Origin of the sequence: Lysinibacillus sp. NPDC095746, from assembly GCF_044763535.1 — a bacterium.
In the GTDB taxonomy this organism is placed as follows: Bacteria; Bacillota; Bacilli; order Bacillales_A; family Planococcaceae; genus Lysinibacillus.
In genome coordinates this window covers 1-100,878 of record NZ_JBIWGL010000018.1, presented here as the reverse complement: position 1 = coordinate 100,878, position 100,878 = coordinate 1, and the positions used below count along the sequence as shown (strand labels likewise).

Annotated in this window: 97 protein-coding genes, 6 tRNA genes, 1 rRNA gene, 1 pseudogene, 1 riboswitch and 1 other annotated feature; of the genes and pseudogenes, 35 read left to right on the top strand and 70 right to left on the bottom strand. The window is 36.8% G+C overall.

Annotated features, from left to right (window positions below):
• The first annotated feature begins 187 nt into the window (after window positions 1-187).
• On the top strand, window positions 188-433 hold the full coding sequence (locus tag ACIQ7N_RS14720) for a group-specific protein (protein ID WP_402933296.1): 246 nt from the start codon (window positions 188-190) through the stop codon (window positions 431-433).
• A gap of 44 nt (window positions 434-477) precedes the next feature.
• Here the strand turns inward: ACIQ7N_RS14720 and ACIQ7N_RS14715 are convergent, their stop codons facing one another.
• The 8 genes from ACIQ7N_RS14715 to ACIQ7N_RS14680 form a co-directional block, all read right to left on the bottom strand.
• Entirely contained in the window at window positions 478-636 is a 159-nt protein-coding gene (locus tag ACIQ7N_RS14715; protein WP_082172635.1) for a DUF1540 domain-containing protein, read from the bottom strand.
• 183 nt (window positions 637-819) lie between these two features.
• Entirely contained in the window at window positions 820-2,082 is a 1,263-nt protein-coding gene (locus ACIQ7N_RS14710; RefSeq protein WP_402933293.1) for an erythromycin esterase family protein, read from the bottom strand.
• 73 nt (window positions 2,083-2,155) lie between these two features.
• On the bottom strand, window positions 2,156-2,890 hold the full coding sequence (locus tag ACIQ7N_RS14705) for an ABC transporter permease (protein ID WP_402933290.1): 735 nt from the start codon (window positions 2,888-2,890) through the stop codon (window positions 2,156-2,158).
• Entirely contained in the window at window positions 2,890-3,600 is a 711-nt protein-coding gene (locus ACIQ7N_RS14700; protein ID WP_402933288.1) for an ABC transporter permease, read from the bottom strand. Before ACIQ7N_RS14700 ends, ACIQ7N_RS14705 begins: the two co-directional genes overlap by 1 nt.
• Window positions 3,597-4,508 (bottom strand): ABC transporter ATP-binding protein, encoded by a 912-nt coding sequence (locus tag ACIQ7N_RS14695; RefSeq protein ID WP_402933286.1) that lies wholly within the window; start codon window positions 4,506-4,508, stop codon window positions 3,597-3,599. The genes ACIQ7N_RS14700 and ACIQ7N_RS14695 overlap by 4 nt, the downstream gene beginning before the upstream one ends.
• 536 nt (window positions 4,509-5,044) lie before the next feature.
• Window positions 5,045-6,406, bottom strand: a complete 1,362-nt coding sequence (locus tag ACIQ7N_RS14690; protein ID WP_402933284.1) for a sensor histidine kinase — start codon at window positions 6,404-6,406, stop codon at window positions 5,045-5,047.
• Complete coding sequence (locus ACIQ7N_RS14685; RefSeq protein WP_274066732.1) at window positions 6,403-7,071, bottom strand: response regulator transcription factor; 669 nt, start codon at window positions 7,069-7,071, stop codon at window positions 6,403-6,405. The genes ACIQ7N_RS14690 and ACIQ7N_RS14685 overlap by 4 nt, the downstream gene beginning before the upstream one ends.
• A 244-nt stretch (window positions 7,072-7,315) precedes the next feature.
• Window positions 7,316-7,762 carry a VOC family protein gene (locus tag ACIQ7N_RS14680; RefSeq protein ID WP_402933281.1) on the bottom strand — a complete coding sequence of 149 codons (447 nt, stop codon included), beginning with the start codon at window positions 7,760-7,762 and terminating at the stop codon, window positions 7,316-7,318.
• Between the two features lie 279 nt (window positions 7,763-8,041).
• Between ACIQ7N_RS14680 and ACIQ7N_RS14675 the strand changes: the two genes are divergently transcribed.
• The gene (locus ACIQ7N_RS14675; RefSeq protein WP_402933278.1) at window positions 8,042-8,887 is read left to right on the top strand and encodes an aldo/keto reductase; all 846 of its coding nucleotides are present in this window, start codon (window positions 8,042-8,044) and stop codon (window positions 8,885-8,887) included.
• 80 nt (window positions 8,888-8,967) lie between these two features.
• Here the strand turns inward: ACIQ7N_RS14675 and ACIQ7N_RS14670 are convergent, their stop codons facing one another.
• On the bottom strand, window positions 8,968-9,351 hold the full coding sequence (locus tag ACIQ7N_RS14670; protein WP_132361292.1) for a winged helix-turn-helix transcriptional regulator: 384 nt from the start codon (window positions 9,349-9,351) through the stop codon (window positions 8,968-8,970).
• A gap of 110 nt (window positions 9,352-9,461) precedes the next feature.
• Between ACIQ7N_RS14670 and ACIQ7N_RS14665 the strand changes: the two genes are divergently transcribed.
• The 3 genes from ACIQ7N_RS14665 to ACIQ7N_RS14655 all read left to right on the top strand — a co-directional run bounded on the left by ACIQ7N_RS14665 (window position 9,462) and on the right by ACIQ7N_RS14655 (window position 12,364).
• Window positions 9,462-10,646, top strand: coding sequence for an MFS transporter (locus tag ACIQ7N_RS14665; protein WP_402933276.1), 1,185 nt, complete (start codon window positions 9,462-9,464; stop codon window positions 10,644-10,646).
• 221 nt (window positions 10,647-10,867) lie between these two features.
• Entirely contained in the window at window positions 10,868-11,278 is a 411-nt protein-coding gene (locus tag ACIQ7N_RS14660) for a YuzC family spore coat inner layer protein (protein WP_402933273.1), read from the top strand.
• Between the two features lie 147 nt (window positions 11,279-11,425).
• Window positions 11,426-11,532: riboswitch (SAM riboswitch) on the top strand.
• A gap of 94 nt (window positions 11,533-11,626) precedes the next feature.
• The gene (locus ACIQ7N_RS14655) at window positions 11,627-12,364 is read left to right on the top strand and encodes a cyclase family protein (RefSeq protein ID WP_402933270.1); all 738 of its coding nucleotides are present in this window, start codon (window positions 11,627-11,629) and stop codon (window positions 12,362-12,364) included.
• Window positions 12,365-12,459: 95 nt separating this feature from the next.
• On the opposite strand, the gene ACIQ7N_RS14650 is transcribed toward ACIQ7N_RS14655, so the two are convergent.
• Both ACIQ7N_RS14650 and ACIQ7N_RS14645 read right to left on the bottom strand, forming a co-directional pair.
• Complete coding sequence (locus ACIQ7N_RS14650; protein WP_402933267.1) at window positions 12,460-13,056, bottom strand: DedA family protein; 597 nt, start codon at window positions 13,054-13,056, stop codon at window positions 12,460-12,462.
• A 185-nt stretch (window positions 13,057-13,241) separates the two neighbouring features.
• Complete coding sequence (locus ACIQ7N_RS14645; RefSeq protein WP_402933264.1) at window positions 13,242-14,015, bottom strand: Cof-type HAD-IIB family hydrolase; 774 nt, start codon at window positions 14,013-14,015, stop codon at window positions 13,242-13,244.
• A gap of 563 nt (window positions 14,016-14,578) precedes the next feature.
• Here ACIQ7N_RS14645 and ACIQ7N_RS14640 point away from each other — a divergent pair.
• The 3 genes from ACIQ7N_RS14640 to ACIQ7N_RS14630 all read left to right on the top strand — a co-directional run bounded on the left by ACIQ7N_RS14640 (window position 14,579) and on the right by ACIQ7N_RS14630 (window position 17,258).
• The gene (locus ACIQ7N_RS14640; protein ID WP_248717416.1) at window positions 14,579-15,274 is read left to right on the top strand and encodes a DUF2225 domain-containing protein; all 696 of its coding nucleotides are present in this window, start codon (window positions 14,579-14,581) and stop codon (window positions 15,272-15,274) included.
• Window positions 15,275-15,298: 24 nt separating this feature from the next.
• Window positions 15,299-15,652, top strand: a complete 354-nt coding sequence (locus tag ACIQ7N_RS14635) for a hypothetical protein (RefSeq protein WP_402933261.1) — start codon at window positions 15,299-15,301, stop codon at window positions 15,650-15,652.
• Between the two features lie 181 nt (window positions 15,653-15,833).
• Window positions 15,834-17,258: an erythromycin esterase family protein gene (locus tag ACIQ7N_RS14630; RefSeq protein ID WP_402933258.1), complete on the top strand. Its 1,425-nt coding sequence runs from the start codon at window positions 15,834-15,836 to the stop codon at window positions 17,256-17,258.
• 48 nt (window positions 17,259-17,306) lie between these two features.
• On the opposite strand, the gene ACIQ7N_RS14625 is transcribed toward ACIQ7N_RS14630, so the two are convergent.
• Together ACIQ7N_RS14625 and ACIQ7N_RS14620 are read right to left on the bottom strand one after the other, a co-directional pair.
• Window positions 17,307-18,482, bottom strand: coding sequence for a DUF4272 domain-containing protein (locus ACIQ7N_RS14625; RefSeq protein WP_402933255.1), 1,176 nt, complete (start codon window positions 18,480-18,482; stop codon window positions 17,307-17,309).
• A 532-nt stretch (window positions 18,483-19,014) separates the two neighbouring features.
• Window positions 19,015-19,845: a MerR family transcriptional regulator gene (locus ACIQ7N_RS14620; protein ID WP_402933252.1), complete on the bottom strand. Its 831-nt coding sequence runs from the start codon at window positions 19,843-19,845 to the stop codon at window positions 19,015-19,017.
• 128 nt (window positions 19,846-19,973) lie between these two features.
• On the opposite strand from ACIQ7N_RS14620, the gene ACIQ7N_RS14615 reads away from it, so the two are divergent.
• Both ACIQ7N_RS14615 and ACIQ7N_RS14610 read left to right on the top strand, forming a co-directional pair.
• The gene (locus ACIQ7N_RS14615) at window positions 19,974-20,441 is read left to right on the top strand and encodes a GNAT family N-acetyltransferase (RefSeq protein WP_402933250.1); all 468 of its coding nucleotides are present in this window, start codon (window positions 19,974-19,976) and stop codon (window positions 20,439-20,441) included.
• Window positions 20,428-21,783 (top strand): MATE family efflux transporter, encoded by a 1,356-nt coding sequence (locus ACIQ7N_RS14610; RefSeq protein WP_248717421.1) that lies wholly within the window; start codon window positions 20,428-20,430, stop codon window positions 21,781-21,783. Before ACIQ7N_RS14615 ends, ACIQ7N_RS14610 begins: the two co-directional genes overlap by 14 nt.
• A 155-nt stretch (window positions 21,784-21,938) precedes the next feature.
• Here the strand turns inward: ACIQ7N_RS14610 and ACIQ7N_RS14605 are convergent, their stop codons facing one another.
• Window positions 21,939-22,982: an AI-2E family transporter gene (locus ACIQ7N_RS14605; protein ID WP_132361269.1), complete on the bottom strand. Its 1,044-nt coding sequence runs from the start codon at window positions 22,980-22,982 to the stop codon at window positions 21,939-21,941.
• 438 nt (window positions 22,983-23,420) lie between these two features.
• Between ACIQ7N_RS14605 and ACIQ7N_RS14600 the strand changes: the two genes are divergently transcribed.
• A complete protein-coding gene (locus tag ACIQ7N_RS14600) occupies window positions 23,421-23,810 on the top strand; it encodes a RidA family protein (RefSeq protein ID WP_402933247.1) in 390 nt (129 codons plus the stop codon).
• 168 nt (window positions 23,811-23,978) lie between these two features.
• Here the strand turns inward: ACIQ7N_RS14600 and ACIQ7N_RS14595 are convergent, their stop codons facing one another.
• Window positions 23,979-25,379: an amino acid permease gene (locus ACIQ7N_RS14595; RefSeq protein WP_132361265.1), complete on the bottom strand. Its 1,401-nt coding sequence runs from the start codon at window positions 25,377-25,379 to the stop codon at window positions 23,979-23,981.
• Between the two features lie 479 nt (window positions 25,380-25,858).
• On the opposite strand from ACIQ7N_RS14595, the gene ACIQ7N_RS14590 reads away from it, so the two are divergent.
• Window positions 25,859-26,611, top strand: coding sequence for an IclR family transcriptional regulator (locus ACIQ7N_RS14590; protein WP_248717423.1), 753 nt, complete (start codon window positions 25,859-25,861; stop codon window positions 26,609-26,611).
• A 315-nt stretch (window positions 26,612-26,926) separates the two neighbouring features.
• Window positions 26,927-27,862, top strand: a complete 936-nt coding sequence (locus ACIQ7N_RS14585) for an aldo/keto reductase (protein WP_402933243.1) — start codon at window positions 26,927-26,929, stop codon at window positions 27,860-27,862.
• Window positions 27,863-27,907: 45 nt separating this feature from the next.
• Here ACIQ7N_RS14585 and ACIQ7N_RS14580 read toward each other — a convergent pair whose 3' ends face one another.
• The 6 genes and pseudogenes from ACIQ7N_RS14580 to ACIQ7N_RS14555 form a co-directional block, all read right to left on the bottom strand.
• Window positions 27,908-28,516 (bottom strand): flavin reductase family protein, encoded by a 609-nt coding sequence (locus ACIQ7N_RS14580; protein WP_402933240.1) that lies wholly within the window; start codon window positions 28,514-28,516, stop codon window positions 27,908-27,910.
• Window positions 28,517-28,530: 14 nt separating this feature from the next.
• Window positions 28,531-29,469 carry a ring-cleaving dioxygenase gene (locus ACIQ7N_RS14575; protein ID WP_402933237.1) on the bottom strand — a complete coding sequence of 313 codons (939 nt, stop codon included), beginning with the start codon at window positions 29,467-29,469 and terminating at the stop codon, window positions 28,531-28,533.
• Window positions 29,470-29,796: 327 nt separating this feature from the next.
• Window positions 29,797-30,390 carry an NADPH-dependent FMN reductase gene (locus tag ACIQ7N_RS14570; protein WP_132361257.1) on the bottom strand — a complete coding sequence of 198 codons (594 nt, stop codon included), beginning with the start codon at window positions 30,388-30,390 and terminating at the stop codon, window positions 29,797-29,799.
• Between the two features lie 287 nt (window positions 30,391-30,677).
• Window positions 30,678-30,977 (bottom strand): annotated as a pseudogene (locus ACIQ7N_RS14565) (transposase); the annotation flags it as partial.
• Window positions 30,978-31,288: 311 nt separating this feature from the next.
• Window positions 31,289-31,633, bottom strand: a complete 345-nt coding sequence (locus ACIQ7N_RS14560; RefSeq protein ID WP_323656573.1) for a YunG family protein — start codon at window positions 31,631-31,633, stop codon at window positions 31,289-31,291.
• A 27-nt stretch (window positions 31,634-31,660) separates the two neighbouring features.
• On the bottom strand, window positions 31,661-32,185 hold the full coding sequence (locus tag ACIQ7N_RS14555) for a GNAT family N-acetyltransferase (protein ID WP_402933233.1): 525 nt from the start codon (window positions 32,183-32,185) through the stop codon (window positions 31,661-31,663).
• 298 nt (window positions 32,186-32,483) lie between these two features.
• On the opposite strand from ACIQ7N_RS14555, the gene ACIQ7N_RS14550 reads away from it, so the two are divergent.
• From ACIQ7N_RS14550 to ACIQ7N_RS14540, 3 genes are read left to right on the top strand one after another with little or no spacing between them, the layout of a single operon-like run.
• A complete protein-coding gene (locus ACIQ7N_RS14550) occupies window positions 32,484-32,825 on the top strand; it encodes a PadR family transcriptional regulator (protein WP_132361251.1) in 342 nt (113 codons plus the stop codon).
• The gene (locus ACIQ7N_RS14545) at window positions 32,822-33,319 is read left to right on the top strand and encodes a hypothetical protein (RefSeq protein ID WP_402933230.1); all 498 of its coding nucleotides are present in this window, start codon (window positions 32,822-32,824) and stop codon (window positions 33,317-33,319) included. The genes ACIQ7N_RS14550 and ACIQ7N_RS14545 overlap by 4 nt, the downstream gene beginning before the upstream one ends.
• A 7-nt stretch (window positions 33,320-33,326) precedes the next feature.
• Entirely contained in the window at window positions 33,327-34,802 is a 1,476-nt protein-coding gene (locus ACIQ7N_RS14540; RefSeq protein WP_402933228.1) for a serine hydrolase domain-containing protein, read from the top strand.
• A 48-nt stretch (window positions 34,803-34,850) separates the two neighbouring features.
• On the opposite strand, the gene ACIQ7N_RS14535 is transcribed toward ACIQ7N_RS14540, so the two are convergent.
• The 3 genes from ACIQ7N_RS14535 to ACIQ7N_RS14525 form a co-directional block, all read right to left on the bottom strand.
• The gene (locus tag ACIQ7N_RS14535; RefSeq protein ID WP_402933225.1) at window positions 34,851-35,414 is read right to left on the bottom strand and encodes a cupin domain-containing protein; all 564 of its coding nucleotides are present in this window, start codon (window positions 35,412-35,414) and stop codon (window positions 34,851-34,853) included.
• 101 nt (window positions 35,415-35,515) lie between these two features.
• Entirely contained in the window at window positions 35,516-35,737 is a 222-nt protein-coding gene (locus tag ACIQ7N_RS14530) for a helix-turn-helix domain-containing protein (RefSeq protein ID WP_132361243.1), read from the bottom strand.
• Between the two features lie 12 nt (window positions 35,738-35,749).
• Window positions 35,750-36,160, bottom strand: a complete 411-nt coding sequence (locus tag ACIQ7N_RS14525) for a DUF2975 domain-containing protein (RefSeq protein ID WP_402933222.1) — start codon at window positions 36,158-36,160, stop codon at window positions 35,750-35,752.
• A 371-nt stretch (window positions 36,161-36,531) separates the two neighbouring features.
• On the opposite strand from ACIQ7N_RS14525, the gene ACIQ7N_RS14520 reads away from it, so the two are divergent.
• Window positions 36,532-37,371 carry a YitT family protein gene (locus ACIQ7N_RS14520; protein ID WP_402933219.1) on the top strand — a complete coding sequence of 280 codons (840 nt, stop codon included), beginning with the start codon at window positions 36,532-36,534 and terminating at the stop codon, window positions 37,369-37,371.
• A gap of 138 nt (window positions 37,372-37,509) precedes the next feature.
• On the opposite strand, the gene ACIQ7N_RS14515 is transcribed toward ACIQ7N_RS14520, so the two are convergent.
• The 3 genes from ACIQ7N_RS14515 to ACIQ7N_RS14505 form a co-directional block, all read right to left on the bottom strand.
• Window positions 37,510-38,418: a D-alanine--D-alanine ligase gene (locus ACIQ7N_RS14515; RefSeq protein ID WP_402933216.1), complete on the bottom strand. Its 909-nt coding sequence runs from the start codon at window positions 38,416-38,418 to the stop codon at window positions 37,510-37,512.
• Window positions 38,419-38,422: 4 nt separating this feature from the next.
• Window positions 38,423-39,871, bottom strand: coding sequence for a MocR-like pyridoxine biosynthesis transcription factor PdxR (pdxR, locus tag ACIQ7N_RS14510; RefSeq protein WP_402933213.1), 1,449 nt, complete (start codon window positions 39,869-39,871; stop codon window positions 38,423-38,425).
• A gap of 130 nt (window positions 39,872-40,001) precedes the next feature.
• Window positions 40,002-40,163, bottom strand: coding sequence for a class I SAM-dependent methyltransferase (locus tag ACIQ7N_RS14505; RefSeq protein WP_402933210.1), 162 nt, complete (start codon window positions 40,161-40,163; stop codon window positions 40,002-40,004).
• A 518-nt stretch (window positions 40,164-40,681) separates the two neighbouring features.
• Between ACIQ7N_RS14505 and ACIQ7N_RS14500 the strand changes: the two genes are divergently transcribed.
• Window positions 40,682-41,587 (top strand): PucR family transcriptional regulator, encoded by a 906-nt coding sequence (locus ACIQ7N_RS14500; protein ID WP_402933207.1) that lies wholly within the window; start codon window positions 40,682-40,684, stop codon window positions 41,585-41,587.
• An 88-nt stretch (window positions 41,588-41,675) separates the two neighbouring features.
• On the top strand, window positions 41,676-42,773 hold the full coding sequence (locus tag ACIQ7N_RS14495) for an ABC transporter ATP-binding protein (protein ID WP_402933204.1): 1,098 nt from the start codon (window positions 41,676-41,678) through the stop codon (window positions 42,771-42,773).
• 412 nt (window positions 42,774-43,185) lie between these two features.
• Here ACIQ7N_RS14495 and ACIQ7N_RS14490 read toward each other — a convergent pair whose 3' ends face one another.
• The 11 genes from ACIQ7N_RS14490 to ACIQ7N_RS14440 all read right to left on the bottom strand — a co-directional run bounded on the left by ACIQ7N_RS14490 (window position 43,186) and on the right by ACIQ7N_RS14440 (window position 55,099).
• Window positions 43,186-44,061, bottom strand: a complete 876-nt coding sequence (locus ACIQ7N_RS14490) for an ROK family protein (protein WP_402933201.1) — start codon at window positions 44,059-44,061, stop codon at window positions 43,186-43,188.
• 127 nt (window positions 44,062-44,188) lie between these two features.
• Window positions 44,189-45,202: an SIS domain-containing protein gene (locus ACIQ7N_RS14485; protein ID WP_402933198.1), complete on the bottom strand. Its 1,014-nt coding sequence runs from the start codon at window positions 45,200-45,202 to the stop codon at window positions 44,189-44,191.
• 11 nt (window positions 45,203-45,213) lie between these two features.
• Entirely contained in the window at window positions 45,214-46,152 is a 939-nt protein-coding gene (gene pfkB / locus ACIQ7N_RS14480) for a 1-phosphofructokinase (RefSeq protein ID WP_402933195.1), read from the bottom strand.
• Window positions 46,149-46,991, bottom strand: coding sequence for a class II fructose-bisphosphate aldolase (locus tag ACIQ7N_RS14475; RefSeq protein ID WP_248717442.1), 843 nt, complete (start codon window positions 46,989-46,991; stop codon window positions 46,149-46,151). The genes pfkB and ACIQ7N_RS14475 overlap by 4 nt, the downstream gene beginning before the upstream one ends.
• Before the next feature lie 551 nt (window positions 46,992-47,542).
• Entirely contained in the window at window positions 47,543-48,274 is a 732-nt protein-coding gene (locus ACIQ7N_RS14470) for a GntR family transcriptional regulator (RefSeq protein WP_132361221.1), read from the bottom strand.
• A 69-nt stretch (window positions 48,275-48,343) separates the two neighbouring features.
• Window positions 48,344-49,522 (bottom strand): N-acetylglucosamine-6-phosphate deacetylase, encoded by a 1,179-nt coding sequence (gene nagA, locus ACIQ7N_RS14465; protein WP_402933191.1) that lies wholly within the window; start codon window positions 49,520-49,522, stop codon window positions 48,344-48,346.
• Entirely contained in the window at window positions 49,519-50,184 is a 666-nt protein-coding gene (locus tag ACIQ7N_RS14460; protein ID WP_402933188.1) for a YesL family protein, read from the bottom strand. The genes nagA and ACIQ7N_RS14460 overlap by 4 nt, the downstream gene beginning before the upstream one ends.
• A 222-nt stretch (window positions 50,185-50,406) precedes the next feature.
• Window positions 50,407-52,020 carry an extracellular solute-binding protein gene (locus ACIQ7N_RS14455; RefSeq protein ID WP_402933350.1) on the bottom strand — a complete coding sequence of 538 codons (1,614 nt, stop codon included), beginning with the start codon at window positions 52,018-52,020 and terminating at the stop codon, window positions 50,407-50,409.
• 24 nt (window positions 52,021-52,044) lie between these two features.
• The gene (locus ACIQ7N_RS14450; RefSeq protein ID WP_255505119.1) at window positions 52,045-52,923 is read right to left on the bottom strand and encodes a carbohydrate ABC transporter permease; all 879 of its coding nucleotides are present in this window, start codon (window positions 52,921-52,923) and stop codon (window positions 52,045-52,047) included.
• 13 nt (window positions 52,924-52,936) lie between these two features.
• Window positions 52,937-53,929, bottom strand: a complete 993-nt coding sequence (locus ACIQ7N_RS14445; RefSeq protein WP_402933184.1) for an ABC transporter permease — start codon at window positions 53,927-53,929, stop codon at window positions 52,937-52,939.
• Between the two features lie 18 nt (window positions 53,930-53,947).
• Entirely contained in the window at window positions 53,948-55,099 is a 1,152-nt protein-coding gene (locus tag ACIQ7N_RS14440; protein ID WP_402933182.1) for a Gfo/Idh/MocA family protein, read from the bottom strand.
• Between the two features lie 535 nt (window positions 55,100-55,634).
• Between ACIQ7N_RS14440 and ACIQ7N_RS14435 the strand changes: the two genes are divergently transcribed.
• Window positions 55,635-56,411, top strand: coding sequence for an ABC transporter ATP-binding protein (locus tag ACIQ7N_RS14435; RefSeq protein WP_402933180.1), 777 nt, complete (start codon window positions 55,635-55,637; stop codon window positions 56,409-56,411).
• 2 nt (window positions 56,412-56,413) lie between these two features.
• Entirely contained in the window at window positions 56,414-58,048 is a 1,635-nt protein-coding gene (locus tag ACIQ7N_RS14430; protein WP_402933177.1) for a hypothetical protein, read from the top strand.
• A gap of 23 nt (window positions 58,049-58,071) precedes the next feature.
• Here ACIQ7N_RS14430 and ACIQ7N_RS14425 read toward each other — a convergent pair whose 3' ends face one another.
• From ACIQ7N_RS14425 to ACIQ7N_RS14380, 10 genes are all read right to left on the bottom strand, one after another.
• Entirely contained in the window at window positions 58,072-58,686 is a 615-nt protein-coding gene (locus tag ACIQ7N_RS14425; protein WP_402933174.1) for an ABC-2 transporter permease, read from the bottom strand.
• Window positions 58,687-58,774: 88 nt separating this feature from the next.
• The gene (locus ACIQ7N_RS14420; RefSeq protein WP_132361203.1) at window positions 58,775-59,152 is read right to left on the bottom strand and encodes a GntR family transcriptional regulator; all 378 of its coding nucleotides are present in this window, start codon (window positions 59,150-59,152) and stop codon (window positions 58,775-58,777) included.
• 350 nt (window positions 59,153-59,502) lie between these two features.
• Window positions 59,503-60,117 (bottom strand): ABC-2 transporter permease, encoded by a 615-nt coding sequence (locus tag ACIQ7N_RS14415; protein WP_402933171.1) that lies wholly within the window; start codon window positions 60,115-60,117, stop codon window positions 59,503-59,505.
• Between the two features lie 4 nt (window positions 60,118-60,121).
• Window positions 60,122-60,979, bottom strand: a complete 858-nt coding sequence (locus ACIQ7N_RS14410; RefSeq protein WP_402933168.1) for an ABC transporter ATP-binding protein — start codon at window positions 60,977-60,979, stop codon at window positions 60,122-60,124.
• A 240-nt stretch (window positions 60,980-61,219) separates the two neighbouring features.
• The gene (locus tag ACIQ7N_RS14405; protein ID WP_402933165.1) at window positions 61,220-61,525 is read right to left on the bottom strand and encodes a monooxygenase; all 306 of its coding nucleotides are present in this window, start codon (window positions 61,523-61,525) and stop codon (window positions 61,220-61,222) included.
• Between the two features lie 200 nt (window positions 61,526-61,725).
• On the bottom strand, window positions 61,726-62,229 hold the full coding sequence (locus tag ACIQ7N_RS14400; protein ID WP_402933162.1) for a GNAT family N-acetyltransferase: 504 nt from the start codon (window positions 62,227-62,229) through the stop codon (window positions 61,726-61,728).
• Window positions 62,230-62,386: 157 nt separating this feature from the next.
• Window positions 62,387-62,587, bottom strand: coding sequence for a helix-turn-helix domain-containing protein (locus ACIQ7N_RS14395; RefSeq protein ID WP_402933159.1), 201 nt, complete (start codon window positions 62,585-62,587; stop codon window positions 62,387-62,389).
• A 78-nt stretch (window positions 62,588-62,665) separates the two neighbouring features.
• Window positions 62,666-63,130, bottom strand: coding sequence for a helix-turn-helix domain-containing protein (locus ACIQ7N_RS14390; protein ID WP_402933156.1), 465 nt, complete (start codon window positions 63,128-63,130; stop codon window positions 62,666-62,668).
• A 417-nt stretch (window positions 63,131-63,547) separates the two neighbouring features.
• Complete coding sequence (locus ACIQ7N_RS14385; protein WP_402933153.1) at window positions 63,548-64,564, bottom strand: DUF4179 domain-containing protein; 1,017 nt, start codon at window positions 64,562-64,564, stop codon at window positions 63,548-63,550.
• Window positions 64,561-65,079 (bottom strand): RNA polymerase sigma factor, encoded by a 519-nt coding sequence (locus ACIQ7N_RS14380; RefSeq protein WP_402933150.1) that lies wholly within the window; start codon window positions 65,077-65,079, stop codon window positions 64,561-64,563. Before ACIQ7N_RS14380 ends, ACIQ7N_RS14385 begins: the two co-directional genes overlap by 4 nt.
• A 354-nt stretch (window positions 65,080-65,433) precedes the next feature.
• Here ACIQ7N_RS14380 and ACIQ7N_RS14375 point away from each other — a divergent pair, with 354 nt between their 5' ends.
• Window positions 65,434-67,098, top strand: coding sequence for a methyl-accepting chemotaxis protein (locus ACIQ7N_RS14375; protein ID WP_402933147.1), 1,665 nt, complete (start codon window positions 65,434-65,436; stop codon window positions 67,096-67,098).
• A 46-nt stretch (window positions 67,099-67,144) separates the two neighbouring features.
• On the opposite strand, the gene ACIQ7N_RS14370 is transcribed toward ACIQ7N_RS14375, so the two are convergent.
• Complete coding sequence (locus tag ACIQ7N_RS14370; protein WP_132361183.1) at window positions 67,145-68,917, bottom strand: oleate hydratase; 1,773 nt, start codon at window positions 68,915-68,917, stop codon at window positions 67,145-67,147.
• Window positions 68,918-69,569: 652 nt separating this feature from the next.
• On the opposite strand from ACIQ7N_RS14370, the gene ACIQ7N_RS14365 reads away from it, so the two are divergent.
• The 4 genes from ACIQ7N_RS14365 to ACIQ7N_RS14350 all read left to right on the top strand — a co-directional run bounded on the left by ACIQ7N_RS14365 (window position 69,570) and on the right by ACIQ7N_RS14350 (window position 73,548).
• Window positions 69,570-70,625: a FecCD family ABC transporter permease gene (locus ACIQ7N_RS14365; RefSeq protein WP_248717458.1), complete on the top strand. Its 1,056-nt coding sequence runs from the start codon at window positions 69,570-69,572 to the stop codon at window positions 70,623-70,625.
• On the top strand, window positions 70,622-71,638 hold the full coding sequence (locus tag ACIQ7N_RS14360; RefSeq protein WP_402933142.1) for a FecCD family ABC transporter permease: 1,017 nt from the start codon (window positions 70,622-70,624) through the stop codon (window positions 71,636-71,638). Before ACIQ7N_RS14365 ends, ACIQ7N_RS14360 begins: the two co-directional genes overlap by 4 nt.
• Before the next feature lie 15 nt (window positions 71,639-71,653).
• On the top strand, window positions 71,654-72,466 hold the full coding sequence (locus tag ACIQ7N_RS14355) for an ABC transporter ATP-binding protein (protein ID WP_248717460.1): 813 nt from the start codon (window positions 71,654-71,656) through the stop codon (window positions 72,464-72,466).
• A gap of 140 nt (window positions 72,467-72,606) precedes the next feature.
• Window positions 72,607-73,548 carry an ABC transporter substrate-binding protein gene (locus ACIQ7N_RS14350; protein WP_402933138.1) on the top strand — a complete coding sequence of 314 codons (942 nt, stop codon included), beginning with the start codon at window positions 72,607-72,609 and terminating at the stop codon, window positions 73,546-73,548.
• Between the two features lie 92 nt (window positions 73,549-73,640).
• Here the strand turns inward: ACIQ7N_RS14350 and ACIQ7N_RS14345 are convergent, their stop codons facing one another.
• Together ACIQ7N_RS14345 and ACIQ7N_RS14340 are read right to left on the bottom strand one after the other, a co-directional pair.
• Window positions 73,641-73,955: a hypothetical protein gene (locus tag ACIQ7N_RS14345; RefSeq protein ID WP_402933135.1), complete on the bottom strand. Its 315-nt coding sequence runs from the start codon at window positions 73,953-73,955 to the stop codon at window positions 73,641-73,643.
• A 256-nt stretch (window positions 73,956-74,211) separates the two neighbouring features.
• Window positions 74,212-74,453, bottom strand: a binding site (T-box leader).
• Between the two features lie 248 nt (window positions 74,454-74,701).
• Window positions 74,702-76,141, bottom strand: coding sequence for an MDR family MFS transporter (locus ACIQ7N_RS14340; protein WP_402933132.1), 1,440 nt, complete (start codon window positions 76,139-76,141; stop codon window positions 74,702-74,704).
• Between the two features lie 659 nt (window positions 76,142-76,800).
• Here ACIQ7N_RS14340 and ACIQ7N_RS14335 point away from each other — a divergent pair.
• Window positions 76,801-79,155 carry a M13-type metalloendopeptidase gene (locus tag ACIQ7N_RS14335; protein WP_402933129.1) on the top strand — a complete coding sequence of 785 codons (2,355 nt, stop codon included), beginning with the start codon at window positions 76,801-76,803 and terminating at the stop codon, window positions 79,153-79,155.
• Window positions 79,156-79,480: 325 nt separating this feature from the next.
• On the opposite strand, the gene ACIQ7N_RS14330 is transcribed toward ACIQ7N_RS14335, so the two are convergent.
• Complete coding sequence (locus ACIQ7N_RS14330; protein ID WP_402933126.1) at window positions 79,481-80,305, bottom strand: aldo/keto reductase; 825 nt, start codon at window positions 80,303-80,305, stop codon at window positions 79,481-79,483.
• 749 nt (window positions 80,306-81,054) lie between these two features.
• On the opposite strand from ACIQ7N_RS14330, the gene ACIQ7N_RS23695 reads away from it, so the two are divergent.
• The 5 genes from ACIQ7N_RS23695 (at window position 81,055) to ACIQ7N_RS14315 (ending at window position 85,991) form a co-directional block, all read left to right on the top strand.
• Window positions 81,055-81,186 (top strand): hypothetical protein, encoded by a 132-nt coding sequence (locus ACIQ7N_RS23695; protein ID WP_483869817.1) that lies wholly within the window; start codon window positions 81,055-81,057, stop codon window positions 81,184-81,186.
• Window positions 81,152-81,256, top strand: coding sequence for a hypothetical protein (locus ACIQ7N_RS23690; protein ID WP_483869816.1), 105 nt, complete (start codon window positions 81,152-81,154; stop codon window positions 81,254-81,256). The genes ACIQ7N_RS23695 and ACIQ7N_RS23690 overlap by 35 nt, the downstream gene beginning before the upstream one ends.
• Before the next feature lie 100 nt (window positions 81,257-81,356).
• The gene (locus tag ACIQ7N_RS14325) at window positions 81,357-81,497 is read left to right on the top strand and encodes a hypothetical protein (RefSeq protein ID WP_402933123.1); all 141 of its coding nucleotides are present in this window, start codon (window positions 81,357-81,359) and stop codon (window positions 81,495-81,497) included.
• A 731-nt stretch (window positions 81,498-82,228) separates the two neighbouring features.
• Window positions 82,229-84,292, top strand: a complete 2,064-nt coding sequence (locus ACIQ7N_RS14320; protein ID WP_402933120.1) for an alpha-helical endospore appendage domain-containing protein — start codon at window positions 82,229-82,231, stop codon at window positions 84,290-84,292.
• Window positions 84,293-85,562: 1,270 nt separating this feature from the next.
• Window positions 85,563-85,991 carry a hypothetical protein gene (locus ACIQ7N_RS14315; RefSeq protein ID WP_402933118.1) on the top strand — a complete coding sequence of 143 codons (429 nt, stop codon included), beginning with the start codon at window positions 85,563-85,565 and terminating at the stop codon, window positions 85,989-85,991.
• A gap of 105 nt (window positions 85,992-86,096) precedes the next feature.
• On the opposite strand, the gene ACIQ7N_RS14310 is transcribed toward ACIQ7N_RS14315, so the two are convergent.
• From ACIQ7N_RS14310 to glmS, 4 genes are all read right to left on the bottom strand, one after another.
• Window positions 86,097-86,441 carry a hypothetical protein gene (locus tag ACIQ7N_RS14310; protein WP_402933116.1) on the bottom strand — a complete coding sequence of 115 codons (345 nt, stop codon included), beginning with the start codon at window positions 86,439-86,441 and terminating at the stop codon, window positions 86,097-86,099.
• A 135-nt stretch (window positions 86,442-86,576) separates the two neighbouring features.
• The gene (locus ACIQ7N_RS14305; protein ID WP_402933113.1) at window positions 86,577-86,963 is read right to left on the bottom strand and encodes a septal ring lytic transglycosylase RlpA family protein; all 387 of its coding nucleotides are present in this window, start codon (window positions 86,961-86,963) and stop codon (window positions 86,577-86,579) included.
• Between the two features lie 124 nt (window positions 86,964-87,087).
• On the bottom strand, window positions 87,088-87,300 hold the full coding sequence (locus ACIQ7N_RS14300; RefSeq protein WP_402933110.1) for a hypothetical protein: 213 nt from the start codon (window positions 87,298-87,300) through the stop codon (window positions 87,088-87,090).
• Between the two features lie 178 nt (window positions 87,301-87,478).
• Entirely contained in the window at window positions 87,479-89,281 is a 1,803-nt protein-coding gene (gene glmS / locus ACIQ7N_RS14295; RefSeq protein WP_402933107.1) for a glutamine--fructose-6-phosphate transaminase (isomerizing), read from the bottom strand.
• 827 nt (window positions 89,282-90,108) lie between these two features.
• Between glmS and ACIQ7N_RS14290 the strand changes: the two genes are divergently transcribed.
• Window positions 90,109-90,450 (top strand): PadR family transcriptional regulator, encoded by a 342-nt coding sequence (locus ACIQ7N_RS14290; RefSeq protein ID WP_274066700.1) that lies wholly within the window; start codon window positions 90,109-90,111, stop codon window positions 90,448-90,450.
• Window positions 90,440-91,012: a hypothetical protein gene (locus tag ACIQ7N_RS14285; RefSeq protein WP_402933104.1), complete on the top strand. Its 573-nt coding sequence runs from the start codon at window positions 90,440-90,442 to the stop codon at window positions 91,010-91,012. Before ACIQ7N_RS14290 ends, ACIQ7N_RS14285 begins: the two co-directional genes overlap by 11 nt.
• 291 nt (window positions 91,013-91,303) lie before the next feature.
• Here ACIQ7N_RS14285 and ACIQ7N_RS14280 read toward each other — a convergent pair whose 3' ends face one another.
• The 13 genes from ACIQ7N_RS14280 to ACIQ7N_RS14220 form a co-directional block, all read right to left on the bottom strand.
• Window positions 91,304-91,825 (bottom strand): type 1 glutamine amidotransferase domain-containing protein, encoded by a 522-nt coding sequence (locus tag ACIQ7N_RS14280; protein ID WP_402933101.1) that lies wholly within the window; start codon window positions 91,823-91,825, stop codon window positions 91,304-91,306.
• A gap of 157 nt (window positions 91,826-91,982) precedes the next feature.
• Window positions 91,983-93,335 (bottom strand): phosphoglucosamine mutase, encoded by a 1,353-nt coding sequence (glmM, locus tag ACIQ7N_RS14275; protein ID WP_402933098.1) that lies wholly within the window; start codon window positions 93,333-93,335, stop codon window positions 91,983-91,985.
• A gap of 285 nt (window positions 93,336-93,620) precedes the next feature.
• Complete coding sequence (locus tag ACIQ7N_RS14270) at window positions 93,621-94,706, bottom strand: CdaR family protein (protein WP_402933095.1); 1,086 nt, start codon at window positions 94,704-94,706, stop codon at window positions 93,621-93,623.
• Complete coding sequence (cdaA, locus tag ACIQ7N_RS14265; RefSeq protein ID WP_132361151.1) at window positions 94,699-95,535, bottom strand: diadenylate cyclase CdaA; 837 nt, start codon at window positions 95,533-95,535, stop codon at window positions 94,699-94,701. The genes ACIQ7N_RS14270 and cdaA overlap by 8 nt, the downstream gene beginning before the upstream one ends.
• Before the next feature lie 149 nt (window positions 95,536-95,684).
• Window positions 95,685-96,311: an anti-sigma factor family protein gene (locus ACIQ7N_RS14260; protein WP_248717474.1), complete on the bottom strand. Its 627-nt coding sequence runs from the start codon at window positions 96,309-96,311 to the stop codon at window positions 95,685-95,687.
• Window positions 96,312-96,324: 13 nt separating this feature from the next.
• Complete coding sequence (gene sigW / locus ACIQ7N_RS14255; RefSeq protein WP_100542806.1) at window positions 96,325-96,888, bottom strand: RNA polymerase sigma factor SigW; 564 nt, start codon at window positions 96,886-96,888, stop codon at window positions 96,325-96,327.
• A gap of 133 nt (window positions 96,889-97,021) precedes the next feature.
• Complete coding sequence (gene rocF, locus ACIQ7N_RS14250; protein WP_402933091.1) at window positions 97,022-97,927, bottom strand: arginase; 906 nt, start codon at window positions 97,925-97,927, stop codon at window positions 97,022-97,024.
• 175 nt (window positions 97,928-98,102) lie between these two features.
• Window positions 98,103-98,175: transfer RNA gene (locus tag ACIQ7N_RS14245), tRNA-Lys, on the bottom strand.
• A 12-nt stretch (window positions 98,176-98,187) separates the two neighbouring features.
• Window positions 98,188-98,262: transfer RNA gene (locus ACIQ7N_RS14240), tRNA-Gln, on the bottom strand.
• Between the two features lie 16 nt (window positions 98,263-98,278).
• Window positions 98,279-98,362 (bottom strand) — tRNA-Tyr (locus tag ACIQ7N_RS14235).
• Between the two features lie 13 nt (window positions 98,363-98,375).
• Window positions 98,376-98,451: transfer RNA gene (locus tag ACIQ7N_RS14230), tRNA-Val, on the bottom strand.
• A gap of 77 nt (window positions 98,452-98,528) precedes the next feature.
• Window positions 98,529-98,603: transfer RNA gene (locus ACIQ7N_RS14225), tRNA-Glu, on the bottom strand.
• A gap of 113 nt (window positions 98,604-98,716) precedes the next feature.
• Window positions 98,717-98,793 (bottom strand) — tRNA-Asn (locus ACIQ7N_RS14220).
• Window positions 98,794-99,061: 268 nt separating this feature from the next.
• Here ACIQ7N_RS14220 and mbcS point away from each other — a divergent pair.
• Window positions 99,062-100,645: an acyl-CoA synthetase MbcS gene (gene mbcS, locus ACIQ7N_RS14215; RefSeq protein ID WP_402933088.1), complete on the top strand. Its 1,584-nt coding sequence runs from the start codon at window positions 99,062-99,064 to the stop codon at window positions 100,643-100,645.
• A gap of 126 nt (window positions 100,646-100,771) precedes the next feature.
• Here mbcS and rrf read toward each other — a convergent pair.
• Window positions 100,772-100,878 (bottom strand): 5S ribosomal RNA (gene rrf, locus ACIQ7N_RS14210); the annotation flags it as partial.

The window sequence follows — 100,878 nt, the reverse complement described above, 5'->3', positions numbered from 1 at the left end:
GTCCCGATCACTCTCGGCGCGGACCTGATCACTTTTGAGTCATACCCGATCACTTTCGGGGCGAACCCGATCACTCTCGGCGCGGACCTGATCACTTTGAACGCCTGCCAGAACCATTACCATTCATGAAATCGTATTGTTTAACATATATTTAAGCATCATAAATTGGCTCAATAAGGAGGATTCCATGCAATCTGAAAAATTGCGACTAAGAAAGATTCAACATCTTGCTCATGAAATTACTGATAAAATGAATAAAGGTGAAGAACTTACTCACTCAGAAACGATGATTCCTATTATAGATAATTTATCTCGCGCAATTGGCGATTTAACCGATTCCTATGGACAGTATTCATTAGACTATGTAGAGGAAAAAGTAAAAAACGCGCATGCACTTTTATTTAACAAGGAAAGAATTGATGTCTATTTATAAAGATATGGGAAAAGGGTAACCATTTATATGGTTACCCTTTAGATTTAATGCGTTTCAGGATTAAATGTTTTACAATCTGTTTCTTCACTATTAGATGCCTGCTGTCCCTTTTGACTTACAACATAGATTTTTTCTGCACCACATCTGTTTCCAGAGTTCCAAAACGTACAGTTATTGACTTCACAAAGAATTTCTTGTGCCATCGTTTCCACACCTCCTCTTTTTTTATCATTAACAAAATAGAGGTATTCAATACTTATTTAGATGGTGTAATGAAACAGAAATAGACATCTTATTTTGATGTTTATTGGCTTCTGGTAAAGAAATTCAAGTTCCATAATTATAAAAAATGCTATTGCCTTCATTTAGGTAATAGCATTTTTATGTTATTCAATAACTTTTGTCGGTGTTGCCTCTTGAACAATTATCATGCCATCATATGCCTTAGCAGGTGTCATTTTAATCGTATAAAGCATCTGTGTGAACTTGTACCAAAAGCTAAAATCATCGCCGATATTACCCATTCTTTGTTTTTTTGCTACGATGTCAGCTAACTCCTGAGATTCATTAGCCTTTTTAAAATCTACATAGAAAATATTTTCCTTCACTTCGCTGAAAGCATCTATTAATGCATTATGATGCTCAATTGTATGATCTTTTCTTTCGCCAGACCCATTTTGTGCCTGAAACGTATTGTTTACAAAGTCAGTTCCAATAGCAAAGTACGCATCTTTATACACTTCGTCTAGATGTTGACCCATAGATTTGTATCCTGCCGTATTCGCTGAAGTTTTCTCTATATGCCCATTATGAGCAGACATTAGTACTTTATCATGACCTTGAGCCGCTTCAAAATCAACGATCCATTGCAAGTTTTTCGCTAAATACTCATCACGAAGACTCATATAATTGCTGTCATTTAAAAATAATTGCGTGCGTTGCTTGATGATTTGTGCATATTGAGCAGCAAATAAATGTGCTTCTTTCGAGGATTGCTTTTCATAAGAGTCTTTATTAGTTTGCAAATCCTTTATGATGGCATCAATATTTTTATCAAGCTCCTCTAGCTGACTAGTTGATAAATCTCTCATTGTTTTATTCGTTACATCTTTTAGCTGTGCCTTATATTTCTTAGCACCTTCACTATTAACCACTTCGTAATAATCTAGTAACCCTTTTTTACTATAATCATAGCGTTGCATATCGTTACCGTAAAAATAAATTTTATCTTTCTCATCGGCAGTCAAGTTATAATCATGCATCCACTGAACAAACTCAATCATTTGCTCCGTTTTATAGATTCCATAATCTAAAGCTTTTACCGCTTCCTCAGCTGTGCCAGTACCTTTTAAAATAAACTGATTAATTTGCTGAGCACCACCAAAATCACCTTCTAAAACAAAAACACGAACATTTTCATTTTTAATTAGAGCCTTAAATACATCCTTCTTTAATGTTTGGAATTCAACGTTTCCATGTGTTGCTTCTCCAAAACCAACTACTTTCACATCATTTGGAATATCGATATCTTCAATCGCTGATGTATATTTTGCAGCATCCTTAATAGCTTCTCCCTTTCCACAGCCCGCTAGAGATACCAAAAGAAATAATGCTGAAATGAATAAAAAACTCTTTTTAACAAATACCATTTTTAAAAATCTCCCTTAAAAGTTAACTGAATGGTGAAGACTAAGTGGGGATGAAGTAAATCCCCACTTCACTTTATACAGCTTTTCGTTGGAAATATAAATATCCTCCAAGGAAAAACAGTACGAATCCTCCTCCTACAACTGTTAATAATTGATCCCAAGGCACGAAGAATACATCACCTGTATTGCCACCTACATTCATCATCAAGAAGGGCTGTCCCCATGGATAGTAAGGTCCAAAACGTGCAGAATTGACTGCTAGTATAGACGGTAAAGTAAAAGTAACGTTTACTGCAAATGGAGCAGCAAAACTTTTAAACATGATGGACGTCCATAGCTGCAACGCTACTAATGGCATTGTTGCTAGCCATCCGCCAAGAATACTTTTCCACACAATTTCCATTGGGAAAGGATCTGAGTAGCCTTTCATAATACCCACTATATATATAGAACATAAATATAGTATTTGCATCGCCATCACAAGAAGCATAATTAATACATACTTTGCAACAAACACTTTCCCTCTTGTCACAGGTAGTGCTAAAAGTTGTTTCCAGCCACCAGATTGATGTTCATATCGACAAATAAGACTCGCAAATACTCCTGAAATTAAAGGTAGAAATAATAATGCATACAATAAATTCATAGAAATTAATGAGCTATACCATTCATTAATCCCAGAATTTGACATGCCACTAAAATTTGATGTTAATCCGATAAAAAGTCCGATTATAGGCCCCGCAAAAATTAATGGCACCATTTTAGATTTGCGTAATTTAAACCATTCAGCGCTCAGTATAGACCCCATTACTTTACATCCCTTCTAGCAAAATCTATCATTCCGATAATATACAGTAAAATACCTATGCCCACTCCAAGCATGACATTAATAATGGGCTCATCCCATTGATTCATTAACGATGGCCATTTCCAAATCATCCAGTCAGGCAATACAAATGACGAATAAGCAAAAATCACACCGAAAATACCTACTGTAATGGGTATCCCCTGATTATGACAAACGCTTGCAATCCAAAGCTGAAGTGCCAATATTGGCAACGAAGAAAAAAATGGATAATAAGCAAATTTAGCAATTTCAACATATGGTATGCTGTCACCTAAATCTAAAAACACTCCATAAGCCATTGACAATAGCATTAAAATCGTAGAAGACATAAACAATAAAATTGCTAGAACAGTGAATTTTGATAAATACACTGTTAATTTAGACACAGGCAGTGCAATTAGTTGCTTCCACGCATTGGTTTCATTTTCAATGCTCGCTATAAATGAAGTTAAAATAGCAATCCCTAAAACGATAGCAAGTGGGGTAAATGCATGAACATTTAATAAGTAGTAGCCCCAATCGTCCTCGCTTTGCTCTAACAAATAGTCCTTCCTTATACCGTAATTCACCATTTGCATGGCAACAACACCGATTGGTCCTAAAGCTGTTAAAAACCATAATCCTTTGCGTTTAATTTTCAAAAAGTCAGAAGTTAATAGTTTTCCTATCATAGCGCTTGCTCTCCTGTTGTCATTTGAAGGAAAATTTCCTCTAAAGATCGTTTTTCTTCCTCTACTCGATAAACCGAGATACCTTCTTGTACAAGGATTTGTACAATATGTGCCACTTTTTCATCTGAGCATTCATCGAATAAAATGAGGTCATCCTTATGTTCTGCTTTAATACCATTTGCAACTAGTGAACGCCAGCCCTTTTCACTATCGCTCACTTTAATGACTACCTTTGGCTGAGCAAATCTACGCATTGCTTCAATTGAATCTTGGAAAATCATTTTCCCCTTTGTCACAATGCCCACTTGCGTTGCCATTTGATCTATTTCAGATAATAGATGACTCGAAATAATAATTGTCATGCCATATTCTTCAGGAAGTCGTTTAATCAAATTACGAATTTCGATAATACCAGATGGATCAAGTCCATTCGTTGGTTCATCTAAAATAAGTAATTCAGGATTATGTAACAATGATGCAGCAATACCTAAACGTTGCTTCATCCCAAGAGAAAAGCCTTTTACTTTTTTATTTGCAGCATCCTTCAAACGAACAATTTCTAATACTTCATCGATGCGTGACTTCGGTACACCTAAAATTTTTCTTAATGCTTCTAAATTTTCATAGGCCGTTAAATGTGGATAATAGGAAGGGTTCTCTACTAATGAACCAACCTTTGCTAAAATATTAATTCGTTCCTTCTTTAAATCTTTTTGGAAGATTTTGATTGTCCCAGAAGATGGCTTCATTAGACCAAGAAGCATACGAATCGTCGTCGTTTTTCCTGCTCCATTCGGTCCTAAAAACCCATATATTTCACCTTTACGTATTTTTAAATTTATATTTGATACAGCTTGCTCTTTACCAAAGCTCTTTGATAAGTTTTCTGTTTGTACGATATATTCCATTGTCCTCACCTCTGTAATTATCATAAGAAATGAAGGTTAAAAACAGGTAAGGCTCAAGTTTAAATTTTGTTTAAAAAATGCTCTATACCATAACGTGGGGTTGATTTCCGTTCCGGCTAGGCGCTTTGTTGCTGTCGCTACGCTTTCGCGCAGAGCAGAGCTTCCTGGGGGCGTCCGATGAGCCGCTTCACTCGCGTTGCTCGCTACAGAGTCTCGGGCCAACACGATGTTGGTCACGAAGGCGTTATCACAGGACGTGATGGTTTTAGCCTTCGTTCCTCTACATCGCTAATCCCCAAGGAGTCGCCTAGCCTCCACTCCAATCAACCTATTCGCATGATAAACGTTTTAACAAAAATGTTATCTAACTTACGACGATGGATCAATTTAAATCATATGTATGCCTTATCACTAGACCGTAAAGCTCTCTATGCTTTCCCACAGGAATCTACACATTTTTTTACCTGTAATCTAATAAACAGCATGCCATAAGCTTTTCTGGCATACTGTTTGGACAATTGCTGAAATGAAACATGTTATTTATTATGTTTAATTTTAATCTGTGTGCCGGATTCGCTGGACTCAATATCCCACTCTAAATCCATGCCCTTCACCATAATATCAACAATCGATAAGCCGATACCGGCACCTTTCGCATTGGATTCATTTTTCATTCCATTTCCGTGATCCTTTATAATAAATGCATCATAGCGCTCCGTTGATTCGGTTTCGACGCCAATATATTTCCCGCTACTCGCATGACGTAATATATTTTGAAATAGGTTATCAAATATACGTCCAAGCCAAATCGGATCCACTTGCCATTCATTTTTCTCAAATGAATGTAGTTCAATATCGATTTCAAAGCCTTCTTTTTCAAACACTGAATACCATGTAGTCATTTGCTCACGTACAAAACGTATAACGTTGATTTCTTTCGCCTCAAATTTATATTTACTAGCCATCAGCAATGTATAAGACATTAAATTTTCTATTAAAGCGTCAACACTAACAATCGATGTTTCCATTGCCTTAATCGCTTGCTTTCCATCCTCTGATAATGCCTCTTTACTAATTGAATAGGATTGCGCTCGTATTTTCGTTAATGGTGTTCGTAAATCATGTGATAAATTAGCAATCAATTCACGTCTTAGCTGTTCTTCCTTTTGCTCACGATTTTTACTCTCCCTAAGCTCGCACACCATGCGATTAAAGCTATGTTCAAGCTGACCGATTTCATCCTTCTTCTTGACCTTTGTTTCAATAGGTAGACCATCTACATCACGAAGTTCCATCGCTTCCTGAAGGTGCAACAGTCGTTTCCGAATCCCTTTGAAAAATAAAAAGGAGACTATAACGAAAAATAAAATAATCGCAATAACACCGAAAAATACAAAGGTCCCATATTTTTCATAAACACCCCTAATTGGTGGCTTAAACACTTCTTTTGGAATTTCTAAAACGATAAATCCATTCGATTCATCCTCACCTAAAAAAGCAATGACAGTAAATGGATCTCCACCATAGCGTTCTTTTATAAACTTAGTTGTAAATGCCGGTGACCACTTTAATGGCAGTTGCTCAGTCACATTCAATGTTGTAAGCAATGTACCATCCTCACCTACCCAAAACATAGATGCTTTAGGGTATTGTTTCTTCCAACTTTCAAAATGTTGTACAATTGCTTCTTCTGTCATGTTTTTTATACTTTTAGCTTCTGCATGCCATTTTTCCTCTACTTTACTCTCAATCTCAGCTCCCTTTGAAAGATCATCTTCACCATTTTTGGCAATCCCTAAAACAAAAAGGGGAATGACGAGATAGGCTATTTGAACAATAGAAATAGCGAGCAGAATGATAAACATATACTTAGCTAATAATGATCGAAAAAATTTCATAGCTTCACCCTATATCCAATACCTCGAATAGTTTCGATAATCGTCGGTTTGGCTGGATTAATTTCTATTTTTTCTCTTAAGTATCGAATATGCACCATTAATGTTTTATCGCCTTCTATGTAACTTTCACCCCAAACACCTTCATAAAGCTGTTCCTTCGTTAAAATTTGATTTAAATGGCGAATAAAATACTGTAATAAATAGAACTGCTTACCTGTTAATTGAATTTCTTCATCGGTCTGCTTATTGATAATCCGCATATCTTTCGTATAAATTTTTAGATGCTGAAGATCTAACACATCATCATTCTTTTGATATCTTCTTAGTAAAACCTCTACACGGGCTATAAGTTCATCTGGATGAAATGGCTTCGTCAAATAATCATCTGCGAAGTTAAGTCCCTCTATTTTATCCTCTACAGCAGTTCGAGCTGACAGCATTAAAATCGGGATTTCTTTATTTTCTCGCTTAATTCTTTTGCCAATCGAAAAGCCATCTAAGCCCGGTAGCATTACATCCAATATAGCAATATCCTTAGATGCCATGTGCTGATCGATCCCTTCACCAGATTCAAGCCATGTAACCTCATATCCTCTTTCTGTTAAATCCTTTGTAACCCATTGACCAATCTCTTTTTCGTCTTCTATGTACAATATGCGATACAATGGTAGTCCTCCCAATCTAAGCTAGATTTTAGAAATAAATGTTATTCTGTATTATACGATTTCATAGATTTGTACTCAATCGTTGTACGTAAAGTGAGAGATTCATTTAATAAAAGCTCGAACATCGTAGGGTTAGGTAGGATCGATAAAATTAAAAAGTTGAGCGATGACTATCAATTATGCCTTGCATAAAACAAGCTAACATTAAAAAACGTATTTGGATTTCCCAAATACGTCTATAACTTTAATTATTAGTAATAATCAACATATCATTATCATCAAACTGCCACATGTCCCCATAGGCAACTTCCCAATAATAGCCGTTTGGATCTTGGAAATAGCCACTATAGCCACCCCAGAATACAGTTTCTGGCTCCTTGACGATTTTAGCTCCTGCCTTTTTAGCTAAATCAAATACTTGGTCTACCTCTTCTTTAGATTTTCCATTATAAGCGAGGGTAATTCCGTTAAAGCTATCTCCTATCACAGGTGGATTTGCTTCGTTAATATCTTTTACTAAACGATCAATCGGAAACAGGGAAATTTTTGTCCCCCCATTATTAAAGAAAATAACATCCGGGTTTGTTTCTTCACCATAAACCATCACTTCAAATCCCAGACCCTCACGATAAAAACTAAGAGACTCTATCATATCCTTTACACCCAACGTGATTAAATTTAAACGATTCATCCCACTCTCTCCTTTTTAAAAGTATTAATTACTTATTCTATTTCAAGCATTGAATCCCCTTCCACAAACTGTATATTCGGTAATATACCGTTATTTGTAAATAACGCAGAGGCTGAACCACTTGCACTAATAAAAATTTTTTACCGCGAACCATTGATATTCCACAAAAGTTACCTCCACGTTTCTATGAAACCAAAAAGTGCGTACTTTTTTTTGCTATGGCATGAAAGCATAATAAGAAAGCAATCAAAGCACTAACAAAAATCGGAGGACAAAAAAATGATCAATCATTTACAAGATATAATCACATTAAATAATGGCTTACAAATGCCAGGAATGGGTTTAGGCGTATTTAAAGTAGAAAATGAAGCTACAGCAGAAATGGTGAAAAATGCTATCGAGATCGGTTACCGTAGTATCGATACTGCTGCTATTTATGGCAATGAGGCCGGGGTTGGTGAAGGTATTAGACAGGCGCTAGCATCTACTGGTTTACAACGTGAAGATTTATTTATTACATCTAAAGTCTGGAACGATGGCCTGAGCTATGAAGAGACAATCGCAGCTTACGAGGATAGCTTAGAAAAATTAGGGCTAGATTATTTAGATCTTTATCTTATTCATTGGCCAGGTAAAAATAAATTTGCAGAAGCTTGGAGAGCACTCGAAGATTTATACGGTCAAGGGAAAATAAAAGCTATTGGGGTATGTAATTTCCATGTATCACACTTACAAGATCTTCTGAAAACAGCTCGTATCAAACCCGTTATTAACCAAGTGGAACTACATCCACGATTACAACAAACGGAGCTACGTTCATTCTGTGAAGAGCACAATATACAACTGGAAGCTTGGGCACCATTAATGCAAGGTGGACTTCTTGATAATGAGACTATTTCAAAAATAGCAGAAAAATACGGGAAATCAAATCCTCAAGTTATCTTGCGCTGGGATATTCAACATGGTATCGTCACAATTCCAAAATCTGTGCGCAAAGAACGTATGATTCAAAACGCTGATATTTTTGATTTCCATTTAACTAATGAAGAGATGGCAATCATTAACGCTATGAATCTAGATCAACGTGTTGGACCAAACCCAGATGAGTTTGATTTTGTCATGTAAACGATAGCTTGTAAACATAAAAGAGACTGTCTTATTTTCTTAGTAGAGAAAACTTTTCAGACAGTCTCTTTCCAATCTATTTAAGATGTATGCTTTATTGCGATATCTTCGTCACGTTGCATTAACAGTACATCTTCACCTTTATCTTGTAGCATTTCGATATGTTTTTCACCCCAAGTGCAAAGGATGTTCAGCACAGGGTCCATCTCTTGACCATAAGGTGTTAACGAATATTCAACTTTTGGCGGTACTTGATTGAAAACCTTACGATTAATTAATCCAGACTGCTCTAACTCACGTAATTGGCTTGTTAGCATTTTTTGAGAAATGCCTGGAATCAATCGGCGAAATTCATTCGTACGAATCTGACCATGGTGGTTAAGATGACAAAGAATAATAGGTTTCCATTTACCCCCAATTACTTCAAGAGTGGCTTCGACACCAATATTATAAACTTTTTTCATTGTAAACCTCCTGTAATATTCAAAAGTAACTAAAAGTACCCTACGTAACTTTCTGGCATGTATGAATATTACTATACACTATACAAAAAATCAAAGGAGATAGTAATAGAATGAAAGCTACAAAAGCGCCAAATGCTAAATTCACATTGCTTGCACTTGCCATCAGTGCATTTGGTATCGGCTCTACAGAATTTATAAGCATCGGATTACTTCCATTAATTACAAAAGATTTTAATATAACATTAAGTACTGCAGGTTTAACCGTATCCATATATGCACTAGGTGTAACGATTGGTGCACCGCTTTTAACAGCATTAACATCGCGCCTAAGTCGCAAAAATGTGTTACTGCTCGTTATGGTGCTGTTTATTATCGGTAATTTACTTGCAGCCTTAGCTCCCTCATTTCCATTACTACTAACTGGGCGTGTTATTTCAGCATTGGCACATGGTGTGTTTATGTCCATTGCCTCTGTGATAGCTGCAGATGTTGTGGCACCGAATAAACGAGCAAGTGCAATAGCTTTTATGTTTACAGGACTAACATTAGCGACTGTGACTGGTGTCCCACTAGGAACTTTTATTGGACAAGTAACTGATTGGCGAATGTCGTTTATTTTCATAGTTATCATAGGTATTATTGGATTAATTAGTAATGCCCTGCTTGTGCCAAGTCACTTATCGAAAGGTAATCCAATATCCATTTTAGATATTGGTAAAGTTTTAGGGAATATTCGAATGTTATTAATTCTCTTTATTACTGCAATTGGGTATGGTGGCGCATTCGTCGTATACACCTATGTTTCTCCTATTTTAGAGCAGTATATGGGCTACTCACCAAAGGCAATTATCGTGATCTTAGTTGTATACGGTATTTGTGTTGCCATTGGTAATACATTAGGTGGTCATTTTGCGAATAATAACCCTTTACGCTCTATCTTTATGATCTTTATAGGATTAGCATTAGCACTACTCGGCATCAACTTCTTTTTAGAATCATCCATCATAGGATTAATAATGGTCTTTATGATGGGGCTATTTATGTTTATGAATGTACCAGGATTACAGCTTTATGCCGTTCAGCTTTCAGAAAAATATACACCATCGGCTATTTCAATGGCTTCAGCATTAAATATTTCGGCCTTTAACATTGGTATTTTTCTAGGATCATACATTGGAGGAATGATTGTTAACCTCCAATCATTAGCTCATACCCCTATATATGGATTCGTAATGGTGATGATTGCTGCAGTTACTACCTTCCTAACGTTACACTTCGATAGAAATAAACAATAGATTTCCCTAGAATAACAAGAACGAAAGGAAGCCTTAACCATACACAAGGCTTCCTTTTTGTTTTTATCCAATTTTAAGGAAAGTATCGTCAAAAATAAGCCTTAAAAAATTCTAATGCCGTGAACCGATTCCCAAAAGAGCTTGAAAGCATCAGCTGTTAACACCGAAAGTCTATATTGTACATAAGATACTGTATCAGCTATAGGATAGGAGGAATTTAGTTGTATTACAATCCTTATCCGTTTTTTGTCTATCCTCATTACTATCCGGCATGGGTAATGGCAAATCAACCAACAAATCAACACCCTTCCAGCCATCTAGCAATGCCGACACCCCCTATGAATAGAAGTCCATTTCCAATCGTCAATACAAAGAAATTAAAGACTTCCGCGAATCGGATTAAGGTTATTATGCAGCAAGCACAATTACTTACGGATAAAATTGATGAATCCGAGCAATTTGCACACGATCTTATGAACGCAGCACAACAATCAAATAAAACAGAAGTTGAAAAGTTAATTGCTTCAACAGGCATTACTGTAAAATTCGATACTACCTATACACCAGATGGATTTCGTATAACATTTACGGAAAGTAGCTGTTGTAAGCTAACACTAATTTTAGGTTGGTGAAGAGTTGGCCCTTTGAAGAGGGCCTCTTTCTTTTACCTTTAGCATCTTTATGAATTTTAACCTTGTATCCCTATCAAGCTTGTAAACTATAAAAAAATATGCTAAAGTGTTTGTACACAATATTTCTGAAAATTCTTATATCGCATTTTCTTATCAAGAGAGACGGAGGGATTGGCCCTATGAAGTCTCAGCAACCAGCCCTATAGGTATGGTGCTAATTCCAATTGGCAAAATTCTGCCTTGAAAGATGAGAAGACTTACTTTAGTTGCTTTGCACAAGAGTCCTCTTCTTCAAGGAGGGCTCTTTTTTATTTTTCCATTCTAATTAAAAGAAAGCAGGGAACTATTATGACAAACGAACTTTTACAAGCAATTCAACTATTGAAATCAAAAAAATGGGTAGACTTAACGCATACATTTGGTCCAAATTCTCCACATTTCTTTATGTTTGCTGATGCTAAATTTGAAACATTATTTTCACATGAGGATGGCTTCTTTGCACAGCAATTCACTTTCCCAGGGCAATATGGAACACATATCGACCCACCTATCCATTTTGTGCGAGATACACGCTATTTAGAGGAATTGGAGCTAAAAGAACTAGTGCTACCACTAATCGTTATTGATAAATCGAAGGAAGCCGCAGTAAATAACGACTACACGTTACGTGTTCAAGATATTCTTGACTTTGAAGCTGAAAATGGGGAAATTGAAGCAGGTACCTTTGTTGCGTTCCGTACCGATTGGAGTAAACGTTGGCCAGATAAAGAATCTTTCAGCAACAAAGACGCTGATGGCAATAATCATATTCCTGGCTGGGGATTAGAAGCATTACAATTTTTATTCAACGAACGACAAGTAAGGGCTATTGGCCACGAAACTTTTGATACGGATTCAGCAGCAGATTTCCGTAGAAATGGAAAATTAGACGGCGAATATTTTGTGCTAGAGCAAGATACTTATCAAATTGAGCTTATGACAAATTTAGATAAGCTACCTCCAAAGGGCGCTGCTATATTCAATATCGTGCCAAAGCCTGAAAAAGCATCTGGATTCCCTGTCCGTTCCTTTGCAATATTACCGTAATATAGCAAAAGGTCTGATTCAATAAATATTGAATTAGACCTTTCATCCATTATGCATCGGCATAATACGTCCGGAATCGGCTTGTGCTATTGAATTTATTTAGATGAATTCTTTCTTTTGAAAACAACATAAATGATGAACATAATGATGATGAACAATACTATAACATAAATACTGTAGCGGGATAAATATAACTCAACATAATGCCATTTCTCTCCAAGTATCTTCCCTAAAGTGATAAAAGTAAATGTCCATAAAGCTGCTCCTATATAAGCAAAGAAAGCAAATTTTTTATAAGGATAATTATTAATAGCTGCAATATATGCAGTAAGATGACGTACACCAGGGATAAAATACCCTATTAATAATAATATTGGTCCAATTTTTTCAAATAATTTTTTAGTAAAATCAATTTTCTGTTCTGTAATATGGACTTTCGAACCGTATTTTCGTAATAAAGGTAGTCCGAATTTATAGCCTATATAGTAGCTCAGGGTAATTCCCCCTGCCGCGCCTATCATAGCGCTGATTAAAGCTGGAATATGTGCAAGAGTTTCACGATATACGCTATACCCTACATATGTCAAAAATATTTCATCAGGAAGTGGCAGACCGACAATTCCCCCAATTAGGATAAGAATAATGCCAAAATATCCATAATGTTCAATAAGAGATTGTACGTGATGCGCCATAAATCCACCCCATCTAAAGCGTAATAATTTTTAATAGTTAGCTTTATAATAACTCAAAGGAGACAACATTATGAGTATTATGGATTAAATACATTTTCTCCATGAAAACATTCATCCATGTTGTATCGTAAAAAAATATAGTTTTTTCTTAGTGACTGGTTGATTCATATTTTACTTTCAAATAATTAAATTATTTGCAGCTTACGTAGAGCATAATGAATACCATCTTCTGTTGATTTTTTCGTTACATAATTAGCGGCATTTTTTAATGCTTCACTACCGTTGCCCATTGCAATACCAAAGCCAACCTGCTCCAGCATGTCGATATCATTATCTCCATCACCAAAAGCAAGTGCTTCCTCAGGACTCAAGTCGAAATAATCTAGTACAGCCTGCACAGCAATAGATTTGGAAACATCATGTTGCAAAACATTTGTAATGTAAGGGTGCCACCTCTTAAATAATAAATGCGGGAATTTTAAAGTATACCTTTTCTCAATATCCTCGTTGCCATATAAACACATTAAGTAAACCTCTTGCGTTAAAATATCTTCATTAATAACGGGAAACTCTTGCAAAGATAATGTTTCTTGCATGGCTTTTAATGTCTCTTGTTCTTGGACGTTATTCATCGATAATTGTTCTGTAAAAAACGACAGACTTTGTTTATTGTTTTCAGCAAAAGCCTTAACTGCGTGGACAATTTCCTTGGCAATAGGAATTTTATGTATTACTTGATCTTGATGCTTAACATAGGCACCATTAGCGGTAATAAACGTATCTATACCTATACTTCTTAAACCTTGGCACATTGATAAAGGTCTTCCTGTAGCTGCAACAATATGAATTCCATTGTTTTTTAATTGCTCAATAGCGATCATTGTACTTTCTTCAATACGACCATCTTCATAATTTATAAGCGTTCCATCTACGTCAAAGAATACAATTTTATAATCCATCGTTCTCTCCTTGCTGATTTTATTAAGTATATCGATCAGGGCCTCACTATAACATGACCCAATTTGGGGTAATACCTGTGACGATAATCTCCAAGAAATCGCCCAACCCCAATCCGATCACCCTCATTTAAATGTCATTTTCCACTACAGACGAGTGCCTAGGTGACTACGCTTTGTCACTTAATAATATCCTATATTTCCCTAATCAATATACTTGTCATTTTACATGAAGAAATATCCAAATAGGCATTATTATCTATACAGCAACTAGATTAAAAAAAATTAGTAGTTAATAAAACATTTGTATGTTTTATGACAAGCTAAGCCAACCGTATAACTTACTCCAACTACACCGATAAACACTATTACGGGTACATATCGAAATTTCAAATAACTAAGAAAGTAATGAACATTTTTATTTCAATAATTCTAAAGGAGTATACCAAAGAGCATAGAATTGTTAAAATAAAGATAACTAAATTAAATACATTGAACGATACTATTCACCATATAAATAGAACAAAAGAAATAATAATCATCTGAATGTAAAGGAGTTGATTCTTATGGCATTTAACATTTACTACTATGAAAGTAGTGTGGATTGCAAGTTTTGCAAAAAGCATTTTACCACATATAAAGTACGCCCTAATCGTTATAAAGTTATCGAAGAGCAAACAGACTTCATGCCAGTTTACGAAGGCTTAAACCCGTTATTGTATGAAGTTGCCGTTTGTCCACATTGTGGCTATGCTTTCCACAAATCTATGACGAGAACATATGGGCCTTTCATGCTTCTTATTGATGAACTGTACATAAAAGAGCTACAAAAACCAATGGATATCCGTAAGGAACGTACGATTGATGATGCCATTGTAAGCTTTAAATTAGCTTATCTTGTATCAAGAGCATCAATGGAAGAGTCACTTCTTATGGCCAATTTCGCCTTAAAAATAGCCTGGCTATATCGCTTAAAAAATGATGAAGAATCGGAAAAGCGCTACCTTTTTGCTGCTAGAGATTTTTACAGCAAATCTTTTGCATCCAATCAAGAGGGCGGAGAGAGAATTCAATATTTACATGCCGAATTAAGCCTCCGACTTGGAGATATTGCCGAGGCGAAAAAAGGATTCTCTCGATTAATAGCAGATCGAAATATTTCCAATAAATATCGAAAACTAGCACGTAATCGCTGGGAAAACTATAAATATGATGAGCAACCGAACAACGCAAATAAAATGATAGAAGAAGTCATCAATTAAAGTAAAACGAGGAGAGTCATAATTATGCAGCTATTTACTAAAAGGATTGATGTAAGAGAAGAAGATATTTTTTCAGAACTACATCATTTTTTACTAAGAAAAAATAATCGCTATTTAACAAATGATGAGGTAGTTGCATTAACTGGGGTTTCATCTGAGTTACTCTATAAATGGGTAAAAGCAGGGAAATTAAAAAAATCAATTTTTCCTAACTTAGGCGCCCCCTGTGAACGCTGTGGACAAATTACTCAGGCAAAAATCTGTGTGAGCTGCTCATCAACCATCGTTCATACTTTAAAAGAAGAGGAAAAGAATCGTGCATGGTTCAATCAAATACAGCGGAATAATTCGAGAGCTAGCACGTATCACTATAAATAAAATAGTTAACATCTCTACAGTGTACAAACGCTATGGAGATGTTTTTTTATCTGCCTCCGCTCAAATAATCCAAAATAATAACACTCAACCAAATTTAAACAAAATTTAAACAAACTCCCCTTTTACTTTAAACTTCACTATCTATAATTGACCTTAACATATAGCGAAGGACTGGTAGAAAGTGACGAAAAGTAAGAATCGTAAGGTTTTATTATCATTAAGTATTGCGTTAGCAAGCTTTACAGCGTTCAGCGGAGTATCAAATGCATCGGCAGCAGTTCCAGCGATAGAAGAACGTGTAGCTTTCGAGAACAATTTAGAAGTAAAGCAAGCCCGCACATCCAATGAAACACTTCAAGATTGGAAAAAGTGGACAAATGACCATGCTTACAGCTTAACATCCATTCAACCTGAAACAGTTGGTCAACAAAACATCCCATCCACTAAATTTGAAGATTTAGAGATGCTAAAGCCTTTATTGCATGATAAGCGCATTGTTTTTTTAGGGGAAAGTTCACATGGCGCAGCAGAATTCAGCTTAGCAAAAACACGTTTAATTCAATTTTTACACCAAGAAATGGGCTACAATGTCCTAGCCTTTGAAAGCGGTATGGGGAATGCTATGAATGCTCAAGGACAAATTGATAAACAAGCAGCGCAACAAACAATGAAGGATGCTATTTTTGGTGTATGGTGGTCAAAAGAAACACTACCGTTATTTGAGTATGCTAAAAAAACACAGAATACCGATAAACCTTTAAAATTAGCGGGCTTTGATATTCAACAGCAAGGTGCATTCACAAACGGCAACTGGCTACAAAATAGCAAGCTTGCTAGACAGTTAAGTGAAGTAGAGGAGAAACTTGTTGACTGGAGTTCTGGTACAGATTTAAAAGGCTATCAAAAGGCGAAACCAAGCATTATCGACGTGTATAAACAAGTAAAATCACAAGTACAGCTAAAAGAAAACGAGTTAAAAGCAGCTTATCCGGGAGAGTCTCATATTGTAAAACTTATGGAACGTACATTAGCTGACCGTATCCGTTTAGCAGACGAATATGTAGAACTATCGATTCAAGCAAATATTGAACTTGAGCACAATAAATATGATTCTTTTTTAAAGACAATGGAATGGCGCGACCAATCAATGATGGAAAACCTTCTTTGGTTAGCAGAGGACATTTATCCAACTGAAAAGTTCATCGTCTGGGCCCATAATGACCATATTCGTAAGGCACAATCCGAAGTAATGGGTTCTCCTTATCCAGTAAAATTAATGGGTGAACGTCTACCAGATATTTACAAGAAATATAGTTATGTGCTTGGTCTTTATATGGCTGGTGGGGAAACAGCAAACAATATGGGTGAGCCTATGGCCGTTTTACCGCCAGTAAAAGGATCAATCGAGGATATTGCTTCATCTTCAAATAAACCGTACACATTTATCGACATGCGAAACCGTCAAAATGAGCGTGGAAACTCATGGATGTTTGAGCCACGTTTATCGTATAGCTGGGGAATGATTCAGGAAAGTCTTGTTCCACGAGATCAATATGATGGCCTTCTGCTGATTGATAAAGTAAGTAAACCTCATTATATAAAATAAGCATATAAAAATAGCAAACTAGCAAAAAAACTAGTTTGCTATTTTCTTTTAAGTATCCATCGACATGTTATCCCAGTCTTCACTTCGATGCCCTATCATCCAGAACAAGCCTCTTCTCCTTTCCATGACGATGCTTTCATTTATCCCGGCAGGAGCCGCTTGGTCTTTTATCCGACTATCTACACAAGCCCAATGGTATCTGTAAATCTTGTCGGCTTCATCCAATATCTCTTCCTGACTACGCATGACAGTTTGAAGATAAAATTGTTCAAACGTTTCACAGTTAGAAACTACTTGAATGGCATACTCGCAATCACACACTTCATCAGGAAAATCGAGCTTCTCAACAAATCCAAGTGCCCAAATAAGTGTCCAATAAGCCTCGTATTGCCATGAAATATTAATGGCTTCTTGCACATCTGGTTCTGAAGCTTGTAAAAAGTCTCTTTCATTGCTAGTTAGATAGTCTTCCACTTTATATGTGCGTAACATATTGATGAAAAAGTCTCGCGATTCTTCTACATTTCCACCTTGCGCCACATCACAGGCAAATTGAATGACAATTAACAGGGCTACAGCTCTTCTAGCAATGTCTTCTTGGGTTTTAAACTGACAAGCCTCTATTGTTGGGAGTTGGGGAAGGGAAGCTGTATATGGAACAGCTTTTTCTTTTAAATATGCTATCGTTTTATTTTTTCTTTGTTCGCCTTCTTCTGATGACACCTCTTGTCCCCTTACCTTTCGTGTACAAGCTTGGGGTCTAAAGTCAGATGGTCCTGATTGCCCGTTCGGATAAACAATAACGTTCCCTTCAGCGTCTAGTAAAGTGCCATTCGCTAAAAAGCCAATCCCTCCTATTCTTGATAATAGGTTCGTAAATAACTGCATCTGTTCTTCATTTATCTCTTTTTCCGCTTCGATTGCAATTACTGTATTTAAAACAGCTATTTGACTCAAAACTAATTCTTTTAAATGGTCATCTTCAAAAGGAAAATTGTCGTAATACCCCATCATCCCAGGAATATTATTAGCGAAGTAATCTGGATTCGTATCTTCAGCCATCACTCTAATTATTAATTTATATTTTTTAAACAGCGCCTTCGATTTTATAACATACTCATTGTCATTTTTTTCGATAGCAAAGCCTTTTGTAAAAACATCTGAAATTTTCACTTCAATATCGTCAATGTTGTTCTTAGATGCAAATATAGTGAAATAGTTCATTCTTCTCTCCCCTTTTATTCACCTACTATAGCCTACAAGAGCTTGGCTAAACTGCTGTTTATTTTTTCGTAGTAGTTCGTTTTCCTTCCAAAAAGCAAGCAATGTCTTCCATTTCTTGCTGCATCATTTGCCATACCGTTCGTATCGCGATAAGCCTTTCTACTTCACTGCCGCTCACCCATTCAAATAACGTCTCTACACTTGGCTGTAATTCTGCTAAAATAATTTCGAATCCGGGCCATCAATAATAATCGACAAAACACGATAACGCTAAGTTGCTACACAAATCATGCTCTCATATAAATAGTCATATGTTACGTTCTACGTTAGATTCATAATCTTCAGGATATCATTTCCTCATTAGAACAAGGCTTAATTTATGTATAAATACCGAAATTTTACTTCCTTAAAGGCTCAAAATATATGATAATCGCATTACCATTTTCCCCCAGAACTTTTTCTATAGCACTAGTCGCACTTTAATCACATTCAGATATTCTATAAGGAAGTATTTTTTATACTTCTCTACTTATCAACTACCTTTTTTAATTTCTATCATAATTTTCGTTACATAATCCTCTTCCCGATTTTTAATCACGGCGTCATAAATGTATTCCTCATATACGTATTCCCCTAGTTCAAAGCCTTTTTCCCTCATGACCTTAAATAATCGCTCGTAAGATTCACCAAGTGTAGTGGAATTTCCTACATGATATCCTACAATAAAATCCCCTTCAATCGCTTCAAAATAAGGATGACCTTCTCGCGGGTGTGGCTGCTCTATATACAAGAAACTATAATTATCATAGTTTCCAGCTAATATTTGCCCTCTTCTTGTAATCCCCCCAATGGGGTAACCCGTGTCTAATTGAGAGCGATCTAATTCATCAATAAAATCTGAAATAGCCTTCGTAAATTGTTCTTCTGTCGAATCCTCGATATTTTTACTTAAATACAACGTTGCCTCTGGCAAATGTTCAACCGTAATGCTATCAAAATCAATGTGTAAGGCTTCTTTTGTTAAATCGATTTTTACATCAATAATGCTTTCAATCATCTCCAGCTCTCGACGTTTTTTCGCTACAATTTCCTTTTGCTGATACATTAAATTTAAGAAATTTTCAGGTGATTTTTCTGCCATATATTTTTGAATATCCTTTAAAGACATACCAACCGCCTTTAATAGCTCAATCACACTAAAAAATTCATATTGTGCAATGGAATAATAACGATAGTCCTTACTATCCTTCATAATGGGTGACAATAAACCGATTTGATCGTAGTAGATTAACGTTTGTTTATTAACCTTACAAATTTTAGCGAACTCACCAGTTGTAAAATATTTTACATTTTTATTAAACATTTTTAAGTTTCCCTCCTTGACTATATAGTTACTATATACATTAAATTGTAGCTATTCACAATCAATTATGCCACTACAATAAACAATGCATGGCTGAAAGAAATTAAAAACAGAAAGGTTTTGACATTATGTTCACGGAAATTCGTGACATTACGGCTTTAAACAAAGAGAAAATATTAGCATTACGTATTGCTGATTATCAGCAAGATTTTATTGAAAGTACAAAGCAATGTTTAGCGGAAGCAGAAACAGACAAACGCTTTATTCCTGTTGGATTGTATAGGGAAGATAATGCAGTCGGCTTCGCTATGTATGGTGTGTTTCCACATAAGGACAATACACAGCGTGTTTGGTTAGATCGCTTTTTCATTGATGAGCGTTATCAGCACAAAGGATTAGGAAAATACTTTTTACAGCTGCTTATCAATTATTTAGTAGCTAAATACAGCTGTCAAAATATATATTTAAGCGTTTATGACAACAATATAGTAGCTATTCAGTTATATAAGAAGTTTGGGTTCGTCTTTAACGGTGAGCTAGATGACAAAGGTGAAAAGGTGATGGTAAAGGAGGTACATGCTCATGACTACCATTAATCCAATTGAAACAAGACCGCTGAAGCCCTTGTTTTTATCATACTTATTTCCAGCTATGATTGGTATGTTACTAATGTCAGTGAATATTTTAGTGGATGGTATTTTCGTTAGTCACGGAGTTGGACCAACCGCTTTAGCGGGGGTAAATATCGCCGTACCTATTTTTTCGATTTTACTATCTATTTCCCTTTGGATTGGTATGGGTGGGGCAACACTATTTTCAATTTCTCTCGGTGAGGGCAATAAAAAAAGAGCGAACCAGCTCTTTACATTAGCATTTACAACTATGATCGTTGTCGTTATGACACTCATTCTAATACTTTTATTAAATTTAAAGGAAATCTCCTATATATTCGGCGCAAGTGATGCTACATTTCCTTATGTACAAGAGTACTTACATGTTATTTTGATTTTCGGTGTGTTCTACACAATTGAAAACTTACTTAGCATTTTTATTCGAAATGATGGCAATCCAAAGCTTGCAATGATGGGTTTAATCACTACATCTGTGTTAAACATTATTTTAAACTACATTTTTATTTTCGTGCTCCACTACGGTGTAACTGGCTGTGCCCTGGCTACAGCACTTTCCACAATAATCGGTATGTCCGTGCTTTGCCTACATTTCTTCCGAAAGCAATCCGAATTAAAGTTTGTGCGTAAGTTTTTCAACCTAGCTGATTTAAAGAAAATATTCGCTATTGGGTTACCAAGCTTTATTGTTGAAGCCTCCGTCGCTATTATGGTTATTTTATATAATGTGACATTTTTACACTATTTGGGCTCAGATGGAGTGACCGCCTACGCGATGATTAACTATATTCATACCGTACTATTAACAGTATTCCTCGGTATCGGCATGGCACTACAGCCCCTCGTTAGTTATCACTACGGTGCGAGATTAATCGAGAGATTAACAGCGTTATTGAAAATCGGTATAGCCACTGCATTTATTCTCGGTTTAACTACTGTCATAATTGCTACGTTATTCCCTTCTCAGCTAATAGCATTATTCGGTGATAGTACGTTTGAAATTCGTAATATGGCAGCGCAAGGCTTTGTACACTTTGCAATTGGGTATGTATTCCTCGGCGTGAACATGGTCTTTGCGGAATTCTTCCAATCCATTGAAAGAATACGTCTTGCAACAACTATAATGTTACTTCGCAGTATTATACTATTTATCCCTGCTCTCGTACTATTGCCTAAATTACTTGGCCCACAAGCTATTTGGTGGACATTCCCCGCCGCAGAGGGTATTACCGCATTACTAATTTTTATATTCATGAAGACAAAAACACCTACTATTTTCTCAGAAGCAAGTTCCTTAAAGGCACATTAATGTTAACCCCCTTTCAATGCAATAATCGAAAGGGGGTTAACTGTTTAGGCCATCCGCTATACTGCCAAACTATGGACTTCGAAATTTCCAAACTAGCCAATGAAAAAAAGGAATCATACATACTTGATTCCTTTTTAAATGAAACTTTATTCACTTTATTTGTCTTCTTGTATTTCCATTGCCCGTTGCAGTTCATCTTCTGAGGACGTAACTCCGAGAATATCGAGAAGGAACATGAATAATGGAATACCAATAATTAATCCCCATACACCAAGAAAATGCTCGGAGAAGAGAATGACCATGAATGTATAGAAAATTGGAAGATTTGTCTTAGCTGACATTAGCTTTGGATTTAGGAAGTATGCCTCCATAGCATGTAGTACCATAACAATAACTAAGATATAGACAATGTACATAGGACCACCGATACTGTATGCGATTATAGTTAGAGGAATCAAGGACATGATGACCCCTGCAACTGGCACTAACCCCAGTATAAAGAGCATGATTCCCAGCGCAATTAAATGCGGGAAGCCCATAATGTATAAAGCAATAACAGATAAAACACAGTTGACAGCAGCAATAATGAACTGCGCCTCAATAACTTTACCGAAAGAACGAATGAATATCCTTGAGAAATAATGTAATTCATCGTAGAGATGGCTCATTTTGCTATCTTTAAATTTCGCTGTAAATTCCGTAATACGTTTCTTTTCAAGTAAAATAAACAAGCTCAGAATTAGTGCAATGAATATATGCAAAATGATTTTACCAATATTCGTAAGGTTTTTCAGCGTGAGGTCTACACCTTGCTCTAAATATTTACCTAGTTCAATTTTGTCAAAGGTTGGCGCTAAATACCTTGCAATCTCGTTATCATTTGGGTTAAGACTAAAGCTAGCAATAAGATCAAAGAGCTGTGTAATTTGTTGGGTTACGACTGGCAAATACTTGTAGATAATTGCAACAATACCTGCAACAAGCAAAAGATAGAGGGTAACTGTTACAGCCTTCTCGTTCATCCGTACGTACTTTCTAACCTCTTTTGTTGTCTTCGTGGTAAGTTGATTCATCAAGTAAGTAATAATGAACGTGAGAAGAATTAGATTGATCATACTCCGCATCATATATAATGCAATAGCGATCCCAGCCAGGATTAAAAAACGTTTAAATCCATGACTTCGAAAGAAATTACTCATGTATTCACTCCTTCTACAAAACGGCTTCGTGGCCTTTACTGCCTGGATTTCGCTATCAAGTGAACAAAAACAATTAATAAATTGATGTAAAACATTACGTATCATTCTTATGTAAATGCCCCCCTTCATTGGATTATTATTTCCATTAAAACTTAGAATAAGACTTAAATACTTGCGCTTTATAAGTCTCATAAGAAATTAATGCATCCAAGGAGCGAAAAGAATAGTATGCCTTATCAAATTAATAACAATATTTTTGAAAGCTGTATCAGCGTTATAAGCCTTAATTTTATTAGTCTATTATAACCCTTTGAACACCATCATAGCCAATGTAAGTTCTTTTATGATAGTACTAAAATTAGATTTTTTTATCTTTAGTCTTAGTATGATATTTTTATAAAAATTGTAAACTAAAATTATATAGAAAGGATTGATTATGTGAAAATTGCTAGAAACCCGAAGGACATTCATCAACCAGTTGCTCCCTATGTACATCAAATAGAAGTAACAGGACCACAGAGATGGTTAACACTATCTGGACAAATAGGCATGGAAGAAGACGGGACAATACCTGAAGAGCCATTAACTCAAATGAAATTGGCATTCGAAAATATTAGAAAGAATCTTGAAAGTGCGAATATGGACATTCAAGATTTAACGAAGATAACCCTTTATTTGGTTGGGGAAATGAATGTAGATCATAGGAAAAAAATAATGAACGACTTTCTTGGTGATCACCTTCCGTGTATGACATTAATGTATGTAGTTGCGCTTGCAGCCCCTTCCCTAAAGGTAGAGATTGATGCCTGGGCTTGTAAGGAAATGTAAACTTATTATATGTTGAAACTAACAAGGTTGTGCGTCTAGATTCGTATTAAATTTTGTGATAAAAACGGGGCCCGGGACATAAGTATATTTTTAAAGTAAAGTTTCATAATTAAAAAAGTGCGAGAAATCAACGTTTCTAAAATTGATTTCTCGCACTCTTCATCTTATTTATAGATCTTCATTTTTAGAGCTTATTTTAGCATGCTTGTATCCATAGGCTATATAAATAACTAAACCTATCGCTAACCAAATCAAAAAGCGCACTATAGTAAATGGCGGCAGACTGAAAATTAATACAATACATCCTCCAACACCTACAGTTGCTACAAGCCATAGCGCAGGTACTTTAAATACACGTGGTTGATTTGGTCGTGTATAGCGAAGAACAACAACACTAACTGTTGTTAAAGCAAAAGCAGTTAAACCGCCGATGTTAGCAAATTCCGCTAATTCTCCGATCGATAAAAATCCCGATAAGAGAATGCCTGTTACAACAACAATTAACGTTGATAATACAGGTACGCCTGTTTTTTTATTTGTTTGTGCAATACGTTCTGGTAAAAGTCCATCTCGGCTCATTGCAAACAGCACGCGTGTCGCACTTGTTGTATTTGCTATCATCGTAGCAAGCAATCCAAAAATAACTGATACTGCTATGATAGCGCCTCCCCATTGAATCCCAACAGATTCTAGTGCATATACAGTAGGATTTGGAACATCCAACTCAGGAGATGGTACAATACCTGTTAATACTAGTGCAACAATTGCATAAATAAGCGTTAGTATACTTAGACCACCAATTAAAGCTTTTGGTATTGTTTTTTGTGGATTTTTTACTTCCTCAAGAACTGTTGTGACACCATCAAATCCGGTAAAGGCAAAGAACACTAGTGCCGCTCCCGCCATTACACCTGACCAGCCAAACGGTGTAAACGGTGTCCAGTTTATAGGGTTAACGTGAAAAGCCCCAATAGCAAGGAATAAGATAATCGCGCCAACCTTTGCAGCTGTAAATAACATATTTGATCGACCTACATTTTTAATTCCACTCATTGAAATCCAAGCTACAATAAGCCAACCAGCCACAGCTGGTAGATTTACAATCCCACCGTGAGCAATATCCTTTGTTAAAACTTCTGGCAAGTGAATTCCCACAGATTGTAAAAACGAATTGACGTAGCCACTCCAGCCAACTGCGACTGTACTAGAAATAACGATAAATTCCAATAATAAATCCCAACCGATTATCCAAGCAATCATTTCACCTAACGCAATATAAGAATAGGTGTAAGCACTGCCGGCAACAGGAGCCATCGCTGCGAATTCAACATAGGCTAATCCAACTGCTATTGTTACAAGACCACCTATTAAGAATGAAACAACAACACCCGGACCCGCATGTAGAGCAGCTGTAGTTCCTGGCAACACAAAAATGCCAGCTCCTATTGTAGCCCCTAGTACGTACAGCAATAATTGCAACGACCCTAGTTCACGCTTTAGTTTAAAACGTTCGACTTCAGTTATTTTATTGGCTTGCTCGATTGATTTCTTTCGTAAAAAATTCGCCATAATAACCACTCCACTTTCAAAAAAGAAAATAAAATTTCATTTTTATGTATTTTTATCAATAAACAGTATATTATCCGCATTTTCGAATTGAGTCAACAATTAGATTATTATAACAATTTATCTTTTTACTTGAAAATGAGGTAATAGAAGTTCATTTATATGAAACTTTTAACAATCTTAAAATGCCCATTTCACCAGAATCATAACGGCGGCTACTTTGCTTTTTCTTCTTGTAATAACTCTATAAAAAGCTCGGTTATTTCCTTCTCAATGACTTCACTTGCCATTCTTTCACTATACATTAGATGTTGTAAATATGATTTCAATAAAGAAAAGCATAAGCATCTCAAATTGAAATTCCACCGCCTATTATAATCCTCTGTAGAGACTTATTTCTATAAGAAACTATCCAAACTAGTAAATCAATAGTAAAGATGGTATTGTACAAGCTAGAAATTTAAAAGTTAGGAGAGGGCAAAATGGATTCCTATGAAGTATCGACATTAAAAAAGGGCCTTTTGATTTTGGATGTATTACGTCAAAAGCATTCTCTTACATTAACTGAAATTATGGAAGAATTATCAATGAATAAGACATCCGTTTTTCGCATGCTTTATACGCTCGAAAAAATGAATTATGTCATTAAATATAATAAATACTATCAATTAAATCCGCATATCTTTAGGGATGAGCACTTATATTGGCACAAAGATATACAATGGACGTCTCTCGTGGCGCCATATCAATTAGCTCGCCAAGAAGAAATAACTACTTACATTGGTATTTTGGAAGATTGTGAGATGGTGATAAAAAATGTGATTAGGGAGCCTTTTGACCATCCTGCTTATCAAGCAATCGATACTCGGACACCTATGCATTCAAGCGCACTTGGAAAAGTAGTATTAGCTCATTTGTCAGCTAAAAAACAACGTGAAATATTAAATAGTATTGAACTTAATACATTTACAACAAAAACCTTCTATGATTATGGGCTATTAATTCCTCATTTACAGGTCATTAAAGCACAGGGATATGCTGTTGATAATGAAGAAACAAATGTAGGTAAAATTTGTATCGCAGTTCCGATTTATGTGAATGAAGAAGTCTTCGGTGCGATTGCTTTGCACGGTTCGACAAATCAAATGAAGAAAACGGCCATTCGGTCATTTGCAAAAAAGTTAGAAGAGGCAAGCCAGCAATTAACGGAAGAAATCCATTACCTGTTAGCATAAAGGAAATTTCAAGCTAAAAAGGTCTCCCACCTATATAGGTGATGAGATGAATGCAGTTTAAGTTACTTTTCAGCGGGTGTCCAAACATCTGTATCCGTCGCTACGCTTTCGGTACAAAAAACATCCGCTGCAAGAAGTTAAAGCCTCCGGCGGATGTTACGGATTCCGAACGCAATTATGTCGGGGCATAATTGATTCGATCTTCTATTTGCAATTAAAATGCTTTTGTTTCTATATATGAAACTATAACGATGTATGTTGGTAAAATATTTTTTTTACTCTATTCTAATTACAGAAAACAGAGGAGGTAGGAATATGAAATTTCATACATTAAAAAAAACAAATATCAAGATTTCCGAAATTGGTCTGGGGACGAATGCTGTAGGTGGCCATAACTTATATGAAAACTTAAATGAACAAGACGGGACGGAGCTAGTCACAGCTGCACTTGACCTAGGGATAACTTTTTTTGATACAGCAGATATCTATGGAAAAGGGCGTTCAGAAGAACTTGTTGGCGAAGTATTAAAAAAATATTCTAGGGAAGATTTTGTTTTAGCGACAAAAGGCGGCAGACATTGGTTTGAGGATGGCTCTGTAAAAACAAATAATCATCCGCAATATTTACGAAGTGCACTTGAAAATAGCCTGAGCCGGCTAAAAATGGACTATGTTGACCTCTACTATTTACACTTCCCAGACAACGAGACCCCTCTTGCGGAGTCGATTGGGGAATTATCACGCTTAAAAGAAGAAGGAAAAATCGGAGCAATAGGCATTTCAAACGTAACATTAGATCAACTTGAAGAAGCTAATGTGCATAATGCTATTTCAGTGTTACAATCACCGTACAATATGTTAAACCGATCTGCAGAACAAAAATTATTGCCATACTGTGTAAAAAATGATATTTCCTTTATTCCATACGGTCCACTTGCATATGGCCTACTTGGTGGTAAGTATACAAAAGACTTTAAGTTGGGCACTGGAGACTGGAGAATTTCGGATCCTTTATTCCAAGGTGAATTATTTGAACAAACATTACTAAAAATAGATGAGTTAAAAGAAATTGCAGAGGAAAAGCAAACGACCTTACCAAATCTAGCACTAGCTTGGTTATTAGCTCAAGATGGTATTGATGCAGTTATCCCAGGTGGAAAACATAAAAGCCAAGTGGCTACTAATGTGAAAGCAACCGATATCTTATTAACTAAAGAAGATTTAGAGAATATAGAAAGAATTTTAGCATAACAAAAAAATGCGAAAATGCTGTTATATCAACATTTTCGCATTTTTTTATTGAGGACGTTCTAAAGCAAATATTTCTCCAATTTTTGCATAATTCGAGCCAGCTAGTCTGCTAACTGCTTTTAATTTCCTTGGGTCAATACGCCCTTCATTATAAATAGTCTCATTTATATGAAATTGAACAACCTGACCAATGAACAAATCACCCGTCTGTTCGTCGCCATTCATCAAAGGAATTGTCTGTACTAAACGACATTCCATCCGAACCTTTGCCTCTTGAATACCTGGTACAGATATTAGCTCACTATCGGTTAATGTAAATTGAGCTCTATCAATTTCACTTTCACTTACGGGTAATGAAGCTGCCGTTTCATTCACCTGCTTAACATTATCCTCATCTACAATATGCACAACAAATTGTTGCTGATAAAGAATATGTCGAGCGGTATCTTTTAAGCGCCCTTGTGGTCTTTGAATGGCTAGAGAAATCATCGGTGGATTTGATGATACAATGTTAAAGAAACTAAAAGGTGCGCCGTTGATGACTCCTTGCTCTGATTTCGTCGTGACAAAGGCAATTGGTCTCGGAATAATACTGCCAATTAATAATTTATAGTTTTCACGCTCAGTCTTTTTTGTAGGATCAATCGAAATCAAACAACTCATCCTCCTTAATCAAGCACACGCACTTCAATCGGAATTAATGTTCTTTCTAATTGTTCACGATGCTGTTCGTATTGAGTTGGTAACATTAATTGACTACCCATTGTTTCAGGTGTTTCATCATGAGCGAATCCAGGTGGATCTGTCGCAATTTCAAATAAAATCTCACCAGGTTCACGGAAATAAATCGCATTAAAATAATTTCGATCTTTCACTTCAGTTACATGTTGTCCATGATTCATTACATACTCTTGCCATTCTAGGTGATCCGCATTATCCTGGGCTCTCCAAGCAATATGATGAACTGTTCCAACTCCCATTTGACCGCGTATACCAGTAACTACTTTTAAATCTACTGTATTGCCAATATCAGCACTGGATTTGAAACGAGTATACTCACCTTCCGTTGCTACTTTCTCAAGACCCATGACTTCAGTTAAGACTTTTGCTGTTTCCTCAGGGTGACTCGAATACAATGTTGCACCGCCAAATCCTTTAATCGCAACCTCAGGAGTTACTTCACCAAATGTCCATTCATTTAATTCACCTTCCGCACGTGCCACTAATTCAATATGAAGTCCGTGTGGATCATCAAATTGTATTACTTGTTCACCAAAGCGTTCAGCTTTTTGGAATGGAATAGCGAATTTCGCAAGACGATTAATCCAAAAAGGTAGTGCTCCCTCTGGTACAACATAAGTAGTTACACCAACTTGGCCATCACCAATGCGGCCTTGATAAGCATCTGCCCATGGGAAGAATGTAATAATTGTCCCCGGTTTACCACCTTTGTTCCCGAAGTAAAGATGATATGTGCCTGGGTCATCGAAATTTACTGTTTGTTTAACTAAACGTAAACCTAATACACCAGCATAAAAATCAATATTTTCTTGTGGATGCCCTACAATCGCTGTGATATGGTGAATACCCGCAGTATGTTTTTTCATGTTAACAGTCCCTTTCATGATAAATGTATTGTTCACCTATACTTTATCCAATAACGTTCTACCTCAATCTATCAAATATGCCTCGGCATAATTGGGTCCGGAATCGGCTTTTTGCTTGCATAAAAAACTCCTTTCCGATTCCGTGACATCCACCGGAGGCTTTAGGCCAACAGATGTTTTTTGCGCGGAAAGCGTAGTGCTAACGCAGCGACAGCAACACAGCACGAAGTTGGTCACTTAGTCGTTGCCACAGGACGTGGCGTTCTTAGGCTGAGTTCCTCTATTTCAGTGGGTGTTTTGACACCCGCTGAAATAAGTTAAACATGATTAACGAATTGTATATAAAGCTTTTGACCAAGGAATTAATTGATCTAACATTTGGTTAACTGAATCTGTTTGTACTTCTTTTGGTTTAAAATCAGTACCATTTTCAAAGTCTGTGAATAGTGACAATGCTGGATGTACACGGACATCTGCAATTAAAAGCTCACCCATAATACCACGTAAATGTTCAGCCGCACGTGCACCACCTACAGAACCATACGATACAATACCTGCAGCTTTGTTATTCCATTCTACACGTAAATAATCTAGTGCATTTTTTAAAGCACCTGTAATAGAGTGATTATACTCTTGTACGATAAATACAAATCCATCTTGTTTTGCAACAATTTCTGACCAAGCTTGAGCGCCTGAAGCGTCTTGCCCTGGTTCACCTAGTAAAGGTAATTTATAATCTGCGATATCAATAATTGTATAGTTTGCATCTCCTCGTTGATCTGCGATTTCTTTTACCCATTGTGCTACTTGTGGACTTACACGACCTTCACGTGTTGATCCGATAATAATCCCGATATTTAATTCTGCCATTGTTTTTTCCTCCTCTTTTTTTGAAGCAAATAATTTATTTAAAAAACCCATTATGATTACCTCCTTATGATGAAAAGTAAAGCTTTACTTTCTACATGGATTAAAAGGTTCGAATTCATTTATCTTGAATTTATTTATCTTGAATTCGAGATAATAATAACACGATGGTTTCATTTACGTCAACATGTTTGTTTAAATATTAAAAAAAGCAGAGATGTTAACACTCTGCTTCAGCTTGTAGACCAAAGGATAAATATAAAATAATGCGTATCAATAAACAAAGGTTGATTTTCACTCCGAGTAGGCGCTTTCCGCGGGCTTGGCTTCAATCTCCTCGTCACCGGATCTTCTGGCGCCATATCCAAGAAATATTTGAACGACATATCATACTTTGAGCGCTCTACTAGGTCGACATCTGATACATCATAAATGGCTGTTAATAATAAGTACTTAAACATGCGAATTGGGGGAATGGCATTACGTCCATTGTCTAAACAATATTTTGTTTTTAACTCTTCTAAAATGAATGAAAAATCAACAAGTTCATTGATCTGGCGAAGCATATTATCTTTTGGCACAACAATATCGTAGATTGCCATGTAGGGACTTAATTTAAGGGTTTCTTGATTTGAAATCATCGGGGGCACCACCTGCACATTAATGCTTTTATTATAAGGGTAAGCGTGACTAAAATAATAGGTTGATACATTGCGTTGTTTGGAGAAGCATCGCTCGACTCCTGCGGGAAAGCGAGACAGACGAGACCCCGCACGAAGCGAAGCGTAGGAGGAGGCTCGGCGCTCGCCCGCGGAAAGCGAGCGGAATGCTTCGGAAAACAACAGTAGAGTCACAGTGCCAAATGAAAAAAGCGAGGTATTCAACGATTAAATCGTTGAATACCTCGCAATGTGAGAAGATATGGACTTTTTCAGTGCCCTCCAAGTTGACCCTAGCTTTTTCCTAAATACTCATGAACCTGTGATTTTAGATAGCTATATTGAATATCGTTCGTATCTTGGAAAGCCTCTTCCCTACTAGAACGAACATCCTGATAGTCGAGGTTGTACGAAAATTGTTCTTGTGTAAAATCCTTTCTGACCCCACCGAGAATATTATAAAAATGCCAGCCTTCATCAAGCCACGTTTTATAAATTTCGCCTCCAAGGATATCATTTACAACTAATGAAGTGACTCCGCATTGGCCTTTTGCAGGATTATCTAAGCTCCATTTTGAGCTAGATTGAATGGACCAGGATTTTTTAAAAGCTTTTAACAAATCATTTTCTGTAGACATTCCTCAACGTCCTTTTCTACTTTAGTTTTAATATGGTATGTCATCGATTTTAATAGGCGTTGTTCTACCTAAAATCCAATCATCTTTGATTGCACCATAAACGATACTATCTGTCACAGTACCATCAACATTTTCCCAAGCATTTCTTAAATAGCCCTCTTTTACAAAACCAGCTTTCGCAAAACATTTCCTCATTTGCATATTATCAACTCTCGTATAACCTTCGATACGAATCTTATCTTTTTCTCCAAACAGGTAATCTTGTAACCAAAGGAGGGTTTTTACACCGTATCCTTTTCCTCTATAACGCATATCTAAACGGATATCGAATAACGGGATCGTATCACTTATGTCATGAATGATAATAATCCCGACCTTTTTTTCATTATCAACTATCCAATGTGTTTCGCGATCGCACTGATAGTATCCTTCTGTATATGCTTTTCGCACGGATTCCTCTTTTAAATGTTGATCGGTATGATACATCCACTTGTTTTGAGTTAACAAATCTACTAAATCTTCAATTTCATTTCCTAATAGTTTATATTCCATTTATATTATCCTCCAATGAATAATAATGAACACCACCATACGTAGAGTTCCGTTCCACTAGGTGCTTTGGCCGGAAGAAAGCATACCTCTACTGAAGCCTAGATTCTACTAACCATACTTTAACAAGTGCCGTTAGGATGTGCAAAAGGTATTGGCATAAATTTTACATTTCTTCTATAAGATTTAAGTAGGTCATCATGCAGGATATGTGATCGAATATTTCATCACTACCTCTCGAAAGTATTCACAACAAAAATATATACTTGAAAGAAGTATATATTTTTGTTAAATTTAACCTATGGATAGAACAAGTTTAATAAAAGGTCATTTAGAAATGTGTGTATTGTCTATTTTGTCTAAGAAAAAAAGTTATGGCTATGAAATTATGAAAGAATTAGAAAAACACAATTTGAAATTGAAGGGAGTAGGCAGTATTTATCCCATCTTGACTAAGTTAAAAGATCAAGAATGGGTTGATACTTACCGTGAAATGACAGACAACGGAAAAGTCAGAGTTTATTATGAAATCAATGAAAAAGGAGAAGTTTATCTTCAAAAAAAAATCAATGAATGGTTGGAGTTGCAACAAGACATAAAATCCCTACTTCAAAGCGGTCTGAAAGGAGAACTTATTGAATGAGTATGGAATTAAGTTTAGTAGAAAAACAATATGTAACCGAAGTTCTAAATGAGTTAAAACAGTATCGTATTAGCTCAAAAGAAAGAAAGAATATAAAGCAACAGCTTTTAGAGCATATCCAAGAATCTCGTGATAATGGAATTGATAGTATAAATGATCTGGGAGATACTACGACATTTATTAAAGATTTTTTAGAGATTAAAGGTATAGATCTTCATTCGGAAATTAAACAAATGCGGAAAAGTCGACCTGGAATATCAATAATTCTTGGGTTTTGTACTTTTATTATTGCCTATCTTGCTTGTCAGCTAATACTATCGATGTTTTTGACAGATTCCTTTAATCCGCAAAAGACTATTGCAACATTCCATTATAATATTGTTTATCAGATTTCTGATGTTGCTTGGTGGAACTTCTTGCTAATTTCAATCAGCATTTCTACTTCCTCTTTAATATCTTTACTTACAATAAAAATTTTTGGAGGAAATAGGTGAAATAACAATGAAAAAAAAACCAATATATAAAGCTATATTAGTTTGTTTCTTAGTAATTCCACTTTATCTATTTCAACTAGTCTCACCAATCTCCACAGAAGCCGCAGAACAAGATGTTAAGAGTACTATAGATAAGTATGTTGAAAATTTTTTAGAAGAGCAGCGAATTCCAGGGGCATCTATTGCAATTGTTCATAAAAATGATATCTTTTATTCTAAATCATGGGGTGTAACAGGAGAATCCGAAGAAAAGGTAACTGCTGAAACTCCATTTGTAGTCGGCTCAATTAGTAAATCACTAACAGGCTTAGCCATCATGAGATTACTTGATGCAGGCATTATTCAATTAGATGCTCCAGTTCAAAAGTACATGCCTTGGTTTACCCTGAAAGACAAACAAGCCGCTTCTCAAATAACGATTAAACATTTACTTACGCAAACAAGTGGGATAAGCACTTATTCTGGCTTAGCTATATCAGACAAGGAATCTAAAAATTTAAGTGCTATAAAGGAAAATGTAGAAAGTTTATCGAATGTGGAGCTGACTGCTGCTCCTGGGGAAAAACATCAATATAGTAATGCTAACTTTTCTATTCTTGGAGCTCTCATCGAAGAGGTTACCAAACAACCATTTTCTAAATATATGGAGGAACAAGTTTTTTCTCCATTAGGGATGAAAAATGCAGCCGCTGATAGTAGCATAGCCTATGAAAAAGGATACTTAGCTGGCTATCAATCATGGCTTGGTCACCCTGTTAAAAGTGCAGTCACGTTTGATAATGGAGGGACACCCTATGGATATATAACGGCAAGTGCAACAGATATGGTGCAGTATATTAAACTACTTAGTCGCCATGAGCATAACAATTTTTTAAGTAAAAATGCGATGAATCTTTATATATCACCGTTTGTTCAAACTAGTAAATATCGATATTACGGCCTTGGTGTACGAATCTCGTATCCAGAATCCAAAGAAGAAATGATATGGCATTCTGGTTCAAATCCTGACGCACGCTCAGAAGTATTTTATCTACCAGAAACTGATTGGGGCGGGGTAATTCTTACGAACAAAAGTCATATATTAGAGGAAAAGTCACTTCTTTACTTGAAAGAAGGGATTATCAACATTTTAAATGGCAAAGAGCCCGTTGACGCTCCTAAATATACACCTACATCTCAAGTTATAACAATCGCTATTTTATGCTTACTTTTTGTGCTGTTTATTTATCTTCTACTAAAAGTTAAAGCTAAAAATGTGAACAACAGAGGCGTGTTGAGTATATTCGGTCTTATACTTTTAGTTTTGGCCATTATCTCCATTCCATTATTAAGCTATAATACAGGAACACCTTGGCACACTATTAGATATTTTGCCCCTGATATTACATTTTTGGTCATAGCACTAGTTACCCTTTTAACATTGAATGGCTTATTATCTATATATATTTCATTTAAACCACGACAAAAAAGACAACTTCTCTAAGTAGGAGTTGTCTTTTGTATGCTTGTATGACCAAGGAAAAAGCTTCGATTATTCATTGCCTTGACCGTAGCCTGCTTCCGAGGCCATAGCGTCTGCTTTTGTAACATGTACCGTACCAAATGGATGGTCAGGAGGAGCGTATATTGAATAAAGCTTTAGTGGTATATTTCCTGTATTTGTGACGTTATGCCATGTTCCTGCAGGCACTACTACAGCGTAATTTTCATAGACTTTTCTTTCATAATTTAAATTATTTTTACTAGGGCCCATTTGAGCAAAACCCTCACCCTGTTCAATATATAAAATTTGATCCACATTTGGGTGTACTTCCAAACCGATATTATCACCAACATTAATACTCATTAAAGTAATTTGTGAATTCTTTCCCGTCCACAGAGTAGTACGATACGTATCGTTTTGCTTAGCTGCATCTTTAAGATTGATGGCAAGTGGCTTGGGCCCATAATCTTTTAATACAATACTTTCGCCATTGGAAAAACGAGAAGGCTCAGCTCTGTTCGCGTACCCCGTCTGATAAGGAGGTGTCCAATAAACTAGCTGATTTCCATAGTTATACATAGGCATGTTTCCGTAATAAGGAATGTAGTACATTTTCTCAATCCCCTCACACATTATAAGGTTATCCTATGCAACTTGTTCCAAAAATGTACGTAAACGAATTTCCATCCTATAGTACGGCTTAGAAATTTTTTTTACTCAAAGGTATCCTCATCTTCAGCATACTCTAAAATATCTCCTGGTTGGCAATGCAAGACTTTACAAATTGCATTTAACGTGGAAAAACGTATTGCCTTTACCTTTCCCGTTTTTAAATTCGATAAATTGACAATCGATATATCTACTGCTTCTGCAAGCTCACTTAATTGCATTTTTCTATCAGCTAATACTCGATCCAATCTTACGATAATCGTCAATTTCTTCACTTCCTATACTGTTGCATCATACTCTTCTTGTAAAAAAGAGCCATATCTAAATATCCTACCAATTATCCAAACTATAAAACTACATAGTAGTATGCGCCAATTCATATCAAAAAATTTAAAAGAAACGGATTGAATCCATTCAATATTGTCTAATTCATTATTGTTTAAAAACATATGTACTACCGTAGAAATCAAGTATTCTTGAACCGTATTACTTAAAAAACTTAAAATGAATAAACTGCATGCTATTAGCTCTATTCTTTTACTATTTCTAAGAGTAAAGACATCCCCAACAATGACTGATCTAACAAATTTCCATAATAAACCAAAAATTGTCATCACAATCAAAGTAAAGATCATCGAGAGTAAAATTAAAACGATTGTTTCACTTTTATCATAAACAAAATTCCTCATTATATCTTTATTTAAAAAAACTCATTTTCATATTACGAATTGCTAACGATTGATCCATAACGGCTTCTAACACCCCTTATTATTTTTTTATTTATATTCCTTTCCCCAATTATTAAAGGATATAGTATATATTATAAGCTGATTTCAGCATCATTCCACATAACTATTTAACTTCTTTCAGCGGGCAATTATGCTAAAGGCATAATTGATTAGCAGCTTCATGAACTATTTTTTTAATTCGACTTTTTCTCTAATAAAGGACATACTAACAAGTGTGGATTTATCATAAACGAACATTCCAAAAAGTATATAAAATGTCTAGCGCTTGATATAGTATGTATTTAGGAAAAAACAATTTGGTGGTGATATATATGAAGAAGTTCATGATGGATTTTTTAATGATTACGATCGGGGCGTTGCTTTTTGCACTGGCAGTAAACTTATTTGTTATACCGAATGATTTAGGTGAAGGTGGCGTTACAGGTCTAACAATCATTGCCTATTATTTATTTGGATGGTCGCCAAGTATTGTGAGCTTTTTGCTAAACGCAGCTTTATTAGTTGTTGGCTATAAATTTTTAAGTAGGCAAACGACTATTTATACGATTATTGCAGTATCCCTCCATTCGCTGTTTTTACATTTAACAGAATCGTGGTCGATTTCTTCGAATGAAATTATTGTGAACGCTATTTTTGGCGGGGTGTTTGCTGGAGTTGGTATAGGCTTAATTATAAGAGTTGGTGGAACAACAGCAGGTTCAACAATTTTAGCTAGAATGACGAACAAATATTTAGGCTGGAGTATTAGTTACGGTTTATTGTTTTTTGATTTAATAGTTGCTTTTTCATCTTACTTTATTATCGGAGCAGAAGCATTAATGCTTACTGTCATTATGCTTTATGTCGGAACAAAGGTAATGGAGTTTGTTATTGAAGGTGTAAATCCGAAAAAGGCAGTTACGATTATTTCGAAAAAGCCAGAGGAGATTGCCAGTCATGTGAATTGTTTTATGAACCGAGGCGTGACAGTTCTATCAGGCCATGGCTATTACACGAAGGAACAAAAAGAGATTCTGTATATTGTTATTAGTAAACAGGAAGTTGTAAAGCTAAAGAAAATCGTCAAAGAAATAGACACGGATGCTTTTATTGCTATTCATGATGTACGAGATGTTTTTGGACATGGATTTATTGAATTATCTAAGACGTAATTAAGAAAGAAAACACCTTTTGTTGAAAATGAGGATTATCCCTTCAAAAATCAACATAGAGGTGTTTTTCTATTGACTATTATACGAATCCCCACGGAGTCGCCCAGCCTCTACTCCACTATTTTAGTGATGAACCCTTTATCCCCTAACCTGTAAGGAAATTTCAATAATCCTATCTAAAAGTTTTGTATAGGTAATTCCTGCCGACGATGCGCTTTTTGGGAGTAAGCTGTTCTTTGTCATCCCTGGCAAAGTGTTAACCTCCATGACATATGGGATTCCATCCTTGATCATCATATCGATTCTGGCGTAAACATCACACTTTAATGCTTTATAGCAAGCTTTTGCTGCCTCGGTAACTCGTTCATATACGGCAGGTGGAAGCTCTACAATTTCCTCTATCGTAGCGGCATCCTCATATTTCGCCTTATAGTCAAAGATCTGCGCTGTATGTTGAATCGAAATAATCGGTAATAGCTCCCCGTCCAAAATGGAGCATGTTATTTCTTCACCTTCTATATATTTTTCAATAATGATTTCAGCATCCCATTTGAATACTTCCTCAATGGAAGTAAGTAAAGAATTTTTATCATAAACTAGTTTCACCCCTACACTGGAGCCACCCGAATTAGGTTTAACTACGAACGGATAGCCCATCTTATCTAATTCATCGAACTGAAGCTCCTCGCTATTCGAAAGATGGAGCCAATCCGGTGTTTCAATGCCTTCATAACGTAGAATTTTTTTCGAAATGTTTTTATCCATACACATACTGCTTGAAAGTATTCCACTCCCCGTATACTTAACGCCCATAGCCTCTAGTACACCTTGAATCGTGCCATCCTCTCCAAATTTGCCATGTAGTGCTAATAAAGCAATATCAATATCTCTCACCTTTTCAATAAGCTCTGACGTGTTATGTTCATTTAGTTTAATAGCAACCACTTCGTATTTACTCTTATCTATATGAGCGTTCATTTCTTCTCCTGTCATAATAGAGATCTGCTTCTCCGAGGAAATGCCCCCCATAATAACGCCAATTTTCATCTGTTCAACTCCCTATTTCATTTTTTAAGGTATCACCAATAATCTTAATACCACGCACAATATCCTCTTCTTTTAGCCGAGAAAACCCTAATCGAAATGTGTTACTGCCCTCACCATTGCTGTAAAAAACGTCACCAGGATAAAAAACAACTCTCCTTTGATAGCACTTCTTCAATAGTGTACGAGCATCTATTCCTTCTTCTAACTCAATAAAGAGATGAAGTCCACCATCTCCCGTCATTCTTTTAAAAGGGATGTATTGATAGCAAGCTTGACGGGCTAATTCATACTTTTTCTTATATACAAACTTAGCCTTTTTTAAATATTTTTCAAAATAACCATCCTGTAAATATTGATAAAGCACAGCCTGATCTAGTGTCGATGTATGAATAGTACGTGCTCTTTTCATACTTTCTAAACAGTGGATAAGTTCCTTATCAGCTAATATCCACCCGACACGTAAGCCTGGAAAAAGAATTTTAGAAAAGCTACTAATATAAATAACATTGTTGCCCTCACCAATAAAAGTCATTAGCGGTGCTAAATGCGAGCCTGAATAACGTAATTCCTCATTAAAACCATCCTCCACAATTGGAATTTGATATTGTGAAAAAAGCCTAATAATTTCAGCTCTTTTTTCAGAGGATGTCACAATACCTGTCGGATTATGATAGGACGGGATTAAGTAAGCAAAATCAAATTTCTTTTCCGATAAGCTTTTCTTAACTTGTTCAATATCGATACCGTCATCCTTCATGTCGATTCCGTGTATGTCAAATCCGTGTAGACGAAAAAGCTTTAATGCCGCATGGTGAGTAGGGTTTTCGCACATAACACGTCCGGATTTTTTCGCTAAGGAAGATAATAAAATATCTAAGCCCTCGGTAAAGCCATTCGTGATCAAAATATCCTTATTGGAAATATCTACACCTTTCACTTCCATATAGTGAAGAAGGTACTCGATTAAAGGTTTATAGCCCTTTGCATACCCGTAATTCAAAACGATATCTCCTTCAAGGGACATCCGAGTCAGAAAAGCTCTTTTAAAATTTTCAACATCAAAAAGCTTTTCATCAGGGGCAACACTATTGAAAGAAATCATTCCTTTTTCCCAATGAATATCTTGCTTCATTAAATCTAGCTCATCAGCCAACAAGGTAACGTTATTAAGCCTCTCCTTCCAATTAAATTCAATAGATGAAGCTTTCAACGTTTCGACTTTCCCTACAAAATTACCTTTTCCTTTCACTGCATAGATCATGCCCTCTTGCTCTAAATCTGCATATGCATTTAGTACCGTATTTCTACTAATCGATAATAATTTACTAAGTTCACGGGTAGATGGAAGCTTTTGATGCTCCAGCAAGTGTCCCTTCATAATCATTTCTTTTAAATAGTCTTTTAATTGACTATAAACCGGACGATTACCTAAAAGCTTAAAATCATTAAACACTTCCTTGACCCCCTTGCTTTATTTTTACATAACTGTTTCTAACTCAAAAGGTCCACAGTATAGGGATTTTCCCTTCCTTGTGGTATGGTCTGATTCAAAAAACGCAACCCTTCAAAACGAAGAATTGCACCTATTCTACATTTACGTCTGCTTCATCAACCCTTTTTTGCGTCCATTGCAATGCATGATCCGATAAGTCGACACCAACAAATGAACAGCCTTGTTTTGCTAAGTAAATGGCATTTCGTCCAGCACCACAGCCTAACTCTAAAACTTTATCTGGCTGAATCACCTTTTTTCAAAATAGCTTACTAGATTTTCATCAGGTTTATTAACAAAAAAAGGTACCTTTTTAAATGTTTGATCATAAAATCCATCCCAAAATCCCTGCGGTTCACGTAATAAATTATCTAATACAATTAGCAATTGTTCATTTGATTTGCATTTTACGCCTCCAATTTGCACCTATCTAAAAACTAAATATTCTATCTCTTTGTTATATGGGATAATTCTCCAAGAATGTTACCAATCTTTCTTCCGAATATAGATAACTATCTCTCCTGCTATTAGTTTTGACACTTCTTAATGTTCATTGAAATACAAAGTGTTACACTGAAATGGCTAGCATTTCTCACGCTGCTTATCGTAAATGTCTCCACCTCACGTCAACAACAAAAATAAGAACATTCCCAAAAAAAGACTAAACGGCTTAAGCCATTGGACTTCATGGCTCAAACCGCTTAAAATCTGTTTATTTGTAAGGGAGCAATTCATATTTGGTTACAGAATATCAAAGGAAGGAGTTATCTAATGAACTTAAATCTCAAAGCATTGTTTTCTACTTACCGTCATTATCGAACAAAGCCAACTGAGTTAATGTATGACTTTTTTTATTTCTACCATCAACAAGCAAATGAATGGTTTTCTGTTTCAAAGCAAGAGATTTCACAGCGTGACTACCAATGGCTCACTGTTTTTTATACTGAGATCACTTCCACAATATCTCAACCATCGGAAATCTGGTATGAATTTTTATATTTGAACGGTGACATACCATCTAAGCTATCATATAGCAAAGCTCGCGTTATTCAGCTCATCTTTTTAAATGATAATCCTCCTGCTGAAGAATTAAAAGAAGCTACTTTGAACTTTTTCCAGCAAGATACGGTAGTACTTCAGGTTGCTACAAATCGCTTTCTATTAATTGAGGCTATGGATAGTTCGATTAATAAAAAGGAAGATTTCATTGCACTTATTCGCACAATTGAAACAGATTTTTTCGTTCAAATTCATTTGTATCAAGGCGAAGCTTATGAAATAAATAAGCAATTCCCAAGTAAGTTCCAACGAGAAGCTCAATGGTTTGAGGAATGCTTACATTATAAAAATGCTGAACAGTTTTATTCATTTGAAACGATTTTTCCTCTTTTATTAACGCAACAAATGCCTGCTTCCATATTGCAATTTATAGAAGAACAAATTTTAAAACCTTTGCAGTCTGATATGGAGTTACTTGATACAGTCAGGACATTTTACGAATGTGGGTTAAATATTTCTTTGACATCAAAGAAACTACATATTCATCGTAATACGCTTAATTACCGTTTAGCAAAATTTCAAGAAACAACAAATATTTCTACAAAAAATCTAGACGGTGCTATACTCGTCTATATTGCTAGCTTTCTTCGATCAAAATTACAAAATGCACAAAAATAATAACTGAAAATTATGCATTTTAAATATTTAGTTTTCCCCTACACTTTTTATACACTAAAAAAAACAAACAAAGGGGGGGCTTATAAACATGGAAAAAATCATACTTAAAAATATTATTAAAACATATGATGGCGGTGTAACAGCTGTATCTGACTTTAATTTAACGATTCAAGATCGAGAGTTTATTGCACTTGTCGGGCCTTCAGGTTGTGGGAAATCGACAACATTACGAATGATTGCCGGCTTAGAGGAAATTTCGTCTGGAGAATTTTTAATAGATGGCAAGAAAATGAACAATGTACCTTCTAAGGATCGAGATATTGCGATGGTTTTCCAAAACTACGCACTATATCCACATATGACTGTATACGATAATATGGCATTTGGCTTAAAGCTTCGCAAGTTTTCTAAGCAGGAAATAAAAGAGCGTGTCCACAATGCAGCTGCAATTCTCGATTTAGAAAAGTATTTAGATCGCAAGCCGAAAGCTCTATCAGGTGGCCAGCGTCAACGTGTAGCACTCGGTCGAGCAATCGTCCGCGATGCAAATATTTTCTTAATGGACGAGCCTCTGTCCAATTTAGATGCAAAGCTTCGCGTACAAATGCGCGCTGAAATTACAAAGCTTCACCAACGATTAAAAACGACTACTATTTATGTAACACACGATCAGACAGAAGCGATGACAATGGCCACTCGTCTCGTTGTAATGAAGGATGGTATAGTTCAACAAATCGGGACACCTGAAGAAGTATATGGAACACCAGAGAACAAATTTGTTGGTGGCTTTATCGGCTCACCATCCATGAACTTCTTTAAAGGAGTATTCCAAGAAAACGGGATTCAGATTGATGATATTACACTGACTATTCCAGCAGAAAAAAGTAAATTATTAAAAGAACGAGGTTATTTACAAAAAGAACTGTTTCTTGGCATTCGACCAGAGCATATTTATGAAAAATCTTCTGTAAATCCCGAACCGTTCTTCACAGCAGTTGACGCGAATATTGAAGTATCAGAATTAACAGGTGCTGAGCTAATGTTACATGCGCAATTAAATGGTCAGCCTTATATCGCGCGGGTGAACTCCGATACAAAAATTACACAAGGTCAGGTCGCACATCTACTATTTGACATGTCACGCGTTCATTTCTTTGACTTAGAAACAGAGCAACGCATTCGCTAAGGTTATATATTACGGGATCGGAAAGGCGTTCAAATGGGATGTTAGCCTAAAATCATCGCATCTATGCGATAACGGCTAACTTTCCTGCATCGATAAAAATAGTTCAGGGCAATACAGAAATGGCCGATTTCGTGTCGACCCTTCTGTTGTTGCTGTCGCTTCGCTTTCGCACAGACAAAAACACGTTGTTGCTGTCGCTTCGCTTTCGCACAGACAAAACCCGTTGTTGCTGTCGCTTCGCTTTCGCACAGACAAAAACACGTTGCTGCCGCTACGTTAACACCGTGCTTTCGCACAAAAAACATCTGCAGGCATAAGCACAGTATACTCCTTCCCTTCCTAGGGAAACCTACGTTATCCTTTAAAAATAGAAAAAGGCAGTAAACAAATTTAAATTGTTTACTGCCTTTTATTATTTTATCGCAGCTCCGTAAAGACCCGCTTCACCTTTATGAATGCTGCTTTCAATGATTTGTTCTTTCCCTGCAAAAGGTGTTCCTACAAAACGCTGCTGAATCGCTTCTTTAATATAGTCAATGATTTTAGGATGATGATTAAAAAAGCCTCCTCCTAAAACGATACAATGTGGATCAAGCAGTAATATTATTTGCTGCAACTGTTTCTCTACCGATTGGACTAATGGCTCCAAAATCTTATCGACGATAGAATTCCCATTATAGTAAAGTTCCATCATATCCTTCAATACTATCTCAGAATCACCGAGTAGCTTTCTCCCTAATGTTTCAATTGCCGGGCCAGCAACACTCTCTTCTAGTGTAGTTCCGTCATTATCGACAATACTAAAGCCAATTTCACCAGCTAATCCGGTTCCCCTTAAAAATTCACTATTAACAACCGTACAGCAAGAAATACCGGTGCTTAATGTAACATAGACCATTGTTTCTTTGGAGAACTTTCTAGCTCGATATTCTCCCCATGTTGCTATATACACATCGTTGTCCATTTTAATATGAGCATGTGGGAACACTTCAGTTAAACGCGTACAAATCGGAAAGTTCTCCCAAGGTATATTATTTTGATAAACCGCGATACCTTTTTCAATATCAACGATACCAGGCACACCAATAGATACCTTTGAAATTTCATTAAAAGTAACTTCCTTTTCTGCACATAACTGTGCAAAGCTATCAATCAAACAAGCAAATAAAGCTTCTCGATTTGTTTTATCACTAGCCACTTCTCTTGTGCTCAACAATTGCTGATGTATATCAAACAAAGCCACGGCTAATTTTGTTCCACCTACGTCTGCTGCTAAAATGTAACTCATTTTTTCACCGCCAATTTTCTTATCCCGTATTAACTACCAGAGTGTCCGATTGATCTGGGACAACAGGATGTTCATTACACAGTAACTTTTACCTCTTTATTATTCACTGAGTGAAGTGTTTCATTTTTTAAAGGCTTACGACTTGTGTTAAATTACGTGGTTTATCTGGATCATAGCCTTTGCATATTGCACGTTGATACGCTAACAATTGGAAATATGGAACTACTTCAACAAGGCGATTCAAGTCATCTATTTCTTCTGAAAGTCTAATGATTAAATCCGCTTCCAAGTCTGCTGAAGCTATACCAATTACACCAACAAAACCACCAAGCTTTTGAATATCCTTTATTAATGCTTGATCGAAGTCCTTCGTTTCTGTTTGTGTAAATAAAATAACGACAGTCTCTTTATCTACAATAGAAATTGGACCGTGGCGGAATTCTAAATTCGAATAGCTTTCACATTCTGTTTGTGTCATTTCCTTTAGCTTTAATGTCGCTTCTTTAGCTAATCCGTTATAAGCACCTGACCCTAAAAAGATAAACCGTTTTTTCGTTAAATCCTCTGTCACTTGCTTTAACTGCTCGCCATTGCCTAATGCTATTTTAACAAGTGCAGGAATTTTTTCTAATTGGTTCATCCATTCAACACGTTGACTAATCTTTGCCGCGTATAGTTGAAGAGCATATAACATATTAGAAAATGATTGCGTCATGACCACACTTTTCTCTGAAATATCGTTTAAGGCAATCACTTCATCTGCTACTTCAGCCATTGGTGTATCACCATTACACGTAACTGCCATTGTACGTATATTCTCTGCTCCGTTTAAATGCTCCAATGCCATAATAATTTCAGAAGTTGTTCCTGAGCGTGAAATACCGATAATATTATACTTTTTATTTGATAGAATGTGAGTATCCGTGTGTAAAAATAGCTCAGATGCTGGGACTGCTACTGCTACTTCTCCTGTTGCCGATTGGTAATAACGTGCAGCTGCAATTGCTAAATAATATGATGTCCCACACCCCGTGAAAAGAGCTATGTCTACAGCCTCTTCATTGAACGTAAGCGACTGAACAATCTCTTTTGTTTTACCTAATTGTTGAGCTTGTTTCATAATCTCATTATACGTGTGCATAAATAAAACCCCTATCTCTCTTTAATTTTAGTTATTTGTAGCTCTTTTATGAGACTTTGAACAGTCTCCTTTTGTACTTTCGCAATTTCTTTTTCACCTGCATTTGCAGAGCCACATGCAACAGCCCATTTATATGCCTCCTTACAGTCCACACCTTCTGAAAGCTTATAGACAAGGCCTCCTAAAAACGCATCACCGCTACCCACTGTATTTATAACATTAATTTTCGGTGCATTTACTTGGTAAACCCCTAAACGATTAACAAATAAAGCCCCTTTTTCGCCCAACGAAAAACATACATGCTCAATTCCTAAATCCTGTATTTTTTCACCAGCTTGAATTAAGTCGTCTTGCGCTTTAACCTGTTTCCCAATTAATTGAACAATTTCATCCTCATTAGGTTTAATGATAAAAGGTATTGCTTCAACGCCTTGCTTCAAAGCTTCTCCGCTCGTATCGAGAGCAACCCGAACACCTTTTTGTTTTAATAATCGAATAATCATTCCATAAGCAGACATCGGTATACCCTTAGGTAGACTTCCTGAAAGCACGAAATATTGAGAACACTCTGCTTGAGCTTTAATCCATTTCAGCATTTCTTGCCATTCATGCTCGTAAATCGTTGGTCCGTCTTCTAAAAGCTCGGTCATTTCCTTCGTTTGCTTATTTGAAACGGTTAGACAAATTCGACTTTCGCCCTCTATTTGAATAAACCCTGTTTGCATGTTTTCTTCCTTTAACAGTGCCTTTATTTTTTCCCCATTTAGTCCGCCAACGAAACCACCAATGAACACTTCACCACCCAGTGTTTGAATGACACGGGCGACATTAATGCCTTTTCCTCCACCTTGCTGCAGCTTCTGCAATACTCGATTTGTCTTACCAAGCATTAAAGAATTCATTTCATATACTTGATCAATGGCTGCATTTAAAGTTATCGTCGTAATCATTTTTGCAGCATCACAATCTTCTGCTCTACTAACTCAATTAATGCCTCTCGTGCAGGAAGAAAATACTTTCTTGGATCATTTTCTGTCGGATTTTCTATAAAGAAGGCTCTTAATTGCTCGGCAAATAAATCTTTTAGCTCTGTTGAAAAATTCACTTTCGCAATACCGTAATTTAAAGATTTACGTACGCTTTCTTCTGGTACACCTGAGGCACCGTGCATAACTAATGGCACATTTGTAGCACGATGAATTTCCTGCAGTAGTTCGAATTGTAGCTGTGGTTCTTGTTTATACTTACCGTGTGCTGTGCCAAAAGCTGGCGCGAATGATTGGATACCTGTTTCTTTCACAAAGCGTTCAGCTAGTTTAGGATCAGTGAAAAAGGCCATTTTCTCGTCAACTGTTACATCATCTTCTACACCACCAATTGTTCCAAGCTCTGCTTCGACAGGCACATGAATTGCACTTGCAGCCTCTACAACTCTTTTCACAAGATTAATATTTTCCTCAAAGGGTAACGTAGAACCATCAATCATCACCGACGTATAGCCCGCTCGTAAACATTCCATTACAACTTTATAGGACTCACCGTGATCCAAATGTAGGGCTACTGGTACTTTTGCTTGTTCAGCAGCTGTTTTAGCAAGCGCCATCATATAATGCATTTCTACATATTTATAAGTGCTTGAAGTCGTTTGTAAAATAACAGGTGCACCTACCTTCTCTGCTCCTGCAATAACTGCTTTAATAATTTCCAAATTGTGCGCTCCGAACGCACCAATTGCATAATTATTTCTATAAGCGTCTTTTAACATTTCATTCGTCGTCACTAATGGCATAATCGAGTTCCTCCCTCAATGGGTTGTTGGTATAATTTATAGTATAAAAATTCTGATAACTGATGAAGCATTATTAAAAAGCAATTATGTCAATGAGTTTAAGATGTCTATACAGTAGGAACTCATCGACAAAACAAATGGATGGATTTCCGTTCTGACTGAGCACTTTCCAGAGGTGTCCGATTAGCGGTTTGAGCCAAAAGGGTGTTGGTTACGAAGCCGCTATCACAGGACACGATACTTTTTAGCCTTTGCTCCTTTATAAGTTTGTTGCAGGATCATCTCTGTGAATGCAAAGGAGTCGCTCAGTCTTGCACACCAATCAAACTTAGCATGATACTCATTTTTATAACGATAAACGGAACTCTTCACGTCTTGCGCGAAAGCAAAGTGTCAGAACCAACATAAGCAGAAAAAGCACTCGACCCTCAGCAAGTAGTCACCAGAAGCAGAAATCGCCCACATTTAAAATGCCAACATGTACAAAGATTACTTTACCTTGGCCATTTTATTCTTTAACATTATGAAACTCATAGATCGTAACTATGAGTTTAGTTTAATTCTGTATAAAACCGGCAGCGATCGCCTCTTACTATTGAAATGCAAAATTCGACTGGCTTTCCTGAAGTATCGAATGCAGTACGTTCTAGTAATAAAGCGGGTTTTCCTGCCTCCGTTTTCAACAAATGTGCCTCATCTTTACTAATAAGAACAGGCTCGAAAGCTTCTTTTGCTCTCACAACGATAATGTCAAAACGTTGTGCTAATAAGCTATACAAGGAAGAGGAACTAACCTCATGTAATATTTCACTATCCTTGATGATACTTTTTGGTAAAAATGATGATTCTAAAACAATTGGTTCATTATCTGCAAAACGTAAGCGCTTCATTTCAATGACTCGTTCATCTTCACCTAATTCAAGACTGTGTCTAACCTTTGTTGAAGGGAATACTTCCTGAATCTCAAGTACTTCATCTCTTGGGTTTAGACCTTTTTCTTGAAGCACACGACTAAAACTATAAAAACCACCAAGCGATTGTTCGAACCTTGGCTTCGCAACAAAAGTTCCTTTCCCTTGAATACGGTATAGTTTTCCTTCTTGTACTAATTCCTCAATTGCTTTCTTTGCAGTATTTCGACTGACGCGAAACATCTCCATCAATTGATTTTCAGAATCAATTTTATCCTCCGGCTTCCACTCTCCCGATTGAATCTTAGCAGATAATCTTTGTTTCAATTGATGATATAGCGGGATTACACTAGCTTGATCTAACGGTTTCATCTCTACTCATCCTTCTCCTAGGTTTTGTTATCAATATATCATCTAATCAAAAGGATGCCTATCGATATATCAATTCTTTTCAAATGCTAGATTTCCTAAGCAAAAGGTTTTCTCTATTTCCCCCTCAGCATTAAGCCAAATAACATCTGCATCTTTCCCTACAGCAAGAGAGCCTTTACGATTGGAAACTCCTAAATGAATTGCTTGATTTAGAGAAACAAGACGAACTTGTTCGATTAGTGAAAGTGTCAGCCACTCTTCTATGTTTTTTCTTGCTGTATTCATAGTCAAAACACTTCCTGCTAAGGAGCCTGTTTTACGTTGAATACAGCGATTATCAAACACTTCTACTTCTTCGCCACCTAATGTATAAATACCGTCTGGCATTCCCTTTGCACGCATACCATCAGTAATGACAAGCATGCGATTCAAACCTTTCATTTTACGAACCATCAACAGCAAATCTTTATGAAAATGTATATTGTCTGGAATCAGTTCAACATAGACTTCATCTTCTAATAGCACTGCTCCTACAACACCTGGATCGCGATGATGAATGCCTCTCATTCCATTAAATAGATGGGTTGCATGTGTAATACCAGCTCTTATGGCACCGATAGCCATATCATAAGTAGCATCGGAGTGACCAATAGATGCAATCACATCTTTACTTTTCAATGCTCGAAGCAATTCAAAATTCACATCTTCCTCTGGTGCAAATGTGACCAAGCGAATTAATTGATTTGACTTGTCATATAAATCATTAAATTGCCTAGCATTTGGTTTTAAGATTGATTCCTCTGGCTGCGCTCCCTTTTTTAAGCGATTAATAAATGGACCTTCCAGGTGAATTCCTAGCATTTCAGCTACCGCAGTAGGCTGTTCTTTGTTATAAAATGCAAGTGCTTCGATAGCAGCTTCAATTTCTGACATAGGACATGTCGTCGTTGTTGCTAAAAAGGCGGTTACACCTTCGCTTGCTAAATGTTTTGCGATTTGTGCATAATTAGCAGGGACCCCATCCATAAAGTCATGCCCTAAAGCACCATGTACATGTATATCAATCATCCCAGGGATAATATAGCCTTGTTGCTGACAATCAATAATATTGTCGGCAGAAGTCAACGGAGGGCAATTGTTCATTTCATCAATTACTGCAATTTTCCCATCAACCATTTGTAAAAAACCATTCGTTAAAATGCCTTCTTCCATCACAATATTGGCATGAATGATCCATGTTTTGTTCATGAAGTCACCCCTTCATTGGGATAATGTTCTGCTTTTATTTGTGCTTCGGCTTCCGTTTTCTTTTTGAAAATATGCGATGACATCCAAGATAAAAATAAAGCTGTTAAACTAACGCCGAAAAACGGTAATAATCCTGGAATCCAACTAAAAATGCGATATAATATGGCCATCCCTACAATAGAGCCAATCATTTGAAGTGGATATGCTACGCTAAATAATATCGAAACAGCAAAGTAACGGATAGGTGGTAGCTCATAATGAGCGTATATTTGGAAAATATTCAATACCATAATGCAAAATAGACTACTAATCGTCACAAATAAGGTAAGCAATAGTAAACCTGTCACCCCATGAAACGATGAAATTATTTGGAAATTAATTGTTAAAAAGTAACCGATACTTAAAATGATAATGCCTATTTTATTCGATGAAATAAACTCTATTTTATATGTCTTCCAATATGTTTTGACAAGTAGTTTTAAATCGTCCTCCCCTTGCAATCTTTTACGTAATGTTGTAAAAATCGCAACAGTTGCGGGAGTAATTCCGAATAAAACAAGTCCAAGTAAGGTTAAGCCAATCCACATTAACTGTAACACTGCCAACAATGTTATTAACTCAACTGTCCAGTATAATTTCCCTTTCCATCCTTCAAATTTCATTTATTTTGCCTCCCTACACTAGAAATCCATGCACGACTAAAGTCGCCGCTATGTCTCATTCTTACCTCATATTAACTGGCAGTAAGGCATCCGCATAAAAAAGAATGAGTACGTTGAAGTACAACTGCCAGTAAATGTTCGATTAGTTCGAGACAATAGGTTGTTGGTCACACAAGCGTTGTCATAGGAAGTAGCGTTTTAGCCCGTGTTCTTTGTTACACTTTATTTTTTTGTACGGTCATATGCTGCTTGGGCGACTTTCATATATTTCTCTAAGCCCATCTTCTCAATTGTTTTCTTATAGTCATCCCATTTGTCGAAGCTTGCCTTACCTGTAATAAAGCTTGCTGTCATCTCATCCACATATGTTTGAATGTCTGTTAAAATAGCTGACACTTGTTCATTTTCCTCTAAAGTGTAGTTCAAGCCTGGAATAATGTCTTCATCTTTCAATGCATATGGCATTACTTGCTGAGCATTGTTAATTGAATTTTCTTTCGCTTCTGCCCCTTGGAAATACTTTTGTGTAACGATTCCAGGGTAGTAACCGCCTGGCCATGTTAGGTAGTCGCTTATTGCTTGGTCTAAGTTTTTACCATCAGGGTTGTTGGTAATGTTATCTACATACTTTACATTACCAACTGCATCTTCCTCGTAAGTTACACCTTTAAAGCCCATGAAGAACATTTTTGTTCCCTCATCACCATATAAATGGTCAATCCATCGTACCATTGCTTCAGGATTTTTTGCTTTATCGGTTACAACAAACATTCCTAAATTACCAAGACCGTTAGACATAGCTGTATATTGACGATCTCCATTAGGGCCTTCTAATACATGCGCACCTACATAACCATCTAATTTGAACAGTTCTTTCGGATCTACTTCACTTAGCATACCGAAAGTTCCTTTACCCGCTTCAGCAGCGAATTTTTGGGGCTCCGTTGTAAATACATCTTTATTGATTAAATCTTCACTATACAATTTATTTAAAAATTCAAGCAATTGTTTGTATTCGTCTGTTGTTGGAACGAAGCGGAATTCTTTAGTTCCTTCTTTAAAGTCTAAATTCGGATTCATCGTTCCTTGTTTGTTCAAGCCGAATGAACCCCTTAAATAATCAATAAATTGCTTAATTCCATAACCAGATCCCCAGCCTTGCTCGTCCTGTTGACCGTTACCGTTTGGATCGTTTTCTTTAAATGCTTTAAGCACTTTATATAAATCTTCTGTCGTTTCAGGTGATTTTAAGCTTAGTTTATCTAGCCATTGCTGGTTGATCCATGGTGCTCCTACACGAAGCGATTCAAACTTTGGATCATAGATTGTTGGGAAACCATAGATATTTCCATCTGCCATTGTAATACCTTGCTTTACAGTCGGGTATTCTTCTAAAAGCTTTTTGAAATTCGGCGCATATTTATCAATATAATCATTTAATGGTATGAATACGCCTTGCTGACCATACTTCAGTAAATCAGTTCTTGAGAATGCCGATGCAAAGAAGATTTCTGGATAGTTCCCTGCTGCTAAAAGTAAGTTCTTTTTATCCGCTAATACTTCGGTTTGAACGGTTGTCCAATTAATATGGATATTAGACATTTTTTCGTATTCTTGCCATAGCATTAAGCTATTCCAATCTTGTGAAGCAAAAAACTTAGCTGCAAAACCATCTACTTCAATTTTATCTTTAGCAATAGGCATCCCCGTAGCATTCACATTATCAACGTTGCCGCTTGTACTTGCTTTATTTTCTTTATTATCTGAACAAGCTCCTAAAATACTAGCTGCTAACATCATAGTTGCCATCAAACCATATACACGTTTCTTTTTCATCGCCATTTAAATCGCTCCTATTCTTTAACCTTTTAATGAACCAATCATGACACCTTTTACAAAATATCTTTGTAAGAACGGATAAAGCATTAGCATTGGTAAGTTGGCAATGATTAAAACAGCATATTTCAACCCTTCAACGCTAAGTTTTTGAGCTAGAAAGCTTTCTGAAGTTGCTTGAATCATATCATCGGCTTGTCCTTGAATTAAGATTTGTCTAAGTATAAGTTGGAGTGGAAACTTGCTTTGGTCTTGTAAATAAATTAAAGCTTGAAAATACGAGTTCCAATGTCCTACTGCATAGAATAAAACCATTACTGCCATAACAGGGAATGATAGCGGTAATACAATACTCCATAAAATCCGAAAGTTTCCCGCTCCATCAATCGTTGCGGATTCCTCTAGTTCATGAGGAATCGATTGGAAGAATGTTCGCATAATAATAATGTTCCATACAGCAACAGCATTTGGAATAATCATGACCCAAAATGTATTAATCATGCCTAAGTCACGAATTAATAAGTATGTTGGTATTAACCCTCCGCTGAAAAACATCGTGAATACCATAAATGCCATAATGAAACCTTTACCTTTCAAATCTCTACGTGAAAGAGGATAGGCAGCACAAATTGTCATCACAATATTCAATACCGTTCCGAAAAATGTGTACTTCAATGTATTGATAAATCCATTAATAATATCTGGATTTTGAAATACCTTTTTATATGCTTCAACAGTAAATTCCTTTGGCCATAACCACATATCACCCGAGATAACATACTGCGGATTACTTAATGAAGCACTTAATACAAAAAGCAGTGGGTAAAGAACGATAATCGCAACAATTGCTAAGAAAATATAATTAAAGATTGTAAACGCTCGATCGCCTTTCGATTCTTTCAATTTCACCACTCCCTTACCATAGGCTTGTATCACTTACTTTTTTCGCTATTTGGTTTACCATAATGAGCAGGATAAAGTTAATGATAGAGTTGAATAAACCTACAGCCGCTGAAAAGCTATACTGCGCTTCTAAAATCCCACTTCGATAAACAAAGGTTGAAATGACGTCCGAAGTCGACATATTTAAATCATTTTGCAATAAAAATACTTTCTCAAATCCAATCGCCATAACTGATCCTACGTTCAAGATAAATAAGATAACAATTGTTGGCATAATTGCTGGGATGTTAATATGAATAATTCTCTGGAATTTTGAAGCCCCATCCATCATTGCTGCTTCATGCTGCGCTGGATCTACCGCCGATAAAGCTGCAATATAGATAATGGAACTCCACCCCATTGTTTGCCATACATCTGAAAGTACATAGATTGACTTAAACCATGCTGGCTCTGAAATGAAATCAATCGGCGTACCACCAAACACCATGATAACTTGGTTAATCATCCCGTCTGATTTTAAGAAAAGTAACAGCATACCGACAACGACTACTGTTGATAAAAAATGCGGTGCATAAATAATTGTCTGTACAAACTTTTTAAAGCGAAGACTTTTCACTTCATTTAACAGTAATGCAATAATAATCGGTACAGGGAAAGATACTAGTAGCGTAAATACACCAATACCAATTGTATTTTTAATTAATCTCCCAAAATAATAACTATCAAAGAAGCGTTCAAAATGCTTAAAACCAACCCATGGACTACCAGTAATCCCCTTTGTAGCGATAAAATCCTTAAAGGCAATTTGCAAACCGTACAACGGGTAATAATGGAAAATCAAAAAATAAAGGATCACAGGGACTAATAATAAATAAAGCTCCCAATTTTTTCTGATAGACTTCTTCCACTCTATCCAGTGATTCCTCTTTACTTTTGATTGCTTTTTGAACAAACGCTTTGTTTTAAATGGCTTTTCTTCAACAGTTGTTTCATCCAAAAGCGTCATACATACACCCCCTATTTATCAATGCTGTAGAATAGTAGATTCCTGTGAAATTTCAACAACTCTTCCCCCATTACGGAGCGATTCCGTTGCTGCACAGCCAACTGCTACGCTCATACGACCAGCAAATGGAGTTGTTAAAGGCTCTTTATTGTAAAGTATTAACTCTACGAAATCTTGCGCAATTTTAGGATCTGCTCCCCCATGGCTTCCTTCCTCGGGTTTCATTTCATAAACAACATCACTAAGCTCTTCCCAGGAATTAGATTTACGTGTCTTCAAATAAATTTTATTGTTCACATCATCATTTTCGATCCGCCCTTTCGTACCGATAAATGTATAATTTCGTGAATAATCTGGGGTGAAGTGACATTGTAAATAGGAAGCTTTTATACCACCCTCTAATTCCATAATGAGCATGTTATTATCCTCAACATCAATTTCTTCTCGGAACGCACATTCCGTGAATGTATGTGGGACATATTCTGGACATGTTTTTTTCTGGTCACATGTTGGACATGTTAACGTATTTGGTTTATCACCACCGTAATAATCTAAGCTACCAAATGCAGATACTTTCGTCGCATGTTTTCCAGAAATCCAATGAATCACATCTAAATCATGTGAGCCTTTTTGCAGCAACAGGGATGTTGTATTTTTGGAATTACCGTGCCAATCATGATAATAGAAGTAACCGCCAAAGCCAACAAAGTGGCGGACCCATATGGCTTTTAATTCTCCAATAGCGCCCGAATCGATTAAGCCTTTCATCGTTTGATACATACTCATATATCGCATATTAAAACCGACCATTAGATGCTTCCCTGATTTTTTCCATATATCTAAAATTCGATCGCATCCCTCCACTGTAATCGCTAAAGGTTTTTCAGCATATACGTGCTTTCCTGCTTCTAAACAAGTAATAATATGCTCTTCATGTAAATAATCCGGTGATAAGACGGCAATAGCATCAATATCGTCTCTTGTTAGTAAATCCTTATAATCCTTCGTTAAAAATAAAGGTGTTTCAAATTTTTCTTGAAATTTATCTAAACGTTCTTGAGAAATATCAGCTAAAGCAACAATTTCCGATTCCCCATCAGGCTTATGCCAGTATTGAGCTAAACCTCCTCTTAATCCCGCTCCGATTACGCCAATGCGTACTTTCTTCATTGATTTTCCCCCTCTAAAAATTCTGCATTTGTTTGTATTAAGTAAACGTTTACATTTGATACTGATTTTACCAATCATCCACAACAACACAACTACATGACAACACGTTGTAGGTACAAGTTAGATCAAAATAGTATAGCGAATATTCCAAAAATTACGATGAAATAAATATATAATTCTAACCATAAATATGTCAATACCCCAAATTTTAGTCATAATATCTTCTAGAAAAGTTGACTCTTCCAAGAATACAGAAAATTCAATACATTTATAAAAGCTCAACCCTCTCTGTAAAAAAAGATATTATTCCCTCACAATGAACTAAAATTCCCACCTTATAATGGTAATCCACAAATTATATAATATAGGTGCAGGAATATTACACCATTTATTATAGGTTACATAATATTGATGGATATTTTCTCTAAATCAATTACACTAAACATACGTTAAAGTGAAGCTTTAATATTGGAGGAGGTTTTCTTCATCCTCCATCGTGGCTCACCGCCCGTAGATTACAGAAAGGAGTTGCAACATGGAAGAAATATTGACGATTACGAATTTGACAAAGAGTTATGGTAGTAAGGAAATATTAAAAGGGATCGATTTGCACGTCTCGCGAGGAGAAATAATTGGTTATATTGGCCCGAACGGTGCAGGTAAAAGTACTACTGTCAAAATCATTTTGGGGATTGAAGGTGATTACGGTGGAGAAATTAAGCTTTTCGGAGAGAATATCGGAAAAAACAGCATTGAATATAGACGGCGAATTGGCTATGTACCAGAAATAGCAGATGTGTACGATAATTTAACTGGTTATGAGTATTTGACCTTCATCGGCCAGCTTTATGGCCTTGAATTTGAAGTCGCTGCGGATAAATCAAAATCCTTAATGGCATTGTTTGGTGTTGGTGAAGCGTATCATTCAAGGATATCTTCTTATTCAAAAGGGATGCGGCAAAAGCTATTAATTATCGCTAGCCTTATACATAATCCCGATTTGTTATTTTTAGATGAACCGATCAATGGCTTAGATGCGAATAGTGTGATGATCTTTAAAGAAATTTTGATTCAATTGGCTGCCCAAGGAAAAACAATATTTTATTCCTCTCATATTATGGATGTTGTCGAAAAAATCAGTAGTCGCATCATCCTGCTGAATGATGGGAAAATCGCTGCCGATGGGACATTTGCCCAACTACAGGCAGACAATACCGAAGGAACTCTGGAAAAGATTTTCAACCAATTGACAGGCTTCCATGATCATCAGGAAATTGGTGAGAAATTCGTTTCTATTGTGCAAGAGGTATGATCATGAAAGATTTCAAAACTTTACAGGTGCTTGATAAGATACAATTTGTTTTTGTGAAAATGGGCATCGATTACGAAATGATGAGAAAAATCCTCCATATTAAACTCACAATGGATGAACGTAAAGTACCGACAATATTTAACCAAGCATCAAATAAAAACAACAAAGAGCAAAAGAATGGCTACATCAAATCTTTATGGATTTATGTTTTAATGGGACTTATGCTAGTTCCTTTTATGGGATTTGGTCAAAACTATCTTTTCCAAATGAGTATTGCTTATGCAATGATTATTTTTATCATCATGACAACATTGATTGCTGATTTTTCTTCGGTACTTTTGGATGTACGGGACAGAAGTATCCTATCAACCAAGCCTATCTCTGCTAAAACGATTAATGCGGCCAAGTTCATGCATATTTTCATTTACTTGACGTATTTAACTATTGCATTCACTGCCATTCCCCTTATGGTGGGTCTATATAATCAAGGGATTGTATTCTTTATTTTAACTGTGCTCTTACTCGTTTTAATGAATATTTTTATTGTTGTATTAACTGCTATTTTATATATTGCTATTTTAAGATTCTTTGATGGAGAAAAGCTGAAAGACATCATCAATTATGTACAAATCGGCTTATCATTAATGTTGATGATTGGCTATCAAGTTCTTATTAGATCCTTTGAATTCGTTAATTATGATATGGCGCTAACATTTCATTGGTGGAGTATTTTTCTAATCCCAATGTGGTTTGCCGCTCCTTATGAACTACTACTAAACAGTGACAGCTCTTTATTTACAGTGGTGTTCAGTATGTTTGCTGTCGTCATGCCAATCATCTCGATATGGCTTTATGTAAAGCTGATTCCAACCTTTGAACGAAATCTGCAAAAACTATTAAACACAAGCAAATCGAAAAAAGAAAAGAACAATCCACTTAAGACCATTTTGTTAACAATCATTTGTAGAACGAATGAAGAAAGAGCTTTCTACCGCTTTGCTTCCCTTATGATGAAACAGGAGCGAGAATTTAAACTGAAAGTATATCCATCTTTAGGGTTTTCTTTTGTCATTCCGTTTATTTTTATGTTTTCTTTTTCAAAGTACGAAGGTGTTGATTATGCCGTAAGCATGGGCTATTTAAATATTTATTTCAGCATGCTAATTATTCCTTCTGCTGTACTCATGCTTGGACATTCAGGAAAATATAAAGCAGCTTGGATCTATAAAGTCTTTCCAATCAAAGACTACACAAACTTGAAAAAAGGAAGCTTAAAAGCATTTTTGATAAAGTTGTACATTCCATTGTATATTTTTCTAAGCATTATTTTCTGCTTCATTTTTGGTACGAGAATTATCTTAGACTTACTGATTGTTTTAGTAACAAGCTGCATGTACACCGTCATTTGTTACATCGGCATGGGAAGCAACATTCCTTTCACAAAGCCCTATAATGAAGTTGGCGATGGCCAGAGTTGGAAAACGCTTATATTGCTTATCCCATTAGGTGCTTTGGCGGGACTGCATTACTTCTTGACTTCTCATACTACTTATGGGGCAATCATTTACTTAATCGTGCTTGTCATCACGAATTTCGTTCTATGGAAGTTTGCCTTTAAGCGTACGAAAACGGCTTGAGCCTAAACTCAAGCCGTTTTATTTTAAAAAGCTTTTCTCTCATATATACGAATAGATAGTAGCCATGACCCAATAAATAAAATAATAACCGTCATGCTAGCTACAAAATACATTTGCGTTTCTTGTAAAGTCAAGAATTTTCGTGCTAATTCTCTTAATATATCATTTATAGGAACTAGTAAACTAATGGATAACATATAAATACCAAATAAAACACTTAAAGCAATCAATAAATATTGCGTTTTAAATTTATAGGAGATTGGAAACATGAGTGATATAACGACCATCACTAGACCAATAATAAGCAACATTTCTTTCCATATAAAAAGATCCCCTTTTCCATTTATGAGGAAATCCCCCACATAAATCATGAAAACAAATATTGTTGTAAATATCAGTGAACCTATATATTTTGAACTGACAATTTCCTTTCGCGTATATGGTAGAGAATTAAGCAAAATATTAGCATTGTCTTTTTCATCGTAAGCGAAAGCATTTAGTATAAATATTACACTATAAAGAAATCCCAAAAATAGTAGGGAGGGTACACCTGCCCATAAGTAGATTATTATAGTAGCAATGTAAAATAAAATGAGTTTCTTTTGTATTAAAACATCCTTAAGTATAAGGTTAATCATCCAATTACCATCCTTTTTCCTATATTACATACTATCTTTAAACTTAGGCTTAAATATATTCACCACACGAATTTAACAGCTGTCTCCATCACTCATCCTCTGAATACAATAGTGTGAGCATTTCTTTAAGCTCTGCTAAGCCAATATTCATTTCTTTAGCATTTTGGATGGCAATCAATAGATTTTCTTCGATTACCTTTACTTTTCTTTCTCTTATCATTTCCGTATTTTGCTCTGAAATGAACGAACCTTTCCCCACAATAGAATAAATAAATCCGTTTTTCTCTAGCTCTTCATAAGCGCGTTTTGTCGTAATAACGCTAATTTCTAAATCCTTTGCAAGCTGTCGCATAGACGGCAATGACTGCCCCTCTTGTAATTCACCTGATAAAATTAGCTTTTTGATTTGACTATAAATTTGCTCATAAATCGGTTCTTTTGAGCTGTTTGAAATAATAATTTGCATGCAAATACCTCTTCTTTATTTTTATGTGTCAGCACAGAAGACGTTGGTTATTCTGTTAGCATGAGCAATTTTTATTTCAGCATGCTAATTACTCGTCAGTTGTACTTATGTTTGGACATTCAGGGAAATATAAAGCCATTAGATTTATAATGTCTTTCCCTTAAAGATTCCATTGTCTATTGTTTAGAGTATAATTTTCTGCCTCACGAAAATTACCTTAGATTTATTAAATATGTTAACATACTGTCATTTGTTATAGCGGTATCGGAAGCCACGGTCGGCGATAGGACATTGTGTTTAAGTGACTTAAACAGCTTGAACCTACATCAACGGGCTCAAGCTGTTTTATTTTAAAAGACTTTTTTCGCATATATTCGAATAGATAGTAGCCACGATCCTACATATAAAATAATGATTGTAAAGATAGCTACAAAATACATTTGTGTTTCTTGTAAAGTCAGAAACTTTTGTATTAGTTCTCTTAATGTATCATTAAAACTAGGGAATAAATATTTGACGGTTACCAAATATATACCAAATAAAGTACCCGAAGCAATCATTAATGCTTGCGTTTTAAATTTATAACATATTGGCAGTATGAATGATATAGCGACCATAACAAGACCGATAATTATCACTATATCTTTCAATAAAAACAATGTCTCTTTTCCGTTTAAGAGAAAATTACCTAAATACGTAATGAGTATGATTAGTGATGTATATATCAATGAACCTATATATCTCGAACTAACAATTTGCTTTCTCGTATATGGTAGCGAATTAAGTAAAATATTAGCATTATCTTTTTCATCGTAAGAAAAGGACATGGTAATAATCGCTAAACTATATAAGAATCCTATTTTCACTAGGGACACATTTATTAATAAATAAAGAATAATAGTAGCAATGTATAATACAATCATTTTCTTTTGTATTAAAATATCTTTAAATATAAGGTTAGCCATGCAATCACCATCCTTTTTTCGTATAGTACATAATATCTTCAAGCGTTGGTTTTTCCACAATAACAGAATCCCCAAATATTTTTGCCACACGATTTTTATCCGCTGTTAATGCCTCAAAGCCTATGTTCGATTTTCGAATTGCCACAAACTCTCGTTCCGTTTCTTGATCCAATAAATTCAATGTCCCTTTGACAATAGCATATTCCTCTTCAATCTTATAAAACTCCTTCGTGAATATATGTTCACCGTTATGAACAAAGGTAATATAATCCGCAATTCGGTCTAAATCTGTTGTTATATGTGTCGAGAAGAAAATCGTTTTATCTTCATCTTGCATTAACTCATGTAGAATATTTAGTAGCTCCCTACGAAATATCGGATCGAGCCCGGCAGTTGGTTCATCCATAATAATTAATTCTGCATGATGAGCTAGTGCTATAGCTAACGAAGCTTTCATCTTCATTCCCTTTGAAAAGGTCTTCATATATTTGTTCAATGGTAGTTCAAACTGATCAACATAACGTTGAAAGGCAGCATCATCCCAGTTTTTATAGGCTGGTTTAATAATCCTTTTCATATCCTTTAACGTTACATATTCATAAAAGACATTTTCATCATAGACAAAACCAATACGTTCCTTTATTTCTTTTTCATGCTTCTTATAATCCATCCCAAACACTGAAACAGTACCACTATCTTGCTTTAGCAAGTTCATAATCAATTTGATTGTAGTAGACTTTCCTGCACCATTTCCCCCGATAAATCCAGTTACAAAGCCCTTTTTAACGTTAATAGAGAAATCTTTTATCTGAAATCCATTAAAAGATTTATGAACATGCTGTAATTCAATGACATTTTCCATTCTTCACCCTCCGTATGCAATAATGTAAGCATTTCCTTGAGCTCTTTAAGGCAAATTTCTACATATTGTATATATACTCTATATACAATATATACACAATAAACATATTTTGCAAGTAATAAATTATGATCGAAAAAAAAACGCAAACATGAGATTGTTAAATCACAAGCTCATGTTTGCTGTTTTTAATTATTTAGTTGATAATACTGCGAATTATGGCTCCCAATTAACTTTAGCTAACTATTTAATTGGCGCATTATTAATTGTTGATAATACTTCATTCACCTCGAAGATCTTCCCGCGAATATCGGTAATGCCAAAACTTATTAATCGTTCTGAATGCATAGTTAAATATTTCTCTGCTGCTGTTTTGGTTTCAAATAAATATATCCCACCAGCTTCTTTAGTCGCAGCATTCTCAGTCCAAACCTTCCAAATCATACCCGACTCTTCATTAATACTTTTTGCTAAATTAGTAAATGCCTCGGACATTTCTTCACCGAATGGCCCGTCCATTGTAAAATCAACTTGTAATAAATATTTCATGTATAAAACCCCCACTTTTATTTTTTCTATAACAATTAGTAATTTTTAAGGTTCTTCATCATGATGTGTGGTGTTGATTTCCGTTCCGAGGGCGCTTTTTAGCTGCCGCTTCGCCTCGTAATAATCAACAAAAGTATCGAATTGAAAAAAGTATCATGATTCGTTTAAACACTATCTTTTTAACTACCCCTCTGAAGGATTTAGCGTTCCAACATATAATCGATAAATTGCAGCTTTTTGCCATTCATTTCGAACTTATTATCACTTATAGACAGTTGTTTAAAACCATTCTTTTCAAGAACCCTTTGAGATGCAATATTATTTGTTGTTGTTTTTGCTTTAATCTTTTTGACACGGATTTCTGTTTCTAATAGTAGTTTTAAGGCTCTAGCCGCTATTCCTTTGCCCCCATATTCTTGTCCCACTCTATAACCGACTTCTGCTATCTCATTCGCTGTATCCATATCTACTAAATTAATTCTTCCAACAATACTGCCTGAGTTATCTCTTATTAAGTAAAATTTCGATTTATTTTCTTGTTGTTCTGTTAAAAGCTCCCTATGTCTTATTTTAAATGTCTCAAAATTATAATAGTCTTCTCCACGACCAGGTACCATTTGTTCAAAAAATAGTCTATTATTCTTTTCAAACTCAAACAATTCTTCTGCATCGCGTTCTTGTAAGCAAATAATTGAAATTTCCAAGCTAATTCATCCCCCTCGTCCTTTATGCTTCAAATCCAAATTTGTAAGAAAAAAGCAAAAAAACAAACTCTTTACGATATCATACCTAAGAGTTTGTTTTTAATCTATTGGAATCTTGAAATGAAGAAATGTATAACAATTCAAATAAAAAGAAGAATCAACCATCTAAATCTTTTAATCGTCTCCGAATAGTAGCTTCAGAAACGCGAAATATTCGTGCAATTTCCCGATTACTTTTTCCAGCATCCTTTAACTGCAGCAACTCCAATTCGTTTATGGCCACTTTTGGCCGTCCATTTGAATTTCCCCCTCGCCATTCCTTATTTTTCTTTTTACTTCTCAAAAATTTCCCGAGCATTTTCTCACCTTCTCATGCGTCATAACTCTATATTATCAGTTATATAGCCTCTTTATAAAAAAGAAAGTAGACCGATATCTACTCTCTTGATTGTTTAGGAAAAATATAAAAATAAAAAACGAAACCAATAATAATTGCGGGTGGTAAAGCAATTCCCATATTTTGGACAAATGCACTTGCAAGTAGTTTTAAAATCTCAACAATATCTTTAGATAAAATGTTTTGATACTGTTCTGCATCTGTCAGACCTTTTATTATTAAGGTTACAGCAAAAATAATGATATAACTAATTAAGCTATAATTAATACTTAACTTTATTTTTTCTTTATCATCGTTCTTTTCCTCTAATAGCAATGTTTCCACGCTGATATCAAGAATCTCCGATATTTTCAGCATATTTCTCTTACTTGGGTAACCATTCCCAAGTTCCCATTTGGATATAGACTTATCACTTACATCCAAAATCTCAGCTAGTTCTTGTTGGGTGATTCCTTTTTCTTCTCGGAATCTTTTTAGTTTTAAACTTAAAATATTTTTCTCCATTTTATTCCTCCCCCATTACCTTAATTTACAGTTATTATCACATATTAGGAATTCTATTTACAGGAATTTTAGAAAATAGAGAAAAATAGACCACTATATAAAAGTGCGACAAAACTCATAAAATAGGTTTTTGTCGCACTTTTATCGGAAATCCATCTGAAATTACCTAAAGCTTATATATTCTTTTTCGAAAACTCCGTATGCAACAAGCTATAGATCAACACATCTTTACATGTAGTACCGGATCCCGAGTGCTTTTTATTCTGATCTTATCTTCGCGGTATATAAATAAACTCACCATCAAACGTATTAGCAGCTCAGTCGGTAGATTATGCTTTGCTTTTTTATAGCTCATATTGCCCTCCTAAATGTAATTTTTCTATTAGGTATGAAGCTATTTTATAGGTTCCTATACGCTTATTCTTTACTTATTAATTTTAATTTTTCATAGCCCTTTATATGTAAGCTTAGTTGTTTTTCCTTATTCCAAATACTATATGGGTATACTAAATTAACAACGGTTTTCCCGTCTTTCAATTCTGTAGTAACGCCTCTTGCATAAAAGGATTCTCCTTTTTCATTTGTTAATGCCCATTCAAAAAATTGATTTTCATCCTCGGAAAGATCTGTGTCAACCATTAAAGATACATGCATAGAGCCATTCGTAAGGGTTGCTGATTGTAATTGAATGCCCTCAACAGCTTTTTCCGCCACAAATGATTGTGTTACAACCTTCATTGGTGTCAATGTAAATGGCCATTCTCCATCAATAGAGACAATCCCTTTCTTCTCTGTATAGAAATGAATTGTTTCAATTACTAATTGAACTTTATCTAAGGAAGGCCATGCCATCTTTTTGGATTCTAATAAAAGTTCTACTATTATAGATTGATCGTTCTCTTTTAGCATATTCATATATGGGCTCGCAGCAATGACTGTTGGCGCGAGAGGCTTTGTGTCTGACACGAGGGAGTCAATTTCTTTCCCGGCCGAATCATACATACGATATTCGATGAATACGTCGTAAATATCTTTTATATCAATATTTTTCGGTAAAATTTCCATTCCCAACCCTACTCGATAGGCATCAGCAAATGTATTTTTAAGTGTAACCGTAACATCTTGTGAACTTTGCGATATACCAACATATTGTACCTCCCCGTTTTGACTAGCAAGTTCAATCCCAGCGTCCTCGAACCCTAGAAACGCTTTTAGTTTGGCCATTGCTGTATCATTAGACAAAATCATACCCGAAGCGAGCACTGCACATGCAGCCGCAGCTGAAATAGGCTTCAACCAACGTTTTTTTGTCTTTTTCTTGGATTGAGAGCGAATCTCTGTATATGAACGATCAAAAGCTTTTTGCACAATATCCGGTATTTCTTGTTCTCTATTCATTTCCTCATGTAAACGGTCGTCTAATGATTTTTTCATAGTAATTGAACCCCCTCAACATAATAATTATTTTTCAAATATTGCTTTGCTCTAGAAATCCTCGACTTAATCGTCCCTTCTGATTCTTGAAGAAATTCGCTAATTTCCTTTGTCGTGAGTCCATTCACATAATAAAGCGTTAAAGCAATGCGATAGCTTTCATCTAGACTTTCTAATGCCTCATCAAGTTCAAGTGAAATTTGATCTTGGTGTCGTAGTTCATGCAATGTCGTCACATTTAGTGGTACAGTACGCTGACCCTGCTTCATAAAGCGATAGCAGTTATTTAAAAGAATACGACAAAGCCATGTATGAAAATATTTTGCTTCTTTTAGAGAATCTATTTTTTCAAACGCAGTCAGTATTGTGTCCTGTAAAAGATCTGCAATGTCCTCATCTTTCAAACCAAGTCGTTTTGCTGTCCGATAAAGCGTCATTTCGTATTGATGGATTAATTGTATAAACGCTTCTCCATCTCCCTTCTTTGCTTTTTTTACAAGAATCTCGGATTGCATATAATCACCTCTTTTTCTCTTTACATACCGTTAGAGCATTATGATTGATAGTTAGTTGCATCGATTTATTATTTATTACACTAAAAAACCGACGAAATAAAGGTCGGTTGCCGCCTGCTATTAAATTAAAACAATTAACACTGTTTACTCTCCGGAAATAGGTATTTCCGATCTGTTCAAGCTTTTATAAAGTTGTCGAAAAATTGAAGGACTATTAGCCCCTGTTTTGTCACAAACTAAGTAACAAGTCTCGTAATATATTATTGACATTCCTGCTTCATTACATAATACTATACTTAAAATTTGAGTTTTTTTAGGTATAAAGTTCCGACAAAACTCAAAGGAGGAAACTATTTGAAAAACAAAAGTATTAAGCGACGATTATTGTTTTTTACATTAAGTTTGCTGTTATTGTCATCCGTAGTTAATTCCGTATTAGGTGTATGGATTGTTGGCAAAAATAGTAAAGAAGTTTTAATTGAAAAAGCTAATGAACAGGTCTTTGAAATTGCCAAGCAAGCTGAAACTATATTAAATTCTGAGAACGATCCCATCCCATCTTTACAAGATTTTGTGGAGTCAAAAGCACAACAAGAGAATGTGACTTATGCCATTGTCATTGATAACAATGTAAAAGCTGTGGCGCATAGTGATAAAGGGAAATTAGGAAAAACATATGAGGATGCATACACAATCGATGGTGCTAAACACGGAAAAAAGCAATTTAAGAGATGGTATGCTGAAGTTCAAGATATTTGGACATACGACATCATGGAGCCTATCTATAAAGATGGTGAACTTTATGGCGTAATTGACATTGGGGTGCCTGAAAGCGGCATTCAATCTATTACAAACTCTGTACTAGGCTATCAGATTGTTACAGGCATCGCGAGTTTTATCATTATAGGTGCTTTAATGTGGTGGATTATTGGTCGCATTGTTGCTGCTATTAAGAATCTCGAAAAGGTTATTCATCAAACTGCAAGCTTAGACTTTACTGAAAATCCTGAGTTAGATAAGCTATTAAGTCATCAAGATGAAATTGGCCTTATGGCAAAAGGCATCTCTAGCATGCGCTCTGCATTAAAGAATGTTACCGTCAACATACATAACACTAGTTCCGAGTTATCAGATTCCTCTAACATTCTCATTCAAATCGCAGAAGATACGGTACGTACGACTGACGAAATTAGCTCAGCCATTAATGAAATGGCAAAAGCTACAGAAGAGCAGGCTCATGATACAGAAAAAAGTGCAGAACAATTAAATCAACTATCTGGAAATATTGATCGTGTTATTGAGCATACAGAGAAGATCGCTTCTATGACAGAAGATATAGGTCATTTAAGTAATCAAGGTGTAGGAACTGTCAACCAACTCTCTGTTTGGTCAGAAAAAAATCGTGAATCTTCACAACAGGTAAGTAATATCGTTCAAGAAGTAGATAAAACTTCATCTGATATATCAAGTATCGTTAATACAATTACAGATATCGCAACTCAAACTAATTTATTAGCTCTGAATGCATCCATTGAATCAGCTCGTGTCGGTGAAGCCGGTAAAGGTTTCGCGGTTGTTGCTGATGAAATTCGAAAATTATCGGAACAGACATCTAACGCTACTGAGGATATTAAAAATAAAATCTCTGCCATTCAGGATATTTCTAAAAGTGCTGTGCAGGAAATTAGTACAAGCCTTAGTATTGTCGAACAAAATGCAAAAGCTACAAAGGATACTAGCGAAATTTTCCATACAATAAAGGTAGCTCTAGATCAAACGAGTGAAGTGGCACAAGAGGTGAAACATTTATCTCATGAGATGGATGAACGCAAGGAGCAAATCATTAGTGCCGTACAAAACATATCTGCTTCTGCAGTAGAAACCTCTGCTGGAACAGAACAAGTTTCCGCTTCCGCAAATGAACAACTTAAAAGCATTGAGACTGTCTCTGAAAAAGCTAAAGACCTAAATGCCATTGCTGATGCTTTAAGAGACGAAATGAAAAAATTCACTATTTAATATAAAAAAGCTGATTCCATTGAATCAGCTTTTTTAGCACATATCTTTATATCAATTTACTTTCTTTCAGTAAATCATAGATGATTGTGTCTTTCGTTTTATGAATACCAAACTTACCTATTTGTTTTAACATAAATGGAGCATCAACATCTGTTAATTTTTTACCATCAAGTAAACGAGCAGTTGAAGATAATAAAGTACGAATGTCAAAAGTCGATGCAAATACTTCTGGAACGCCTCGATCAATATCTAATAATTGATAAACTGCTTCCATCGCCGTTCTCACTGAATACTCAGTTGTAAAAACAGTGTCTCTTTCTGTTTCACTAAAGTTTCCAATGAAGGCTAAGTTAGCAGATCCATTAGGGACAACTAATGGACGATCTCCCATTGCTCTAGGCATGAAGTAAGATGTTATATAAGGCATGTAACATGGAATTGTATTACAAGAATTTTGTGCTATATCCGGTATTTCGTCTACAGGCACACCCATATGGTATAACCACTCTTGTGCGATCTCAATTCCTGAACATTCCGTGATACTCTTTTTAATAAAATCACCTGGTTTATTAGATAGCAAACCATAAATCCAAACTACTAATTGGTCTTTTGGTTGATCTTTAAAATGCGGTTGTCGGTTCAACGTATAGCTTAGCATCCAATTAGAGTCAGTAGCCGTTACAATACCGCCCGTCACTACTTTACCTGCATACGGATCTCTTTTACTAATTTTTTCAATATACGGAGCAACTCGATCATCCAAAGTAGTTAGTGTTGCTGAAACAAACCAGCTTTCTTCTGGAAGGTTTTCGCAGAATTTTTCCGGTTTACCAAAATCAGAATCTTGGGAAGCAATGTTTTTCCAAAGTGACCAACTTCCCCCTAAATCAGTACTGATAGGGGCTGGTGTATTATTGTCACCATAAGTCGTACTTTCCGTGATACTACCATTTGTTACAAACACTAATTCATTTTCTGTTAGCTCAATATTCTTTTTCACACCATTTTGTTTTAACACTAAAGTATGGGCTACTTTTTTATCGCCAACTTTATCAACTAAAACATTCTCTACAACTGTATTGAATTGGAAATCAACATTATGACCTTCCAAATATTTAATCATAGGAAGTACTAAAGATTCGTACTGATTATATTTAGTAAATTTCAAAGCAGATAAATCTGGTAGACCCCCGACATGATGAATGAAACGCATAATATAACGACGCATTTCCATTGCAGAATGCCATTTTTCAAAAGCAAACATCGTAGACCAGTATAGCCAGAAATTCGATTCAAAGAACTCTTCAGAGAAAACATCTGTAATTTTTACATCCTCTAATTTTTCTTCAGGCGTAAAGAATAATTTAATCATTTCTTCAGATGCTTTATCAGATAATGTAAACTTGCCATCATCCTCAAGTCTTTGTCCTCGATTTTCAATCAATCTACATTTTGAATAGTTAGGATCCTCTTTATTTAACCAATAAAATTCATCTAAAACAGAAGCGTTTTCTATTTCTAATGATGGGATTGAACGGAATAGATCCCATAGGCATTCAAAATGATCTTCCATTTCTCGACCACCGCGAATAATAAAGCCTCTTGTCGGATTTAAAATACCATCAAGGCTACCACCTGAGATATCTAATTCTTCGAGAATATGAATATTCTCTCCCTTCATTTGACCATCACGAATTAAAAAACATGCGGCTGAAAGTGAAGCTAGCCCCGAACCAACAAGATACGCTGATTTCTCATCAACACCCTCTGGTTTTTTAGGACGTGCAAAAGCCTCATAATTACCATTACTGTAATACATAATACCGCCTCCATAAACTATTATCGTGATATAGCATACCATTATTTTGCACGGTAATGGTAAAATGAGAGAGAAATTAACAAATAATTCAATTTTAAAGCTAAACTCTAAATATACTATACCCTATTATTTGACATAACAATTCATTGCATTTTTATAAATTATTCATCAATATCTTTATATCAAAGGGATTTTGCAATACTTGAAAATTTGATTACTCTAATAGCAATAACCTATAAAACACTAGGTTTATTGTATGATTTCCTTCTATCTGATTAACTATAAAGCTAAAAAAGTATACAAACCTTTAAAGGCAGCTTCGCATAATTATTATAGTAAGAAAATAAAAAGTTGATAATTCAACGGTCACTTTTTCTATTCGAATTTATTATTATTTAAATAATTTAACTATCTACACGCCCCCCCTGAGATTCGCTTAATGGAAGCCCTTATAGCAAATTCAAATATGAAAAAATAAACAAAAATAATATATTTTCAAAAATAATGTTTGACAATCTTTTAGGGTGCTATGTAGAATAGGACAAGTGATTATGAGAATCATTATCAATTAAGAACAACCATTATTTTTTTATCGATAATTGAGAATGAATCTCATTTCACGAATATATGTTGTTAGTTAGGATGGTAACGGATGGAAGCAAGCGCGAGGAGCATAGAACAACAAGAGACGAATTTGAAAAAGATTAAGAGCAGACCGCTTATTGCTTCTATTATTTTAATAGTAGGTACGATTTTATTAGCTTTAAGTATGGGCATGTCCATTTCATTTGGGGCTGCAGATATTAGCTTAAAAACTGTTTGGCAAGCTGTTTTTCAATACGATGATTCGCTTACACATCATAATGTCATTTGGGAGCTTCGTATTCCAAGAGCAATTGGAGGCGTAGTCGCTGGTACGTTTCTAGCAGTATCCGGAGCAATTATGCAAGGTATGACACGAAACCCTCTTGCCTCACCTTCTTTAATGGGTATTACAGATGGTGCGGTATTTGGCATTGCAATTACGTATGCATTTTTCCCTAATTCCCCATACATAATGTTTGTTCTTGCTTCATTCATTGGTGCCGCATTTGGCGCAAGTATTGTATATGGTGTAGGTGCATCCTCACCAGGAGGGCTCACACCTGTAAAGTTAGCGTTAGCTGGTGCAGCGATCAGTGCGCTACTTGGGGCCATATCTTCTAGTATTGCACTTTATTTTAATCTTGCCCAAGAGGTCAGCATGTGGAATGCAGGAGGCGTTTCAGGTGTCAAATGGGTAAGTATTGATATGTTGCTACCGATAGGGCTTGTTTGTCTTGTTATAGCAATTATAATGTCGAGATACATCACCATTTTAAGTTTCGGCGAAGAAATTGCGATTGGACTTGGACAAAATACAACCTTAATTAAATTTATTGGAACTGTACTTGTGCTTGTTTTAACGGGATCAGCAGTATCTATGGCAGGTTCTGTTGGATTTGTTGGACTTGTTATCCCACATATGACGCGTTTTCTTGTTGGATCTGATTATAGATGGGTCATTCCATGTTCAGCAGTATTAGGTGGTTTGTTAATAGAATGTGCAGATATGTTATCTCGTGTTATCAATCCGCCATTTGAAACGCCAATTGGTGCAATTACAGCTTTAATTGGTGTTCCATTCTTCCTTTACTTAGCTCGTAATGAAGGGAGAGGGAAAATATGAGACAAAGTATCTTAACCAAAAAGAATATTTCAGTTTTAGCCATTTTAGCTTGCCTAATTGTGTCGGTATTCTTAATTAGCTTAAATACAGGAACGTTTAAAATACCACCAATAGATGTATTAAAATCGTTAATTGGGTTAGGGGCCGAAGATCAATCTATCATTTTATTCGAGTTTCGTATGCCTCGAATGATTATCGCGATTTTAGTTGGCTCAGCGCTAGCGATTTCAGGGGCTATCATGCAAGGCTTATCTAGAAATCCACTTGCTGACCCTGGAATTATTGGTATAAATGCTGGTGCTGGATTAACAGTTGTTGTTTTCGTCTATTTTTTCTTCGGGAAAGTTGAAACCGGTACGTTACTATCAGTATTCATTCTTCCGTTATTTGCGTTAGTTGGTGCTTTATTAGCAGCGGTTATTATTTATACACTTGCTTGGAAGAACGGTGTTTCATCCACTCGTTTAATTCTTGTAGGTATTGCAGTCGCAGCAGGATTTAGTGCTGTTAGTTTAATCTTCTCCATGAAAATGACTTCAAATGATTTTCGTTTTGCAACCATTTGGTTAGCAGGAAGTTTATGGGGAACAGATTGGAAGTTTGTATTAAGTGCACTTCCATGGATGCTCATATTTCTACCAATTGCATTTTGCAAGGCACATATATTGAATGTAATGAACTTAGGAGATGCAGCAGCGGTTGGCCTTGGTGTAAATGTAGAGAAGGAAAGACGTAAACTATTATTTATCGCCGTTTGTTTGGCTGGCGCATCGGTAGCTGTTGCTGGTGGCATTGGATTTATTGGATTAATGGCACCTCACCTCGCAAGACGCCTTGTTGGAGGAAAACATCAAATTATGTTACCTACAGCAGCATTAATTGGTACTTTTTTATTACTATTTGCAGATTTAATTTCAAGAAGTGTACTAACAACTTCAGAAATACCAGTCGGTCTTGTTATTTCTATTATTGGTGCACCCTATTTTATTTATTTACTTATGAAGACAAAGTAAAAGGAGTCTTTTTTGATGGTAACTTTAGCAGTTGATTCGATATCCGTTGGCTACAATGAAGGATTAATAATAGATGGATTATCAGTGGCGATTCCCGAAGGAAAGATAACAACGATTATTGGACCTAACGGATGTGGGAAATCTACATTGTTAAAAACAGCTTCTCGTATTTTAAAGTCAAAACAAGGGACTGTTTATCTTGATGGAAAAGCAATTGACAAACAGTCAACAAAAGAAATTGCAAAGAAAATGGCGATTTTACCCCAGACAGCAGAAGTTCCAATGGGTCTTACTGTGTTTGAGCTTGTTTCATATGGTCGCTTTCCACACCAAAATGGATTTGGGACATTGCAAGAAGAAGATTATCGCTACATCCATTGGGCACTTGAAGTGACAGGGATGACAGAGTTTGCAAACCGTTCAGCAGAAGCTTTATCAGGTGGCCAACGTCAACGAGTATGGATTGCAATGGCACTTGCGCAAGGAACAGACTTACTAGTATTAGATGAGCCGACAACTTACTTAGATATGGCTCACCAGTTAGAAATTTTAAAGCTTTTAAAAAAATTAAATCAGGAAGAAGGCCGCACAATCGTTATGGTCATTCATGATTTAAACCATGCTTCTCGTTTTTCTGATCATATGATTGCTTTAAAGGCTGGTAAACTGATTCACCAGGGAACTCCAGATGAAGTGATGACAAGTAAGACACTTCGAAATGTATTTGAAATTGAAGCACTAATCGTTTCATGCCCTGTAAACAGGAAGCCAATTTGTTTAACTTACGATTTAACAACGATTAATAATCTAGAGCAAATAAAAGCATAAAGGAAGGAGCATTCTTCCTTTCTTAAATAGAGGAGAAGGAGCATTCTAATGGGCGTTGAGCTTCTTATTTTAGTCTAAGAAGTTGAACACCCATTAGAATGAAATGGGTCGCAAACAATTTATCCGGGAGGAACAAAAATATGAAGAAATTTAAACTAACGTTACTAACAATGGTATTAGTTGTTACATCTATACTATTTGCAGCTTGCTCTTCTGATAAAAAAGAAGAAGAGAAAATAGATGCTAAAACAGAAGAGCGTACAGTAGAGCATGCTAAGGGGAACATTAAAATCCCTGCTAATCCAAAGAAAATTGCTGACCTTAGTGGTTCAACAGAAGAATTATTAATCTTTGGAATGAAACCAATCATTACTGCAAATACGTCTCAGGAAGAAATTGATCCACATATTGCAGATCAATTAAAAGATGTAAAACCAGTTGGCTCTGCTTGGGGTGACAACATTAACATCGAAGCGGTAGCTGCTGCGAAACCAGATTTAATTCTTATAAATGATCGTCAAGAAAAAATCTATGATCAATTATCTAAAATTGCACCGACTGTTATGTTAAAAACTCCTTTAGATCAATGGCGTCCAAAGTTCGAGGAGTTAGGTAAAATCTTCGATAAAGAAAAAGAAACAGACGAATGGTTCAAACAGTATGACGAAAAAGCTAGCAAGTTACACGATAAAATCGTTGCTAAAACTGGTGATGCGAAATTCATGAAAATGGCTGCATATCCAAATGCATTCCGTATATATGGTGACTATGGCTACGGTAGCGTACTCTTTAAAGATTTAAAATTACCAGCAGTTTCAGGTACACCATTGGATAAAGCATTAGTACAAGTACAAAAAGAAGCTTTAATTGACTACAATCCGGATTACCTATTCGTATTTACAACAGGCGACGGTTCTCAGCGCTTAAAAGAGTTCCAAGAAGAGACAATTTGGAAAAACATGAATGCTGTTAAAGACAACCACGTATTTATTATTAAAAACGATGCGGTCAATAAAGGTTACTTCCCTCTTGGTAAAGAAATGATTTTAGATGAAATTGCTGAATTTGTTCTAGGGAAATAATAAACACGAGAATCACCTTCGAAATATCTCGGAGGTGATTTTTTTTATATAGTTGTTTAATTATCGATTGGCGAATAATTCAACTTAGTTCCTTATTTTATAAATCGTATAGATCGTTTCTCCCCAAATTGTAAAATCTCATCATTCATTAGTATGATGTCAGTGTCATCCTCTGTAAGTTTTTCTCCATTCAAAGAAACACTATTTTGTTTCATTAATCGCAAAAACTCACTTTTACTTTGAATATATTCTTCAGCAATTAATGATGGAATAATATCTAGTACAGACTCCTTCCCTATTTCAATTAACAATGTGGGGATGTTATCAGGTAAAACCTCTCCTTCATTAACGATCTTACCTACACCCTTTTGAATCGTCTCTACTTGTTCTTCCAGTGTTAAAAACATACAATACAACTCCTTTAATATTGAATTAATATTGCAAGTTCTATAAGAGTAAAAAATCAATTTCGCCTTGGCGTAATTGTAGCTGACGCTTTGCTTTCGCTACAGAAAACATTTGTAGCTGACGCTTCGCTTTCGCTACATGCCATAGAACGTAACGTTCTTAGACTGAGTTCCTCGATAAAAGGAATCACATCGCATTCATCTTACTACCCGCTTCTGCTGAATGAAGATAAAAAAACGTCCTTTAGGAAAAAACCTAAAGGACGTGTTATGAACGTGTTACCACCTTAATTTAAGAGCTACTCACATAACTCTTCTCAATAGGTACGGCTAAATGCGATACCTTTGCATTGATTACGGATGCAAACCCGTCGTAGCCTACTAAAGTTCGGTACGCAGCTCCAAGATGAATTCATTTTAACTTTCCTCGCGCCTCTCATCAACCGGCTACTTTCTGTGAGTTCCATTAAAACTACTAGTTCTCTTCAACACTTTTACTCTTATACTCCAAATTGTTAACAACAATTTTTCGTTATGCAAATCTTGATAATTATTATAGTCTCTTTATTTGAATTGTCAATAAATTATTTTTAAGCTTTTAACGATGGGGTTGATTTCCGTTCCGACTGGGCGCTTTGAGATGTCGCTTCGCTTTCGCACAGAGCAAAGCGTCCGATAAGCCGCCCAGTCTCTACTCCAATCAACTATTTACATAGTAGAAGTTTTAACAAAAGTGCACCTATTTTTTATTGCTCACTAGTTTGTGTGGATGGCTTTAATAAGAACCAAACAATTGCTAAAGTTACTAGTGCTAATATAAAAGTACTCATATATATGAAATGTACACTTGAAGCTAATGCCTCTTGTGATTCGGTGACTATGGTTGCTGTAGTTCCTCCATGTCCACCGGAAGATACAAGATTAAGGTTTTTAATACCTTGTGCGTGAATCATCGTGTTGAAAATTGCCCCGAAAACTGCAGCACCTAATGTTTGACTAAACGTATTGATAAATGTATTTAAGCCAATTGCCGTTCCCCGTGTATGAGTTGGAACAGCTGATTGAATTGTTACCATGTAAATTGGTATAATAAGCCCCATTCCTAAGCCGAATAATCCAACTGCAACATAAATAAGGAATGTTGGAGAGTCTGTTGACAATGTAAATAGTGAAAAGGCAGCAACTGAAAGAATGCTAGCTCCAAGTAAAATGATTTGTTTCGTTTTTAAGTAATCAATTAATTTACCAGAAAAAATAGTGCCAAATGTCCACATAACGGGAAGTGGCATTAAAACGAGTCCGGCCTCTGTCGCATTTTTTCCTAATACACCTTGGCTCCAAATCGGAAGATACATTGTAATACTAATAATCATTGCACCAGAAATAAGCGTTAAAATGTTTATAATAGATAATGTACGATTAGAGAAAAGTGCTAGCGGAATTAATGGTTCCGGAGATTTTCTCTCAATAAATAAGAAAATAACGAATGCAACAGCTGCAAAGATTAAGAGACCAATAATTGTAATGTCCCCCCAATTTTGCTTACTGCTACCTGTTAATAACGCGTATAATAGCGCGATTGTACTTAATGAAAATACTGTTGCACCAAGATAGTCGATATGGTGCTTAGCAGGCCTAATAGATTCTTTATAATAAATAACAATCATTAAGCAAGCGATAATTCCAAATGGAACGTTTAAGAAGAAGATGTAGCGCCAAGAAAGAGAATCGACTAAAAATCCACCAACTAATGGTCCTATTACACCAGAGACGCCCCACACAGCACTAATCCAGCCCTGTGCTTTTGCACGATCTTTCACTTCGCTATACAAGTCACCCATGATTGTCATTGTTATTGGCATAATAGCGCCAGCACCTATACCTTGAAGAGCACGAAAGACAATAAGCTGCTCCATCGATGTAACAACACCGCAAAGTGCAGAGCCGACTAAGAATATTGTAGCCCCGATAAGTAAAACTTTTTTACGACCGAATAAATCAGCCAGCTTCCCGTATATTGGCGTCGAAACAGCTGTGGCAAGCATATAAATTGCATATACCCAACTAACAAGTTCGACACCTGACAAATCACTTGTAATACGGGGAATTGCTGTACTAATAATTGTTCCTTCTACAGCTGAAAGAAATGTCATTAACATTAATGATAAAATAACTTTTTTTCTCATATTTTCCCCTTTACTTCTAAACAGATTACGCCTCGATTCATCATTGCGTCCGGAATCGGCTTTGGGCCTACAATTGTTTTCTGGGCGAAAGAAGTTTATTCAATATATAACTAAGTATATTTTTGGATTATCTATAAACAATATAGATACTCACTAAAGTTCCTTTATTGCACTAACCAGCCGTTAGTTCAAGTACAATTTTTCACAGGATAAACATCAATTTTAACATATATACATTAAAAATCACCTTCAAAAATAACGAAAGAGGTGATTTTTATAAAACGTTATGACAAACTATCATTCTTATAATAAACGAGCACACCTATTGCTTTGACATCAATTATGCCTCCAATTGCGCCCGGAATCGACTTCGTGCTTCCCTTCCAATCCTTAAATACTCGCCACATTTCCTCATATTAACTTTAGCAAAGGTGATACTATCATAAGGAGTTTTTTTTAACTAAAAAGTGACTTTCCACGTGGCACCTCCGCTCTAGCTTAAAAGCGCTAGACTAGATTATGCTCTCTTGAAAATGAAAAAGCTTTTTACATATTTTCAAACTGAAATAAATCAATTATAATGGTATTTAAATGGAAGAAATTCTAAATTCCACCCATTTATCTTTTTTTATACAAATCTACTGTAAAGGGGCACGAAGATGAAAAAGAAGGTTTTATCCTTACTCATGGCCATAATAATGGTCCTATCAATTAGCGTATCAGCTTTTGCCGATGAAACGTCGCCACCAGCGACAAGAGGAGAAATCGTTAAAACCTTGTTGATAGCAGCAGACGCTTATCAACCAGAAATTAGTAAAGAATACATTATGCAAGGCTCTAAAAACGATGATTTAAGAGAAAATGAGCCAGCTAAGAAGGTTGAAGCTTTAGTCATGTTGAGCCGGGCATTCGGCGAATTGCCAGAGCCGGTCGGAAATGATCTGCGCAGCGGAACATTTGGTGTCAAGTTCACTGATGTACCAGATTGGGCTAAAAAAGATATCGATAAACTTGCAAAGGCAGGCGTACTGACAGGCAAACCTGACGGCACATTAGGCGCAAATGACAATATTACGATCAATGAGTTCAAAAAAATTATTGCCAGAGTGTGGACGCTTAAAGGCTCCCATTTAAATGACGATTTTTATGAAGCAATCAATAAGGAATGGTTAAATAAATCGACAATTCCAACAGGAGAAATCATGGGTGGCGGATTTGCTGAGCTACAAAAGCAAAATACCGATAAAATAGAAAAAATAATAAATGAGCTCGTTGGTAAACAATTCGATAAAGGAACAAAAGAACAGAAAATTGCCGACTTTTATTCGACAGCGTTGGATAAAAAAAATAGAAATAAACAAGGGATTGAGCCCATCCAAAAATATGTAAAGGCAATTAACGGGGCTAAAACACTTGATGAGCTCGTTCAAGCAGATCTTGCTATGGAAAAAGAATTGAGTCTAAGCTCATTATTCAGCTTTACAATCATGAACGATGCAAAGAACAGCAGTGAAAATGCTTTATATTATACCGGATTAGCTACTGGTCTGGATAAAAACAGCTTTGTAACGGAAGACGAGATAGCGAAAAAAGCCTACATTCAATATATGACCAAGCTTCTCGTGTCATCGGGTGAGGAAGAGTCTGCAGCGAAAGGCCACGCTGAGAAAATTTACGGAATGGAGAAAAGCTTAGCTTCCGTATCGCTTGAACCTCATGAACAAGGTGACGTCAATAAATACTATAATCCGTATACAATCGAACTATTCGATGACATGTTCAAAACAGTAGATATGAAACAAGTCTTGAAATCGATGAAAGTCGACAGTGCTGATAAAGTAATCGTATTCGATGTGAAGTTGGCACAAAAAGGCGCGGAACTTTTGACTGAAGATAATCTTGACACACTTAAAGCTTACTCCAAAGTACAACTGCTTTCCGCAACAGGTCGTCTATTGTCAGATGAATTCAAAGACGCTGCAAATGAGTTTTCCGCAACGTTATACGGCATTACAGGAGAAAAAACAGATCAGGAAATCGCAGTTGCCATGACAACTGGCACAATGAGCGGATATTTGGAGCAAATGTTTGCCGAAAAACATTTTTCACCAGAAGCTAAAAAAGATGTTGAACAAATGGTAGAGAAGTTAATCGCTACGTATGAGGAAAGAATCCAATCTCTTGATTGGATGTCAGAAACAACTAAAGCTAAAGCCATTAAAAAGCTGCATACAATGATTGTTAAGATCGGTTACCCAGATAAGTGGGATACGACATTAGATAAAGTAGCAATCAAGACATATGACGAAGGCGGTTCACTGTTCTCTAATACCTTCACGGTAACCAAAGCATACATTGATAACACGAAAGCCAAGCTAGGAAAACCGGTGGATAGAACGGAATGGTTAGCAAACGTTTATACCGTAAATGCTTTCTACAACCCTTTTAATAACGAAATTACGTTCCCTGCCGGTATTCTCCAAGCACCTTTCTATGATATTAACGCTAAACCTGAAGAAAATTACGGTGCCATTGGCATGGTCATTGGCCATGAAATCAGCCATGCATTTGATAACAATGGATCTGCCTACGACGAAAATGGAAATGCAAATAACTGGTGGACAGAAGAAGACTTTAAGAAATTCGAAGAGAAAAACCAGGAACTGATTAAGTTCTATAATGACATTGAGATTATTCCGGGTGTGTTGAATGATGGTCAGCTTACTCTAAGTGAGAATGTCGCTGATTTAGGTGGAATGGCGGCTTCGCTGCAAGTTGTATCCAAAATGAGTAATCCGGATTATAAAGCCTATTTCGAAAGCAATGCAGAAATATGGAAATCCACAACTACAAAAGAATTTGCAGCGTTTCTTAGCAAAAACGATGTACATTCAGCCAATAAAATTCGGGTAAACCGCACGATTGTGAACTTCCAGCAATTCTATGATACCTATGGAATTAAGCTTGGAGATGGCATGTATATTGCTCCTGAGGATCGAGTTTCCATCTGGTAAAAATACGAGCAATAAGCTATTTCCGATAGCTCTTACATCAGTATATAGAAGCAGAGGCTTTCTAGAAAGTCTTTTTACACCGAAATAAAAAGTCCAAGAATGCTAATTTCACAGCATTCTTGGTTTTTTGCTTTTTTTAGCCCTAGGGATAGTATTAATTATAAGTGATGTTTGTACCAATTGCAGTCTGTTCGTTAGACTACCGCCAAAAAGCCCGTTTTAGCCTGTGAAATGGCTATAAACGGGCTTTTATTTATTTTCTTGTCAATCCGAGGTTTGCGGAAAAAACATGCCTTTTGCAGCAGTCTCCCTTCATCTGCTTTTCTTAGAAAGAAAAATTGTCCGGATCTGGTCCAAATCGTTTATTTTGATTCAATGCGCTGATTTTTTCTATATCCTCTGCACTAAGCGAGAAGTCAAATACATCTGCATTTTGGCGAATACGCTCAGGCGTAATAGATTTTGGAATCGTCACTACCTGGTTTTCCAAATCCCAGCGAATAATGATTTGAGCTGGAGACTTGCCATATTTCTGTCCCAGTTCTATCAAAAGCGGGTGATCCAGATTGCCTTGCATCAATGGGCTCCAAGCTTCGAGCTGGATATGACGCTCCTTGCAATAGGCATGTAGCTCTTTTTGCGTCAGCAACGGGTGATATTCCACCTGATTAACCACTGGTGTAATCTCGCTGTTCTGACGCAATTCTTCCAGATGATGAATTTGAAAGTTGCTTACTCCGATCGCTCGTACAAATCCTTCGCGATATAGCTTCTCCATTGCCTTCCACGTTTCAACAAACTTGCCTTTTACCGGCCAGTGGACGAGGTACAGGTCCAGTGTATCGAGCCCCAGCTTTTTCATACTGGTGTCAAAAGCCTTGAGTGTTGTCTCATAGCCTTGATCTGCATTCCACAACTTGGTCGTGATGAACAGTTGATCACGATCAATTCCCGATTGACGGATTCCTTCGGCTACGCCCTCTTCGTTTCCGTAGATGGTTGCCGTGTCAACACTGCGGTAACCAGCTTCAATAGCAGAGCGAACTGCCAGTGTTTCGTTACCTTCCCTTGCCTTCCAAACTCCGAGACCCAGCCACGGCATTTCGACTCCGTTGTTCAATACCGAGCTATCTGTGATATGTGTTGCCATCTGATCTCCTCCCGACTATCGCTGATAAATTGGTACTTTATTAGTAGATTAATAGGTATCATTAATTTATCATCCCTGTTCCACCCAGTCATTTTTAATACCTGTCGAACACTCGCCTAACTCTGCCATATTTCCCCTCTCCTATTTCAGTGTATTGGAGTTTTGAATCCCAAAAATTTGATAAAAAATTCGACATATGAATAATATCAATAAGTTGATTTTAGATAGGAATTTGAATGACGGATAGGGGGCAGTTCTTGATTAAACTCATTTAACCACCTCCTAAATTTAATCCTTATTAAATTATCCTGCACCGTTAGTTTAAGTAAAATTTTCCACACGATAAACTTCAAGTATCCATAAAAAAACACCTCATCTGCGCATCACTTTCATTCTGTAAATAGCCTAAGTATCCGACATTTAGATTCATGTTCGGTTCGGGTAAAAAACTTATGCAGTATGGACTATAGGAAGCACGAGTCTAAGCCCGGGAGACATTGGTGATTCCGGGCTCTTTGCTTCCAACTCTAGTGTGATTCAATACTTCGGTTTGTTTTTATAAAAATAGCCTCTTTGCGGGTTGAAAGCTCATACCGTTAATGTAAAAAAATCATATCTTGCATTATACGACTAAAAGGAGGAAGACCTCTCTATTAGATCGAATCCAAGACTTTGAAAATCGAGAAAGGATGAAGACAAAGTCGTAAGCGAATCCTAATATAACCCCTAGCATTACTAGAGATGACGCCTTGAACCTCTTATTAGCTTCTATAGCAATTGAAGAGTTAAGGCTAGGACACATTATTAATGCCATAGGCGGAAAAAATCCAATACGCAGTCGGTACATTGCCAGGACTATCGGTTCCTGCGACCCTCAATGAATTGCTGGAGGTTAATTCAAGTGTCCAAACTACCAACTGGAAAACATCTTGTCTGCTTCTTCTGAAGTAGGTCAAACCGGTGCAACTGGAGCTACAGGCGGTACGTTTACAGCCAACAACATCAAGTAGGAAGCTTCATTCAGCAAGTAGTTACACCGGGGTCGTCTTATATGTTTGATTCAACTATAAATAGCAATGGTATCGGTATTACACATACACCTGGAACACCAGATATCCATCTAAGTCCGAACAGCGTCTATTGGATCAATAGCTATTTAGAAGGGGTTGAGACGCCAACTGGCGGTGTCTGATTCGCGCTTCGCCTAAACAGGGTTCCTCTTTTTGGGAGTCATGTTGGCAACGGGGCTGTCGGGGTAGATGTACAACTCTCCGGTGCATACATTCGGAATACTGGACCTGGTGTTAACGTTCTTCAGATGTTCAATGATGATAACGCAAATACTACGACTGCTAGTAACGGTACGCTTGGCGCTTCATTAACAATTATACAGATTGGTTAACATATCAGCCTATGAAGACATTATCGCAAAACAAAAATTAAACTCTCTTTTTTTAGCGTTTTCATCTATCCAATGAACGACACGTTAGAATCAGCGGTCATTTAGCTCTTCCAAAAGGAATTAAGATGTCAGAAATAGCTGGTTTAAATAAAAAAATGACCATCTTTACACGAACAAGCAATCTCTTACATGAACAAAAGCGGTCACAGAACAGGGAGAAGCCTTTAATAAACGTCTAAATAAATGCATCTATGTCTGCATTTATTTAGACACGTTGTACAAGTGCCGTCGTAAAACGGTATCTAAAGAAGCCGTTTATATCACAGTTGGCATGATGGTTCTAGTGAAGGGCTTACGTCAACTGATCTGCATATAACTCAGAAACTTCTAACTGAACTCAAGGAATGCTCATACCGTTAATGAAAAAGAATCCTATCCTGCATTATGACTATAAAGAGGGAGACCTCTCTATTTAGATCGGTAAATTCATAAACTTTGAAAATTGAGAAAGGGTGAAGACAGTGTCACAAGCAAATCTCCCTAATATAACCCCTAGCATCACTATTACTAGAGATGACGCCTTGAACCTCTTGTTATCTTCTATAGCGATTGAAGAGTTAGGGCTAGGACATATTATTAATGCCGAAGCGGAGAAAATCCAATACGCTGTCGGTACGCTGCCAGGACTTTCGGTTCCAGCGACCATCAGTGAGTTGCTACAGGTAAATTCAAGTGTTCAAAGTACTATGCAAGAATTAATTAAGAAGGAGCTACTCCTTCAATCTAAACTGGAAAACATCTTGGCTGCTCCTTCTTTAGTAGGTCCAACCGGTGCTACTGGGCCTACAGGACCTTCTGGTGGACCTCCAGGCGCTACTGGGGCCACTGGCTCTACCGGGGCTACTGGCTCTACGGGTGCCACTGGCTCTACTGGGGCTACTGGCTCTACGGGTGCCACTGGCTCTACTGGGGCTACTGGGGCTACTGGCTCTACCGGGGCTACTGGCGAAACTGGGGCTACTGGCGAAACTGGGGCTACTGGCGAAACTGGGGCTACTGGGGCTACTGGGGCTACTGGGGCTACTGGCGAAACTGGGGCCACTGGCTCTACTGGGGCTACTGGTTCTACTGGGGCTACTGGCTCTACTGGTGAAACTGGCTCTACTGGGGCTACTGGCTCTACCGGGGCTACTGGCGAAACTGGGGCTACTGGCGAAACTGGTGCCACTGGCTCTACTGGGGCTACTGGCTCTACCGGGGCTACTGGCGAAACTGGCGCTACTGGGGCTACTGGGGCTACTGGGGCTACTGGCTCTACTGGGGCTACTGGGGCTACTGGGGCTACTGGCTCTACTGGTGAAACTGGCTCTACTGGGGCTACTGGCGAAACTGGCGCTACTGGCTCTACCGGGGCCACTGGCTCTACCGGGGCTACTGGCTCTACCGGGGCTACTGGCTCTACTGGTGAAACTGGCGCTACGGGGGCCACTGGCTCTACTGGTGAAACTGGCTCTACCGGGGCTACTGGCTCTACCGGGGCTACTGGCTCTACTGGTGCATCCGGGCCTACTGGGGCCACTGGGGCCACTGGGGCCACTGGGGCAACAGGAGCAACAGGGCCATGTTGTACAGGAGCAACAGGCGCTACCGGTGCATCCGGGCCTACGGGGGCTACTGGCTCTACGGGTGAAACTGGCGCTACGGGGGCTACTGGCTCTACTGGGGCTACTGGCTCTACCGGGGCTACTGGCTCTACTGGTGCCACTGGCTCTACTGGGGCTACTGGCTCTACCGGGGCTACTGGCTCTACCGGGGCTACTGGTTCTACTGGGGCTACTGGGGCTACTGGGGCTACTGGCGAAACTGGGGCCACTGGCTCTACTGGGGCTACTGGCTCTACCGGGGCTACTGGCTCTACCGGGGCTACTGGCTCTACCGGGGCTACTGGCTCTACTGGTGCATCCGGGCCTACTGGGGCCACTGGCTCTACTGGGGCCACTGGCTCTACTGGGGCTACTGGGGCTACTGGGGCTACTGGGGCCACTGGGGCTACTGGGGCATCCGGGCCTACTGGGGCCACTGGCTCTACTGGAGCAACAGGACCATGTTGTACAGGAGCAACAGGCGCTACTGGTGCATCCGGGCCTACTGGGGCCACTGGCTCTACCGGGCCTATTTCACAAGCATTCGTCAGTGCAAATATAGGTGGCCAAACAATAGCCTCCGGCGCCGCTGTTACGTATGGAATTTCTACAATCTTTGGTATCGATTTCAACGGTACTGATACTTTTATCATTACAAGAGCAGGTCTTTATTCACTGGCTGTTGTATTAAATTTTGGAGAAGGGACGCCAGCACAAAGTTACTTTGGTGTATCCATAAACGGCGGGGCGCTTGTTGCTCCATCCTCAAATGCAGACACCGCGGGTCAGATATCGGTCATTCAAGTCAACCTCCAATCCGTTGGTGATACAATCAGGATCGTGAATGGCTCACCCAATAGCGTAACCATAGCCGAAACTGCTGGAGTTACTGGCAGCGCCGGCCATATTATACTATATCGGTTCGCGGATGGGGCTATGTGATAACATTTAAAGAAATCAGCAGCCTAAGGTGCTGCAGGGCCAGCAGCATTTGCAGCTAGTTTGAAATAACCCATTAAACAATAATTCATAATATGCGTAAGGGCTTGTCGTCTGAGAATATCAGGCGGCAAGCCTTTCAGCTTTGCCTAGTTTAGATATTTATGACAATGCCACCTTTATAAAATTTGTCATAATTTCCCCCCCTAAATAGTCAGCAATCATTTCTTCTAATTCAGAGATCCCCATTACAACAATCATGATTTTATTTTTTATTGTTTGTTTTAGAGCTTTTATCTCCCTCTAAATCAGCTAATACATTTTTTATCAATAAAGAGATTCCTTTATATATTCCACTAGGGTTAGTTAAGGTAACTTCTAAAAACCCACTTAAAAGAGATGTTTTTTGCAAGAAAAATTGCAGAGTTTTGCACCCGATATTTTTTCACCTTCTTCGAAAGTGCATTGATTAAACGGAAGCTTTGTCCTGTATAAGAGATGATGTGGACATGGTAAATCAAGCGATCCACCAAAGACTGCATTTACGTTTAAATGACAACATTACTTATAATTTTTTTGCTGTGATATTCAATGGTTTATATTACAATCTTATAATTAAATCATTCTGAGAAAAAAACAAACCTTGATACAGCAGCGACTACACTGTACCAAGGCTTATTTTCGGTGTCACAACATCTTATATATTTATGACAAATATAATTATAAATTGTGACAACATTAGTTATAACTCACATGTTGATTTGGAATAAAGTTTAATTAAAATTTTGCTGCAAACGTTGATTTCAAAATAAAAGAAACCCACGTATTTTAAAAAAAGATTGAGCAAAATGGATTCTTTTATTTTTGAAATACCTTTTCGTTTTATAAAAAAGTTTGATCAAAACTCACTTATAATTTTTTTGAAAAAGTCAAATTACCGCACCTTTTTTACAAACATCGTAACTTTATTTTAAAGCAACAGCTGTACTTTCAGTATCAGTAATTGTTCATTTTGGGTAGGTTAAAATGAACAATAAAAACTACAAATAGTTCTTACTTGAACGAAAAACTACTTGTGCTAGACAGTCAGAGGGCGGTTTTTGGTCTTTTTACCGGTGTAGATGGATCTGGTGTTCAGCAGAAAGCCCGTGCCCGTCAGTTCAACGAACACCACGTCCTATCGCCTTTCACCGCTGGTAATAGCTACAGCAACGTACACAACAAATGTTTAAAACCAATTTAAAGGAATATACTATAACTGAGGTGTATTTATTTGAAAAAAATTATTACATTTTTTATGTTGCCATGTTTTCTTTTTTGGTTTTCAAGTGCAAAAGCCGATTTACCTTATTTAGTACCTAAGTGCCCAAATACTAAAACATTTGCTGAAACATCTATAAATAATAAAAATGAACTTTTAATGAAATTAAATGAGATAGTTCCCATAGCTTATCCCGATAAAATGTATAAAGAGTGGAATGTGTTGGAAATTGCACCTTTATATAAAGCTCAAGGAATTAATTATGACAAGGTATACTACAAAATGGTTGAAAAGTTATGTAACAAGGAAGTTGCGGAGAATTCTTGGTTGGTTGAGTTAGAATTTCCTAAGTTTTTACCAAGTGCAAGTGCTTCTACAGGAATTATGTTTGTAGTGAAGGATAAGGAAAAAGGTTGGTACGTCTGGTATACTTACAGATAATGAACTATCTAACCTAATAATATAACACGCCCCTTACATAATATTGTAAAGGGGCGTGTTACTTTTCATATAAATATTTTAACTTTAAGAAATAAAATTATGAAGTTAAAACCTAAAAATTTTAGTTGCTTTAATCCTGTTACTCTTTTGATCTAGCAAACCGATTACTTGAATAAAATCACCTTTTTGTACTACTCCCTCTTTCGCAAGGACTTTTACATTGCTTCCCTCTTCGATTAAATCAGTGTCAGGATCCAAATCAACATTATCATTATTATTCAAAATTAATGTGTTTTCATAGATCCCCTGTACATTACTCGTGACATTAACGATATTAACCCAAATAATCTCTACCAATAGAACATCATCCGATTTTTTTGTGCCACGGGCATAAAAGAAATCATTTTCTTGTAGGTCTTTAATCTTTTTCTCTCTCTCTTTCCTTTCCAAATGATAGATTGCGTATTTAAAGAAAGAGTGGAGATTTCCTTATTTGATGTGACAAAAATCTTATCTTCCTTAATTTTCTTTATAATACTGTAACAATAATAGTTTCGTTGTTATTCATATTATTCTCCTCCATTTTTATGAATATTCAACCCTGACTGTCATAGTTCCATGGTCTAAATCACCTAAAGCAGCAAATGCTGTTGGTGATAGATCAATTAACCTGCCTTGAAAATAATTTTGTTTACAATACACTCCTGTATCACTACAATAACTACTCATAGCAGGACCACAATCTGCTATATTTACATTTACTGATTTGTTGCTACAAGGCTGAGAAACGAGTAATTGACTCCCGCAATTTAGTCTGACCAAGGGTTTATTGCATCCAGTTAGATCGCAGGTTCCCGAATTCATTTGATACACATGAGGATATGCTGCCACATTTTTATTGTTATCCCACGTTCCACACATTCCTTTGTTTGTAGTCCTGTTCCATGAAGCAATACCATTGTAACCAGCCATCGTTGTATTCCTCCTAATTCTTATTTTTTAAACCTCTTTAAATCTGGAGGTGGTATTCGGATTTGAACCGAAAACTAAAGGGTTTTTGGATACTTTAGTTTTTCCTTATTTGAACCACCAAAAATTATTTATGAAGATGATAAGGTACTAAATCTATTCCATTTTTTTCTTTATAGAATTCTTTAATTTTTATTATTTGTTTAGTAGTATCTAAGGCCAAATCTTGGAGCAATTCAATTTCTTCAGAAGAGTTATTGCTATCTATGCAATTCACATAAAATGACTGGCAACCTCTGGCCTTTTGAATACACTTGAAAACATGATTAGGTATTGTCATTAACTCCCCCTTTCCATCCATTTTTCGATTTTAGATGTTCTTGCTCGTTTAGACATAAAAAAAACACCCCTTTAGAAAGGGGCATTTCATCGCAAATTTTTTTCAACCGTCGCGACTTTATTTTAAACATCGCATCTTTATTTGAAAGCCACATCACAATTGAACTCTATCTCAACAATTACTCAACAGTCACCGATTTAGCCAAGTTACGTGGTTTATCCACATCACAGCGGCGGTGTAGTGCTGCGTAATAGCTAATTAATTGTAATGGCACTACAGAAACTAGTGGTGTTAGTAATTCATGAACTTGAGGGATTACTAAACGGTCACCGTCTTCATCTACGCCAGCCATAGCAATAATGCATGGGTATGCTCCACGTGCTGCTACCTCTTTGACGTTACCACGGATGTTTAATCCTACTGCTGCTTGTGTAACAAGGGCAAACACCGGTGTACCTTCTTCGATTAAGGCAATTGTTCCGTGTTTTAGCTCGCCACCTGCAAAGCCTTCTGCTTGGATATAAGAGATTTCTTTTAGCTTTAGGGCACCCTCAAGGCTTACATAGAAGTCTATGTTACGGCCGATGAAGAATGCGTTGCGTGCGATTTTTAAGTAGTCCTCAGCAATATCCTCTAAAACATCCTTTGAATCGATAATTGTTTGGATACCGTTTGCTGCAATCGCAAGTTCTTGTTTTAAATCGTATTCTAAGCCTTTGCCATTAGCTTTCGCTGTTACATAGGCTGTTAGAGCAAGTACAGCTACTTGTGCTACATACGCTTTTGTAGAGGCTACCGCAATTTCTGGACCTGCATATAATAACAATGTATGGTCTGCCTCACGTGAAAGTGTAGAGCCAGGTACGTTTGTAATCGTTAATGTTGGATAACCAAGCTCTTTAATTTTCACAAGTACTTGACGGCTATCTGCTGTTTCACCTGATTGTGTAATAAAGATAAACAATGGTTTTTCTGAAAGTAATGGCATATTGTAGCCGAATTCACTTGAAATATGAACTTCTACTGGGATACCAGCCATTTTTTCAAAATATTGCTTACCGATTAGACCTGCATGATAGCTTGTGCCGGCTGCAATAATATATAGACGGTCTGCTGCTTGTAATGCTTCTAAAATAGTAGCGTCAATTGTTAATTCGCCATTCTCACCTTCGTACGCTTGAATGATTTTACGAATAACTGTTGGCTGCTCATCCATTTCTTTTAACATATAGTGAGGGTACGTACCTTTTTCAATATCGCTCATATCGAGCTCAGCTGTATATGGTGCACGTTCTACTAATGTACCGTCTAATTTTGTAATTTCAACGCTAGCTTTGTGTACGATTACGACCTCTTTATCGTGTAGCTCCACATATTGATCTGTTACCTGTAGCATTGCCATCGCATCTGAAGCTACAACATTAAAGCCTTCACCAACACCAACTAAAAGTGGAGATTTGTTTTTCGCAACGAAAATTGTATCTGCCGCTTCTGCATCTAATAGGGCTAATGCGTAAGAGCCATGTAATAAAGATAATGTTTTACGGAATGACTCAGCCGTGCTTAAACCTTCTTTCACAAATAGCTCTACTAATTGTACGATGACCTCTGTGTCTGTATCAGATTTCATCGAAATACCTTTTAAATAAGTTTTTTGTAATAAATGATAGTTTTCAATAACTCCGTTGTGTACTAGCGTAAAACGTCCTGATGCACTTTGGTGAGGGTGTGCATTCAAACGGTTTGGCACACCATGAGTTGCCCAACGTGTATGGCCGATACCCACTTTGGCAGCAACGTCCTCGTCCACTGCATCACGTAAATCTGCAATACGTCCCTTTTCTTTAAAGACTGTTACACCATCTTCGTTACGTACTGCGATACCCGCTGAGTCATAGCCACGGTACTCTAGTTTCTCTAAACCTTTTAATAAAATTTCCTTTGCATCTGATTCTCCAATATATCCTACAATTCCACACATAAATTTCTTTTCCTCCGATATTGTCAATTTGACGCAACGACAAACTAGACCTCAACCTATCGAATTTTTTTGAATGTAAAAGTATGCTTATTAATAGGCGTAGCTTTTACATTCCATGCTTAACACTCATTCAGCCATCTGAATAGTAAACATTCGATACATGAGGTTTCTCTATTTATCTATTGCTTTAACTATACCTTTTTCATTTTCTGTACATTCAATCGCTTAAATGCTTTCAAAATGAAAAGTGACAATCGGGTACGTCGATCGGGAGGCATCCGCCGAACTTTCGATAAACCTCCACCTCGTCTGCTGAAGATAGTTTCGTCCAATTTCTTCAGCTCAGGCGCTATAATTGTTTTCCGATTTTCCGATTTTGCGCTTTCTTCCCTCCTTATGCGCTTTCGTTAAATGATAAGGTCGGACCTCATAATTCAACTTCTCCATCATACTCAATCATATGCTATACGTCAAATTTTCGTTATAAAAAACACCTATTTATCCTACTTTTTAATGACAAAAAGTAGACAAACAATCTGCTAGCCTATCTTGAGATTTAACTTGGCATAATTGAGCTGTCGCCACCAAAGTAACTGCCGTTTCACTTACGTTACATAAAGAAGTTTAAACTACGATGTTTTTTCCTTATGTCAGCAACAAATATTTTCGGTGAAGGATTTATTTTGAACAGTGTCAAAATAAATTGCTCTAAAAGTAAATATCAACCTTGATAACTTTTATTGCTTGACAAAGCCACTACTTAGCAATACTATATACAGTACTTAGCAACACTTAGTACAGGTGAAGCTAAGCCCGGGGGTGAGATCATGGATAATCTGAGTGAAATGCTCAAAGGAGTCTTAGAAGGTATTGTATTAGAAATCATTAGCCGCGGTGAAATATATGGTTATGAGATTGTCAAATATCTCACGCAGATGGGGTTCGAGGGCATAGCTGAAGGAACTGTGTATGCGTTACTTATGCGATTGGAAAGAAATCGCCTTGTCAATATTGTCAAAAAGCCATCTGAAATGGGTCCACCAAGGAAATTTTATACGCTTAATGAACAAGGAAGAGAAAAATTAATATCCTTCTGGGCTAAATGGGATTTTTTAAGTAGTCGTATTGAAATTTTAAGACATAATGGAGGGAACAAACATGAGCTTTAGTCGTGAAATTCAGGAGAGAATTAATCGTTTTACGAAAGAACAATCCCAGAATTATTTGCAGGATGCTGAGATGACTTATATAGAAAAGCTGCGCAAGAAAAGTGGGCAAACTAAACGGAAAATTGACAAGCAATTGTCGAAGTTTAAAGGGCGTTCCGATCAGGGACGAGAAGCGCAAGATGACATGATAATCTATATGAGCGATTATATGAATGATTTAATGTCACAAGGTTTAACGGAGCAAGAAGCTTTTAATAAGGCTAGCGAGGAATTGCAATTCGCCAGTAACTCTGAGCAATCTGAGGATTTAAATGAACGCTTCCAGCAGTATTACGAAAATCGCGATCCCGCAGATTATGAGGCAATCGGACTGTTTTATGGTGGCTTCCTATTTTTAGGATTAGGCATTGGCGGATTAATCGGTTTTCTAACTGGCGGTGGATATGAAGCTTTTTTTGATAAAGGCTGGATCGACACTGCAATAGGTGCTGTTGTTGGAATTATCATTGGTATCGGACTTGGACAAATTACTAATGCAATTATAGCGTTGAAAAAGAAGTAGGGCTATTTTAATTAGAATAACTATGCATCAGCATAATTTCGCCCGGAATCGGGATTATGCTTTTGCCCGCAAATGTTTTAGTGCGAAGCGCAGTGCTAACGTAGCGGTAGCAATTTGATATTTTTTGCGCGAAACGTGGCGGAGGCAACATCGATGCAAGTCAGTTAGCTTAGGCTAGTATCCTTTATTAACTTCTTTTCCGATTTTCGTGACATCCATTGGAGGGCTTGACACTCGCTGAAAGAAGTTAAAACATAAAAGGCACAGGCAAACTACTTGTGCCTTTTAAGCTTAGCCTTCTTTACTCTCCAATAATTTCACAATTTCTCGATTAAATGCTGGTAGATCCTCCGGTGTGCGACTTGTTACCAATTGATTTTGGCAAACAAACACTTCCTCGTCATGGAATATCGCACCTGCATTTTCTAAATCTACACGAATCGATTTGTAGCCAGTTGCGTCACGACCATTTAATGTTTTTGCCGTAATGAGTAATTGAGGTCCATGACAAATAGCAAAGGTTGGCTTCATCTCATCCATAAATTCTTTGACAAATGCCACAACACGATCATCTACACGTAGTATATCAGGAGAAAAACCGCCCGGGATGAATAATGCATCGAATTCAGAAGCATTTACCTCATCGATATCTTTATCGATTTTTACTTTCTCTCCATGCTTACCTTCTACCTCAATGCCTGCCGTCGTATCAATCGTTATTAGTTCATGACCTGCCGCTTCTAATGCTCCTTTAGGACTTGTATATTCAGCGTCCTCAAACATATTGGTAATCACTGTAGCAATTTTAGCCATTGCAATACAACACTCCTTGTTATTGTGACTCTGTACTACTGTTCCCATTCTTTTCGAAAGCATTCATTTTTTCGTTGGTAAAGCTTTCTTTTCATTTGGGAAGGAACAAAAAAATAAAAACTCGACCTCCCATCAAAGGAAATCGAGTTCATACTATTTATTCAGTTAAGCCCATTTCTGCACGGACAACATCTGCTATACGCTCTACGTAACGCTTACAGTCTTCTTCTGTAGCCGCTTCCACCATTACTCGTACAAGTGGCTCAGTACCAGAAGGACGCACTAATACGCGACCGTTACCAGCCATATCTGCTTCTACTTCAGCAATCACTGCAGCAACTTTTGCATTTTCTGTCACAGCATGCTTGTCTGTTACACGTACGTTGACTAAACGCTGCGGGAAAATTTTCATTTCCGAAGCAAGCTCTGATAGTTTTTTACCTGTAGCTTTCATAATATTAACAAGCTGAATACCTGTTAATAAGCCATCTCCAGTTGTGTTAAAGTCTAGGAAAACAATATGACCAGATTGCTCGCCACCAAGATTATAATCATTAGCACGCATTTCTTCTACAACGTAACGATCACCTACAGCTGTTTGTACACTATGCATATCGTTATCTTCAACAGCTTTGTAGAAGCCCATGTTACTCATTACCGTCGAAACGATTGTTTGCTTTTTCAAGCGACCAACTGTATTTAAATGCTTACCAATGATGAACATAATTTGATCACCATCAACAATTTTACCGTTTTCATCTACTGCGATTAAACGGTCACCATCGCCATCGAATGCTAAACCAACATCAGCACCCTTTTCTGTGACAAATTTAGCTAATCCATCTGGATGTGTTGAGCCGACACCGTCATTAATATTTAAGCCTGTTGGTGAGGCACCCATCGTTGAGATATCCGCTTCTAAATCTGCAAATAGGTGTGTAGCTAGAGAAGACGTAGCGCCATGCGCACAATCTAATGCTACGTGGATGCCTTCAAATTCTTCAGCCACTGTTTGTTTTAAGTATTGAATATATTTTTGTCCGCCCTCGAAGTAGTCGCTTACAGAACCTAAATCTGCCCCTATTGGACGTGGTAAAGTATCATCTTGAGCATCTAATATTGCTTCGATTTCAGCTTCTTGCGCATCTGTTAGCTTAAAGCCATCAGGACCGAAAAACTTAATACCATTGTCAGCTACTGGGTTATGTGAAGCTGAAATCATAACGCCTGCATTTGCGCTCATCATTCGAGTAAGATAGGCCACACCTGGTGTCGAAATAACACCAAGACGCATTACCTCTACGCCGATTGATAAAAGACCAGCTACAAGTGCACCTTCAAGCATTTCACCTGAAATACGTGTGTCACGACCGATTAAAACCTTTGGACGGTCAGTTGCATCCTTCGTTAAAACGTAACCACCTACACGGCCAAGTTTAAATGCAAACTCCGGTGTTAATTCACTATTCGCGACGCCACGGACGCCATCTGTTCCAAAATATTTACCCATTTTAATTATTCTCTCCTTCAATGCAAGACGGCGGTCATGCTTGTCTATGCTGACAACTAGATCACTCGTCTGCTTACTTTTGGAAAAGTCTATTTTCGTTCATTCACTGGTAACTATTAATTATGCCCCTATGTAATTTATCTGGGCTTATAAATAGGCACAGATAAATTTTAGCATAGGGTATTTTGATTTTAGCCTAAGTAACTTCTTCCCGTTAAAGAATACCCTTACGGATTGAGAACGAAATCTCTACTGAATCAAAATAAAATTATAGTCAGTTATTGTTTAAGAATCAATATCTTCTTCTGTTTTATCAGTAGGCGGTGGCGTACTGTTATCAGAAGGAGTGCTAGTGTCCTCTGAAGGTGGCGGAGGAGTAGGTGTAGGAGCAGGAGGGGTAGTCGTTGTTGTCGTTGTTGTTTTTTCCTGCTCTACCTTCGTAACATCTGCCTTCACTTTAATTTTTGAGTCAGATATTTTTGTCACACCTTCTGGCAATTTCACTTCAAATTCATAAGTTTTTGATTCTGTAATTTTTGATAAATCAACCTCTAATGGTATTGCGGTTAAAGTATCTATCATAGATTTTCTACCGTATACTCTCACCTTTGTTGGACTAATTGTTAGTTGGTTGACGGTAATACCATTCTCCGCTTTTCCTATTTCCTTCAGCACAACAGGCAACTCTCTACTGTAAGCTCCAATATCTACTTCTACCTTCACAGTTTCTGGTTCAATCGTCACGTCTAACTTATTTAAATCACGATCTAGCACTTTCACTGCCGCTACTTGTGAGAACGGTTCTTTCAAGCCTCGTTCACCCGTTACAGTAGCTTTTACATAGCTAATATTTTCAATTGCACTTTTGGCACCTGTAATATACACCGTAGCTGGATTAGCACTCATGCCATTTAAAATATATCCTTCTTCAAGTAAACGAGTATTTAGCTCAGGGTCAACACGAAACTCTTGTGTGACCTTTTCCTCAATATTAACCTTTACAATCGCAGGGTCTAATGTAACTTGCAACTTCTCCGAAATATTTTCGTATTGTAGTCGAACATTATGCTCACCTATGAGTAATTTACTCAAATCTGCAAATACAGAAAAATCCTTCGACGCTTGAGCCTGTAAAACGAGTGTCATCGGACCTTTTATCGTAACATCTACTGTCTTTGGTATCCCTGTTACAATGAGGTTCTTATCGTCATAAAAAACATCTACTGGTACATCTCGGATTACCGCTGTTTGCTCACTCATTATTGTTTTATTTGAGGGAGATAATTCAGCACGAACGGAGAAAAATAACAATAAGGCTAAAATTAGCGCAACAATTCGTAACACCCAAGGGCTATCCATCATTTTATCCATTCTTTTTCCCCCTCCAAGTTAACTTAGAGGCTGCATTTGATTCCTGTGCTGATCCGAACCACATTTTACGTAACAGTCCTTCGAATTCTTCTAAAGAAAGATTTCGATGTAGATTACCATTCAGTGTAATACTAATGGCACCGGTTTCCTCTGATACGACAATAGTAATGGCATCTGTCACTTCACTTAAGCCAAGTGCAGCACGGTGACGTGTCCCAAGCTCTTTTGAGATAAACGGACTCTCAGATAGCGGTAAATAACAAGCCGCTGCCGATATTTTATCTTTTTGCATGATAACCGCTCCATCATGTAACGGTGTATTAGGTATAAAAATGTTGATCAGTAATTCAGATGAAATCTCAGCATTTAGACCTATACCTGTTTCGATATATTCATTTAGACCAGTTTCTTTTTCAATAGAAATTAACGCCCCTATACGACGTTTGGCCATATAACTAACAGATTTCTTCATTGCCTCAATAAGCCTTGTTTGTTCTTCTTCAACTTGACTAATCGAACGTTGGAATAACTTCCCTCTACCAATTTGTTCAAGACCACGTCTTATTTCAGGTTGGAAAATGATAATAATCGCCAAGAAACCGAATTCGATAACTTGTTTTAACATCCAACCTAACGTCTCTAACCCAAAAAAGTCTGTAGCAAGGCGCGCAATAATAATGACGAAAATGCCTTTTAATAATTGGACAGCCTTTGTACCTTTAATGAGGGTTAAAATTTTATAAATAACGTACCATACGAGCAGTACATCTAATAAGTTAATAAAAATATTCACAGGTGTTAAATTAGCGAAATGTTCGATAATTTGCACGTGGCATCCCCCACTTTTCATTGCGAATCCATACACATTTAAGTATAGCACATTCTTATCAAATGTAACTTTTTTCAAATAAAAAGTCTACTCAAAAGAGTAGACCTTTCAGCCTCTCACGTGCACTATCTATTAGGACGTATAGAGTGTTATTTAGTTGCTTGTTTCTCCTCGAATGTTACAGCAGACTTCACTGAATTTTTAATCGTATACCACAGCCATTCGAATACTTCGTCAATTTCTTCTATTTTTCCCGAAACAACTGCCGAAGATGCCATATACTGCCCGTTAATAACAGTGACATTGCCATCCACTTCACCCTCAACAATTAAATCACCATTTTTAACAATAATGTCGCCTTTTACAACTTCACCCTTCGGCACAATAACCGTTTGACCTTCAACAACTAGATTTGGCTGTTTAGTCACAGAGAACTGTCGGTCATCCATAAAATTACCTAGTAAAGTTGCACTCATGAATAAACAAAAAACTGCTGCTGCCACAAAGAGCGGATGCCGACGAATCCACTTTTGCATCCCTACACGACTTTTAGGTTTCGGTAAACGAGCCATTACGGCTTCTTCAAAATGCGGAGGTGATGTAATGTGGGAAGCGCTCTTCACAAAGGCGATTGTTTCACTTAATTCCTGCATCAACTGTTTACAATCACTGCATGTATGCAAATGTCGTTTTAACTCTTGCTCATGCTCACGACTAATGTCACCATCTAAATAATCATGGATATAGTCTATTATATGCTCTGGACAAGTATTCATGACGCTTCCCCTCCTACAGATTGTTTAATTGCTTTCGTAATGCTTCACGTCCGCGGTGAATCCTCGTTTTCACCGTTCCAAGAGGCATATCTAAAATCTCGCTAATTTCCTGTAATGATAATTCTTCAATATATTTCAATACTATAACTGAACGGTACTTATCAGGCAAACGTCCAATTTCATATTGAATGCGATCTTGTAGTTCCATTTGCTCTATCTGTTCTTCAGGTAGCTGGTCATCTGCTGCGATCTGTGAATACATATCAAGTCCTTCTGTACCAGCTACTTCTGCATCTAAATAGTAATCCGGCTTTTTCTTCCGGATACGGTCTATACAAAGGTTTGTCGCTATACGATAAAGCCACGTCGCAAATTTCCTTTTCTGATCAAAAGTATGCAAGTTCATATAGGCACGAACAAAAGCTTCTTGTGCAATGTCCTCAGATTCTTGCTTGTTCCCTAACATCCTATAGCATACTTGGTACAGTTTGTGCTGATAGAGACTCACAATATCTGCAAATGCGTTTTGATCACCTTTAAGCACTTGTTTAATTTTCTTGTTTACTAACGCATCCATTGTGTTTATTTCTCCACCTTTACAACTGTCTTATACTATACGACCTATCGATAAGAAAAGTTTCGTTTTATTATTAATTATAGCAAAAGATTTTTATACATTGTGGCAATAGACAATTTTTTGTTAAATTTCTTTAAACTAGTGTTTCGCCAAATAAAGAGCCCATTAATGCTACTGCAACATCGGCAGTTCTATTTTTCTCATCTAAAATCGGATTAACTTCAACGAATTCAGCAGATGTTAGCATACCTGATTCCTGAAGCATTTCCATTGCCAAATGGCTTTCTCGATATGTAATACCACCAGCTACAGGAGTCCCAACCCCTGGCGTATAAAGTGGATCTAAACCGTCTAAATCAAGTGATAAATGCAAACCATCTACATTGCGCTCCCTTAAATATTCTAGAGCATCTTCCATGACACGCGTCATCCCAAGACGATCTATTTCATGCATTGTATATACTTTGATTCCTTGCTGGCTAATTAATTCACGTTCTCCTGGATCTACAGAACGCGCTCCTATAATAATAACGTTTTCAGGTTTAATTTTCGGTACATTATTACGAATTTTCACCAACCGTTCATGACCAAGTCCAATGCTTACAGCTAATGGCATACCATGTATATTACCAGATGGCGTCGTTTCTGGAGTGTTTAAGTCAGCATGCGCATCAAACCAAATAACGCCTAAATTTTTATAATGCTCACCTAGCCCTGCAAGAGTGCCAATAGCGATACTATGGTCGCCACCAAGTACAAGCGGAAACTCCTTTTGTTCAATTGCTTCATTTACACTTTTCGCCAAAGACGTACTTACATCGATAACTTCCTCTAAATTAAGTAGCTGCTTATCAACAATAATGCCATCTTGTTTTTGACTAACACGTATATCCCCTTGATCATGTACTACATGTCCTATTGCCTCTAGGCGCTCTACAACGCCTGCGTAACGAATAGCACTCGGCCCCATATCTACCCCTCTGCGAGTTTGCCCATAATCTGTTGGTACACCAATAATAGAAACATTTAGTTTATTCATTTTTCCATACCCCCTTTAGATTGTAAGACTATTGTAAAGCCTGCATCCTCCTTGGCTCAACCTCGCAATTTTATGAATATTTATGCAATTAAAGAGAGTATAAAAAAATCTCCTGCTGTTTTCAGCAAGAGATTAGTATCTGTAGTTAATGTTACACTTTTTTTATTTATAAAAGTGAGCCATGAAGGACTCGAACCTTCGACCCTCTGATTAAAAGTCAGATGCTCTACCAACTGAGCTAATGGCTCAAAAAATAAAAATGGCTGGGGTACTAGGATTCGAACCTAGGCATGACGGAATCAAAATCCGTTGCCTTACCGCTTGGCTATACCCCAATCATTTATAAAAAACTGGTGGAGGGGGACGGATTCGAACCGCCGAACCCTAAGGAGCGGATTTACAGTCCGCCGCGTTTAGCCACTTCGCTACCCCTCCGAAATAACACATATGGTGGAGGATGACGGGCTCGAACCGCCGACCCTCTGCTTGTAAGGCAGATGCTCTCCCAGCTGAGCTAATCCTCCATAGAAACAGGTGTTCATTTCTTTACAGTTTTTTATTTTATTTTTAAGCCTTTGCATTACTACAATGCTTTAAAAAATGGTGACCCCTACGGGATTCGAACCCGTGTTACCGCCGTGAAAGGGCGGTGTCTTAACCACTTGACCAAGGGGCCATTTTCAAATGTCTCAAACAAGACAAGTATTATGATAACATTTTTCGTCGTACGATGCAATACTTTTTTAAAAAAAATTATGTATACATCACCTTTAAAAATGAGCAAAAAAATGGCTCCGAAGGCAGGACTCGAACCTGCGACAACCTGATTAACAGTCAGGTGCTACTACCAACTGAGCTACTTCGGAACAATACTATTCAATTCGGTTTTTAAAACCTCTTAAGTACATTTATTATTATAGCAAGCATTATAAATTATGCAATACTTTTTGTGAAAATTTTTATATTTTTTGTCGAAGTCTTCCTATGCAGCAACAAGAAACGTAATAGTTCTCTATTAAATCTAATATTTCTATTTCATGTACATAATATTCTTGCTGTATATTATTGCAATTGTTAAAATAAAAATAGTTTTATGAATTTTCTATCAAATTTGATTAGGGGAGGAATGTTCATATGGTAACAAACGATTTAATTGCACCGGAATTTTATAATATTACAGAGGAATTGGAGAAATTTTCTCGTGATTGTGATCGCCAAGCAATACGGTGGCTAAATACTCAGCAGGAGCGTCAAACAATTTCCTATGTTGAACTTGTTCAAAAAATGAATCAATACGCGCACGCCTTTACGAAGAAGGGGCTTCAAAAAGGAGATCGCGTATTAGTTATTATTCCTCGTCTGCCTGAAGCTTATTTTGTCTTCCTTGGCTGTCTAAAGGCTGGGATTGTTCCTATTTCTTGTTCAGAAATGTTACGTGCAAGTGATTTAGAATATCGTATGGAACACTCTTCTGCAAGAGCAGTAATAGCCTATGAAGCGTTCACAAGTGAGGTAGATTGTATTACTTCTTCAGTGAAGGCTTTAAATAATAAATTGGTTATAGGCACTGCTACTGGTGATTGGATCTCTTTAGATGAATTAGCAAGTACTCAGCCAGATACATTTACAGCAGCTGCTACTAAAAGAGATGATATGGCATTTCTTTCTTATACATCTGGTACAACTGGCAAGCCGAAAGGAGTTGTCCATTCACATGGATGGGGATATGCACATATTAGAACAGCTGCTTCTCAATGGCTTTGTGTACGTGAAGGTGACTTAGTGTGGGCTACAGCAGCTCCAGGGTGGCAAAAATGGATTTGGAGCCCATTTTTATCGACTATTATGCTGGGCGCAACTGCATTTGTATATCACGGAGGATTTGATGCAAAAACATACCTGCAACTACTTCAAGATGAAAAGGTCAATGTTCTATGCTGTACTCCAACGGAATATCGAATTATGGCGAAGCTTGATAATTTAAAAGACTATAATCTATCTTCTCTACGTAGCGCTGTTTCTGCTGGTGAGCCATTAAATCGACCAGTCATCGAAACATTTATGAAAAATTTCAATCTTAAAGTTCGCGATGGCTATGGACAAACAGAAAATACTTTATTAATCGGCACACTTGAAAATATAGATTTACGTCCAGGTTCAATGGGTGTTCCTACACCCGGCAATATTGTTCGTATTATAGATCACGAAGGCAACGAGGCACCGGTTGGAGAAGTTGGAGATATTGCAGTTCACAAATCTTCTCCTGCTCTATTTAAGGAGTACTATCGTGAGCCTGAACGTACACAAGCTGCCTTCCGTGGAGATTGGTATATTACTGGAGACCAAGCCAAATGCGATGAAGACGGCTACTTCTGGTTTGAAGGTCGAGGAGATGACATCATTATTTCATCAGGCTATACAATTGGGCCATTTGAAGTAGAAGATGCTTTAAATAAACATGAAGCTGTACAAGAATGTGCTGTAGTCGCAGCTCCAGATGAAATTAGAGGACATATTGTTAAAGCCTTTGTCATCTTACGAGAAAACTTCAGAGATCGTGATGAGGAAGAGTTAATAAAAGAACTCCAAGAGCACGTTAAAGCATTAACAGCGCCTTATAAATATCCTCGTAGTATTGTCTTTATCGATGAGCTACCAAAAACAACTTCTGGTAAGATTCGTCGTATAGAACTACGAGCAGCAACAACAACTGTATAAAATATAATAAAGAGACATTTTACCATTCACTGGTTGAAATGTCTCCTTTATATATATTGCTAGTATTTAATATTCTTTTGCATATAAAAAAAGCCACTACTGAGTTTATCAGCAGCGACTTTTTGCGCCTAGCGACGTCCTACTCTCACAGGGGGAAGCCCCCAACTACCATCGGCGCTAAAGAGCTTAACTTCCGTGTTCGGTATGGGAACGGGTGTGACCTCTTTGCCATC

Coding starts and splice junctions, on each gene's coding strand:
- ACIQ7N_RS14720 (WP_402933296.1), top strand. CDS start 188: ATGCAATCTGAAAAATTGCGACTAAGAAAGATTCAACATCTTGCTCAT.
- ACIQ7N_RS14715 (WP_082172635.1), bottom strand. CDS start 636: ATGGCACAAGAAATTCTTTGTGAAGTCAATAACTGTACGTTTTGGAAC.
- ACIQ7N_RS14710 (WP_402933293.1), bottom strand. CDS start 2,082: ATGGTATTTGTTAAAAAGAGTTTTTTATTCATTTCAGCATTATTTCTT.
- ACIQ7N_RS14705 (WP_402933290.1), bottom strand. CDS start 2,890: ATGGGGTCTATACTGAGCGCTGAATGGTTTAAATTACGCAAATCTAAA.
- ACIQ7N_RS14700 (WP_402933288.1), bottom strand. CDS start 3,600: ATGATAGGAAAACTATTAACTTCTGACTTTTTGAAAATTAAACGCAAA.
- ACIQ7N_RS14695 (WP_402933286.1), bottom strand. CDS start 4,508: ATGGAATATATCGTACAAACAGAAAACTTATCAAAGAGCTTTGGTAAA.
- ACIQ7N_RS14690 (WP_402933284.1), bottom strand. CDS start 6,406: ATGAAATTTTTTCGATCATTATTAGCTAAGTATATGTTTATCATTCTG.
- ACIQ7N_RS14680 (WP_402933281.1), bottom strand. CDS start 7,762: ATGAATCGTTTAAATTTAATCACGTTGGGTGTAAAGGATATGATAGAG.
- ACIQ7N_RS14675 (WP_402933278.1), top strand. CDS start 8,042: ATGATCAATCATTTACAAGATATAATCACATTAAATAATGGCTTACAA.
- ACIQ7N_RS14670 (WP_132361292.1), bottom strand. CDS start 9,351: ATGAAAAAAGTTTATAATATTGGTGTCGAAGCCACTCTTGAAGTAATT.
- ACIQ7N_RS14665 (WP_402933276.1), top strand. CDS start 9,462: ATGAAAGCTACAAAAGCGCCAAATGCTAAATTCACATTGCTTGCACTT.
- ACIQ7N_RS14655 (WP_402933270.1), top strand. CDS start 11,627: ATGACAAACGAACTTTTACAAGCAATTCAACTATTGAAATCAAAAAAA.
- ACIQ7N_RS14650 (WP_402933267.1), bottom strand. CDS start 13,056: ATGGCGCATCACGTACAATCTCTTATTGAACATTATGGATATTTTGGC.
- ACIQ7N_RS14645 (WP_402933264.1), bottom strand. CDS start 14,015: ATGGATTATAAAATTGTATTCTTTGACGTAGATGGAACGCTTATAAAT.
- ACIQ7N_RS14640 (WP_248717416.1), top strand. CDS start 14,579: ATGGCATTTAACATTTACTACTATGAAAGTAGTGTGGATTGCAAGTTT.
- ACIQ7N_RS14635 (WP_402933261.1), top strand. CDS start 15,299: ATGCAGCTATTTACTAAAAGGATTGATGTAAGAGAAGAAGATATTTTT.
- ACIQ7N_RS14625 (WP_402933255.1), bottom strand. CDS start 18,482: ATGAACTATTTCACTATATTTGCATCTAAGAACAACATTGACGATATT.
- ACIQ7N_RS14620 (WP_402933252.1), bottom strand. CDS start 19,845: ATGTTTAATAAAAATGTAAAATATTTTACAACTGGTGAGTTCGCTAAA.
- ACIQ7N_RS14615 (WP_402933250.1), top strand. CDS start 19,974: ATGTTCACGGAAATTCGTGACATTACGGCTTTAAACAAAGAGAAAATA.
- ACIQ7N_RS14610 (WP_248717421.1), top strand. CDS start 20,428: ATGACTACCATTAATCCAATTGAAACAAGACCGCTGAAGCCCTTGTTT.
- ACIQ7N_RS14605 (WP_132361269.1), bottom strand. CDS start 22,982: ATGAGTAATTTCTTTCGAAGTCATGGATTTAAACGTTTTTTAATCCTG.
- ACIQ7N_RS14595 (WP_132361265.1), bottom strand. CDS start 25,379: ATGGCGAATTTTTTACGAAAGAAATCAATCGAGCAAGCCAATAAAATA.
- ACIQ7N_RS14590 (WP_248717423.1), top strand. CDS start 25,859: ATGGATTCCTATGAAGTATCGACATTAAAAAAGGGCCTTTTGATTTTG.
- ACIQ7N_RS14585 (WP_402933243.1), top strand. CDS start 26,927: ATGAAATTTCATACATTAAAAAAAACAAATATCAAGATTTCCGAAATT.
- ACIQ7N_RS14575 (WP_402933237.1), bottom strand. CDS start 29,469: ATGAAAAAACATACTGCGGGTATTCACCATATCACAGCGATTGTAGGG.
- ACIQ7N_RS14570 (WP_132361257.1), bottom strand. CDS start 30,390: ATGGGTTTTTTAAATAAATTATTTGCTTCAAAAAAAGAGGAGGAAAAA.
- ACIQ7N_RS14560 (WP_323656573.1), bottom strand. CDS start 31,633: ATGTCTACAGAAAATGATTTGTTAAAAGCTTTTAAAAAATCCTGGTCC.
- ACIQ7N_RS14555 (WP_402933233.1), bottom strand. CDS start 32,185: ATGGAATATAAACTATTAGGAAATGAAATTGAAGATTTAGTAGATTTG.
- ACIQ7N_RS14550 (WP_132361251.1), top strand. CDS start 32,484: ATGGATAGAACAAGTTTAATAAAAGGTCATTTAGAAATGTGTGTATTG.
- ACIQ7N_RS14545 (WP_402933230.1), top strand. CDS start 32,822: ATGAGTATGGAATTAAGTTTAGTAGAAAAACAATATGTAACCGAAGTT.
- ACIQ7N_RS14540 (WP_402933228.1), top strand. CDS start 33,327: ATGAAAAAAAAACCAATATATAAAGCTATATTAGTTTGTTTCTTAGTA.
- ACIQ7N_RS14535 (WP_402933225.1), bottom strand. CDS start 35,414: ATGTACTACATTCCTTATTACGGAAACATGCCTATGTATAACTATGGA.
- ACIQ7N_RS14525 (WP_402933222.1), bottom strand. CDS start 36,160: ATGAGGAATTTTGTTTATGATAAAAGTGAAACAATCGTTTTAATTTTA.
- ACIQ7N_RS14520 (WP_402933219.1), top strand. CDS start 36,532: ATGAAGAAGTTCATGATGGATTTTTTAATGATTACGATCGGGGCGTTG.
- ACIQ7N_RS14515 (WP_402933216.1), bottom strand. CDS start 38,418: ATGAAAATTGGCGTTATTATGGGGGGCATTTCCTCGGAGAAGCAGATC.
- ACIQ7N_RS14500 (WP_402933207.1), top strand. CDS start 40,682: ATGAACTTAAATCTCAAAGCATTGTTTTCTACTTACCGTCATTATCGA.
- ACIQ7N_RS14495 (WP_402933204.1), top strand. CDS start 41,676: ATGGAAAAAATCATACTTAAAAATATTATTAAAACATATGATGGCGGT.
- ACIQ7N_RS14490 (WP_402933201.1), bottom strand. CDS start 44,061: ATGAGTTACATTTTAGCAGCAGACGTAGGTGGAACAAAATTAGCCGTG.
- ACIQ7N_RS14485 (WP_402933198.1), bottom strand. CDS start 45,202: ATGCACACGTATAATGAGATTATGAAACAAGCTCAACAATTAGGTAAA.
- pfkB (WP_402933195.1), bottom strand. CDS start 46,152: ATGATTACGACGATAACTTTAAATGCAGCCATTGATCAAGTATATGAA.
- ACIQ7N_RS14475 (WP_248717442.1), bottom strand. CDS start 46,991: ATGCCATTAGTGACGACGAATGAAATGTTAAAAGACGCTTATAGAAAT.
- ACIQ7N_RS14470 (WP_132361221.1), bottom strand. CDS start 48,274: ATGAAACCGTTAGATCAAGCTAGTGTAATCCCGCTATATCATCAATTG.
- nagA (WP_402933191.1), bottom strand. CDS start 49,522: ATGAACAAAACATGGATCATTCATGCCAATATTGTGATGGAAGAAGGC.
- ACIQ7N_RS14460 (WP_402933188.1), bottom strand. CDS start 50,184: ATGAAATTTGAAGGATGGAAAGGGAAATTATACTGGACAGTTGAGTTA.
- ACIQ7N_RS14455 (WP_402933350.1), bottom strand. CDS start 52,020: ATGAAAAAGAAACGTGTATATGGTTTGATGGCAACTATGATGTTAGCA.
- ACIQ7N_RS14445 (WP_402933184.1), bottom strand. CDS start 53,929: ATGACGCTTTTGGATGAAACAACTGTTGAAGAAAAGCCATTTAAAACA.
- ACIQ7N_RS14440 (WP_402933182.1), bottom strand. CDS start 55,099: ATGAAGAAAGTACGCATTGGCGTAATCGGAGCGGGATTAAGAGGAGGT.
- ACIQ7N_RS14435 (WP_402933180.1), top strand. CDS start 55,635: ATGGAAGAAATATTGACGATTACGAATTTGACAAAGAGTTATGGTAGT.
- ACIQ7N_RS14430 (WP_402933177.1), top strand. CDS start 56,414: ATGAAAGATTTCAAAACTTTACAGGTGCTTGATAAGATACAATTTGTT.
- ACIQ7N_RS14425 (WP_402933174.1), bottom strand. CDS start 58,686: ATGATTAACCTTATACTTAAGGATGTTTTAATACAAAAGAAACTCATT.
- ACIQ7N_RS14420 (WP_132361203.1), bottom strand. CDS start 59,152: ATGCAAATTATTATTTCAAACAGCTCAAAAGAACCGATTTATGAGCAA.
- ACIQ7N_RS14415 (WP_402933171.1), bottom strand. CDS start 60,117: ATGGCTAACCTTATATTTAAAGATATTTTAATACAAAAGAAAATGATT.
- ACIQ7N_RS14410 (WP_402933168.1), bottom strand. CDS start 60,979: ATGGAAAATGTCATTGAATTACAGCATGTTCATAAATCTTTTAATGGA.
- ACIQ7N_RS14405 (WP_402933165.1), bottom strand. CDS start 61,525: ATGAAATATTTATTACAAGTTGATTTTACAATGGACGGGCCATTCGGT.
- ACIQ7N_RS14395 (WP_402933159.1), bottom strand. CDS start 62,587: ATGCTCGGGAAATTTTTGAGAAGTAAAAAGAAAAATAAGGAATGGCGA.
- ACIQ7N_RS14390 (WP_402933156.1), bottom strand. CDS start 63,130: ATGGAGAAAAATATTTTAAGTTTAAAACTAAAAAGATTCCGAGAAGAA.
- ACIQ7N_RS14385 (WP_402933153.1), bottom strand. CDS start 64,564: ATGAAAAAATCATTAGACGACCGTTTACATGAGGAAATGAATAGAGAA.
- ACIQ7N_RS14380 (WP_402933150.1), bottom strand. CDS start 65,079: ATGCAATCCGAGATTCTTGTAAAAAAAGCAAAGAAGGGAGATGGAGAA.
- ACIQ7N_RS14370 (WP_132361183.1), bottom strand. CDS start 68,917: ATGTATTACAGTAATGGTAATTATGAGGCTTTTGCACGTCCTAAAAAA.
- ACIQ7N_RS14365 (WP_248717458.1), top strand. CDS start 69,570: ATGGAAGCAAGCGCGAGGAGCATAGAACAACAAGAGACGAATTTGAAA.
- ACIQ7N_RS14360 (WP_402933142.1), top strand. CDS start 70,622: ATGAGACAAAGTATCTTAACCAAAAAGAATATTTCAGTTTTAGCCATT.
- ACIQ7N_RS14355 (WP_248717460.1), top strand. CDS start 71,654: ATGGTAACTTTAGCAGTTGATTCGATATCCGTTGGCTACAATGAAGGA.
- ACIQ7N_RS14350 (WP_402933138.1), top strand. CDS start 72,607: ATGAAGAAATTTAAACTAACGTTACTAACAATGGTATTAGTTGTTACA.
- ACIQ7N_RS14345 (WP_402933135.1), bottom strand. CDS start 73,955: ATGTTTTTAACACTGGAAGAACAAGTAGAGACGATTCAAAAGGGTGTA.
- ACIQ7N_RS14340 (WP_402933132.1), bottom strand. CDS start 76,141: ATGAGAAAAAAAGTTATTTTATCATTAATGTTAATGACATTTCTTTCA.
- ACIQ7N_RS14335 (WP_402933129.1), top strand. CDS start 76,801: ATGAAAAAGAAGGTTTTATCCTTACTCATGGCCATAATAATGGTCCTA.
- ACIQ7N_RS14330 (WP_402933126.1), bottom strand. CDS start 80,305: ATGGCAACACATATCACAGATAGCTCGGTATTGAACAACGGAGTCGAA.
- ACIQ7N_RS14325 (WP_402933123.1), top strand. CDS start 81,357: ATGTTTGATTCAACTATAAATAGCAATGGTATCGGTATTACACATACA.
- ACIQ7N_RS14305 (WP_402933113.1), bottom strand. CDS start 86,963: ATGGCTGGTTACAATGGTATTGCTTCATGGAACAGGACTACAAACAAA.
- ACIQ7N_RS14300 (WP_402933110.1), bottom strand. CDS start 87,300: ATGACAATACCTAATCATGTTTTCAAGTGTATTCAAAAGGCCAGAGGT.
- glmS (WP_402933107.1), bottom strand. CDS start 89,281: ATGTGTGGAATTGTAGGATATATTGGAGAATCAGATGCAAAGGAAATT.
- ACIQ7N_RS14290 (WP_274066700.1), top strand. CDS start 90,109: ATGGATAATCTGAGTGAAATGCTCAAAGGAGTCTTAGAAGGTATTGTA.
- ACIQ7N_RS14285 (WP_402933104.1), top strand. CDS start 90,440: ATGAGCTTTAGTCGTGAAATTCAGGAGAGAATTAATCGTTTTACGAAA.
- ACIQ7N_RS14280 (WP_402933101.1), bottom strand. CDS start 91,825: ATGGCTAAAATTGCTACAGTGATTACCAATATGTTTGAGGACGCTGAA.
- glmM (WP_402933098.1), bottom strand. CDS start 93,335: ATGGGTAAATATTTTGGAACAGATGGCGTCCGTGGCGTCGCGAATAGT.
- ACIQ7N_RS14270 (WP_402933095.1), bottom strand. CDS start 94,706: ATGGATAAAATGATGGATAGCCCTTGGGTGTTACGAATTGTTGCGCTA.
- ACIQ7N_RS14260 (WP_248717474.1), bottom strand. CDS start 96,311: ATGAATACTTGTCCAGAGCATATAATAGACTATATCCATGATTATTTA.
- sigW (WP_100542806.1), bottom strand. CDS start 96,888: ATGGATGCGTTAGTAAACAAGAAAATTAAACAAGTGCTTAAAGGTGAT.
- rocF (WP_402933091.1), bottom strand. CDS start 97,927: ATGAATAAACTAAATGTTTCTATTATTGGTGTACCAACAGATTATGGG.
- mbcS (WP_402933088.1), top strand. CDS start 99,062: ATGGTAACAAACGATTTAATTGCACCGGAATTTTATAATATTACAGAG.